Genomic DNA, 84,352 nt, shown 5'->3' on the forward strand with positions numbered 1-84,352 from the left:
CTTTCACCACTGGAACTTCGGTCAAAGAAAAACGTAAGGCATACGCACTGTTAGTCCAACAGACCACTCCTGTAGCTACTGATTGGACCTGATAAATAACATTAACCACTTGACTAGTCGTTGCATGCAACTTAATGGCCGTCAGTGGCTTGGTGCGATAAGTGCGACCAGGTAAAAGATCTTGAAAGTTAACTTGCTTAATATAGCTATCATTAGTTGCTAGAATAAAGTTACCCGTTTGCTTTAGATCGGTAAAAATAAAAGCCCGTAAAATAATTTCATCTTTTTGTAAAGTAAAAGTTTGCGATAAATGTTGACCAGTTTCTTTCCAACGCACATCGTCCAATTCATGAATCGGCCGATAAATTAAATTACCATAATTAGTAAATAAAAACAGATGATCAAGCGTTGAAGCTTCTTGATCTAAAACTATTACATCATCTTTTTGTAAACCATTATCAGTTAATTTTGAAGCTTGGTAGGAACGCAAACTACTACGTTTTAAATAACCTTGTTCGCTCACTAAAACCCGCACTGTTTCATTACCAACCATGACCCGGCGATCAATCTTCAATTCTTGGACTTGAGCTTGAATTTCCGTTAAACGTGGCGTCGCAAATTCTCGCTTGGTTTCTTCTAATTCCGTTTTAATGACGTGCAGTAAAGCCTGCGGCTGTTGAATAATTTCTTGAAATTGCGCAATCTTTGCTTGTAAATCAGCTTGCTCTTTTTGTAAAGATGAAACATCAGTATTAGTTAGACGATACAACTGTAAAGCCACAATCGCACTGGCTTGTTGCTCACTAAAATCATAAGCCGCCATTAAATTTTGTTGCGCATCATGTTTATTTTTACTGGCACGAATGGTCTGAATTACTTGATCTAAAATCGACAAGGCTTTAATTAAGCCATCAACAATATGCAAACGCCGTTGTGCTTTTTGTAAATCAAATTGCGTCCGCCGCAGTACAACTTCTTGTTGATGTTGAACATAAGCTTTTAAAATTGGTAATAGACCTAACTGCTGTGGTCGCATTTGTGAAATAGCCACCATATTAAAATTATAAGTGACTTGTAAATCCGTATTTTTATATAAATAATTTAAAACACCCTGACCGTCCACATCACGTTTTAATTCAATGACAATGGATAAACCGTGTCGGTCAGACTCATCACGCACTTCAGCAATCCCGTCAATTTTTTTGAGCAAGCGCACTTCATCAATTTTTTTAACTAACTGCGCTTTATTAACTTCATACGGAATCTGGGTGACCACAATTTGACTACGATGGCCGTTTAAGGCTTCAATTTTTGTTTTGGAACGCAAAACCACGCGCCCCCGACCGGTTTCATAAGCCTGTTTAATACCATCGACTCCTTGTAAAATGCCGCCAGTGGGAAAATCTGGACCTTTTACATATTGCATGGCCTGTTCCAAGGTTAAAGCCGGATTATCAATTAAAGCAATCGTGGCATCAATTACTTCGCCCAAATTGTGTGGCGGAATTTCCGTGGCATAACCTGCCGAAATCCCAGTGGCTCCATTAACTAAAAGATTGGGGAATCGCGCTGGTAAAACCGTGGGTTCTTCTTGCGTATCGTCGAAGTTTAAAACCATATCAACAGTGTCTTTATCAATGTCTTGTAACATTTTTTGCGCAATTTTACTCAAACGCGCTTCAGTATAACGCATCGCTGCGGGAGGATCACCATCCATTGAACCGTTATTACCGTGCATTTCAATCAATGGTGCCCGCAATTTCCAGTTTTGGCTGAGCCGCACTAGGGCTTCATAAATGGAACTATCGCCGTGCGGATGAAAATTCCCCATAACATTACCAACCGATTTGGCCGATTTTTTAAAGGCTTTATCATAGGTATTATTATCAATATTCATCGCGTATAAAATACGCCGCTGGACAGGCTTTAAACCATCACGCACATCTGGTAAAGCTCGTTCTTGAATAATATATTTCGAATAACGCCCGAAGCGATCACCCATAATTTCTTCTAAGGATAGTTCTTGAATTCGTGAATCTTTACTCAATTTGTTCACTCACCTTGCTTATGATTTAACTGCTTTTTCAAATCAGTCGTTGCAATTGCTGCTTGATTGGTGGAATCAATTAAACTCACATCATCTTCTAGATTAAATTTGACATTATTTTCAATCCATTGTCGTCTAGGAGCAACTTTATCCCCCATTAACGTGGTCACGCGCCGTTCGGCTAAGGCGGCATCATCAATCCGAACGCGCACTAATGTCCGGTTTTCTGGATCCATCGTAGTTTCCCACAACTGATCTGCATTCATCTCACCCAAACCTTTAAAGCGTTGTAAACTGTAGCCAGTACCAAACTGAGCAATACCTGCACGTAATTGCTCTTCTGTCCAAGCATATTCAATTTGTGTTTTAGCACCACGGCCTTTTTGTAACTTATACAGTGGCGGCAAAGCAATGTAAACTCGACCGGCTTCAATTAAAGGACGCATGTAGCGATAAAAGAACGTCAACAATAAAATTTGAATATGGGCACCATCAGTATCCGCATCAGTCATGATAATAATTTTGTCATAATTACTATCGGCTAAATTAAATTCCGGACCTACTCCCGCACCAATCGTATAAATCATTGTGTTAATTTCTTCGTTCTTAAAAATATCATCCAACTTGGCTTTTTGCGTATTTAACACTTTACCCCGTAATGGTAAGATGGCCTGAAACTTTCGATCACGGCCCTGTTTAGCAGAACCCCCAGCAGAATCTCCTTCGACTAAATAGAGTTCATTCTTTTGCGGATTGCGAGATTGTGCGGGTGTCAATTTACCAGATAGTAAACCTTGATCTTTTTTCTTCTTTTTGCCCCGACTATTTTCTCGGGCTTTGCGGGCAGCCTCGCGGGCTTGCCGTGCCTTTAAAGCTTTTTTGACTAAAGTTTGACCAAAATCCCCATTTTCCAGTAAATAATATGTCATTTTTTCATAAATGAGATTATCTACGGCACTTCGTGCTTCCGGAGTCCCTAATTTACCTTTAGTCTGTCCTTCAAATTGTAACAAGTTTTCAGGAATACGGACAGACAAAACTGCACTCAGACCTTCGCGCACATCTGAACCTTCTAAATTCTTATCACTCTCTTTGAGTAATCCAACTTTTCGAGCATATTCATTAAAAGCTTTAGTTAAGCCCGATTTCATACCAGCTTCATGGCTACCACCATCACTGGTTCGAACATTATTGACAAATGATAAAATATTTTCTGAATAGCCATCATTATATTGACCGGCAAATTCGACTTCGATATCGTTTTTGGTATCTTCAAAGTAAAAAATATCTTTAATAACATCTTTACCTTCATTGAGGTATTTAACAAATGACTGAATCCCATCCGCATAACAATATTCTTCTTGGCGAATTGGTTGGACACGTTGATCAATCAACGTAATTTTGACACCTTTTAACAAAAAAGCTGATTCGCGTAATCGTTCTGCCAAAGTATCAAAGTTAAATTTAGTCGTTTGAAAAATAGTGGCGTCCGGTAAAAAGGAAATTGTAGTTCCACTAGCTTGTTTGACATGACCCACTTTTTTCAAAGTACCAACGGGCTGACCGCCATTTTCAAACCGCTCTTCATAAGCCTCGTGTTCACGAACAACACGGACCTGCAACCATTGAGATAAAGCATTAACTACTGACGAACCAACACCATGCAAACCACCAGAAGTCTTATAACTATTATCAGAAAATTTACCACCCGCGTGTAAGACGGTTAAAATTACTTCAATGGTGGGAATCCCTGACTCATGCATTCCAGTGGGCATCCCCCGACCAAAATCCGCCACCGTTACCGAACCGTCTTGGTTCAACGTCACATTAATTTCTTGACCAAAACCGGCTAAGGCTTCATCCACTGCGTTGTCCACAATTTCATACACCAAATGATGTAATCCTCGAGCATCAGTCGAACCAATATACATGCCCGGTCTTTTGCGGACAGCTTGTAAACCATGTAAAATTTGAATCGATGAATCATCATAATTATTCGTCATAAAATCCTACTTTCAAAAAAGAACAGAATATTTTATTAGTTTGTATTAAAATAGACAAGACCGAGATAAAATCTTGTACGATTAAACCTAATATTATTTCATAGAGTGTGTTTGTAACTACGCTAAATTCTTCAGGACAACCGGGGATAGGCATAATGCATGCAGACTTTGTGCTATTCAGTAACCGCTAGTACTAGGTTACTCAATTAATCAACAGCTTTTATTTCGGCATTATTATTCATTATCCAACGGAGGTTTTACACTTGTTCTTAAAGGTCATAATCTGTTTTATTTTAGCATATTTAGTGGGCTCATTTCCGTCAGCTTATGTGCTAGGAAAAGTTTTTTTTCATCAAGATATTAGAGACAGCGGTAGTGGTAATATCGGTACTACCAATACGTTTCGGGTCTTTGGCGTCTTGCCAGGAATTACCGTTCTAGTATTAGACATTTTCAAAGGCACACTGGGAGCCAGTTTACCTGTCTTCTTTCAGGTTCCTGGTAAACAATGGATGATTGTCGTGGGCTTAGCTGCAGTTATCGGACACTGCTATTCTATTTTTATGCATTTTACTGGCGGTAAAGCAGTCGCTACAGCTTCAGGCATTTTACTAGCTTATAACCCACCCTTATTCGGCGTAGCTTTTAGTTTATTCGCCATTATCGTCTTAATAAGTAGTACTGTCAGTTTAGCCAGTTTGATTTCTCTACCCGTCTTAACCATTTTAATTTGGCGCACCCATGACCCTTATTTCTTATTTGCAGCTGTTTTAGTGACCATCGTCGTCTACGTGCGGCACTGGCCGAATATTAAACGGCTCATGCATCATGATGAAAATCTCGTCCACATCGGCTTAGTTTATTATTTACAAAAGCACCAGCAAAAAAAGACCAGATAAAATTCAGCAAAATATATTTTAACCAAAATTTGCGTTAATTCAATCTTTATTTTTGTTCGAACACATGTTCGTGCAAGGATATTATATCATATTTTAGATTTTGGCTACACTCTAAAAGAAGAACTTAAAGTTAATTCAACCTTAAGTCCTTCTTTTTTAATTACACTAATTATTATTAAAAATATAAAATTACTGGGGATCCTCAACATTAATGTTGGAGTTTTCGGGTAAAGTAATCACCAATCGCTTGGACGATAAATACTAAAATTAAAATCAAAACTAAAGAAACTAACGTCACATCATTTTGAAAACGTTGATAGCCAACAGCAATGGCCATATTACCTAAACCACCACCGCCAATAGCACCCGCCATCGCTGTTAAGCCAATTAAACTAATCATGGTTAAGGTGGCCGAACGAATCAACTCGGGTAAACCTTCTTTTAAATAAACCCGGTAAATAATTTCCCAAGGTGAACTGCCCATCGCTTGTGCCGCTTCAATAACTCCCGGATCAACATCAACCAACGCTAATTGAACTTGACGAGCAAAAAAAGGAGACGTACCGACAATTAAGGGCACTAAAGCACCTGTTGGGCCAATGGTTTGCCCAACGATTAATTTTGTGAACGGTCCAATCACTGCTAATAGAACTACAAAGGGAATCGAACGGAACAAATTAACTAACTTATCTAAACAGTAATAAAATTTTTTATGCGGTAAAATTCCATTGTCAGCAGTCACAACTAACGTTAAGCCTAATATTAAACCAAAGACGCCGGAAAACACGGCACTAATAAAAGTCATATATAAAGTTTGATAGATTGCAACAACAAAGCCATTATCGCCTGACCAGTTAGCGACCACATTGGGTAACCAGGTTTGTAAAAATGCATGCATTATTGTTCCTCCTCCTTGGGCAAGGTAATGGTTTTAACCGTGACCTGCAATTGTTTTAAATACGCTAAAGCGGCAGCAATATCGGCTGCTGAACCATTCAACTCTAAGAGCATAATTCCCACAGTGGTTCCCTGCAATTGTTCAATATTGCTAAACAAGATATTAGCTTCCACACCAAAGCGCTTATAAAGCTCAACGACAATCGGATCATTCGTTACTTCACCAAAATAATCTAATTCAATCAAGGAATTGGTTGAAGCTTTAAGTAGCCGTTGACTTTGAATTTCCTGGAGTACGGGGCCTAATTGCGTTGCTGAATTGACAAACTTCTGTGTTAAAGGCTGTTGTGGCCGCCCAAAAATCTGTAACACGCTTCCCTGCTCAATCAATTCTCCTTGATCCATGACAGCGACATGATTACAAATTTGTTTGATAGCTTCCATTTCGTGCGTAATCACCACAATCGTAATCTTGAGTTTTTGATTTAACGATTTTAATAAATTTAAAATTTCAGTCGTAGTTTCCGGATCTAAAGCACTCGTTGCTTCATCCGAAATTAAAATTTGGGGATCGTTCGCTAAAGCGCGGGCAATCGCTACTCGCTGCTTTTGACCACCAGACAATTGCGCGGGATAAGCGCTCGCTTTGTCTGCTAATCCAACTAATTCTAACAACTGATTAACTTTAGTTTGCCGTTCTTGTTTGGTCGCCTTAGTGTTCAGTAATGGAAATTCCACATTGCCAAACACCGTTCTGGAAGCCATCAAGTTAAAATGTTGAAAAATCATGCCAATTTTTTGACGTGCTAGGCGTAAAGCTTTCGGTTTATAACTCAAAAGATCATGCCCATTCACAAAAACTTCACCGCCAGTCGGTCGCTGCAATAAATTAATCACACGGACTAACGTACTTTTACCTGCACCGGAGTAGCCCATAATGCCAAACACATCACCACGTTCAACTTCTAAAGAAACGTGTTTCACAGCTTGAATGGTTTGTTCTTTGTTCTGAAATGTCACAGAAATATCTTTTAATTTAATAATTGGGGTTTGCTCGTCCATAATTGTCCTACAACTTGTCTAAAAATTGATTAAAAAATTCAATAAACTGTAAATAATCGGCAATCCGAATATTCTCATTAGGAGCATGAGGCCTCGAATGACTATAACCGACTCCACAATCAATAATCGGCGCCTGCGTGTAATGATTAATTAGATACATGGGCCCAGTACCGGCACTAGAAGGTAAGGCCGTCACTTGATTTTCACCATAAACCGCTTTGGCGGTGGCAAGCAACTGTTCCACTAATGGATTTTGTAAATCCCAACGATAACCGCGTTCTCCCAAAAGATAAGTGACTGCAATATCTGCAAAGCCTTGTTCTTTCAGATAAGCGCTCAATTGCTGAAAGATTCGTTGAGGATCTTGGTTCGGCACCAAGCGAAATTCTAACTTAGCTTGGGCCGTGGAGGGCGTTACCGTTTTAACACCTTGGCCTTGCCACCCACTTTTGAAACCTTCAATATTAATGGTCGGTGCAAAAGTTAAATTATAATTAACGCTCGGATTTTTTAACAAGGGTAATTTTAAATCCCATTTCTGAGCAAGATCAGGAGTTGGTGCTTGGGCCACTAATTCTTGTTCCACTGCACTGGGAGCCACAACATCATCATAAAAGCCTGGCACTTTGATTGTCCCATCAGCTGCCCGTAAAGCATTTAAAGCAGCCACCAAGCGCCACGTGGCACTATCAGCCACAGCAGCTAATGATGAATGTAAATCACTAGCCGCGGAGTTAGCCGTTAATTCAAAACACAAAACTCCTTTGTTACCACCCTCAATACTAAACTGCTCATGATCATTCTTACTACCGGATTCCCATAAAACCAGATCCGCCGCTAATAAATCATGATACTTGTCTAAATAAGCAGCTAAATGTTCACTGGCAACTTCCTCTTCACCTTCCACTAAAAACTTAACATTGCACGGCCAATCACCATTTTCTTGGCGATACAACTTTAATGCAGTAATGCGGCTGATCAAATCACCTTTACAATCGGCTACACCACGGCCAAATAGTTGTTGATCAGTAATTTTTAATTCAAAAGGATCAGATTGCCATAATTCTAGCGGTTCCTCCGGTTGAACATCGTAGTGATTGTAAATTAAGATAGTCGTAGAACTCGGTTTTTGAGGCGTAATCTGGGCAAAAACTAATGGTGCTGGATAATCAGTCAACACTTGCACTTGAGCTGATAATTGTTCTTCAAATAATTTTTTTAAAAAATTGGCTGTTTGCACTTGAGCCTGTTTTTTCGCAGAAACTGACGGTAACGCTATATAATCAGCTAACTGTTGCAATGAATCTTGAATCAATTGGTCTTGTAATTGCACCATAAAAATCGTCCTTTCTCATCTGATGATTTTAAAATTTAACTTTCCAAGCAGCAACAGCATTCGGACCATAAACCTTATGAACTTCTTTTAAGACTGCTTCACTTTGATAAGCTTTCACAATTTTTTGATACGTAGCATTATGCCGATCTTTCTTATTAGCAACAATCACGTTAATCCATGGCCGTGACTGTTTCGAAACTTTTTCCCGATAAATCAATTTCTTTTGACTCAATTTGGCGGCACTAGCCACATTACCATTGACTACCGCAATATCAACATCACTTAATGAATGCGCCGTCTGAGCAGCATCTAAAATTTGAAACTTCAAATGATGCGCATTGCTTACTACATTTTTGGTCGATGGCAACTGTGAACCGGTCGTTTTTAATTTAATCAATCCAGCAGCCTCTAGTAATTGCAAAGCCCGAGCTTCATTAGAACTATCATTGGGAATAGCGACTTTGGCACCGTCACTTAATTGACTCAATTTGGTTAACTTATTTGAGTAAATAGCCATTGGCTGAATCATCGTTTTACCAATTGCTACTAAATCACTATGATGCGCTTTATTCCAATTCTTTAAAAAATATTGATGTTGAAATGCATTAATATTTAATTCATTTTGTAATAAGGCCGTATTGGGCTGATTATAATCCGAAAATTCCACAATTTTTAAATTAATATTATCCTTTTTTACTTTTTTCTGAACAATCTTCCAAATTGGTGTATCGGCGTTATTAATTCCAACTTTGACAGTTTGTTCCTTGCTTTGTTGGCCACAACCAGCTACCAAGAAGAATAACGCTGCCACACCGCTCACTAATAAATACTTAATAATTTTTTGCCATTTTTTCATCATCAACACCCCATTAATTTTAATTTGAATTATAAAAACAAATAAAAAAAGTCGCTTCTCAAATCTCCTTACGAAGATTTATTAGAAGCGACTTTCGCCACGGTACCATTCTATTTTGGGTATGCAAAGATACTCAACTCAACAACATACAAAACATCTATATGCGTGTACAATAAAGAGTACCAACCATTGCCACCTTATTCCAAAAGAACTCAGTGCACCAATCACGGGTCATTTTCATTAGCTAACGGGCTTCCTTCTCAACTACTGGAAGTTTCTGTACGCGTTAGAACTAATTACTTCCCCCGATCAACTTGTTTTTATATTCATTGGTAGAATCATATAATTATTTTAATTAAATGTCAACTAAAAAATTAAAAAAGATTAATAGTCATTACAGTTATTAATTGATAAAGCTTAAACATTATCGTTAACCTTAAATAACTAAACAAGCTTTATTTCCAACCTTTTAAAATAGCCTGAATCCCCATCAAAAATTGATCATCTGCTGTCAATCGATGTTCATTTTCCTGCAGAGGTTGCATAAATTTCTTGAAGGCAACTGATTTGGTTTGAAACTTTTCTAATGCAGCCACATCAAGATTAGTATTTTCTTGACCAATGCATTCACCCCAAACAAAGCCTACTGTGTAAAAAGTCAATGAATTAATCAAAAAAACCGTCGTTGAATTAATTTGTAAGCCTGCTTTGACAAAATTAGTCAAAATTGGAACAACTAAGGCAAATTCTTTATCGGTTACAATTGGACTAGTTGAAATCAACGGTAAAATATTAGGATGTTGCGTTAATACTTTACGTAAATGCAACATTAAATCAGTCAGCTGATTTTGCCAGGTTAGCTTTTTATCCAATTTAACTTTCAAGACATCTTGCCAAATTTTCTCAACTAGATTATCAAACAAAACCTTTTGATTAGGGAAATAGCGATAAACTGCCATAGCAGATACTCCTAATTCAGTACCTAACTTACGCATTGTAAACTTTTCCAAACTTTCTCGATCAATCAATTCTAGAGCTACTTGCAAAATATATACGTCACTTAAAGTCTCTTTAGTTGGTCTTGTAACCACTTTAATTAGTTCCTTTCTTACAAACTAAATTAAAGCAAATATACCGCAAATAATTATTCTTAGCAAAGAAATCTTATCCTTTATTTCGGTCTGTCCACCAAGTAATTGGTGAACAAAGTAATACGATAATAGCATCTAATAAATAAGTTTTACTAAAGGCTTTAGTCAATTGGCGATTCTTTTGACGTTTGATATCTTTCATCACTAACTTCAATTCTTGTTTTTGGGCTAATAATTGCGTACCTGTTAACAATTTCTTCTGTGCATCAGCTAAGGAATTAACACCACTGGCTAATGGTTGAATAACTCCAGCATCCGGATTATTGGTTTTAGTTGCCAAAGTATTAACTTGCGTCAAACTAACGTTTAACCGCTTAGTCCCCTTAATCATTTGTTTTTGAGCTCGATATAATTGTCCCAGTGAACTATTCTGCTTTGGTATCGGCAAATTGCTTGTCTTTTTTGCTGCTTTAGCGACTTTCTTTTGAAGTCCTGTAGTGCTGGTTTTTATATTTTTGCCACTAGAATTAGTTTTAAAAACATTTCTAATTTCGTTTTTAGCCACCTCCTTAACTTGTGGTGACAAACGATGAGCTTGAATAATTTGTATCGAATTATCTTTAATATCATTTTTTGAATTCATGACATTATTATTCAAAACCGTCACTAACAAAGCGACCCCTAAACAAGTACCAATTTGGCGCATAGCATTTACAATTCCTGAACCTACACCAGTTTTTTCTTTTGGCAAGTATTTCACCGAGGCAACTAACGAAACTGAAGAAAAACCGAAACCATTCACAATCAAGAATACGATAATAATAGCGGTTGGTGTATTGGTTTTTACTAACGATAACAGCCCTAAGCTACAAGCTATGAGAATTAAACCCATAAATGTGATAATTTTAGCTCCCATTGCATCCAAGATCTTGGTACCTAAAGGCATCGCAACAACCACCGTTAAAGAAACAGGAATAATAATGATTGCAGCATGTAAAGGTGTGTAGTTCAAAACATCTTGCAAGAAGTAGTTAATGATTAACATTGGGCAAACCAATGAAAAACCAGTAACAAAGTAAACTAAACTAGAAGCTGTTAAAGTCTTTTCTTTTAGTAAGTTCAATTCCAACAAAGGCGAAGCAACTTTCTTTTCGATGAAATAAAAGACAAACAAAGCCAAAATACCTACTGCGATACAAGTAATAATGACTGGTGAAGTCCAACCATATTGGCGGCCTTCCAACATTCCAAAGACGATACCGCCTAAAGAAATGGACAAGGCCAGCATTCCTAGCCAATCAACACCACCAACTAAGGTTTCATCATAAGATTCACCAATAAATAAAATAATAATAATAAAAGCCAAAATTGCCAATGGAACATTAATACCAAATACCCAACGCCAAGAACTGTATTGTAAAATAATCCCCCCAATTGCCGGTCCTGCAGCAGCGGCTAGGGCAGTAATAGCGCCGACTACACTAGAAATTTTCGAAGTATTTTCTTTACCAAATATTTCGATACCCATCGGTAAAACGATCGGGGTAATAATTGCACCACCAATTCCTTGGAAAAAACGGAAAACAATCAAGGTCAGTAATGAAGGAGCAAACATACAAGCAGCTGAAAAGCTACCAAATAGTAATAGTCCAATCAACATGACCTTTTTGCGGCCATAGCGATCGGCTAATTTTGAACCGGTTATCATAAATACAGCTAAAGCTAAGGAAGGTATAAATGGTTGTCACCCAGCTAGTATTGTTTAAACTGGCCTTAAATTGGTTCATGATATTAGGTAAAGCAATGTTGATAATCGTACTATCCAGCGTTCCCATAAACATGGCAATTGTTAAGCCAATGAAACTAATAATTCGTTTTGCACCTGTCATTATTCTTCCATCCTCCTTTTTTGCATGCTAAAAGCAATTACCATAAACAAAACGCTATAAGCTAAGAGACATGCTGCTGCAGCAACCAAATGTTTACTGCCATCTAAATATTTACCTAAATCAGCAATATAATGCTGAGGAAAAAAATCTTGTATTACTGATTGGATAGAATATTTTTTAATAGTAAAAACAGCACCTGATAATAGTAATGTTATCGACGTAATCATTGTTCCTACGCTAAGTGCTCCCTCATTATTAGTAACTAAAGTAGCTAACATCAGGCCAAATGAAGCAGCAAAAAGATTAATTAAACCATTGATTACAAATAGTGTTACTGATAATTTAATTTTAAATATAGGTAAGACAATGGCTAGACATACTGTACTTACCGCAAATAAGACTAAAAAAATAAAAAGCCAATTTTGTATGATATATGAAAAAATGGTTGTCCCACTTAAAAAAATGCGTTTATCCATTTGATCGCGATCATCAAAATAAAATTTAGTTAAAACTATCGCTAACATCATCGTGCTTAGACCCAAAATATTACATAAAATCTTGAAATTATGTGTGGTATGTTTGGCTTGTTTTCGAACTGCATTCCGGTTTAAAAAAGCATTAAGCTTAGCTTTTAATGTAGTATTACGAATTGTTGTCACATGATAATCACCGTTTTGATTTTTAGTGATATAAGCATCATATTTACCTAAAAGTAAATTTCGATAATAATCTTTATTCTTAGTTACCTTACTAAAATGAATCTTGTCAGTACTTGGATTAGATGACAGTACTTCAATTGCGCTGGGACCAACACCTATTTCAGCAGTTGGAGCTTTCATCTTCACAAAATAAGTTGAAGCTACTGTCATGACTAATAACACAAGAATCGTTAGCATGCCATAGCTTTTTTCATGCAAAAAACGTAAAAAATTATTTTTAAAAATTAGCATTCTATTACTCCTTAAACTTTTCTGGTCTATACAAACAATGAATGATTAATAAGAAGATACTTGAACAAATTAATAAAATTCCAATTGTACTAACTAACTGTCTTAAATCATGATCATAAATTAAACCAAAAAAACTATTCGTAACTTGAGCAATTGGTGACCAATTAGCTATCTGAGCAATCTTTTTACCAAAAATTGTCATTGGAAAAAATAGCCCCGATATAACTGCTAAAACATTAATTAAAATATTTAACAATTTTATTGCCAAATCTTCTTTTTTAACCAGTACACAAAATGCTCCTCCTAAGGTAATTGAAAAAATAACAAGTGCCAAATCCAATAACAATAAATACTTAATTTCTCGACCACCGAAGTTAACCAAACCTGTGATATTGAACAAAACTAGATAAACTGCCAAGATTAAATAAGAAACAGCAGTGGCAACAATTAGCTTAGATAGATAAACTTTACAGCGAGCAATTGGTGTGTAAATAATTCTCCGGTTTGCCAACTTGACCTGACTTCCAAATAACATTTCTGGCAAAATAATGACCGTTGCCATCGATAAATAAATTATCATTGTTACACCATAATAGTCATAAGCTGACAATACATCACCGCTAAACATACTATTACAGACAAAACCCATTAAAATTATTAATAACGGTGGATAAACAATCAGATAAACCATAATGGGCTTGTTATTAAGTAAACTTCTCAAATCCTGCAACATTATTGTTAACATTTTTTATTCCTTTCTAGTCTCGCAATTTTTTGCCCGTTAATTGCAAAAAAATATTTTCCAAACTTTGCGGATTCATTTCAGTGTCAGCATAATTGTGTAAAATATGCTGCAAAGTATCATTGAGTAAAACATTGCCACCATCCATGATCATAATGCGATCACAAAGTTGTTGGACTTCTTCCATATAGTGCGTAGTATAAATAATTGTTGCACCGGTAGCCCTCATCTCTTTAATGGCAGTCAAAATATGATTCCGCGATTGTGGATCAATACCAACTGTTGGTTCATCAAAAATGAGCAATTCGGGTTCATGGGCAATTGCACAAGCAATATTTAACCGCCGTTTCATTCCGCCAGAAAAGGTTTTCGGTTTATCAGCTTTTCGCTCCAGTAGTCCCACCTTAGTTAAGGCACTTAATACTTTTTTATCTAACAATTTTCTTTTAACACCATACAGCGATGCAAAAAATTTAACATTCTCATAAGCTGATAAATCCTCATAAATAGCAATTTCTTGCGGAACAATACCTAAACGTTTTTTGCTCTCTTTTGAACTTAAATTTTTGTTATCAAAATAAACAATTGAACCTTCATCTGCCTCCAGTAAAGTAGCAATAATATTAATAGTTGTACTTTTTCCTGCACCATTAGGACCTAGAAAACCTAAAATTTCTCCCTTTTTCACTGTAAAACTTAAATCAGTTAAAACCTTTTTATTGTTCTTATAAATCTTTGATATGTGACTTACTTGTAAAATATTCATTTTCTCTCCTTTTTGTTTACTTCGTAATCTTAATTTACATTGTAAACAATAATGCAGAAGAATCTATTTGTCAAATATTATTCGAATATTTTTATCGCGGAACATTAATCACTTACAAATAAATTTGTATACAAAAAAAGTGTCAATGAATACCTCATCAACACTCAATCTGTAATAATTATCACTATTTCGCGCGTACAGCTTTAAATTCATGATTAATTGGTAAATTAATCTTGTCTGTTAAATTAGTTGGTAAAGTAAATTGCGTTAACGTTGGTGTGTCTTCAGGTTGTAAATATAACGTTTGCCGTTTGACATCATAACCAATCCAATAACCGGTATAATCACTGTTCGTACTACCTTCATGAACGTGTTCAATCCCCTTAGGAATCATGACGGTTTTAAATAAATTGTATAACTGCGTAATTCCTTGCTCCGAAGTAAATGGATCTAAAAAGTTGGCCAAGTAAGTGCCCCGAACAAATCTAGAAGGTGCCGTATAATCACCAGGCAAGCCTAATAACCCTGAGCCACTTTCAATTTGATTAACTTGCAATTTATCTGATAATTTGTTTTGGCCCAAATTATGATTGGTTAATTGTAAATAATTTCGTAAATTATCTACATGCCACGAATATTCCGGACTATTGGTCATCACACCAATTCCATCATAAATCTTAAAAGCCCCGTTCTTCACAGGTTCCAAAATTACACTGGCGCCACTGGGGTCACTGAACGTGTAGTGCATCGGCACGGGACCAGTAATTCCAGTTTGAGCCTGTTCCCAAGCTGGATATTGACTTTGTAATAAGCCCACGGTTTGAAAAGCGGTTTTAATTTCCGCCACACTACCAAAGTGACTTAACACGTACGCCACAATTTCTTCACCAATTAACGGTTTAAGACCTCGTTGTTGCAAACTGGCAGCACTCGCCCAACTACACTCTTCTAAATATTGGGCATCACCGACTACCCCTGCACTATTCATGCCATCATAGAAGAATAATGAGTTATTCATGCTAATACCCATAAAAGCATAGTTACTAGCCCAAGTTTCCGTTAACCCTGTTAATTGGCTACCTTTTGGATAAGCGGTGATTTGTGAATTAACACTCGCTTTAAACGGATCAAACGTAAAATCCATCGTTCGGCCCCAAAAAACGTCACCGTTAGTTGCTTGAATACTAATATTGGTACACATATGATCATTCCCTTCTATTTTGTCGTTAGGTAGTAAATTGAACCTAACTTGCCTTTACATATAAGATACATTGTAACTCAATTTTTAAAATTTATAATCATTGGACCAAACAAAATTAAACCTTGCAATAGCTCCGACTATAAATGAATCTGGATAAAGTTGAACCAATAATTGCTGACCCAGCACCCGATTACAGACAAAAATCCGTTTTCATAGTCAATTCAATGGGGGCGTGGTCTTGCCGCTGTTTGGTATCAATCACTTGAAAATCAGCCAATTGATCATCTAATTGTTGTGAGGTCAAATAATAATCAATGCGCCAGCCGGAATTATTAATCTTCGAAGTTTTGGACATTTGTGCCCACCATGTATAAACATCATGCACTTGGGGATTTAAATAGCGAAAAGTATCAGTAAAACCCGCAGCTAGTAATTCGCCAAATTTAGCACGCTCCTCATCAGTAAAACCCGCATGATGATGATTAGCTTGAGGATTTTTTAAATCAATTGCCTGATGGGCTACATTGTAATCACCAGAAGTAATGACTGGCTTTTGGCGCGCCAATTGTTGCAGATATTGACGATAATCATCATCCCAACTTTGGCGGTCGGCTAAACGAGCCAATTGACTGCCTGAATTTGGCGTATAAACGGTCGAAACAAAACTATGTTCAAACTCTAAGGTAATAATTCGTCCTTCTTGATCCATTTCCCCTGGAGCCCCAATTTGGGGATAATCAACTGCTATGGGTTGCTCTTTGCTCAGCATCATGGTACCCGCATAACTTACCCGCCCCGTGCTCGAACGCGTATAAATTTGATAATCTGGAAATAATTCTTGCAAAGCTCGCTTTTGTTTAGGCGTCAAACCCGTCGGCTTCAATTTAGTTTCTTGAATGGCCAACACAGTTGGTTGAATTGCTGCTAAATGTTGTAACACCTCCCAAGTCATTAAGCCACGTTTGGATTGATGCGTGACAGCTGCATTAATACTATCAATATTCCAAGAAATAAATTTCATAGGACACTCCTTTGGTCATCTTTGATTTAATTGTAGACCATTGAAGATTGAATAGACAATTTATTGTGAAGTTAACTAAAAAATGCTCAGCAATCTTTGGCGATTGCTTGAGCATCATTATGATCTTCTCAGTGTTTATTACTTACTAGGTATTTTGGCAATTAATTGTTTGACGTCCGTTAATTTTGTTTGATAATCAGTGTCTTGTTCCGCTGGTAAATTCTTAATGGCTCGTAGAATTTCTTGTCCTGACAACAAAACCTTTTCCGTGGTAGCATCATCATTACTGATAAAAGAAATTGTCAAAAACAATTCTAAATTTTTGGTAGCATCTTCTTCATGAGCCAGTGCCTGATTAGCTAAACGTCTAATCCCCAAACAAATATTGCGCCGTTTTCTTTTGGTATTTTTCCGATCAGTATAATATGGCAACAATAATGCCACACAGACAGCTAAAAATTCAGAAATAGCAGCTAACCACTCTGATATTGGTCCAATTTCCATAAGTTAGATCTCCCCACAAATAAAATTCATTAATAACATTAAGATAATTTTTCATCCAACAAGCACATTTAGTTCAACAATTAGTCAATGAAGCGGTTTTTTCTGAAAGTACTGATGGATTTGTCTGTAACTTAAAATTATTAATCGTTTTTTAGTATAAAACTTAATAATTCGATAAGCAAGACGAATTCTAGCTTGTCGGTGACTGCGTCAAATAATTTAAAATGCGATATAACGCTTGTCTATTAGCCGCAGGAACGGGCTGAGCCATAATCTCAGCTGCTGACTGTTTTAACACAGAGTCTGTTAAATAAGGATAATCATTAACCACTATTTCATGGACATTACTAGTCGTAGGCTCTAAATGAAACTGAAAACCCGCCACAAAATCTTGCCATAAAAAGCCTTGATTCGTTAAATGATGATTGGAAAATAACAATTGCGATTTCGGTGGCAAGGTAAACATCTCTTCATGCCAATGTAATACGGATAATTGTGCGGGTAAGTTAGTGATGGCGGTACTTTGACGCCAAACATTCCCCCACCCCACTTCTTTGACAGGTGCTGTTAAGACAGAACCACCTAATACTTTAGCAATTTGCTGCGCACCAAAACAAATGCCTAACATCGGAACGCGCTTAGTAATTAAATCCGCAATCAATTGCCGCTCTTGTAAAATCCAAGGTAATTGATCATTAGGACTCATAGGCCCACCTAAAATAATCAATAAATCCGTCGTCTCAGCTGACGGCAAATGACCAAATTGATAGGGATGATAAATATAGACTTCATAGTGCTGCTCCGCTAACCAATCGGCAATCATGCCCGGCCCTTCATTAGGTGTATGCTGCAAAATATTAGCCCGCATAATAATCACTCTCCATAATTTAATACTGCTTAATTCTCAATATATCACACTAGTGACAATGGACAATTACTGATGTTCACCGGCCCGATGTCCATGATAATTACGCGGATGACCACCAGCCTGAACATAATGCTGTTGATAATAATTCTTCAAAGCCGTAATTTGCTGCGAATAATTAGTCCACGCGTGTTGACACCCTGTATACTGAGCTTGATTAACCAAAACTCGCCGCAAACGTGTGAGCGCCTGGTAAACCGGTTTGACATATACTAAAACCTGGTAGCCTCGTTTAATATACAAATTACGTTGTCTAATCTGATGAATTTGTTTAATGATTGCTGTGCCATCAGGATATTTTGGAATAACTAATTGTTGTAAGCGCTGAATTAATATTACTAAATTAGGTTGAGAATGAACAAACGATTCCCGCATAACTTGTTTTAATAAGCGCTTTTGAGCTGCCACAGTCAGATTTTGATAATCACGATAATGATTAAACCCCCGCTTTTGCCAACGCTTAATCTTAGAATCAATAACTTTAAACTCGGCTGACGCCAATTGTTTAGATAACTTGGTCTGACATTGTCTTAGGTTTTTTTGAACCTGCCGCACTAATTGCTGTTCTAGTAATTGCTGTTCTTGGAGCCGTTGCAGTTGTTTTAAAAAGGGAACGAATAAAGGTTTTAACTGGCGGTAACCTGTCAACAAATGCAAAATTTTATCGTTATTATTAATCATCCTGTTCAATTCCTATTAATTTAATTTCCGTGCGCGGATAGAACTTTTCATTTAACTTTAACGCCTTAACGCCAACGATTCGGCTATCTCGCACCTTCAACCCCTTAAAAATGCTATCAAAAATTGCTTTTTGTAAATTATCAATATCCGGCGCCGTCTTCCGCATTAAACTCCGTACTTGCTTTTGATTTTTCGGAATAGCTAGGTAAAACATCACTTCTACCAAAATGCCATATGGAGCATTGACAACCTGTTCAAAGTCCTTATTATACAAATCGTGATCTTGCAGATATTGCTGCACGGTCTGCATATAATCAAAATAGTGACTCGGATAATAAGTAATTGTATGATGTTGACCATTACTAGTAATTTGTTTAAAACGTGGCCTCGGCGTTGCCATGGGTGGATAAGGGATAATTGCTTGCCATTCACTCATTTCTCTTTTCTAACCTCATACTTAATTTGTCACTGATTGTCGATAATCTAAATAACGTTGTTGTTTAGCCTTTGACCAAGTAGCCAACTGTTGCTGAGCAGCTTGTTGCTCCTGCAAGTCGCCAGAACTCAAGCGTAGGATTTTGGCAAAGTCTAATTGTTCCGTAGATAAGCCCCAGCCTTCTTTGCGTAAAGCATGATTTAATGATTTTTCTTGTTGCGACAAATCAACTGTTTGCGCCTTTTTTGGTCCCTCACGTTTTTTTGCTTGATAAGTTGCATAATCTTCATTAGCAATCTGAATCAAGATTTGTATCTCACTTAAAGTAAATAGTTCTTCAATGGTTGCATCTTGAGCTTTGATTTTTTTAATATAACGTAACAGCGTACTTTTGCTGAGATCAGTTTGCCTAACAATTTGTGCCCGATTAGCGCCTTCAATGAGCCAAGAGCATAATTTTTTTTGCGTAGTTGCACTGACCTTGATCTGCGCAATTTTCTGAGGCTTATACATCAGAATTAATAATCCTTTCTTTGATGATTAGTATCTCTTTTTATTATGAGCATCTCGCACTTAAATGCAACCCAAAGACCACTTTTCTGAATCATAAAAAGCACTTGGTAAAAAACGGTCAATACCTATCTTTTTACCAAGTGCTTTAACTAGCTATCTTATTTTAATAATAAAACCGCATACTCCAACTAGCATTAAAGATTTGCTGTGGTTGTAACAGATTAATGCCAAATTTATGTTCTAATTGACCATCACTATTAACAGTATCTGCCACTCCCCACCAAGGTTCCAGGCAAACAAAATCAGCTGTCTTAGGATAAGCAGACCAAACCCCAATATAAGGTGCATCAGTCGTCAAACTAATTTGCCAATTATCATTAGCCCATAGCTCAAAAGCATTGCGCCCTCGATTATGATAAACATAAGCGTCGTGAGCAAAACTATCTTCATTAAGTGGCATCATCGCCTTGGGCACCCAGGTATGATTAGTATCAAGCAAATGGTCTTCTGTAAAATCAATTCTACGTAGTCGCTCTGGATGTTGCAAAACCAACTTGGCTCCCGGAGCCCGATAATTAAACATAAAGCCCGGATGACCACCAATTGAAAAGTACATCGGGTGCGAACTCAAATTTTTCAAACTATAACAAACTTGAATTTGATCACCCACTAGTTGATACCCCACATACAGCGAAAAACTAAAGGGGTAATTGGACTCTTCTTGACCAACTTTTTTGGTTAATCCTAACTCCAATAAAGTCGGTTCTTGCGTCATTACGGTAAATTCTTGGTCACGAGCAAAACCGTGTTGTTTCATTGAATAAGTTTGACCCTGATAACGATAAGTATCATTTTTTAGTCGGCCAACAATAGGGAACAAGATCGGCGCATGTCGTCCCCAAATTGCTGGATCACCATTCCACATCCGTTGCGTCTGCGTTGGATCCTGGACGCTGACTACTTGGGCTCCCAAACTATCAACTTGAACAGTTAACTTTGTGTTTTGTAACGTGACAACAGCCATTAGTCCTCCTATAAGATATACTTAGTTAAATCACTATTATTAGCAATCTTGCCAACTTTATCTTCTACATATTCCTGCGTAATCATGATTTCACCCATCTGCATATCGGGTGCCTCATACATAATATCAGCCAAGACATTTTCCAAAATAGTTGCTAAACGACGAGCTCCAATGTTTTGATTTTCATGATTAACCTGATAAGCTAACCGCGCAATTGTTTCAATCGCTTCTTGCGTAAAGGTTAACTTAATGCCATCACTACCTACCAAAGCAATATACTGTTTAACCAAAGCATTATCTGGAGCTGTCAAAATTCGAACAAAATCTGCTTCCGTCAAATCATCTAATTCGACGCGAATTGGAAAACGTCCTTGTAATTCAGCAATTAAATCACTCGGTTTACTTTCAGCAAAAGCCCCAGAGCCAATAAACAAAATGTGATCCGTTTGAACGCTACCATATTTAGTATTGACACTAGAACCTTCAACAATTGGCAAAATATCACGTTGAACACCCTCACGGGAAACTTCACCTGATGTTTTCTTATTACCAGCCGTAATTTTATCAATTTCATCAATAAAGACGATTCCGTCATTTTCAGCACGCTGAATGGCAGCTTGATAAATCACATCGGAATCTACCAGCTTAGCTGATTCTTGTTCAATCAAAATCTCCCGTGCTTGACTAACTGGTAAGGTTCGCTTAATGGTTTTCTTAGGAATTAACGAGTCCATTGCGCCGTTTAAATCAATCCCCATTTGTCCCATCATATCATTCATCGGATTGATTTTTTTACTTTCCGATACTTCAATCGTTACTTCTTGATCTTCAAGTAAACCACGATCTAATTGTTCTTTCACGCTTAAACGTTGATCTCGAACTTCATCCGTGATTTCCTCATTATTATTAGCAGCTTGTGGTGTTTCTCCACGTGTCATCGCATTAAACGCCGACATGAGATCTTGTAAATTATTCATATTGGGTTGAACTGCCTGTGTTTTTTTACCCGGCACTAATAATTTAACTAAAATCTTATCAGCTTGTCGACTAGCTTGTGAACGAACCTCACGATATTTTTGTTTTTCTTCCATTTTGACCGCAACATCGACCAAATCACGAATCATCGACTCAACATCGCGACCAACATAGCCCACTTCGGTAAACTTAGTAGCCTCTACTTTGACAAAAGGTGCTTGCACCACATCCGCCAAGCGGCGTGCAATTTCGGTTTTACCAACTCCCGTTGGTCCAATCATTAAGAGATTCTTGGGTGTAATATCTTTTTGCATACTTTGCGATAATTGCATCCGCCGATAACGATTATATAAAGCAATGGCGACGGATTTTTTAGCTTGATCTTGACCAACAATATATTTGTCTAAAGCTTTAACAATCTGTTTGGGTGTCATTTGTTCTGGCATTGTTCTCTCCTAAATTTGATCCGTTAAAATACTCTTATTAGTGAAGATATCAATATCTGAGGCAATATTAATAGCTTCATGAGCAATTTCTTGAGCGGTCATGTCTGGACTGTGGCGAATCATAGCAATGGCGGCAGCTTGGGCAAAATTACCACCTGAGCCAATAGCAATTACATCCTCATCAGGTTCAATCACTTCACCATTACCCGAAATTAGTAATAAATCCTCTTGATTAAAAGCAATCATCATTGCCTCTAATTTTTGCAAAGTCGGATCTTTACGCCAATCTTGAGCTAATTCCACTGCGGAACGCTTTAAATTTCCAGCATAGCTTTGCAACTTCTTTTCAAACCAATCTTCTAGAGTAAAAGCGTCAGCCACACCGCCGGCAAAACCAATAATTACTTGATCATTAAAAATCCGCCGCACTTTATGTGCGGAAGCTTTCATAACGGTTTTTTCGCCAGCAGTAACTTGCCCATCTCCAGCAATTGCAATTTGGTTGTGATGTCTGACTGCACAAATTGTTGTCATAATTTACCTCAATTATATTTCATTATTCTTAATATTTTAGATTTTGTGAATTGTATTGGTTCTAAACTTTTGAAAATAAATTTAACTTACTAAGCTGATTTGCTAACTTAGTAGCGGTTTATCTTGCTTCCAGACCTTATATCTCAGTAGTCTCAAAATTTTAGTTTTCGAACTTTAAGCTTAAAAACCACTACAATTCTATGGTAACACTTTTAGTCAACGATCGTTCTAATCTATCCGAAGAAACTTTCAGCAATTTGTAGACAAGTGCTACTTTTGAACTTCTTCTTGATAATCGCCATTAGGACAGATTACTTGGCGGCCACCCTTGACCTTCTTTTCAACTAGATAATGGTCGTCTTTAGGACAGTTACGACCAACAGGTTTATTCCAGTCCACAAAATCACAGTCCGGATAGCGCGAACAACCGTAAAATAAGCGATTTTTCTTCGATTTCCGTTCCACTACTTGACCTTCCTGACATTTAGGACAAGTCACACCAATTTCTTTAATAATGGCTTTAGTATTACGACAATCTGGAAAACGACTACATGCAATAAATTTGCCGTAACGCCCTAATTTAATAACCATCGGTGCACCACAAATGTCACAATTCATCCCAGCCGGTTCATCTTTAATTTGTAGCTTTTCAATTTGTTCATCGGCAGCTGTTAATTCCTTAGAGAAAGGTTGATAATACTCATCAACTACTTGGCGCCAATTTTCTTTGCCCGCTTCAATGCCATCCAATTCAGTTTCCAAATTAGCCGTAAAGTCGACATTAACAATGTCTGGAAAATATTGTTCAATTAAATCATCAACAATTTCTCCTAATTCCGTCGGTTCAAAACTACGACCATTTAATTTGACATAATAGCGTCTTTGAATCGTATCAATAGTTGGTGCATAAGTCGAGGGACGACCAACACCGTTTTCCTCCAAAGTTTTAACTAACGAAGCTTCACTAAAACGTGCTGGGGGTTGCGTAAAATGCTGTTCTGGATTGGTTTCAATTAATTTAACTTGTTGCCCTTCTACTAAATCTGGCAATAAATTATCTTTTGTCTTTTGATCATCTTTATAAAGCTTCAAAAAACCGTCAAATTTAATTTTAGAACCATTTGCCCGAAACTGAACATCATTTTGTTCGACAGTCACTGTCATCGTATCTAACACAGCGGGCGTCATCTCACTTGCCATAAAACGATTCCAGATTAAAGTGTATAGTCGTAATTGATCACGCGTTAAGATTTTAGCTAAAGATTGCGGCGTTCTTTGCACTGCAGTAGGGCGAATAGCCTCATGGGCATCTTGAGCGCCTTCGGGATTTTTCGTAGCGTGAACCTTAGTAGCCGCATACTCTTCGCCATATTCTTTTTGCAAAAACTGAGATGCTTCGTGCTTAGCAACACTTGCAATTCGCGTTGAATCCGTTCGCATATAAGTAATTAAACCAACATTGCCTTGTCGCGATCCCAGATTAATTCCTTCATATAGTTGTTGTGCTAACATCATTGTTTTCCGCGTTTTAAAATTCAACTTGCGGTTAGCTTCTTGTTGTAAAGAACTCGTCGTAAATGGTGGTGCTGGATAACGTTTGCGTTCTTTTTTTAACACCTTTGTCACATCAAACGGTTGTTTGCGATCTAATTGTCCTAAAACAGTTTGAACTTCTGCTTGCGAGTGCAATTCAGTCTTCTTATGATGCACGCCATAAAAATTGGCATTAAATTGATTTTTCTTTAATCTACCAGCCTGAAAACGACTAGGAATCGTCCAATATTCTACTGGTTGGAAATTACGAATTGACTTTTCACGATCAATCACCAGTTTTAAAGCTACTGATTGTACACGGCCCGCGCTGAGCCCTTTCTTAATTTTTTGCCATAAAATCGGACTAATCGAATAACCCACTAACCGGTCTAAAATGCGCCGGGCTTGCTGCGCATCAACCAAATCCATATTAACATTTCGCGGATGCTTAAAAGCATCTTTAACCGCGTCTTTCGTAATTTCATTAAATACTACTCGGTTATCATCTGCTAAATCTAAATTTAATAAATGGGCCACATGCCAAGCAATCGCTTCACCTTCGCGATCGGGATCGGCTGCTAAATAAACTTTTTTAGCTTTTTTGGCTTCTTTTTTTAATTCTTTAATAGTATCCCCTTTACCTCGAATAGAGATATAAGTGGGTTCATAATCGTGTTCAATATCAACACCCATGCGACTTTTAGGTAAATCACGAACATGGCCTTTGCTGGCTAAAACTTTGTAATTACGTCCTAAATACTTTTCAATTGTTTTAGCCTTGGCCGGAGATTCGACAATTACCAAATTCTTTTTAGCCGGACGGCGTTTGGTAGTTTTTGAGCTAACCAACATGAAGCTCCTTTCCTTAATCAAGTCGCTTCAAATCATATGCCAGTCATTTCCTATTTGTCAAATTTTTTTGTTCAAGCCCTAACTCAGCCAATAAATCACCAGCAGCAAAATATGGTCGCGCTCCCGCCGCAATTAGTTCATTACAACCTTGGGATAACGAACTATCTAGCGGTCCTGGAGCGGCCCAAACGTTCCGATTTTCTTGCAGTGCCAATTGGGCCGTAATTAAACTGCCACTGCGTCTTTTAGCTTGTGTGACAACTAATGTCTGACATAAACCGGCAATAATGCGATTACGCTGTGGAAAAAAATATTTTTGTGGGTGCGTTGTAGGGGGATATTCAGACAGCAATAACCCTTGTTGGGCAATAGTCATTTGTAATTGCCGATTAACCGCCGGATAATAATAATCTAAACTATTACCCACAACCCCAATCGTTTGCCCCTGATTGTCTAAAGTTATCTGGTGACACCAACCATCTGCTCCCTTAGCTAGCCCGCTCACTGTCACTACTTGAGCTTGCACTAAAGCAGGAACTAAACTGTGTACGACTGTTTGCGTATAAAAACTACTTTGCCGCGCCCCAACAATTGCAACCGTTGGGCGATTCAATAACTGTAAATTTCCTTGGTAATATAGCAAAGCCGGTGGATTATAGATTTCGCGTAACTTTTGTGGATAAACAGCGTCCAAGAATGTTAAACATGGTGGCATCATGGGATAATCTTGTTGCAAGCGTTGCTGAAATAACGAGCGTTTAGTCACCGTTAGTTGCTGTTTCACAAATTGAATTAATTGACTAACGGAATAATGCTGCAAGCTTAATTGACAAACTTGCAGCATTATTTTGTTGCTCACACAACGGGTTTGGGATAATTGATATAATAATTGACGTAATTGCATAACAAACACCAGCTCCGTAATTTTTTTTAAATTACGAATTTACTGCCAAATATTTTTTGACAGGCGCAAATGAACGTCGATGAATTGGACAGATTCCTTGCTTCTGTAAACCTGCTAAATGAATTTTAGTACCGTAGCCAGCATTTTGGGCAAAACCGTAACCGGGATAAACTTGATCATACTTAACCATTAATTCGTCTCTATAAACTTTAGCCACAATACTAGCAGCACCAATCGAAACACTCCGCGCATCACCTTTAATCAATTTAGTTTGCGCAATGGGAATTGGAATCCGCATGGCATCAACTAATAGATGATCAGGTTGGACCAATAATTGACTAACAGCTTGTGCCATTGTTAACTCCGTCGCATGATAAATATTTTCTTGATCGATTAATTGCGGACTACCTACGGCTACACTAACATCAATGGCTTGATCTAGAATTTGCCCATATAATTCATGGCGCTTGTGATCACTTAATTGTTTGGAATCATTAATTTCAATTAAATTAACATCCGCAGGTAAAATAACGGCGGCGACAACTACTGGTCCCGCTAACGGTCCCCGACCAACTTCATCAATTCCGGCTACTAATTGTTGCTGTTGCCAAAAAGGTTGTTCAAATTTTTGCCGTCGTAAAAAAGCTGCTTTTAACGCCATCGTTTTAGTTAACTGGCGTTGATGCGACTGAGCTAATTTTTGCACGCCAGCGCGGGAATCTTGCGCCAACGTTTGCCAATCTGCACTCGTTAATGATTGCTGGCTAATTAACTCTTTAATCTCGTGAATCTTTAATTGTGACCATTCAGTCATTGATTTCTTGCACCCAATCTAGAGTATATCTACCCAATAATCCTTGACGCACATCATTAATAATTTTATGAGCCGCACGATCAAAATCCTGCTCAAAATGCCACTGAGTGGTTAATTGCACTAATAATTGGGCACCTGTCAGAGTCAATTGTTGGGCGGTTAATTGATACTTTTGTTGTAAAATTGTTTCATAGTGCTGTTGCCAAAATTCTAATGCATAAATAGCCAAGTCTTGTTGGGGAATAACTTTATCACTAATCGCTTGCGTCAAAGCTAAATTAAATCCGACTCGTTCTTGCGTGATTTTGGGCCATAAAACTCCTGGGGTATCCAACAATTCCAAATGGTGTTTAGTCTTTAACCAATTCTGATTTTTAGTCACACCGGGGCGATTACCCGTCACAGCCACTTTCTTACCAACTAATTTATTTAATAATGTTGATTTACCAGCATTCGGAATGCCAATGCACATGGCGCGCACTGTATAATTTTTGACCCCGCTTTGTTGGTATTTTTTTAATTTTGACGCCATTAATTGTTCAATTGCCTTCAATAGCGGTTGTAACTGATTAGTATGCTGTGCATCTAAAGCAATAACTGATTGCTGTTTTGTTTGATAAAAATTAATCCAGGCCTTAGTCATTCGTTCATCGGCCAAATCAGCTTTATTCAAAATAATTAACCGGGGTTTGGAATTAATCATTTGATCTAAAACCGGATTCAACGAAGAAAAAGGCAACCGGGCATCACGCACTTCTAAGACTAAATCTACTAATTTCAGATGGTCTTGGATTTGATTTTTAGCCTTATTCATATGACCTGGATACCATTGAATCGTCATGTCCTTATTTCCTTTCTAGTACCTTAAATGCTTGGTTCAACATCGGATCATGTCCTTGAGCCTTTTGCATTAAAGCTTGGGTTAAAGCTTGTCTAGTTTTAGCATCCAAATTACCCCTTTGTTGTGGTAATTGCTGTTGTACTTGAAAAGCTGTCAATTGTTGTTGAGTAGTAGCATCCAACTGACCGGTAACTGGAACCGCTAACCCCACAGCATTTAACACTTTTTGAGCAACTTTCACATCGCCACTAGTTTGCTGAGCAGTAATCGTTTTTTGACTGGTAAAAGCATTAATATTTAAATAATCTGGATACTTAACTTTGAGTGTCGGTTCTAAGCCTTTGTGATTAATCCAAGAACCATTGGGGGTCAACCACTTAGCGGTAGTGATTTTCATCTCTGAGTCTGAACTTAACGGACTTAAAGTTTGCACCACTCCCTTACCAAAGGTCTTTTCACCAATTACTGGTATTTGTGCAGACTGCTTTAAGGCTGCTGCAAAAATTTCAGCAGCACTGGCGGTACCCTTATCAACTAAAACGACCGTCGGTAATTTAACTTTATAATTTTTTAAATATTTCGCACTAGCACGATACGTCTTCGTCCCGTCCGTTCGTGAAACCATAGTCATTATCTTTTGACCATTGTTCAGAAACATACTAGAGGCCGCTAATGCTTGTTCCATAACTCCACCAGGGTTATTTCGAACATCAATAATTAACTTTTGGGCACCTTGACGTTGAACTTTTTGTATTTCTCGCTTCAGCTCACTAGCAGTATGTTCGGAAAATTGGGTAATCGTAATTTCGGCTACTTTGCCATGATGATTAACCACTTTGCCCATCACCGTCGCCACTTTAATCGGTGCCCGAACCAAAGTTTTAGTAAAGGTTTGTGTGCCGCGTCTAATTTCTAAATGAACTTTGGTTCCTGCTTTACCACGGGTCAATTGCGAAGCTTGATCAACTGTCATTTTTTGCGTGGAATGTTGATTAATTTTGGTAATAATATCTTTAGTTTTTAAACCGGCTTTAGCCGCTGGTGATTTCGGCATTGCTGAAACAATTTGAATGCCAGCATTAGCTTGTTCAATCGTAGCTCCGATCCCAGAAATTTTCCCAGAAATATTACTATTGAATGAATCTTGATCTTGGTCCGCCATAAACTCCGAATAAGGATCATCCAAAGACTCCAGCATTCCCTTAATTGCACCATTGATTAGCTTTTTAGAAGATACTTTCTGATAATAATTTTGATTAATTGTTTCATATACTTGTTGAACTTGGCTAAAATTACCCATAGAACCTTGATTCTTCAGTTCCACTGCCATAAAGATAAATGCGCCAGCAACCCCAATTAAAATTCCACCAACAATGGAAAATATTACTGTTGACCAAGAAAACTTTTTTTTCATGCCGAATCACTCGTTTCTTTAAGAATTAAAATGTGCCTGGGACTCTTGATATTTAGCAAAAGCCTGATCATAAATGTCCATTGTCGGTAAATACGATCCATTCAATTCCAGATATTCCGAAATTTCTGTATAGTCTTGCGCTTGTTTTGGAAAAGTTTGGTCAAAAAAAGCCGCTTCCGCAAAATGAGCAATGGGACTAGTACTATTAGGATTTCGTTGCGTCATTAAATATTCATAAAAAGATTTTTCCATCAACTAACACTCCTAAAACTTGCTCGAATAAACACTAACGACAATTTTATTTTTGTGCAAATCTAAATCTTTGACTTTAAAATAATAACCACTGTCATTTTGATAATCTTGTAAATTAATATTGATTAATTGCTTACTGCTATTAATGCTTACCCAAGAAGGAAAATGATAATTATGTTGAATATAACCGAGAACAAAGCCCAACGGAATACCCAAGTGACCAATTTTTAGATGTTGGGCTTTTAATTGGACACCACCACTAGCAGTGGGAAAAGAAGCCGTTTGTAGCTGAAAATCAATTTTTGACCCTAACAAATCAGCACTCCCCACTAACGAAATGTGTTGATCAAATTTTAAATGATATTGAATATCCTTACTGTTTAAATATTCATTAATATAATGATTTGCTAGCCTCTGTGCTTGCTGCTCAGTTAACGTTACTTCAAAAACTGGTTGAGAATCATTGGCTGGTGCAGGTTGTTTAGAAATAACCGCAGAATCAATCGGGCGCGTTACAGCATACCACATACCCGCACCTCCCAGAATCAGGATTGCCACTAATATTAAAAAAGCCCATTTCCACCAATTACGTTTTGTATCTACACTGCGTCTCATTTTAAATTAATCCACTCCTTTTGGCTTAATTGCAGTTGGTGCCATAATTTTTTGGTCATTAACTGATAACCTTGATGATTAGGATGAAAATAGTCTTTCGTATATAACAACGGATTTGTTGTTGTTTGTTCTTTTTTCGAATATTTCAATTTTTTAGGTTGAGCAATAGCTGACACATCCACAAAATGCATTCGATAATTATTATGGGCTAAATTTTTGCTGGATTGATTCCATTGCAAAACCGCCTGCTGCACACTCCGAGCTTTTTTAACATAAATAGCATACGGATTATAAATGCCAATCAAATAAATCGGCGCTTTATCATTATAGCGCCGAATAGTCATCACCATTTGAGACATTTGTTGCACATAAGCATCATTAGCCGCTTGAAATTGTTGATTGGACAAATTTAACCCATGTTTTTGTAAAACATGCATAATATTATTACCACCAGCTGTCAGGATAACAATATCACTTTTCTGCAATGCTTTTTTGAGAGCAGCGTTATGTTGAACCCGCTTTAAAATTTGTCCGCTCGTTTCACCACTAATACCAAAATTTCGCATTTTTACTCGGCGATGACTGGCTATTCTTAAAGGTTTTTGAATCAAATGCGTATAACCACCTTGATGGTGACCGTCACCAACGCCATAAGTCAAAGAATCACCCACAGCCACCACTTTTAAAGTAGTTGTTTGACTCTTAGCAGCAACTTGATGAACGTGAATGTTGACTAAGCTAATAGCTAACAAAAAACTAATGAGAATCTTTATTTTTTGCAAAGTTAACTCCTTCAATTTATCAAATTGTTAACCGCTTATTATTGCCGATAATAAATAATCGCAAAGGCACCCTCGCCAGTATGGGTCATAATAATCGGACTAGTTAGTTCAATTGTGGTCTTAATCTGCGGAAATTGAGCTTGAACTTGTTGTTTAATTTGCTGCGGCAAAGTATCATCACTCACATAAGACATGCCAATTTCACTAATTTGGTCGCCATGTGCATCAATATCTTCAATACGTGATTGAATAAAATTCTTAATCACTTTAATTCCGCGTCCCTTTTTGGCAATCGTCAATTTATGATTTTGTAACTGCACAACCACATCAATATTTAATAATGACGTCAATGTCGCCGCCATTTTGCCTAGACGTCCGCCTTTAATAATATTTTCTGGATGGGGAATACAAACGTATAATTGCGTTTGTTCAGCAATATGTTTAATCGCGGGTAAAATTTCGGCCACTGTTTTTTTCTGCTGTGCCATTTTCGCAGCTGCTAAAACTTGAAAAGCCATCCCTCGATCTGTTGAACCACTATCAACCACGGTCACTTTGGTGGAAGTCAACTCCGCTGCTTGCTTGGCAGCATCTACCGTACCACTTAACCCCTTAGTCAAGGTAATGGCCAATACCTCACTGCCATCTTGACCTAATTTGTTAAAGGCCTCGACAAAGCGACCGATGGGTGGTTGACTCGTTTTCGGAAAATTAGTACTAGCCAACATTTTTTGGGAAAATTCCTGGCGAGTAATGTCTTGACCATCAACATATTGTTGATTATCAATTTCAACAGTTAATGGCACTACTGTAATTTGATAGTCTGTAATTTCTTTTGGTGTCAGTTGCACAGAAGAATCTGTTAAGATTTTTACATTTGTCATTTGTGGAAACCTACCTTTATCATTTCAGGTCTTTAAGCTATAATCTCTAAAAGAGTTGTTTACTTAAAGATTGTATCAAACGTTCACAACTTTAGCACATTTTTATTAATTAAAGGAGCGCTTGTCTTGACCAATATTTTTGCCAAACCTCAAAAAACTTCGAAAATTTACCGAATTACTAACGAAATCTTCAGTGCCATTACTCACGGAATCGGTCTACTACTGGCGATCGCCGGTACTGTATTATTAATTATTAAAGCTGTCCATCAGCACCCCATGGCTAAAACTTTGAGCGCCTACTTAATTTATAGCTGTACACTTATTTTTTTGTATCTTTGTTCAACACTTTTTCATAGTCTTTACTTTACTAAAGCTCAACACATTTTTCAGATTCTAGACCACAGTTCTATCTTCTTATTAATTGCGGGGACTTACACACCTTTTTGTCTACTCGGAATCCCCGCACCATTTAATATTGTTTTATTAAGTACTATTTGGATCATTACTATTGGTGGTATCATTTACAAAATTTTTAACTTGGGCGCGCACCCTATCATTGATACTAGCCTGTACGTTATCATGGGATGGTTAGTCATTTTAGCCATGAAGCCCCTACATCATTCCTTAGGTACTACTGGAATTTTGCTCCTGTTTTTTGGAGGAATTGCCTTCACTATTGGCGCTTTACTGTATACAATGCGGGGCATTAAATACATTCACGTTATTTGGCACATCTTTGTGATGCTGGGTACCACTTTGATGTTTTTCTCAGTTTATTTATTTTTATAATGATCTCGCCGTTGATAAACTAAAAATTCATGAGCCCAAAGATTTTGGTCATCAACTTGACCAGTTTGTCGCTTAATGAGTTGAAATTGTTGGTAATCAATGGGAATCATCCACGTATCGCCGCTAAATTGTGCGGCGATTTTAGTTACATATAAACGTTGAACTTGCTGGGCAAACATAGTAAATAAAGCTGGTCCTCCAAAGATAAATACCCGCTCATCGTGACTAATTAACTGCTCAATTTCACTTTGCGAGGTCGCCACGGTTAAGTCGGCTGTTTGCGAAAATTGCTCAGGAAAATGTGTCAAAACGATATTTCTCCGTTCTGGCAAAGGTCGCGCATGAGGAAAACTACGCAAAGTTTTAGAACCCATCACGATTGTACTGTGTAGCGTTGTTTGTTTTAAATAATGTAAATCTGCTGGTAACTGCCACGGCAAATGCCCGTTTTGGCCAATTAGGTGATTTTGATCTTCGGCCCAAATATATGCTAGCATGCTTTACTCCTTAAACAGCCACGGGGGCCGAAATACTGGACTGGGGATGATAATTTTGTACGTTAATTTGTTGCAACGTTAACTGATCAATACTCGTTATTTGCGGATCTAAAACCAGTTGCGGTCCCGCCGTTGGTTGACGTTGTAGTTGCAATTTAACTTGGGCTAAATGATTTTGATAAATATGGGCGTCACCCAAGGTATGAATCAATTTTCCCGGTTTTAAATGAGTTACTTGGGCAATTAATTGTGTTAATAACGCATAACTGGCAATATTAAACGGCACACCCAAAAACAAATCTGCACTCCGTTGATATAACTGGCACGACAAATAACCATCGTTAACATAAAACTGAAACAAGGTGTGGCAAGGAGGAAGAGCCATGGTTTTTAATTCTGCCGGATTCCAAGCTGTCACAATTAGTCGGCGAGAATCAGGATTCGTTTGAATTTGTTCAATCACCTGGGCAATTTGATCAATTTCTTGTCCGTCAGCTTGCCAATGACGCCACTGTTTCCCATAGACATTACCCAAGTCACCAAATTTTTGCGCAAACTGATCATCTTGTAAAATTTGTTGGCAAAACAATTGCTTTTGTCGTTGATATTCCTGATTGAACTGCGCATCTTGTAATGCTCGGTGCCCAAAGTCTGTCATATCGGGACCTTGGTAAGCAGAACTTTGGACATATTTTTGAAAAGCCCATTCATCCCAAATATGGTTATTATGTTGTAATAAATACTTAATATTACTATCACCCCGTAAAAACCATAATAATTCCGATTTAATCAAACCAAAAGGGACTTTTTTAGTCGTTAACAGGGGGAAACTATCTTGTAAATCAAACTTCATTTGGTAACCAAACAAACTATAAGTTCCGGTCTGAGTGCGATCCGTCTTAAATTGCCCCGTCGTTAAAACCGTGTGTAACAACTGTAAATACTGTTCTTCATTTTTAGTTGTTGCCATTAGTTATTCCTCTCTGCTAATTCTAACCACCGATCACTCGCCATATCTAATTGCTGTTTAACCTCAGTCAGTTCTGTTTGATGCTTCAAAATTTCTTGATAATTATTACCTTCCGTACTCATTAACTGTTCTAAATGCGCTTTTTGTTGTTCTAACCGAGTGATTTTAGGCTCTAGATCTTTTAATTCCAATTGTTGCGCATAAGTTAATTTATTAGTTGGCGCTGTTTTGACTTGCGGCGCAGCCGCTTTATTTGACGCGGCTTTCTTCGCTTTAGTTTGATTACTTGTTAAATATTGTGAATAAGAACCCCAATAACGCTGCACTTGACCGTGACCGTGGAAAATTAATAAATCATCAGTAATTTTGTCCAAAAAATAACGATCATGCGAAACCGTAATGACACTACCACTAAACTGGGTTAAATAATCTTCCAGAATTGTCATGGTTTCAATATCCAAATTATTAGTTGGTTCATCAAACAACAAAACATTCGGTTGTTGAATGAGAATGGCCAACAGATATAGCCGCCGTTGTTCACCGCCGGATAAGTCACGAATAAAGGCCCCCTGCTGTTTAGGAGAAAATAAAAATTGTTCCAGTAATTGTGAAGCCGACATCTTATCCCCTTCACTGTTAGCCACATTTTGACCAATAGATTCTAGATAAGTAATTACTCGTTGGCTTGGGTCCATTTGTTCTACTTGTTGCGTATAATAACCAATTTTAACTGTTTGACCAACATTTAATTGACCTTTTGTTAACTGCTGGCGACCTGCCAAAACATTCAAAAAAGTGGTTTTTCCGGCACCGTTAGCGCCAATAATTCCTACATGCTCACCAGAATTAATTCTTAATGTTAAATCTTGTAATAAGACTTGTTGGCCAAATGCCAATTGTGCTTGTTTTAATTCGAATACATCTTTACCCAAGCGTTGGTGTTGTATATCAATATTGAGTTGTTGCTCTGAAAACTGAGATTGATTTTTTAAAGTTTGACTTAGTTCTTTAAAACGCTCCACACGGGCATTTTGTTTGGTTCCTCGGGCCTGAACCCCAGCCCGAATCCATTTTAATTCATGGCGGTATAAATTCTGCTGGTGTTGTCTCGTCGCTGCTAAAGTGGCCTCATTTTGGGCCCGCTTTTGTAAATAGTCTTCATAATTACCACTATATTCTTGTAATGTTTGATTACTTAATTCAAAAATACGATTAGCAACTAAGTTTAAAAAGTAGCGGTCATGGGTCACGAAAATCACAGCACCAGCATAATTATTTAAAAAATTAGCTAGCCAGCTGATAGCTGTTTCATCCAAGTGATTAGTCGGTTCATCTAAGATTAATAAATCAGAATCAGAAACTAAAATTTGCGCTAAACTGACTCGGCGCACTTGACCACCCGATAATTCTTGAATTCGTTGATTAAATTCAGTAATGCCTAATTTCGTCAAAATCGTTTCGACAGTTGCTTGAAACTCCCAACCATCAATGCGATCCATTTGTTCTTGTGCTTGAAAAAAGTTCTGCGCAACTTGAGGATTATCGCTATCTCTACTATATTGACTTAATGCTGCTTCGTATTGCCGCACACTGACATACAAGGGTTCGTCCCCCTGTAAAATGGCCTCTAACACCGTTTTTTGCGGATCTAAATACGGATTCTGCTTCAAGTAGCTAATTTGATAATCGCGCGGATGGTCAATCACACCTTGCTTGAGTAAAGTTTCATCAACCAAAGAATTAAGTAGCGTCGTTTTACCAACCCCGTTTAATCCTAACAAGCCAATGCGATCCGGTTGTTGAATTTTAAAATTAACTTGCTGAAATAAAGTTCGTGCTCCAAATGATTGTTGCAAATTATTGACACTAAACATTTTCATAACTTAATCACCTTTAATCTGAGCATCACGTTGTCGTAAAGCTTTGAGTATTTCTTGTTGCTGGTTAGCTAATTGTCGACTTACAATTTGTTGTTGAAGCCATAATAAATCTTGACCAATCTGTGGCCCCGGTTTCAAGTTTAATTCTTGCATGAGCAATTGTCCGTCCACTGCCAAATCATGACTACTTTTAATGGGCAATTGTTGATAAACTGCTGCCAATTGCTGTGCTTGATCTTTTTGATTTAACAAGCCCAACAATTGGCAACAATTTTGGACCACTGGTTTTTGAGCCTGGTAAATATCCCAAGTCGTTAGTTGTGGTAATTGTTGCAATAATTGCACGCTCTTCATGGTGACTTTAATAACAGCATTCGCCAATTTCCAAGCTTTCAAAAATTGTAACAATTGGGCTTTATCCAGCTGCCATTGCCAGCCCAATAAAGTCCAAACTTGCGTTTGATTTTGTAAATTTAGCTGGGCATCTAACGTTAATAATTCGGATACTTGAGCATCAGCCAGTTGTGGACAATACCGATTCAATTGTGTTTGTAGCATCGTTTCTAAACCGACTTGCCAACACGGTGCTTGCATTAATTTCAGCCACTCATCGCGAATTCGTTCAACCGCAATTTTAGACAATAAATTCGCATTAGCTGCAATCCCTGCTTGTGTCGCAGCATCGATTGTAAAGTCGAGCTGTGCTTGAAAGCGAACCGCGCGAAGCATGCGCAAAGCATCTTCGTGAAAACGTTCTTGAGGATTGCCAACAGCTTTAATCCGGCGGTGTTGTAAATCAGCTACTCCCCCAAATAAGTCAATAATCTGACCTTGAGTCGTCATAGCTAATGCATTGATCGTAAAATCGCGGCGTTTTAAATCTTGTTTTAAAGACCGCACAAACTCTACATGATCAGGACGACGATAATCTTGATACCCCGATTCAGTCCGAAAAGTGGTAATTTCATAAGTTTGATGAGCAGTAATGACAGTCACTGTTCCATGATCAATTCCGGTATCTGCAGTATGGTTAAAAATAGCTTTGATTTCTGCCGGATAGGCACTAGTCGCCAAGTCCACATCATGAATCGGACGTTGTAATAACATGTCACGGACACAACCACCAACAAAGTAAGCCTCAAAGCCAGCCGCATTAATTTGCTCTAAAACAGGAATTGCTGCTGCAATCGCAGTCGGAAAATGTTCAATTCTCATTGTTTAAATTCAACTCCTGTTCCAACTCATTCATTTCCCAATCGTCAGGTACTAATTTTAGATAATTATGAACAGCATTTTTCAGCAAATCTGGAGCTGAACTTTTTCGTAATAAAGCAATCAAGTCCTTTAAATAATTAGGATTATCCTTAAATTGATCATAAACACTCAAAAAAGCCGTTTGGGCGGCCGAAATTTGTTCGAGAGCGCTCAAGGAGCGGGCCCGGTTCCATTGTGCTTGTCCATCATCACGCAACTGATCTACATATTGGTCCAACAAATCCAAATTTGCTTGGTGTTCATTTTTTAATAAATAAATTTGACTCAAAGCTAAAATTAAACTAGTTGGCGCATCTAACATCTTCAAACCTTGTTTTAATAAAGTCACTGCTGGATCTAAATCACCTAGTCGTTGTGCACTGGTAGCTACCAATTCATATAACAATTCACTATAAGGATCATAGCTCAATCCTTGCTGAGCTGCTTTAAATGCCGCAGCTGGCTGATTCTGGGCCAAATTTAAGCGACTTTCCAAAATATAACCTGAAGTATAATCCGGTGCTAGTTGTAATAATTGTTCAATTAAAGTCTGTGCTTGTTGATAATGTTTTAATTCTAATTCCAGATTAGCATAATTATATAGATTATCCGCATTTAAAAATTCGGGTGTGGTTTGTTGATAACTGGCCTCCGCCGCTTCATAATCACCTAGTCCCACTTGCGCTGCAGCTAAGCGTTGGTACAGTGAAATTCCTGAAAATTCGAAAACATCTTGATCAATTAACTGCTCATAATAATCAGCTGCTTGTTGAAATTGATTTTCGTTAAAATATAATTCCGCTAACGCAAATTGAATCACTTGTTCCTGTGGTGCTAATTTTAATGCTTGTTGCAATTTTTGCTCACTAACCTCATAAAGACCTAAGGTTTGATAAAGATCCGCACTAACCATTAATGATGCGACATAAGCCGGTGAATCTGCCTGAATTTGTGCCAACAAATTGGTTGCTTCATCAACTTCATCATTAGAAATCAGCGTCTCTGCCAAATTAACTTTTAGAATATCCTCCTGAGGCAATTGTTTTAACAAGGAGCGGTAAACTACAATTGCACTATCCACTAATCCTGACTGCTGTAGCTGTTGTGCCGCTTCATACAAATCATCTACAGAATCACGCTGTAAAGCTTGTTTTAACAGTGACTGTCCATGGTCAAAATCACCTTGTTGTAAAGCCGCCACCGCCTGTTTGCTATATGTCATTTAAAATACTCCTTTAATTCCGTTAATTTCAAGATAACACAAATTAAGAGACTTACCAGTATTACATCTGTCATAAAATATTTTCTAAATCAATTTGACACTTTTGATCCAAAAAAATAAGGGTACGACTAGCACAACAATCACTAAAGTATTTAAAAACTCCCAAGTTATATAAAATCCTCTGAAAAAACTACTTAATCAGTAATTTCCAAAAGTCAGTTTTAATGACTAATTTTTTAATAACTTTTAGATTTAGTATTGTCGCATGAACCTTCAAGAAACTAGGACCCAAAGAATTTGGCGTCAATTGAGACGAACATTTTCTTTTGATAATATTCCCAAAGTCAGTAGCTCGTATCCAACTTTATACAATTCGAAAATTAAAGTTCAGACTTTAATCTGGAATATCGTTAGTACGCAACTTCTCATCTACTTTTGTCCTAACTTCTATTTCAGGCTAGTTGCATCCTTATCAATTATACCGGCAAATAAATAATAGTTGGGAAAAGCGGACTTAATTAGCTGACCAGCGGTTAAGCACATTTTCCCAGAACAATTTCCTTATGTAAGCTAAGACGATTATAACAAATATTATAATCGCCCGTGATAAACAATCTTTTAAAAAATTATTTAACTGCGTCTTTTAATGTCTTACCTGGTTTGAAGGCAGGAACATCACTAGCAGGAATTGTGATTTCTTCATTCGTTTGTGGGTTGCGACCCTTACGAGCAGCACGATGACGAACTTCAAAATTACCAAAACCAATTAATTGAACTTTTTCGCCCTTAACTAAACTTTCTTGGATAGAACTGAAAACTGCATCAACTGCAGCAGTAGAATCCTTCTTAGTTAAACCAGTTTTTTCAGCTACATTTTGAATTAATTCTGCTTTATTTGCCATAATTTTTTTCACCTCCGTGAAGCAATGAAGTGATCATTACTTAATCAAAATGACGACTACCACACCATCATTCTTTAACAAATTATCATAAGATTCCCAAGCTAGCAAGGAATAATCACATTTTTTTACGAACTTTTGTAATTCTTAATAAAAATTTTATTTAAATCCACCAAAACAGTCTATTTCCGCATTCGCGCAATGATCTTAATCGGCGTACCAGTAAAATCAAACATTTCCCGTAACTGATTTACAATAAAGCGCTCATACGAAAAATGAAAGAGCTCTGGATCATTCACAAAAGCGACAAAGGTTGGTGGATTAACCGCAACTTGCGTCAAATAATATAGCCGCAACCGTTTATTTTTCACAGTTGGTGCTGGCGCAATTGCAGTAGCTTTTAACAATAAATCATTCAGCAATGACGATTGAATCCGCCGATTTTGGTTTTCATAAACTGCCGTTACTAGTTCAACAATTTGATCTAAGCGTTGGTTTTTCAGTGCTGACACAAAAACAATTGGTGCATAATTTAAATATCGAAATTCTTGGCGCAAATAATCTGTAAATTCTTGCATCGTTTTTTGATCTTTATGTTGGACAGCATCCCACTTATTAACCGCAATAATGACCCCACGACCAGCTTCGTGCGCTAAACCAGCAACTCGTTTATCTTGCTCACGAATCCCTTGCTCGCCATCAATCACCATAACGACTACATCACTACGATCAATCGCGCGCATAGCCCGCATCACTGAATACTTTTCCGTGTTTTCATATACTTTACCACGTTTACGAATGCCCGCAGTATCAATCATCGTATACAATTGGCCTTCATCATCCACAAAACTGGTATCAATCGAATCACGTGTCGTCCCTTCCATATTGGAAACAATTACACGCCGTTCGCCTAAAATGGCATTAACTAATGACGACTTACCGACATTCGGTCGTCCAATAAAGCTAAATTTAATAGCAGGATCTTCATCAACTAATTGGTCATCAGGAAAACTTTGAACCACTTGATCTAATAAATCTCCCAAACCTGTACCATGAACTCCGGAAACGGGGAATGGTTCACCTAAACCTAACGTATAAAATTCATAAATATCTTGACGCTGCTCTAAATTATCGGCCTTATTAACTGCTAAAACGACGGGCTTCTTAGCTTGAAACAAGATATGAGCTACCGTTTCATCTTCTTTGACTACGCCCACCCGACCATCAACAACCATCACAATGACATCAGCTTCGTCGATGGCAATTTCTGCTTGGCTTTTAATTTCTTGGTTGAGCGTTGTATCTTCTAAAGTAATTCCGCCTGTATCAATCACCGTAAATTGTTTATTTAACCATTCAGCATGCGTATAAATCCGATCGCGAGTTACTCCAGGAGTATCTTCAACAATAGCGATTCGTTCACTCGCAATTCGGTTAAACAAGGTAGATTTTCCAACGTTGGGGCGTCCAACTAACGCCACTACTGGCATTGCCATATTTTCACCTTCTTAAAATTATTTAATCAAAAAAACTGGCTCCAAAGAGTCAGCTTTTGCACAATAAGTTTGATTAATTTTGAGAATTTTCATCATCCACAATATCACCTAAAGCAAAACCACGTTCTTCATCAGGCAAAGTGTAATCAATCTCTTCTTCTTGAGATTCAGCTTCTTTTTTAGCATGCGGATTTTCCGTTAATTCTTTAATTGACAGACCTAAACGCTTTTGCTCTGGATCGACATTTAAGACTTTCATGTGAACTTGTTGACCAACTTGTAAAACATCGGCTGGCTTATCAACATGATTCCAAGAAATTTGGGAGACATGAACCAATCCTTCAACCCCTGGTAAGACTTCAACAAAGGCGCCAAAATCAGTCAAACGCTTGACGACACCGTCAATTTCATCACCAACGGCAATCTTTTCGGAAACACTTTCCCAAGGCCCTGGTTGTGCAGCTTTAATAGACAAAGAAATTCGTCCACGTTCTTTATCAACATCTAAAACTTTAACTTTAACTTCTTGCCCAACTTCTAAAACATCAGCTGGCTGATTAACTCGTTCATAAGAAATTTGTGAAACATGAACTAAGCCGTCCATACCGCCTAAATCAATAAAGGCGCCAAAATTAGTTAAACGAGAAACCTTAGCTTCGATAATATCACCTGGTAAGATTCGTTCCATAACTTCAGCTTCACGTTGCTTCTTTTCTTGAGCTGCGATTTCTTTATGTGATAAAACAAAGCGATTCTTAGCTGGTTGCACTTCAATAATTTTCAAATCTAAAGTTTGGCCAACGTAAGGCTTTAAATCACGAACAAAATGATCTGAAATCATCGAAGCCGGAATGAAACCACGCAAACCGTCAACTTCAACTAACAAACCACTTTTGACAGTTCCGGTAACTTTTCCTTGAACTGTAGTATCTTGATTCATCAAATCAGCCATTTTAGCGTAGGCTTTTTGATTTTCAATACGGCGTTGAGATAAAATAAAACTACCGTCTTCTTTGTCACTCGCAGAATGCCGCACGACTAATAATTCTAATTTATCGCCAACTTGTGCCAGCTTATGAATATCAGCCTTCCGATCTGCAGTTAGTTCACGCAGTGGGACAACTCCTTCAACTCCAGAATTATCAATACCTACAACCAGTTGATTGTCTTCAACTGATAATACCTCCGCGGTAACCACATCGCCAATTTGTACTTGATCAAAACTATCAAGCGCTTGCTCCATGGGATTTATGCTGTTATTCTCTTCAGCCATTTTTACATCCTCCTCGCCATCGTTCGAAATCTATCTTAATGTAAAATCACTTCAATTACCAGTGCTATTAATTAATTCTTTAATTTTATTTGAATAATTTGCAGTGCTTTGTCAATAACTTGATCAATGTTCAAGCCAGTCGTATCAAGAATTTGCGCATCTTTCGCCTGAATTAATGGTGAAATACTTCGATGAGAGTCTTTATAATCACGTTGCGTAATCTCTTCTTCAATTTGGGCTAAAGGTGTGGTAATTTTACGAGTTAAATTTTCTTGATAACGCCGCTGTGCACGTTCTTGAACACTCGCTGTCATAAAAATTTTAACTTGTGCGTGGGGTAAGACCACAGTCCCAATATCTCGGCCATCCATGACTACATCGTTGTTTTGTGCCAATGCTCGTTGTTGTTGCACTAACAATGTCCGTACCCCTTGTAACGCCGAAACTTGTGAAACATTTTGCGCAATGATTGGTGTCCGAATTGCCGCCGTGACATCTTCTTGACCGGCGTAAACTAACTGTTGTTGATTTTCTAATCGAAAAGTAACTGGATTGGCTTGCAACGCTTGAACAATTGCAGCTTCAGCACCGTAATCAAGCTGCAATTGCGTCGCTAACCAAGTGGCTGCGCGATACATAGCTCCCGTATCAACATATAAAAAATTTAATTTTTGTGCAACTGCTTTTGCAATTGTACTTTTACCAGCAGAAGCTGGTCCATCAATAGCTATTTGCATTTGAGCACTCCTAATAACAGTAAAAGAGGTTGGGCCAATAAGACTCATACTCATCTAACAAAATGAACATTCAGTCATTATTGTGTTTCAAAAGTCAGCAATTTAAGTTTAACGATTTTAAAGTCTTCCATTCAGTTTTAGACTTAAAAATTTCATTCAACTACTTGATGACTTTTGCTCCCAGCCTCTCAAAATTTAGTGAACACGCAAGCGCATCCCTGGTCGTAACACGGTGTTACTAGACATTCCATTTAATTGGTATAACTGCTGAGTTGTCATCCCATGATTCAGCGCAATTCGATAAGCATTATCATGAGCTTGTACAACATAATAAGAAGAATTAGTTGCCGAAGAACTTGCTGCCGTAGTTGCTTGCTGATTAGTATTAGCCTGCTCAGCAGTATTATTATCAGCTGCAGCGGTATTATTCGTTGGACTTTGTTGTGTATTAGTAGTTTCCGGCTGATTAGTTGTAGTTTCCTTAGCAGTCTTATCAGATGGAGATTCAGATTTTTTATTGGTCGACTGATTCAAATGTGATGCTACTTTTTTAGCTTTTTGCTTTTTTGCTTTTTTATGAGTTGCAGTACTTTTAGGCTTCGAACTAACTGCCACTTGACTAGTACTATCAACTGCCGTCTTTTGATGACCGGCTGAAACAGCCGACCAAACAATTGGCAAACACATAATTGCCAGTAGCACGATCACTAATGACCAAACCAAAACCTTATTACTTTTTTGAGTTTCTTTACGTTGAACCCGTGAATACTCTGCAGAAGTTTCTGGCGTTGTAGAGTCTGTCACAGATGATGTATCTTTTTGATCAGCAGAATCTCCAAATGTTGCTTCCCAAAGTTTAGGTTTTTTATCGCTCATTAATCTCACCTCTAATAACTATTAAGTTTACCAGTTAAATGGATAAATTTCATTAAAAAAGAAAAAACTGAAGATTTTTTTATCAAAATTTTAAACGTCTAGTTAATAAAATGCTCAAAATCGAATTAATAACACCTTTAACTAAATTAAATGGCACAACCCCAAATAATACGTATTTTGCCACCGGCATTCCGATATGAAAATTCAGAACGGTCATATATAAGGGCATTAAAATAAAGTAGTTAGCCAAAGACAGCACAATAGTTAAACTCAAAGTTCCACAACCGTAAGCTAACCAATTAGCATGATCGTTACGCAGTAACAAAACAATCGGAATAATAAATGCCAAGCTAGACAAGAGTGATGAAAAATCACCAATTAAACTAGCTACATTCATTCCCATTAACACCCAATGTAATAATACTTTACAAAAAGCTACTAACGTTCCGGTCGACATTCCATAAAGACCAAAGGCCAATAACACCACAACATCACTAACATCCATTTTCAAAAAAGAAAAGCCTGGAATCAATGGAATTTCAATATACATTACTAAAGTTGCCAAAGCGGTTAATAAAGCACCACCAATGACTTTATTGTGCGCTAACTTACTTCTTTCCATAAAAAAAGACCTCCAACAAATCGTTGCAAGGCAAATGAGACCATTAAATAATGATCTTGCGTTTTCTATCATCTGGACTATACCATCGGCTTTTGGAATTACACCAAATCCACCATTGCTGGGTTGCGGGCTATCACCGCCGGTCAGGAATTTCACCTTGCCTTGAAAACGATATTTATTATAATTTTTTAAGAGCTTTGACTTCATCTTGCGTCAAAAAGCGCCAGTCGCCAGATACTAGACCATCTAACGTTAAGAATCCAACTTGCTCTCGTCTTAATTTTACCACATTAAAGCCGACTTGTTTAAACATTTCCTTAACTTGATGATTCATGCCTTCGTGGATCACTAGTTTTACTAGTGAAGTTTGCCGTTGACGATCAATACTCATAATTTCCGATTTAGCTGGAGCAGTCTTACGGCCCTTGATCTTAACTCCATGTCGTAATTGTTCTAACGCTTGAGAAGTTACAATCCCAGATAATTTAGCAATATAAACCTTATTAACTTGATTACTTGGATGTAATAAATGGTTGGTTAGATCGCCATCATTCGTCATTAGTAATAAACCGGAAGTATCATAATCCAAACGTCCTACTGGATAAATTCTCGTATCAATAATATCTTTAAAATAATCCGTTACTACTTTGCGTCCCTTTTCATCATGAACCGATGAAATCACCCCGCGTGGCTTATAAAATAACAAATAGACTTTGGGCCGTTTTTCAATCGCTACGCCATCGACTTCAATCAAGTCGTGTGTGGAAAATTTACTCCCTAACTCGCGAATTACTTTGCCATTAACTTGCACTCTCCCCGCCGTAATTAAATCTTCTGCTTTCCGGCGCGAAGTAACTCCCGCATTGGCAATCAATTTTTGTAATCGTTCTGTCTGTTTCATTCGTCTCTATCCTTTTTTGAAAATAAATCAACATTTCCTTGCTGATCCAAATTTTGTTCTTGAAATGCCGCTAAGGGTGGTAAATCTGCCAATGATGTTAATCCAAAGTAATTTAAAAATTCCTTCGTAGTACCATACATCATGGGACGTCCGGGGGCATCTTTATGGCCTGTTACTTTGATTAGTTGCCGGACAAGCAATGTTTGTAAAGTCGCACTACTATTTTTCACACCACGGATCTCATCGATTTCAATGCGTGTGACCGGTTGCTGATAAGCAATGATTGCTACAACTTCTAGTGCGGCAGAACTCAACTTATTAGCTTGCTCAGTTTGCCAATATTGATCTAACAAATCATGATATTTAGCTTTGGTTAATAGCTGATACTGCTCACCAAATTGCTTAATTATCAAAGGATACTGGTCAGTAGTCTCTAAGACTTCAGTTAAGTTGACCAACTGTTGCCGCACACTGGCTAAGTCTTTGTTTAATAAAGTGGCTAAATCCTGCAAGGACAACCCCTGCTCACCCGCGACAAATAACAAGACGATTAATTCTTGCTGCACTTATTTTTACCTCAACTTTACCAAAATATCACTTTGATAATCAATTTGTGTGACTAAAACTGTTTGATCTTTAACTAATTCCAATAAGCCCATAAATTTGGTAACTACTTCTTCAACTTGAGCACTCTGTTGCAACAATTGCTGAAAAGTTAATTGGTGTTTCTGCTGCAATTGTTGCATAATTTGCTCTTGCGCTTGCGTCACCGAAATAGTTTCTAAAAACGGCAATTGCGCCAAATCAGTTTGTTGCTGCAACCGATCTAATAATTTAACCAAACATAATGCTAAGTCATTACCAAAATAAGTTCCTGGTCGCAAACTCCGCTGATGCGGAGCCGCAACTGTGCTTGGAGGGCGACTATACAACTGCCGACGTTGATGTTCTAATTCCTGTAAATCTTGAGCAGTCGCCTGATAAGCTTGATAAGTCAATAATTGAGCGACCAAATCTGTTCTAGGGTCAACTACATCCTCTGCCAAATCATCATCAAATACCGGAGTTTGCGGCAATAATAATTGACTTTTAATCCGCATCAAGGTCGCCGCCATAACCAAATAATCACCCGCAATATCCAACTGCAAAGATTGCATTCGATGCAGATAATCTAAATATTGTTGCGTCACTGCGGCAATCGGAATATCGTAAATATTAATTTGTGATTTTTTAATTAAATGTAATAACAAATCCAGGGGACCCTGAAAATCAGTTAAAATTAACTCTAGTTGTTCCACTACTGACCACCTAATATTTTTTGATACCGGAGCAAAGCAATTAATGACCTAAAAGCTCAAGTCGTACGCCATGAAATAACTTTAGCATTAGCAATCCCGCAGCATTCAGCTATTTTTTTGCCAGCGTATGATTAGTGGTGTTAGTTCTATACTGCCCATAATTTTATCATCTGGATAATATTCCTGAACTTCATCCAAAATCTGAAACATTATCTGTTGTGAACGCTCGGCGGGACTCAACGAAATATAACGCACCAAAATAATTTGTGGCTGCACTTCTAATGCTACCGCCCCAATAAAATCCGTATTTTGTTGAGGTTTATACAAAAACAATTGATGCTGTTGATTGTCATTATATAATTGCAATTCCATACGCACATGATCTAAATCTTTCAACTCTGGCATATACGATAAAAAGCCCATCGCAATTTTTTGATAATTATGACTATACTTAACTAACATAAGTGTCTACTCTTTATTTTTAAGAACAATTCCTGTAGCAGTTTGTTCAATTAACTGTTGCTTTAACAAATGCCCCAAAGCCCGCTTAAAACTGCTCTTGCTAATACCAAAATAGCGTTTAATCTCTTGGGGATCACTCTTATCGTTATATGGCAAATCAAAATTAGGTTGATGCTTTAACACAGCCAAAACCATAGCCGCATCATCACCAATCTCTTCATAAGCCCGCGGTTTCAGTGATAAATTTAAATGATCAAAACTACTACCAATGACGCGCGCTTTAACTACCTGACCTAAACGAGGTTCTACTTCTCGTTGACTAGGATGAATAAAGCCCAAATGATAATCATTAGTCAAAACAAAGGTGCCACTCATCTTAAGACGATAAACAGTAGCTTGAACATTTTTATTTTGTAAATTTTGATTAGCGCGGCGACTAATTTGTTGAAAAATATTAGCATCAGCCAACTTGCCCCACATGCGATTTTTGCGATCAACTTTTACACTTAATAATAAGCGATCACCTTTTTGCGGCCACAATTTTTTGAGTTCTGGTAAATCATCTAATGACACGACTAAGTCTTTGTCGGGCAAGCCAATATTCACAAATACTCCTAAGTCAGTCCGCACATCAACTACTTCGCCCCAACCAAAACTCCCTACACCAACAGTGGGAATTTGTGGCGTTAAAATTAATTTGTGGGCCTTATTTTCATACAGATAACCTTGTAAATTATCAACTGGTTTTTCAACCTGTTCTTTAGGTGTTTGAAACGTTTGTCCTGCAATTGAGACAAAATAAGCATTTTGATTTTGGTCAATGACTTGACCAGTTTGAATAGTTCCTAATAAATCTTGTAATTCCAAGTTAGCACCTCATTTTATTTAATTCCAATATTCGCTAACACCGTTAAAATACAGTATGCAATGCCTGAAGCAATAACTGGGCCAGCAGCAATACCTTTAAAAACGACCACTCCCACAATCGTACCGAAAACTAACGCCACCGTCATTTCTGGAGACGCCGACAGTAAGTGAACACCCTTAGCGGACAAAATAGCAACGAGAATTCCACAAAGCACAGCTACATAACCTGCAGGTGACTTAAAAGCATTAATCAAATCACGAAAACCCACTTCTCCAGTGGCTATCGGAACCAAAATGGCAACCGAAATGACAGTGACCCCCCAATTAATTCCTTGTGAACGAATCACACCCAGTAAATGCCCCGTTTGCGGTAAAGCTTTTAAAATTAATACCACTAATGTAGCAATTAATAATGAATTATTTTTGCTTAAAAAAGCTACTACTAAGATAATAGCTAAAAATAACCAACTCTCCATAAAATCTCCTCAATATTCAACATCTTACCATATAATCGTCTTTCTTGCTTGGCGACTCTTAGTGACAATTTGAAGGCAAAATAAAAAGCAGGAAATTAATCCTACTTTTTTACTAATTAATTAATTGAAATTTAAAGTGAGTTCGAAGCACCACGGTAAACATTACCACGACGTGAATCAACAGTAATAACTTCATCATCTTTAATTAACTTAGTAGCATCTTGAGCACCAACGATAACTGGAATACTTAAAGCAATTCCCACGACTGCAGCATTAGATGTTAAACCACCATTTTCTACCACTAAGGCACTAGCTTTTTCAATAGCTGGGAAATAGTCTTTATCAGTATTTTCGACAACCAAGATATCTTGATCACTCATTTTATCAATAGCTTCTTGAGCACTATGGGCAACAGTTACTTTACCAATGACTGTTTCATCACCAACGCCTTGGCCTTTGACTAAGTTAGAACCAATTAATTGAACTTTCATCAAATTAGTTGTACCACTTTCGCCAACTGGCACACCAGCAACAATTAAAATCAAATCGCCTTCCTTAGCAAAGCCTAATTCTTGAGCTTTTTGCGCTGCTAAGTCAAACATTTCATCTGTGTTTTCTGGACGATCTGCAACAACTGGATAAACACCCCAGTTAACTGTCAAACCACGTTGAACTTTTTCATCAAAAGTAACGGCTAAAATATCCGCACTTGGACGATATTTAGAAATCATCCGTGCTGTATAACCAGAATTAGTAGCTGTAACAATCGTTTTGATACCTAATTCTTGGGCTGTCCGCACTACAGATTCACCAATGGATTCTGTTGCGTTAGAACCCTTATATTCTTCAAAACGTTGTAAAGCTAAAGTATTGGCACCATCAAGTTGTTCTTGTGTCCGTACATCAATGCGGCTCATAGCATCAACAGCTTGCACAGGATAATCACCATTAGCACTTTCACCAGATAACATTGTGGCATCAGTACCATCTAACACAGCATTGGCAACATCAGTAACTTCAGCCCGTGTAGGACGTGGATTTTCTTGCATCGAGTCTAACATTTGTGTAGCAGTAATAACTGGCTTACCTAAAGCATTGCACTTTTTGATCAAATCTTTTTGAACAAATGGGACATTTTCAAATGGAATTTCCACACCCATATCACCACGAGCAACCATCAAACCATCAGAAACCTTTAAGATTTCATCAATGTTATCAATACCTTCTTGTGATTCAATTTTAGGGAAAATTTGAACTTGTTCTTGATGCTTAGCTTCTAATAATTCACGAATATCTAACACATCTTGAGCTTTCCGTACAAAACTAGCAGAGATGTAGTTGATGTTGTGATCTAAACCGAAGTTGATATCATCAGTATCTTTTTCAGTAATACCTGGTAAGCGAATTTCCACGCCAGGTGCATTAACACCCTTCTTAGAACCAATAACACCATCATTTTGCACAACAGTAACTAATTCTTTATGAGCTTCGTCTTTTTCAGTAATCTTTAAATCAACCAAACCATCATCGATTAAGACGTGACCACCAACATGAGTGTCATCATATAAACCAGGATAAGTCACTGCAATTTTTTCAGGATTACCTGTAAAATCAGGATCCATCGAAACGCGAATTACATCACCAGTATGAGCTTCAAACTTACCGCCCTCTTGAACAGTCGTCCGAATTTCTGCACCTTTAGTATCTAACATAATACCAACGATTTTACCGGTTAACTTTTCAGCTTCTTTAACCATTTTCATCCGTGACAAATGTTCTTCATGGTCACCATGAGAAAAGTTAAAGCGAAAGACATTAGCACCTGCTTCAATCAATTTAGAAATTGTTTCAACATCGTTACTTGCAGGTCCTAAAGTACTAACAATTTTAGTTCTTTTCATTAATTTTCTCCTCAAATAAATTAATCACACAACTTAATTAGCATACCAGAAAATATTACTTAGCTAAAGACTTGTTTATACCGTATAAGCTTAAATCTGGTTGATGTTTTTCGTCAAATAAATCGGTCATTGGATGATAGGTTAATTGATTATTTTCTGTACCAATAGCAATGCCGCCTTTACCTTCAGCCAACAAATCAACCGCATAAGCTCCCATTTTGCTAGCAAGTACGCGATCACGAGCTGTCGGAGAACCACCACGTTGGACATGACCTAAGACTGTACTTCGAGCGTCAAAATCACCATATTGTTTTAATTGCTCCATAAATTCATCGGCATGCATGACTCCTTCAGCCAACACAATAATTGTGTGCTTTTTGCCACGCGCCCGTAAAGCCTGAATATTTTGCGCAATTTGAGCAATATCGAATTCTTTTTCGGGAATAATAATCTCATCAGCACCACCAGCGACACCAGCCCACAAGGCAATATCACCAGCACCACGGCCCATCACTTCAATCACAAAAGTTCGTTCATGACTAGCCGCAGTATCACGAATTTTATCAATGGATTCCACTACAGTATTAACTGCAGTATCAAACCCAATTGTAAAATCAGTATACGGAATATCGTTATCAATGGTTCCTGGTAACCCAACCGCATTATAGCCATGCTCGGTTAAACGCAAAGCACCGTGATAAGAACCATCACCGCCGATAACCACTAGCGCATCAATACCAAACTTCTTCAATTGCTCAATTCCTTTAAGTTGCCCTTCAACTTGAGCAAACTCTGGATAACGAGCAGAATACAGCATAGTACCGCCCCGCGTAATAATATCACCAACGTCAGAACGTTCCATCTTAAAAATATCACCAGCGACTAATCCAGCATAACCATAATTAATCCCGTACACTTCAAAGCCTAGTGACATTGCTCGCCGCGCTACCGCACGAATAGCGGCATTCATTCCGGGCGCATCGCCACCACTAGTCATGACACCAATTTTTTTCATCATCACACCTCACAGTTAATGAAACTACATACAAAATATACCATTATTTTCGAAAAAAAACAGTACTACTTTCCAGAAAAGTTGCTTTATTGATAACTACAATTAGTTTTGCCAAAGGCCTGAATTAACGAATTGCGGCTTTGTTCATCGTATTTAATCCAATATTTTCGATTCAATAAAAAATTTTCACTATTTTCAGAAAAACAAGCAATTACTGGCGTCTCTCCGGGATATTTTTGGGTTAAAGTCATTAATTTTTTAATATGTTTTGGATCTTTTTTCTGAAATTTAACAAACACGCGATGTGGCGGCACCTTTTTTAATAACGGAGCTGCTTTGAATATTTTATCAGCGATTAATTCTGGGCGCTGCTGCTGATCGGTGGTAACTTTCACCCGTATTAGATACACCTGATTTTTAATTAAGTCTATAGTTTGAAAGGTGCGGGGAAAGACCGTCACTTTAAGAGTTCCTAACTGATCGCTTCCGGTTACAAAAGCCATTTGTTGCCCTTTTTTAGTTCGAATCACTTTAATATTCTGAATAAATAACAAAATATTGGCCGTTTGACCAACGACCAATTGTTGGCTAGAAACAATGGGATACAGCCACTTTAAAGTCTGGTATTTATCAACCGGATGTCCCGAAATGTAACTACCTAAATATTGTTGTTCCTGATCCAATTTTTCCAAATGACTATAATCTGGAATTTTTTTAGCTTTGGGTTTTAAAACATCAAACAAAGAAATACTATTATGCGCCAAATGTAAGCTTTCCAAGAGATCCGGTAACTGGTCAACAATTTGTCTGCGATTTTCATGTAAGCGGTCAAAACAACCACTTTTAATCAACGGCGTAATCAGTTCTACATTGCGAAAACGTTCATCAATTCGTTTGACAAAATCTAACAGACTTGTAAATTGACCTTGTTGTCGAACTTGCAAAATATTTTGCAAAAAATCACGACGAACGTGTTTAATAAACAATAACCCAAAACGTAAACTCTGCTGTTCAATCGTAAAATTGAGGGTACTTAAATTAATATCGGGGCTGAGCAGTTTAATTTTTTGTTGTCGTAAATCTTGTAAATAAATGATAGTTTTATCACTATTCAAATTAGCGTTTAATAAAGCTGCAAAAAAAGCCTGCGGATAATGAACCTTTAAATAAGCCAACGTATAAGCTAATTGACTATACGCTACCGAATGAGCTTTATTAAAACCGTAATTAGCAAACTTTTCTATATATTCAAAAACTTGCTGTGCATTTTTTAATTGATGACCGCGACTCACGGCTTGTTGGATAAATTGTTGCCGCTGTTGTTGCATAATTTGGCTATCTTTTTTGGCAATAGCACGGCGTAATAAATCCGCTTGGGCCAAGCTAAACCCAGCCATTTGCGCTACCACTTGCATAACCTGTTCTTGATAAACCAAAATACCATAAGTGGGTCGTAAAATTTCTTTCAAGGAATCATCAGGATAAGTAATAGGTTCTTGATGATGTTTGCGCGCTATAAAATGGGCAATATTTTGCATGGGACCAGGACGATACAAAGCATTAACTGCCACAATATCAGCAAAATCATCAGGTTTTAATTGGCGTAAAACCGAACGAATGCCGCGCGATTCAAATTGAAAGATACCGTCTGTTTGGGCCGTTTTAAAAAGTTGCAAAGTGTCTGGATCATTCAATGGAATTTGCATGGGGGCAATTGTGACTTGTTGAGATTGCTGAACTAATTCTAAAGCTTGCGCCAAAATTGTCAGATTACGTAAACCTAAAAAATCAATTTTTAAAAGTCCTAAAGCTTCCACATTACCCTTCGTTTGCTGAGTTAACCAAGTACCTTCACTCCCCCCCGCTTGTAAAGCGACGGTGTCCGTTAATGGTTGTTGACTCAAGACAATCCCTGCAGCATGGGTCGAAAAATGTCGTGGTAAGCCTTCAATTTGCTGTGCTACCTGGAATAGAGTTTGATTTTGACTAGATTGTCCCACCAAAGTCCGTAACGCTGAAGATTGTTGATAAGCTGTAGCTAATTTAATTCCCAATTGCTGTGGAATTGCTTGAGACCAGCGCTTTAATTCAACCTGACTCAATCCCATTACACGTCCTACATCTCTTAAGGCCTGTTTAGCTGCAAAAGTACCAAACGTGATGATTTGCGCCATGTGTTCTTGACCATATTTTTGCTGCATATATTGCACTAGTTCTTCCCGGCGATTATCAGGAATATCCAAATCAATATCTGGCATATCAACGCGTTCTGGGTTTAAAAAGCGTTCAAATAATAAATCATATTTTAAAGGATCAATTTGGGTAATTTGTAAAGCAAAACTGACTAACGAACTAGCTGCTGAGCCCCGCCCTGGTCCGGTTAGAATCTGCAATTGATGTGCTTTTTGCACAACATCTCGAACAATCAAAAAATAATCCGCGTAACCCATTTGGTTAATAACTCGTAATTCATATGCTAACCGCTGCTGATAATTTGTTGGAATGGATTGGGGCGCAAAATACTGTTTTAATCCTGCTTGCGCCAGCTCAGTTAAATATTGAGCAGCAGTTAAATGTTTTGGTGTGGCAAAATGAGGTAACTGGGTGCGTTGAAACTGTAATTCGACTTGACATTCTTGTGCTAATACTAGAGTTTGCTGCCAAACTGTTTGTAAATTCAAATTAAGGCATTGCTTTTGACAAGCTTGGGCTGAACGTAACGAATGATCTTGCGTATTAGTTGTCGTCGTCAACTTATCTCCTGTTGCTACATGCTGCAATACCTCTTGACTAAAAGCATCTTGGGGTTGCAAGTATTGAACATCATCTAAAATCACACAAGCCAAATTTTGTAGTTGACTTAACCGCTGCCGTAAATTAATTTGCTCTGTTGTAAAATTACGTAAATCTAAACCAACATACAAATCATGGGGTTTGATTTGCTGTAACCGTTGTAAATATTCGGGTGCTTGTTGTTGATGGCGCGTTAATAAAACTTCTAATTCACTGCGCCCCTGAGGAACAATTAAGACTAAATCCGTTAATAATGAGGAAAATTGTGTTAAATCTAGCGCCGTCGTTTGTGTCTGAATTTGCGTAGATAATTTTAATAAATTATGATATCCACGAACATTTTTGGCAAGCACAATTAGTGGATAATCATTTTCTTGATCTAATAACCCGGGAATTAACAACGTCATCCCTAATAGCGGGCGTAAATGATTTTGCTTAGCTAACCGATAAAAGTCTACCAAACCATAGGTCACGTTAACATCTGTTAGAGCAACTGATTGATATCCCAATTGTTTTGCTTGCTGAATTAATTGTGGCAAGCGAATGGTACTTTGTAATAAAGAATAGCTACTTAAAACTTGCAACTGCGTTGTCATTAGCCAGTTCACCTCTTTAACTATTTTATCTTAAATTTCCATGAGTTTTCACGCAAATAAAGTGAATTTTGTGGTAAAATCCAATTATGAAAGTGAGATGAATAAGATGAGATATTTCACTAGTTTATTTTGGATTTTAATCTACGGACAAATCTTAGGTTATATGGGAGCAGCTTTAACTAGCACCCAATACCAACCGATGACCGCCTTAATTATTTCTATTGTATTTACGATTCTTTTCTGGATTTTAACGGCTGCGTTAGATTCACCTTCGAAAGCTAAAAAAGAGTAACTTTTGATTAAGTTACTCTTTTTTTATGGATTAACTAACTTAGTTCCAGTACATTGCCAGCTAGTTAACTATTCAGCCGTTAGGTAAAAATAGACTTGCTTTTGTGACAATGCCATTTTTAATACCCGATGTTGCGAATGAATGGCCTTAAAAGTAGTTTGTTGACTACGCGTTTTTGTTAATTCATGTTGCATTTGTTTCAATACTTGACGGCCATTAGCCCCTGATAAAGTACAGATAATCATTAACGATTGTACCAATGATTGCAAATCTTTGGGCTTTTTCAAGTTTTGCAAGGGTGCAATTAAGGTCAACCCCATTAATTGTTGATCTTGGACACTAGCCCGCAATGTTTGCTGTGGCGTGTGGAGCAGATCAGTAATCGTATTGGTCATTGTTAGTGGTAACACCCTTTGACGCATCATCATATTATATTTTTGAGCAAACTGCGCATAATTTCCCAAAGATTTCATTGCTTGAACAGGTACTTGTTTAGTCACTGTTTGTCCCTGTAAGCGACTACGCAATGTTACTTTTTGTTGGTGTTTAGTGCCCCAGACGTTAATCACAAAATTACCTTGTTGATTAGTTACTGCATGCCAAGAACTTTGAGTCCCTACACGGTAACTAATTTTAGCTTGTCGAGGAACGTGACCTTTAATCGTGGCTTGCATCACATTTACCGGGTAACTTTCCCGACTAGTTTTGAGATAATTATGATTAGAACAGGCAGTTAAGCCTAATAACAAGGGAAGAATAATGAGCCATAACCATCTTTTCATGAATTATCACCTGAATAAAATTTAAGACAGACTAACCGAATTAATCTGCCTTGAAATAATTATAATTAATTTGCTTGATTACTTGTTACTACTTGTTTGCCTTTGTAATAACCTTTTGGTGAAACATGATGGTTCATACGATATTCACCAGTCGTGGGATCAAATTGAATATTAGGTTGACTCAACTTGATATGACCCCGACGTTGGCGCTTCTTTTGTTTAGAAGTTTTTCTTGCTGGAACTGCCATATTTAATAACTCTCCTTTGATTAAACTTGCTTCTACAAATATATTTAAAATCAAATAACATTCGTAATTACTTATTCATGTTACTATCATTTCAGATAGAGGGCAAGTCCTTTTACTTATTTTTCCCGAGTTTTAGTCACAAGTTACTTTTTATTGCCTAATTTTTGCGTCAACATATCGCCTAGATGTGGCGCCAATTGATAAGCTACATAACCTAATTGCATGATGCGTGGCCGGTTCAATTCTCGCACCGGTCGGCCGATACAATGAATAATAGCTTGTGCCAACTTTTGTGGATCTAATTTAATAGCACCTACCGACTTTAAGTAATTACCTGTGTGATCAGCAATCTTAAAAAAATTCGTGGCCACTGGCCCTGGATTAACCGTTGTCACCTGAATATTAAAAGGACGAAGTTCCAAGCGTAAACTGTCAGAAAAAGCAATGACCGCTGCTTTAGTCGCTGCATAGACAGCTGATTTGGGTGTGGGAATTTTACCACCCATCGACCCCAAATTAATAATCTGTCCTAGACGTTGCTGCATCATGTGTTCTGCTACATAACGGGTCAAAAGCATTGTGCCTAAAACATTGACCTTTAACATTTTGTTCCAGAGTGGGTATTCTGTAGTATTAAATTGAGAAAAATCGCCAAACCCTGCTGCATTAATCAGAATCTCAATTTGTTGATGGCGCGCAAAAATCTGCTCTAAAGTACGTTCCACATGCTTGGCAATGCTCACGTCTAAGCTGTAGCTTTCGACAAAGCCACTAGTTAGCGCTTGACATTGCCGGGTAATGCGCGCTAATTTTTCTTCATTGCGCGCGATTAAGATTAAATTAGCGTTTTTATGTGCTAATTGCCAAGCCAATTGTTGACCAATCCCTGATGATGCTCCAGTAATAATGACTGTTTGACTTTGCAAATGTTGTAAGGCCGCTATGTTCATGCTGACGTCTCCTCTGGGTGATGTAATTTAATTTCAAAGCGATCAAAATCTTTAACTACATAAGAATTAGGAAAAATTTGCCGAGCATCATGTAAAAGTTCATAAAACTTATTACCAACGTAACGTGCTGAAATATGATTCAACAACAATTGATTAACATGAGCCGCCCGGGCAATTTGTGCTGCCTGAGCACTAGTTGAATGAAAATGCTGGCGTGCCAATTTTTTTTCATGGCCAGCTAAAGTACTCTCATGTACTAATACATCAGCATTTTTGGCCAATTTAATGCTTGCTTGACAATAACGCGTATCACCAATAATCGCAACTACTCTGCCTGGTTGACTTGGACCAATAAAATCTGCCCCATTTAAAATGGTACCATCAGCAAGTTCCACTTGTTCCCCGCGCTTTAGTTGCCCCCAAATAGGCCCATTAGGCAAGTGATATTCCGCCAAACGATCAACCAATAATTCACCAACATGCGGCTTTTCTTCGACGCGATAACCATAGCACAAAATTCGGTGATCTAGTTTCTGACAGGTAACTTTAAAAGTACTATCTTCAAAAACGACCCCCGCATCTTTAATTTCATGATAATTAATGGTATAGCCTAAGTGGCTATCTGATAAGCGCAAACTAGTTTGCACATATTCTTTCAAGCCGACAGGACCATAAAGATCTAATGGTTGGTCACCACCTTGAAAAGAACGTGAAGACAATAGCCCTGGCAAACCAAAAATATGGTCGCCGTGCAAATGCGTAATAAAAATTTTATTAATTTTACGTGGTCGAATGGTTGTAGCCAAAATTTGCTGTTGTGTTCCTTCACCAGCGTCAAATAACCATACTTCATTGCGTTCATTTAATAATTTCAACGCCAAGCTAGACAAGTTTCTTCCCTTAGAAGGAACTCCCGCACCTGTTCCTAAAAATTCTAATTCCATATTTACTCTTCCATATTTTAATATTTCGTATGCTTCAAAATTTCTTGCGCAATCAGCAGACTATAATAAACCGATCCTTGGTCATTAGTATGCACCTGATCATCATAAAACCAATTAGGATGATGTTGACTAGTTGCATACCAATTAATAACTGTCAAATTAGAATAGTCGTGAGCTGCCTTTTTAAGGACTTGATTAACTGGTTTTTCCCATGAGCGAGTGGGGACATGAACATTAATCCAAAAAACTTGGCGCTGCTTACCAGCTAACTGCATCACTTGCTGAACTTGTTGAGAGCTAATAGCCCCGTTAGTCCCCATTCCAATTAAGATCGTTTGTGGCAAAGCCGCCTCTGCTTTATATTTTTGTAATAAATCAATTGCCACATCAATGCCGCGGCTCACGTCAGCATTAATTAACATTTTGGGAAAAATTGCTCGTAGTCCATCCGAACCATCTACCATCACTGAATCGCCAATTGCTAACGCTGATAGGTCTTGCGCTCTTTGTAAATCAAACTGCGTAATCCCCAGTTTTTGGTATTTAGAATTAACTGGATGACTCTTTGCCAAACTTTGCCATTTTTGAACCTGTTGTTGATTATGTTTCACGGTTGGTTTCTTCTTCAAGTCATGTAAAACTTGCTGATTGTGTTTCTTATTAATTTGATGATTATGCTTAATTTTTTGTGCTAACTGACTATGATTAGCATCACTAGCTTGTCCATTATCTTGGAACAGTCCCCAACTACCAGTCACAACTGCCGCTAGCACTAATACGGTGCCGACCACTTTGACAGAACGTTGCTTTTTGTGCTGTGACTTGCGGCCATAGGTACTTAATGGGCGCTCAACAAAATAATAAGAAATCAAACTAACTAAAAAGATTAATACAATTTCGATAACTGGGTATAAAAAGCGATGATCTGCCACGTTAGTAAACTTAGATTCAAAAAAAATCATCACCGGAAATTGGTATAGATACAAACCAAAGCTGAGTTTCCCAATCCAAGCAAACAGCGGATTAGTTAATAATTTATTCCAAATAGCTGCCGGATGCGCCACAATTGCGACTAAAATCGTAGTCAAGATCGAAAAGAGAAACATGCCACCACGATAAGTAAAAGCATCGGTAGCTTTCATTTTAAAAATAAAAAAGAGCATCAATGCTAAACAAATCGCACCACCAACATTTAACAGCTGACGATCAAATTGCCGCACATCTTGACGCAGTCGATTGCTGGGCCAAATAAATGCTAACGCACAGCCTAATAAAATCGAGAACAAGCGAGTATCAGTGCCATAATAAATCCGACTTGGATCAGCATGGGGATTATATAACAAGGCCATTAATCCCGCAGACACTAGTGTTAACACCAAAGTCACCAATAAAACTTTTTTAGCCGATAAAAAACGTAATAAAATTAAGATAATCAACGGCCATAACAAATAAAATTGCCCTTGAATTGATAAAGTCCACATATGTGTGAATGGTGATTCATTATTCGCAAAACGTTCAAAATAAGATTGACCGTGTGCGATTTGCCAAAAGTTATAAACATTCAACACATTAGTAGTAAAAATAGCTCGTAAATTTTTTAAGAGATTTTTTTGAAAAAATGCAATATAGGCACTTGCACTAAATAGCATCATCAATAATCCGGGATATAATCGTCGTATTCTTTTAAAGTAGTATTTTCCCAAGTTAAAATGACCTTGGTCCCTCAAAGAACGTAAAATTTGATCTGTAATTAAATAACCTGATAAAACTAAAAAGATCGGAACTCCTAAGTAACCTCCTGAAAACACTTCAGGATTTAAATGATACAAAATAACTCCAACAACACCTAGCGTTCTCAAACCGTCAAATCCGGTAATGTAACGTCGGCTTTTCTCCATTTGCTCCACTACGTCTAACACTCCAACTTATTATATTGCGATAGTCTGTTGATTACATAAACTCAAATTCAAAGTCATCAATTACTACAGTATCGCCCACTTGCGTTCCTGCATTAGTTAATGCCTCGTCAACACCCATCCGTTTGAGTTTGCGTGCAAAACGCATTATGCCATCTTGATAGTTCAAGTTACTACGTTGTAATAAAGAACTTACCGCTGCACTAGTGACCACAAAAGTATGTTCGTCAACTTGCTCAATCTGAATGTCATCGGCCGGTGCAGCTTGATACTTATAGGTCTTCTTTTCCGGTGTCGATTTTTCTGGTATTGCAGCAGTAAAATCAGGCGCAGTAGCTAAAACTTGAGCAGTTTTTTGCAATAATTGTTGCACTCCTGTGTGCGTTACACTAGAAATTTCAAAAACTTGTTCAATTTGCAATGTTTGTTTAAATTTCTGTAACCGATCATTTGCTCCCGGTAAATCCATCTTAGTTGCCACAATTATCTGCGGACGCTGCAATAATTTAGGATCATATTGTTTTAATTCTTCATTAATTTGTTGATAATCTGTTACGGGATCACGACCATTATTCGGATCCATATCAATTAAGTGTAAAATGACTCGCGTTCGTTCAATGTGCCGCAAAAATTGAAAACCCAGCCCCACACCCTGAGCTGCGCCAGTAATCAGTCCGGGTAAATCTGCCAAAACAAAATCCTGACCATCTGCTAAACGCACCATTCCTAGATTGGGCTTGAGTGTTGTAAATTGATAGGCTGCAATTTTCGGTTTAGCTTTTGTCGCTACTGATAATAGCGTTGATTTACCAACTGACGGAAAACCAACCAATCCCACATCTGCTAATAATTTTAATTCTAATTGAATCACGCGTTGTTCGCCAGGAGTTCCATTTTCCGCAATTTCCGGAGCGGTATAGCGAGACGTAGCAAAATGAATATTACCTCGTCCTCCGTGACCACCGTGAGCAACAATTAATTCCTGCTGATCGGATACCAAATCACCCAAAATTTCTCCCGTTTCAACATCACTAACTGTCGTCCCAGGAGGAACACTAACATAAACATCCTGTGCATTAGCTCCATGCATTGCCTTAGTCATGCCGTTTCCGCCAGCTGGGGCTTTAAATTGGTGTTGATAGCGAAAATCCATCAAGGTTCTTAAACCGGTATCTACTTTTAAAATAATATTGCCACCCTCACCACCGTCACCGCCGTAAGGGCCACCTTTAGCGACGTATTTTTCGTGTCGAAAAGCAACAGCACCGTCGCCACCGGCTCCTGCTTTAACTGTTATTTTGACATTATCTATAAACATGAAAACCTCCGCAAAACTCTTATCAAACACTAATTTTAACATAGTTTACTGGAAAAAGTGGTTGTTCCTTGAGAATAATAATGACGTTTTTTTGACGATTTTGATTGTTTTTGAATGGTTATGATTGATTTTGACAAAAAACAGAGTATGATATTTGTATGGAGGTAAGATGTAAGTGATTACAGAACGTCGACGGCAAATTATTTTAAACCAATTACAACAAAAAAATATTGTCACAGTGCATGACCTAGTTAACCTAACTGGCGCCTCAGAATCAACCATTCGTCGTGATTTGTATGAGCTGGAAGATCAGAAACTATTATCACGGATTCATGGTGGTGCCAAAAAAATCAATTCCTCATTGCTCGCAGAACCCAAAGTAGCTTTAAGAGCTACCATGGCTTTGCCTGAAAAACGAGCAATTGCAAAGGCTGCTGCTAATTTAGTTCACGATCATGAAGTTATTTTTTTAGATTCTGGAACTACAACTAATGCCATGATCCCTTTTTTAGCACATAAAAAGGATTTATTGGTCTTAACTAATAGTGTCGACAACGCTGCTTTATTAGCGGATCAACAATTGCACACTATCATGCTGGGGGGCTTTTTAAGAAGCTCTACTAAAGCCACTGTCGGTCAACATGTAACACAATATTTGAGTGATTGCCATTTAGATCAAGCTTTTTTAGGCACTAATGGCTTTGATGTCCAACATGGTTTTACGACGCCTGATCCTGAAGAATCATTAGTCAAGCAGGCAGCTGTTCGACAATCTGATCAGACTTACGTCTTAGCAGATAATTCCAAATATCAGCAAACGCGTTTTAGTAAATTTGCTAAATTAGATGACGCTATTTTAATTACTGATCATCTAGCTGCTGATATTAGTCAGCACCTTACCTCATATACTAAAATAATGGAGGTCCTGCAATGATCTATACCCTTACTGCAAATCCATCGATTGATTATGTTTTGCAGTTATCAAAAATGACTTTAGGTGAAGTCAATCGAGTAGAAAATGACGTTAAATTGCCTGGCGGCAAGGGGATCAACGTTTCACGGATTTTGCAAGAGTTACAACTGTCATCAACGGCTTTAGGATTTATTGGTGGCGCAACGGGAGATTTGCTTACGCAACTGCTCAAAAAAGCTGCTGTCGTGACTGATTTTACCCCAGTTCATGGCGATACCCGCATTAATGTCAAGATCAAGGCCGATCAAGAAGAAACCGAAATCAATGGCCGCGGTCCACAAATCACCCCTGGAGAAAAAGCTAGTTTATTACAAAAAATCGCCCAAATAAAACAAGGCGATGTGGTTATTATGGCCGGTAGCACCCCACCAGGTTTAGACCAGCAATTTTATTTAGACATTGCTCAGCAAGTTACTGCTAATGGTGCAGAATTTGTCATCGACACTACTGGTCAAGCCTTACTGGATACCTTAGCTTTTCATCCGTTAGTGATTAAACCAAATCATCACGAATTGGCTGAATTGTTTCAAACTAGTTTCCATGATTTAAACGATATCATTCAGGCAGCTCGTAAGCTGTTAACTCAAGGTGCTCAACATGCCTTAGTTTCAATGGCTGGTGATGGAGCCTTATTAGTGACACCGGATGCTGCCTATCAATGTAACGCACCTAAAGACATCGTGAAAAATTCGGTTGGTGCAGGTGATTCAATGATTGCTGGTTTTGTTGGTACTTATATGAAGACCCACGATGTTTTGGAAAGTTTTCATGTCGGTGCTGCTTGTGGTTCTGCTACTGCATTTAGTGAAGATTTAGCGCAAATTACTAAAATCAAAGCCGTCTATCAACAAATTCAGGTTACTCAAATTCAATAATAAGTGAGGCGTTTAAAATGGATTTAAAAGAATTATTACGTAAAGACGTCATGATCATGGATTTAAAGGCGACTACCAAAGAAGCCGCTATTGATGAAATGGTCGCCAACTACGTCCAAAAAGGCGTCGTTGATGATGAAAAATTATTTAAGGCGGATATTTTAAAGCGTGAAGCCGAAACCAGTACTGGTATCGGTGATGGTATTGCCATGCCACATGCGCGCGATAAAGCTGTCAAACGGGCCACAGTTATGTTTGCCAAAAGTGCTCATGGTGTTGATTACGATGCTTTAGATGGTCAACTAGTCTACTTGTTCTTTATGATTGCTGCTCCCGATGGTGCTGATAGCCTGCATTTACAAGCTTTGGCCGCTTTGTCAGCCTTATTGATTGATCCTAAGTTAGTCGCTGCTCTAAAAGAAGCAACAACTCCAGAACAAGTTCAAGAATTATTTGACCAAGCGCAAGCACAAAAAGAAGCAAAAGAAAAAGCGCAACAAGAAAAAAAGGCCCAGCAAGCCGCTAGTCAGACAACTAATACTGACCGGGGCTATATTGTGGCTGTTTCTGCTTGTCCTAACGGAATTGCCCACACCTACATGGCAGAAGCTGGTTTAAAAGAAGCCGCCGAAAAATTAGGGGTCGACATTAAAGTCGAAACTAATGGTTCCGAAGGTGTCAAGAATAAATTAACGCCGGCTGAAATCAAACGCGCGGATGGCGTCGTGATTACTGCCGATAAAAAAGTTGAGATGGCACGGTTTGACGGTAAGAAATTAATCAACCGACCTGTCATTGACGGTATTAATAAACCGGAAGAATTGATCCAAAAAATCGAAGCCGGTAATGCTCCCACTTACCATGCTAATCCGGATGAAGCTGATAGTAGCGACGGCGAAGTTGAAGGTAAGTCCATGTGGTCGCGCATTTACGCTGACTTAATGAATGGTATCTCCCATATGTTACCATTCGTGGTTGGTGGCGGAATCTTAATGGCCATTTCTTTCCTATTGGAAAACATGGCTGGTCCCAAATCAACAAGTTTCCTATTCTTTAATAGTATCGGTAATTACGCCTTTAACTTTTTAATTCCAGTTTTAGCAGCTTATATTGCCGTTTCAATGGCTGACTTACCAGCTTTAATGCCTGGTTTTGTAGCTGGTTTTATGGCTTCACAAGCTAGTGCTAGTTTTGTTCATTCATCTAGCCCTGCCGGCTTCATTGGTGGTTTAATCGGTGGTTTCTTAGCTGGTTGGGTAGTTGTTGGCATGAAGAAAGTCTTCAAATTTGTGCCTAAGTCACTTGAAGGTATGAAACCAATGCTGTTATATCCGGTCTTTGGTTTACTAATTGTCGGCGCCATTATGTACTTTGCTGTTGACCCAGTCTTTGCCGTGGTTAACCAAGCCATTACTGATTTCTTAACTCACATGGGTACTGGTAATGCTGTCTTATTAGGAGCCTTACTTGCTGGAATGATGTCTTTAGATATGGGTGGTCCTTTCAACAAAGCTGCTTATGCCTTTGCAATTGGTATTTTTACTAATACTAAAGATGGTGCTTTAATGGCTGCCGTAATGGCTGGTGGGATGATTCCGCCATTGGCAATTGCCTTAGCTGCAACCATTTGGAAAAACAAGTTCACCGAACAAGAGCATCAAGCGGCTATGAGTAACTATATTTTAGGTGCTGCTTTTATCACCGAAGGTGCCATTCCTTTTGCTGCCGGTGATCCATTGCACGTTATCGTTCCAAGTGTGATCGGTGCCGCTATTGGTGGTGGTTTAACTCAATTCTGGGGCGTTAACGTTCCCGCACCGCACGGTGGAATTTTCGTTTCACCATTATCCAATAAACCATGGTTATTCTTGTTATCAGTCGTGATTGGAGCAGTCATTGCCGGTTTAATTTACGGTATTTGGAAACCTGCACTCAAAAAAGCTGAAGCAAAATAAATTTTCTTGGAAAAGTCCGCCATTATGATGCGGGCTTTTTTTGTATAACAAATCAAATTATTAAAAGTTTCGTTTGATCCCATCTTTTTTGTATAATTAATTTAACAATCAAATTTGATTAAGAGGTGATAATGATGATTTTAGAAGCTTGTGTTGGAGAATTTTCACAAGTTCCCAAAGTAATTAAGCGTGGTGCCAAACGCATTGAATTAAATGCCGATCTCGCCCAAGGTGGCATCACTCCTAGCTTAGGCGTTATCAAAGCAACCGTTGAATATGCCCACCAATATCGAATTCCCGTCATCGTCATGTTACGGCCCCGCGGACGAAATTTCATCTATAACGCCGCTGAGTTAAAAATTATGCATGAAGACGCCCAATTAATTGCTCAAGCTGGTGCCGATGGTGTGGCCGTGGGAACTTTAACTTCTGGAAAGCAAATTAATACTGCTGCTTTAGAATATGTTTTGGGTACTTTACCACTTATTAAGGTCTTTCATATGGCCTTTGACGACATTAAAAATCAACCAGCTGCCATGGACTGGTTGATTCAGCATAATTTTCAACGAATTTTAACGCATGGTGGTCCATTAAACAAACCATTAAATATTAAACACTTACAAGAATTAATCGAATATGCCAACGGCCGCATTGAAATTTTACCAGGCGGCGGCGTTACTCACAGTAATGTTCAAGATATTACCCACTTATTAGGTGTCGAACAAGCGCATGGTTCAAGAATTGTATAAGGCAAAATAAAAAAGCAGCATTGGTGTCCAAATTTGACTCAATCACTACTTTTATTTGAGGACCGTTATTCTTAACCAGCTGGAACAATATCTTGACTGGACTGTTCTTGAACTTGACACAACCGGACATAAAAGTTGGCTTCAGCCAATGTCCGATAGGGAAAGACCCAAATTCCGGCTAAGCCCACAGTGATAGACACCAGCATTTCGTACCCAATAAAACTCAAGCTAAAAACAAAATACTCCCAACAATGACCTTTCATCATCTGACGACTCAAAGTAATTGCTTCACGATATTTAACAGGCTTATTATTTTGGACACTATCCCGATAAATATAAACTGCTTGTGAATAGCTAATCGATTTCATAATTCCAGGGACAATCAGTAACAATGACCACAAACATATCCAAATTCCAGCCAAAATAGACACTAGCAAACTACCGATAAAAGTTTCGCCCCGTTCAAATAGCACCAAAGATTTAGTAAATGGCTTGGTTAGTGGGGCATCATTTCTCATCACATCAACTGCCGCCAAGCTACTACTCAAATTAAAAACTTGATAACCAATAAAAACTATTAATGCTGAACACATCATTAATGTACTAACTGGACGATTGCCTGATAAAGTGCGGACAGTATTCAGAATTACCAAAGCTAAATAAAAAAACAACGTTAATAAAAACATTTGTAGAAAAAAACTAAAGTGAAGATTTAATTTACTCTTCGCACTTTGCTTGATCTCTTTTCTGTTCATAAAAGTTTCTCCCCTAAAATTTTAATCTTCCAATGCAATTTCTTTTTCCCACTCTTGATAAACTTGATTAAAGCGTACCTCATCTTCATCACTGAAGCCTTTAAAAATAACTCGGTCAATGTCTTCACGATTAAAGAAAAATGTTTGTTTTGGATCAACCCCTTCAGGATAACCACACCCAAGATAGTCAACAAACTGCTCACTTTGCGTTGTTTCATCTTGGTACATAACTCCCCGACCAATAATCATCATTTTTTTAGTACCCTCTTTAAGATAAACCAATGACCCTAAAGGTAACAACTCTTTATTTTCCATATAATTATTTATTCCCCTACAATAATTTTTAATTAATTCTAAAATTGCTTATTTGAAAATTAATACCACCTTCTTTCACTAAAGTCAGCTATCAAAATTTATTTCATTCGTTTTTTACGTCCAAAACTAACATGGTACTCTGCTTCATATTCGGATTGATATTTATAAAGATAATATAATGGCAAAAATAGTTTTAAAGGTGCATATACAAAAATTAGATAGAGCTCTCCAAAAATTATAGTAGGGATAAGCAAAAAGAGAATGCCCATGATTTGTATGATTTTGATAAAAGCTTCATTTGCTATAACTAAATATCTAATTTGAAAAATAAAAGCTAAAATAAAAATTATAAAAAGGATCATAATGTATAAGATTATTTTTTCACTTTTTAATTTCCTAAACAAAACAAACGATTTAGTATAATCAAAAGACGCTTTTGATATAAGGACATTTTTCTTAAAATTTATATATTCAAAAACAACCGTATAAGCCAATAAGAACATAATATATAGATATAAAATTAATAAAAAAATAGTAATATTCATTGTTGACAAGATATCTGATAATATGGTAACGAATAATATAATGCTTATGTTGATTAAACTAAAAAAAAGTGATGATCCTAAATAAAGATTTTCTAATACCCAATTTTTAATAATAAAAAAGTTATACACATACATAATGAAGCTTAAGGTACATAATATTATATATAAAAAAATAAGAAAGATAAAAAGTTTATTACTTTTATTTGAAGTTTTAAATGTATAAAATGCAAGTAAGACAAAAGCATTAAAAATATTAACTACAATAAAATCATGTATATATTGTTTAATAACATTCTTATTATTCGCTGTTTTAATCAAACTGGTAATAAAATTAAAATTTATTTTTTTACTATCCTCAAATGAAAAGTTGAACATTTTTCTTTCCTTTACTAGAAAAACTATCGTTCCAGTTAATCATCGAAAATGATTTACCAATATTTTTTTCGAAATTATATGCATCAGTTTTATATTGTTCAACACGATATGGATTGAAAAATTTTATCTACACTGAATAAGAACCTATTGCTGCTCCTACACTTAACGCTATTGGCAACCATGCACCACTTCCAACCATCGCTACTCCTAATAATGCTCCACTAACTGATCCAATATCAAAAATAGTATCAATTGCTCCATCACTAACTGCTCGTCCTAAATCATGATGTTTTTGATCAGCATAATCTGCTCCAGAATTTAATACCACGTTTCAACCAAATGCTTTTGGAGTTCCATATTCTGTATTCTGTCAATCCTGATTTTTTAATTACTTTGAAACTGCCTAACATTGTTTTTTACCCACGTGTCCAAAACTACCATTCAAGACATCTGGTAAATACTTATTGAACTTATTAAAATAGCCCGTACCTCTTTTGACTCCTTGCCAAAACTTATTTAAATACTTTAAATTCCTAGCACCAGTTGCAATCATATAAGCCATTACTGATTGAACCAATCCTTTGACTAACTTAGGCTTCTCACTAATGGCTGTCATAATTTGATCAGTCTCTAAAATTGCTTTTATTGCTTTTCAGGTCGGCTTTCGTCAAATTAATAACTAAACTATTTTTTATACTTACGATATCCAAGATTAACATTGTACTCTTCTTCGTATTCTAATTGATATTTGTATAGGTAATAATAGGCTAAAAAAGTTTTTACCGGAAAAAAATAAAAATATAAATAAATTATAAATGTAATTGTAAGCGGAAAAAAGGAAATCAACATAAGCCAAACTTTAAAAGAATTATTAGAAAATTTTCCTTCCAAAAAAAAATTATTAACTGTATAAATCAATATAAATAACAAAAATACAGCATTAAAAGAAAAGTAAACTTTGTAGAACAAATTAAATAGTAAGCTATTGGTATTAAAAAAAAGCTTAAATAGTCTAAAATAAGAATTACAAGTTATAAAAGCGCCAAATATGATAGCATTAAAATATAGTATTTGTAATAACATTTTTTCTAATCCCAAAAAATATCGTCGTATGTCAAAAATAATATAAGTTACAATAATAATTGATATTATAAAAAATATGGATAGTATAACTGCACTTTCTGAAATTCGTTTTAATATTATATTTTTATATAAAAAAGACCTAAAAAGCACTAAAGAAGATATTATAAATTGAAAAATTAAGAATATTGATATAGGCTTTATCAAAAATGTTTTGTTTAAATGACTTAATATAAAAAAAACCAGTTCTATAACATAGAGTATTAAAAATCCCAAAAAAGTATTTATGTTTTTCCTTTTTCTGCCATATATTTTATTTTTTGATTCATTTAACAAACTGTTAATTTCGAACTTAACTATTTTATGGCTCTGATTAAAAGATAAATTAAATATTTTCATAGCATATACACCTTATAACTCTAAAAAGAGAACTGCCTATTTATTTTAGAAACATCTTTACCATATTTTCTCTCTATTTTATAAATGTTATTTTTAGTCTTATCTATAATTGTAGGATTTCTAAATTTTTTATACAAAATAAACCCTCCAAATAATGAACCAACTGTTACAGATGCTAATACTATTTCTGGCGTAAGACTAACAAATGCTCCAACTGCAGCAACTGTTAACAATGCCCCTTTAACTGGTCCAGTATCAAAAATAGTATCAATCGCTCCATCACTAATAGCTCGTCCTAAATCATGGTGCTTTTGATCAGCATAATCTGCTCCAGTATTTAATATCCAATCCCAACCTAAAGCTTTCTTCGTCGCATATTCGGTAATTCCGGTTTTTTTGATAGCTTTAAAACTTCCTAGTGCCGTTTTACCAAGATGTCCCAGCCTGCCATTGATGACGTCTGGAACATATCTATTAAATTTATTAAAGTATCCCGTTCCCTTTTTAACCCCTTGCCAAAACTGATTTAATATCGTTAGTTCGCGTCCACTAGCGGAAATAGTCGCTGCTACTACCACCTTTCTAATTTCCTTAACTAATTTAGGACTCTCACTAATGGCAGTCATCATCTCTTTAGATTCCAAAATTGCTGTCAGAGCTTTTTTAGGATCAGCTTTTGCTAACATCTTGATCCGTTTGTAGTCATCACTATTAACCACACCCTTAAGATTTTCGATCAACTTATTAATCAAGCGTTGTTCCTTTTGACTCTTGACTGTGTCAATACTTTTAATTTCCGATCCCAATTTCACAGTTTGTTGATTCAGGCCTTGCATCGTTGCTGTTGGGCGACGACTATTAAATTGCTGCAATTTCTCCACCGTTTTGTTAGCTGAGCGCACCATCTTTTTGACATCGTTCACAGGATCATTACTGAGACGCCGCAAGCTTACAATATCCGCAACAGAACTAATCGCTCGGTTACACTCTTCAAGCGCATCTTCTAGCGGTGCTTGGCTCGCTTTGAACTTAGTTGCAATTGCTTTGATGTAATTGGAATCTAACACCGCATCTGGACTGGAGTCCACTTCACTAGCAAACACTTGAATTAAACGTTGATACTGTTGCTGTAATTCCGTTAAGTCATTAACTAAATTATGATTTAAGGTTTGATGAGTTTTATTGGCATAATTGGCCATCGCACGCTTGGCTTGACCGGAAAAACCTGGTGTTTGTGGTACAGCCGTCATCTTCGTACTGACTGTAACCAAACTACTCTGCAGCGCCTGTCCTTTACGATCCAGCACTTGCTTATTATCAATCACCTCTTTGATACGGATTTTGACCATAATTAACGACCTCCCAGATCTTGTGCTAACTTCTGATCTTGTTTAACTAATTGTGCTTCTGTTTTTTTAAATTGTGCCACATCATTATTAACCACACTACAATACTTTTTAATCAGACTATCCATTTTATTACTTAATGTTAGCATCTGCATAAACGGTGCAGCATTAGTCTGGGAAAAGTGCTGTAACTTTAAATTCTTTTGTCCTAAATCAGTTGCCGCTCCCCGAGCCTCAGTCACCCTTTGTTCAAAAGCATTAATCTTAATTGCTATCTTTACCATTAACTTATCTCCTCATCAATTAACCGCTGCTAGCCGCGCACATTCTGCTTGTAATTCCTGAATTTTGTCATCAATTATGCTCATATTTTGTTGAAAAACATTATAATCGTGCCGACTACTTTGTTGAAATTGATCATAGTCATTAGCTAATTTATTTTTTCGCTCACCACGCCATTCGCTATTAGAAATAGACGTATAACCTGTTGTAATTTTATCAATGTTGGCTTTTAACTTAGTTTGGCCTTTTTGCAAATTGATTTTCGCTTTTTGTAATTTAGCAATCTTCATCTGTAATGCTCGAATTGCCACCGCATTTTTTCCCATTATTGAAACCCCCTCACTCTTTTCCAAACCAATCTTCCAATGACACTTGTCATCAATAAGATTCCTAAGATTAATAACCCCGTTGTTTGTTCATGCAAATCTGCAGTTTGCGGCAACGTTGCACTGTCTCCCTTAGTTGCCGAGTCGTTACTAGTCGGATCTATCGCGCCATTTGACTTGGGCGGTAGTTGTGTACCGCCGCCACCAGAATCATTGGTTCCACCATTATTTAAATTTTCAGTCGGTTGACTGGTTGAGCTCGAATTGGCATGGTCTGTAGTATTGGACTGATTAGTGTTAGCATCATTCTTACCTGAATCACTATCAGCATTATTATTAGAACCTGCTTTGTAATAAAGTGTTACTGTTTGTTTGTTGTTAGTAAAAGTCCCATTGTCTGCACCAACAATACGCTCAAACGAGTAACCGTTAATTTTCAAACGCTCAATTGTGTAGGTCTCACCCACATTGCCCCGTAAAATGACGTTATTAGCAATTTCTTCATTGGTTTTTTCATCTAAATACCGCACTGTTACATCTTGACCGGTTACTTGTTGATCTTTCTTATAAATAAAAGTAATTGTTTGAGGCTCTTTAGTATATGTGCCGGAAGTTTGCCCCTCAGCATGGTCGTAAATGTAGCCTGGGATATCTTTTTGGGACACAGTATAAGCATCACCAATTTTGCCAGCCATGACCAAGTCACTGGCTACACTCAGAGTAGAGTTTTCAATCAAATAGCGAACCGTTAACTTCCCTGTAGTCATTTTTCCCTTGTAAACCAAAGTTACAGTTTGGGGACTAGCGGTAAATTGCCCCGTTAAATTACCATCTGCTTTGACATATTCATAATTGTTCACCGCATAATTGTGCGGATCCACACTGTAATTACTACCCACATTGCCCGTAATTGTCACTGCATTCTGAATAGATTCACCCGCCTCATCCACAAATTGAACATTAACCGCACCAGTATCCGCTACTTGGTTTTGATTATCGTTAACTGCACTATCTTTGGACCGGTAACTAAAATATACATACTGGGGCTCTTTAGCATACGTGCCGTTCACATTACCCGTCACATCTTTTAATTTCATATCATGAAATGTTTTTTCTTCAGCATAATAGGGAGCCCCAACTTGACCTTTTAAGGTAACACTGTCCATTGTTTGTCCAGTATCAAAGTTAATATATAAAACTGTCACACTTCCCATTTCCACGGGATCAGCCAACGGTCCACCAGCAGTTGGCTGCGTTTCAGTAATGGTTTTTTGTTTTACATAACTTTTTTGTAACTGCTGTAAGTTATCTGCTCGCGTGTTATTCAAGTTAAAAGTTTCAGCTTGAACACTAGTCCAACTGCTAAATACTGCTCCCATCAATAAAGTGAATAGCAAAAATATGGTCGTCAGTTTAATTTTCATATCAAATCTCCCCTAAATCCCTAATTTGCGCAATTTTGCTGCTGTAACTGTGTAAGTTCCCAACAAATCGCCTTGGACCACAGTCCGCAAATTACTAGTCGTCAAATTTTCACACGTTATCAGTGTAATTTGTGGTGCTACTAGCTGATCATCAATCAAGTCCACCCGTCGATTCGAAACACCGGTTAAAACCCTAGTTACTTGATATTTGTAAATCAATTTTAAATCTGTTAGATAAACCTTATTCCCGACTTTGACACGATGTAAATTATGAAAAATGGTTTGATTGTGCATATAGTGACCAGCCAAAGCGTAGTTTCCTGCTCCCATCACCTGCTTCGGCTTCATAGTGGCTACACCGTAAAGCAAGTTATCACCACGCGATCCGTAGCCTTTAAAAATTCGATTTTTCATTTGGACTGCAGGAATCGCCATGTAACCAATCGGCTGCACTGAATTATTCCACGCTCGTAATAAGTCTTGCGCCTTAATGGCATGAACTTCTTGTGGATCAAAATTAGCCTTTTGATGTTGATTATGCACAATTTTTTGCCGCGTCAGCATTTGATCTTGTTTTAAGTAGTGCGCCATCAACCAATCATGTCCTGGTGGACTACTAATTACGCCATAGCCAATTAAGCCTAAACTACAGATCATGATTAACCCAGACAAGAGCGCTTTTATTGTTTGCTTTTTCATAATTAACACTTCCTTTATTTGGGTATGCGAATTTTCTTATAAGATCGTCTTTTGAAGTAATAGCCCTCGTCATCCTTCAGATAATCTTCATTAGAGATATATTTAAAACTAACTAAATCTTGATCTGTTAAGCGCGTTCCCAGAATGCCAACTTTAATTTCCGCTTTTAAGGTTCGGGTTAACTCATCAAAACTACTGGTTAAATAACTAAGATAAGTATTAATGACAATGTGTAAGCCATTGGCTTGCCCCTGATGCAATAAATACAATAACTTAATCTGATTTTGTTCAGCGATGTTAACAATTTCTTCAAAATCGGCGAAATAAATTAAATATTCTTGCATTGTGTGCTCTGAACGAATGATTGCTTCCATTTGATGTAAAACCGCAACAATCTCAGACTCTGATTGTTGATTATCAATAATTATTGTGGCACAATGCTCGCTTTGGGCTAATTGCTGTCTAACTAAATTGTCATACAGATGTTGCTGTTCTTCGGTATCGTTTAAAATCACAAAATATTTATCTTGATCAAAATCAAAGACCACTGGCTTGGTTGTTGCTATATCTAAACCTAACGCTAACTGTCGCTGACTGGTCGTTGCCATCATCTGGAAGCGTGCCAAAGTTAATTCTTCAGGAATCATAGGAATCTTATCAGGCCGTTTTCCTTGCCAACTGGCCTGCATTTGTTGTGCTAATTGTTTGACCTTTTCCAAGATTTCCAAAGAACTGCTACCTTTAGCTGGGAGCAAAGTTTGAAATAAGCGCACAGTATCTAACTTCATCAATCCTCGCCCCGGTTGATCATCAACAACCAGCTGCGAACGACCCACAATATCAGTAGTTTCATTCCGGTCAAATAAGAACAATGAGATTTGCGTTTTAATATTAGCCAATAATTGCATTCTCAAAGCTGCTTGGCGATTAGCAGTAATTATTAGATAAATCCCGACGTTAGCTCCCTCGCGAGTAATCTTGTCCAAAAGATAATTAAACTGCTCACTCCAAGCCACTTCTTTCGCTGAATCCATTGCGTCAACCACAATTGCAATAATCGGCAATTGCTCGGAAGTTGTTGTAAGATATTGTTCTAAACTGGCAACACCTACTAAACTCAATAATTGCTTGCGGTGATTCAATTCCTGCTCAATAATCTCTTGAAATTTTAAAATCTTTTCTGTTTCATCAATTCGAATCCAATCAGCCACCTGTGGTAAATCGCGCAAAGGTAACAGGCCATTGGTTCCAAAATCTAGTAAATAAACATTCAACAGCTCGGGCGAATTTTGTTGGCATAAACTCAAGATTAAAGTTTGAACGAATGTACTTTTCCCATAACCAGGACTCCCAAAAATGGCTAAATGCTTGGCTTGCAGCATATCCAAAAGCAAAGGCCTTTGCGCTTGTTGGTCCGGATAATCAGTCATCGCAAGCGTTACTCGTAAATTAAATTGCGCCTGCGACCAATTCTGTTGATAATCAGTTTGAACATAATCTGGCAAAAATAATTGGGCTGCTAAAGGCGGTAACCACGGTTGGGGTAGCCGAGCAATATTTTGATCTTGCGCAAATTGTGCAATGTAATTGATCACTGCCGTCAATTCAGAAACCTTCGTTACTTGAGATTGCGTATCAAGATAGGTCAGACCACTTAAATCAACTGATAAGTTTTCATATTGGCCTAACTCATTAATTAAATAAAGCGGTGGCGCTGTGCGCTTTTTAGAAGCAGTTGGCTGATAATCTTGTCCACTATATGCACTTTGAAACAACTCATAAATCTCATTATTACCAACTTGCAGATAGGCACGCCCTGGTTCAACAATTGAAGCTGCATCCGGCGTATGCAAAATTTCATTGGAATCTGCTTGATCTTGAACCTTGAGCGCAATTTTAAAACGAGAATTACTCCAAATTTGTTCGTTAACCACCCCACTCGGCTTTTGCGTTGCAAGAATTAGATGGATGCCTAATGAACGCCCAATGCGCGCTGTTGAAACTAATTCCTGCATAAAATCGGGTTGTTCAGATTTTAATTCAGCAAATTCATCACTAATTAAAAATAAATGGGGCATAGCTTCTTCGGCAACGCCGTCATGATACAATTTTTGATACTCATTAATATGATTAACCTGATATTGGCCAAATAACTGTTGCCGCTTTTCTAGCTCAGCTTTGATTGACGCTAAAGCTCTTAAACTTTGACTACCATCTAAGTTTGTAATGGTCCCTAATAAGTGTGGTAATTCACTGAAAAGGTTCGCCATACCACCGCCCTTGTAATCAATCAACAAAAAGGCCACGTTGTCGGGATGAAAGTTAATTGCTAATGAAGCAATATACGATTGAATTAATTCGGATTTTCCTGAACCTGTCGTTCCGGCAATTAAACCGTGTGGACCATGTGCCCGTTCATGCAAATCCAATTTAACTAAATCATCTTTACCACGTAATCCTAACGGAACAGCTAAACTTTTATAGGGAAGATTGACTGACCAACGTTTTTGCAATTGTAATTCTGTCACGGTTTTAACATCGTACAATTCCAATAAACCCACAGATGTTGGTAAAGAATTTTTGAGACTTTCTTTATGGTCTAAGGCGGCTAAATGTCGCACGGTCGCCTCTAAATCAATTGTTTCCAGAGCGTCCGGAACCAATTTTTGAGAAGTTAGTTGACCGTTCTCAATCACAATTTCTGCCTGCTGACTATCATAATATTCGACCACTGTCTCAATATGTTCCGGTAAATCAGCCAATGTTTGCTTTACAAAGATCACTGCGACATCAAGTTCAGAAATATCGTGTGACAAATATTTCATAATACCATGATTAATAATCAATTCTTCATTTTGTACAATCAAAATGTAATACGGTGCGAAGCTAATTTTTTGATCTTTGTTTTCTTTTTCTTTCACAGCTTGTTCGCGCTCTTTTAATAGTTGCAATAAGGCCGTTAATATTTGGTCACGCGTTTGATCATCATCAACAAAATTTAACGTATTACTATCACTAGAACGAAAATGTTTTAACCATCGAAACTCTTGCCAAAAATCTTGTTGCTGACTATCAAAAATTGGAACGAACCGGACATCATGGTAACTTTGAAAGGCCGCAATTTGTAGCACCAAATTCTGCAAAGCCTGATTGACTTGGACTTGATCACCAATTAGTCCCACCCCTGCGGACAACAAACTAATTGCTAATGGCGAGTGTTCCACCTGAAGTGCCTGTTGATAAATCTTTTTTGCTTTGTCTAATAACGCATCATGCTTTAATTCTTGCGGCGAAAAATTAACTTGATATTGTCCGGTAAAATTACCTAACCCTAAACGGACCGTTAAAAAGTCCGTTTGAAATTTGTTTTTCTCATAAATCCGCGCACTATTACGCAAAATCAATTGACTAATCGTTTGCGGTGATGGTAAGTGATAAGTTAAGGCCGAGCGCGTTTGGTGCTTTTGTGATTGAATCTCCACAATTTTAGTTTGTAAATAATCATGATAATCTTGCACTCTTTGATTAGCTTTTTGCTTTTGTTCTTTTTTATCATTAAAGTAACTACTAATCGCAAAAGCAGTCGTTGTCAAACTCATCGCTCCCATCATAATCATGGTGGTCATGTTATGGCTAATTACTGCCATTACAACCGAAGCAGCAACCATTACCAACGGCGGCGTAATCGTTTTTAATAATTTATTTTTAGTAATTTCTGCGGGCATGGGTGGTGCATCTAAAGTTATTTTAGCTGTCGGTAAAGCACGGATCACCCGCGGTGAGCGATGATACTCTGGATAATCATCTGAATAACAGTGCTTTATTTGTTGCCGATAAAACAGGGTACTTTTGACAAATTGCTGCAACAAATCTTTCACGATTAACCAATTATCAGGCTGCAAAGTTATTTCTAACCCATCAATCGCCAGCACATCCCCATAAGTAAAATTAATTACTGTGGTTGTTATTAAACTATGATTTAAATAGACTGGCGTTTTAAAAGCGCCCATTACTTGAAACTGTTTGGCATCAGCTGTCTTTTGAATGAGAAAATCACAATTAATCGCTATTTGAATATCATTGAATGCGTTAGCTCCTAAACTTAAAGGCTGTCCCATGTTGAGCTGGTTAACATCAAAACTGAGTGGAATTAGTGTATCAGCCAAGATTAAAAGTTGGATATGTTGTTGAATTGTTATTACTTGTCCCAATTCTAATACTTGGTCAGCTAAGCAAAACTGAGAATCCGTATTAATCGTCAATTCAAGTGGTTGCTCTAGTTCTGGAACATAATAAGTATCATGATAATCAGTACTTAAAGTAAAATTATTTTGTTCAGTGGTATCTAATTTCAACACTGAGTAGCTCGTCTTTAACCAGATATATAATTGATAAATTTCAGCCATGTCTTCTATTCTTTCTGTAATTTTTTCGTATAAGCTTTAATTAGTTTCGAATATTTATTCAATAATCTCTGCTTCTTAGCACCGGTTAAATGCGGATTATTGTTCGCTTGTGAATATAATTTAGTATACGAAAACAAGATTAATTGCTGATCTCCTAAGTATTTGGCAGCATCCAATGACTGGTTAAAATTGCCTTGTCCATCATAAATCCAATATTTTAAATAGTTAGGATCAGAATTCATATTTAGTGATTTGTTAATATTAGCTTTTTGTTGATGATTGAGATTATCAACATGAACATAAGATTTGGCGAGCATTAATTGTTGAACTTTCGGCATTTGTTGAACTCTAATTTTGCTCAGGTGATTAATGGCCTGATCATAATCTTGCTGCAAATAAGAGCCCGTTCCTTCAGCTAAGGATTGTTTTTGCGGCACAACAACCATTAATAAATAAATCAGCGCTAAACCGACCAGTGTCGTGACCACTGATTCCAATAAAAATCCCCAGTGATAAAGATTAAATTGCTTTTTTGAGGCGACGACTAATTGCTTCTGTTCAACAGTCAAAGCTTGTTGATACAAAACTTGTAGCTGCTCTTTTAAAGTGGCAACGCTTTTGGCACGAATGATTTTCTGATACTTCAAACCAGCAAAACTCTTATCAGCCATTAAGCCTTTATACAAGCGATTAAATGTATACTTATTGGCTAACACCATCACGATAAAAGCTTTCAATTGCTTTAATAAATGAGCATGCGTTGATGGCGTCACAATACCTACCGCTCCACGGTGTAAAACTTTGGGTCGTAAGTTGACGTCAAAAAAAATATTATCAGGGTGCACTACGGGCACAATTCGTGAATTACGTAATTGCCAAAGCTCTAGTAAATTCAAACATAAGCGAATTTTATCAACTCGCGATAAGTCGCTAGCCAATTGTTGAAAATTGTGCCAATCAGCAGCCACCTGATATTGCAGTTGCCAAGCTTGATCTTGTGGCTTGATTATTAATGGTACTAATTGATCTTGCTTTAATCCTAAATAATCAATCAATTGAGCATCTTGAACACTATCAGCCGTTAATTCTTCGGTAATGCTTCCTGATTTTAAATAATTGAATTGATATTGATAGCCATCAATTTCAAATCCTTGTCTTTGCTTAGCCAATTGCTGCTCCTCCACTAAAAAATTTGTAAAATATCGCCGTCTGCTAAAGGAAAGTCTGCTAATAAATCTGTGTTAACCAACAATAAGCTTTTCGTCTGCGCTTTAATTACATTAAGTAATCTTGTATTGAGAGCAATTGCTCGTTGAGCTAAATCATCAATTAAGAGCGCAATTAGTTGATTGACTGTCAATTGTATGGGCAGTCTCAAATCTTGGACATAATGATTCGCAGCTGGGATCAAAATGGTGACGTTAATATATTTCATCGTTTAAAAAATCTCCTAATCATGCGTTTGTGCTTCCCTAACCAACAACCGATGCCAATAAAAAATAATGCCAGCATCATTAATAGAATGTATTTCAGTTTTCGCCATGAATTAGTCTGCTGATGACGTTTGGTATGAGCTGCCGAAATTGATTCTGGAACTTGAAAAAGTCGTCCTTTGGTGTGTTGAACTAATAAATCTGGTTTAGCAGGCCATTGGTTAGTAAATAATTGCCGTTGCGTTAATTGCGTATTTTGTGAAAAACGCTGTCTTCGTTGGCGTTGTTGTTGCTCAAAACTATCCTGCCGAAAAAAGAAATCATTCGCACTCAGCTTAGCACTAGCTGAACTTGCCTCACTGGTATCTTGATTGCTGTTTAAAATCGTATTATTAATTGTCATCTTGCCGTCATCCAAAGACCTTCGGGCTGCCAAAAGATCAATATTTTGGAAACTCCATCCGCCAATAAGGATGATTACAACTAATAACCAGCTAAGTTTCAATTTCTGTAACATATAATTTTTCCTTAAATAACCAATTAACCATTAAACAAACTAATAGCAACACACTAAAAATCAGAATGATCAGGACATTATCTGCTTGATTAGTAAAAACATTTGAGTAAATGTCTTCTATTTGTTGAAATGGCGAAGTATATTTCAAAAAGAAACCAACTCCAGGACTTTTGGTTAAATATTGACCCAATGCCGGCGTGTAAAAAATATATTCAATAAAGAAGAAAACAAAAATAAATTTACCGACTGACCGCAAAAATTTGAATAACGCGATGGCGGCTTCAATCACTGTCGCTTGAATCAAAGTTTCGATTATTAACCACAGTTGTGGATACAAAAGGTGGCGCAATAACGGGCGCGTCGTCCAGGCCACTAAGAAACTAATTCCTAAAACTAAAATCAAAGCATATTGTTGGTACAACCCCAAACCGGTTGTCGGTAATTCCCAATGGTCTGCTACTTTAAATGGTTTAAGTTGGCGATTGTGCTGATCATTACCGACAATCAGCAACGCCGCAAAACCACCAATAATAATGTTAGCTAGTGTTAAAAAATAAGGAAAAATTGAACTAAGATTGCGAATTGTCCCCGCATTTTGAAATTTTAACGGCTGAGCCAGATTGCCGTAAATTTTGCGAGCAGCATTATCATCATTTTTAGTATTACTCATTGACTGACCAAAATTGTGATTGTAGTCAGCATTAGTGGCCACAACTTGCTGCCAATTATTAAGGAGTACCTTCGCTTGTTGCAGTAATTTATTACCATGCTGGACAAATGCTTTAGAATCATTATCAATCGTCGCTGTGGCTTGCGCTTGGTTCGTCAAGTTTTGATCTAATTGTTGCGATTGATTCAGCATTTGTTGTAAAGAAGCTTGTAATTGAGAATTTGTTTGTTCGGCCTGTGTACTACTTTGTTGTGCCAATTTCATCAGTGGCGAAAAATCTAACGGTGCGGGGTCACTTAACAATTGTGTATTGAACTCAACGACCGGTGAAATCATGGTTTGATGTTGCCGGTAACTAGCTAATTGTTCCTGATATAACTTTTGAATCTTAACAACCAATTGTTGAAAATCCGCCTGCGCTTGGTGGTTTTGTTGTAATTGTTCCTCATACTGCGTTTGTAATTTAGTGATGGAATCTTCAGCACTATGCACGTTGATTAAAATGGCTAATAATTTTTGTTCTAAATTCGCATCAAACGTAGAAACAGTCTTTGCCGGTACTGCAGCTGTTGTCTTGGGCTCTAATTGTAGGCTATTGAACGTAGTGATGAATGTATAAGCCTGATTTAAAGTAATGATGAAGTCCAAATATGGTTGACTTAAATTGCCACTGTGATTCTGAACCAAGTTACTGAGTATTCCTTGCGTTAGTGCTGGAGCATCAATTGTCATGGCATAATTGACGGGTTGCTCAGTCAAAACTTGCGGATATAAAGTTAAGCTTTGTTGGTCGCCCAAATTATTAATAGCTAAACCTTGATCTTGAATAACTACTGGCAAATTATTTTCTTCCAACTGACGTGCTAGGTTATTGAGGTCAACTTGGGTACTGCTGATATTCAAAAAGACGCTTTGATGGGCTGGCAGATTTAACACTAGGGGTTGATTAGCTGGTGGTAAAGTTGCTTGTTGAAGCGCAACTTCTTGTCCTTGAAAGGAACCTGTTGTTTGAAAGTTATTGACAGCAGCCCACTCGACTTGTAATCTTTGAGTTTGCTCTCTCGTTAACTCACCGTCACGACTGATTTGTTGCAAAATTTGACTACTATTACTAGGTAGTTGCGTGATGGCTGTATTGATCATTGTTTGCAATTGCTGCCGCACAGAACTAACTTGTTCATCACCAACTACACTAGTGCCATCGGCGTTACCTACTGCATTGGATTGCAATGTTACTAAACATTGATTTAATTTATCCCGAGTTAACCCCAATTGTAGCTTTTGATTTTGTAATTCTTGAACCAGCGCAGCATCAGTCTCTGATAACCAAACAGGTGAATTCAATAAGTCACTAATTTGTTTTTGCATAGCTGGAGCTTGTAATTGATTCAAATTAAAATAGTCATCATTGATAATGGTTTGAAAAGCATCATATTGATTAGATACTAAATCTAAAAAGTGCTGATTATTAGCTTGAATTACAGAATTAGCTTGCGTATTAAGTTCATTTAATTGCTGATTAGCTTGACTTTGCAGCTCTTGAGCTTGGGTATTAATTTGTTGCAAGCCATTAATGCCTTGATTTTGCAATAAATTTTGTAATTGCTCAGCACCTGCATTATCCTTCGAATTGCTGACTGGATTATCGCTAGCATTGGGCTGCGTCTGACTATATTCTTTAATCAAAGCAGCCAAGGGATTATTCAGGTTACTTTTTAAATTACTACTCAACTGTTGTTCATTAATATTAACTACTTCTAGATGTCTTTGCGCTTGGTGCAAGTTAAACAAAATACTAGCTAGATACATTTCTGTAACTTTGTAATTGAGTTTATTTAAGATTTGATTATTCAATTGTGTAATCTTATTGCGTAAAGTAGGATTTTTATTTTCACGAATTTTATATAAAACCCGAATCTTTTTAAAATCAGCCGCTTGAAACTGGAGAATCTTATTAGAAAAATTAAATGGTAAAATCACAATCAAATCATACCGTCGATGCTTTAAGCCATTTTCAGCAACATCACGTGGAATGGAATACCACGAAATATCATGGTTGCGCGTTAATAGGTTGACAAAATCTCGGCCAAAATTATATTGTTTGCCATTAAATTGACCACCGTTATCTTCATTAACTAAGCCTACTTGCAATACTTTATTCGCATTCGGATCTTTGGTTTGCTTAGTTCTGAATGCAAATAAGGCAATCGTTAAAGTCACTAATATTATTAAAATAATCGCGACAATATTTTTATTGTTGGTTTGTATAAAATGTAATAGTCGTTTAATCAAAAACCTATCTTCCTGTACTATCATAGTTGAGTCATAGCTGGTTAAATTACTTAATAAACCAAGGTTATAAAGCTATGTACGGACTTTTATTACTTATGTAACGCCAAGAGCGATCCTTAATAAACCACTCTTGACTAAAACTAATTAACTCCAAGCTTGACCAATTTGATTATCAGCATCTTCCATTGCTTGCGCTGACTTATCCAACTGCGCCTTAATTTCTCTGAGGAGCTGTGAAAATTGTGTTACTTTTCCGGATAATTCTTGAAATTTCACATCATACTTTTCAAAAGCATTCCCCTTCCATTCAGCGCGAATTTGTTCCTGAGTACTCTTTAAATCACTCAATACGTTATCTACACTGTCCGCTCCACGTGTATAATGCGTTGCTTGTGATCTCAGTTCTTCTGGTGTAACGGCTATTTGTCCTGCCACAGTAATCCCTCCTAAATTTAAACCTCTCAAAAAAGAGATAAGCATATTATATCAATAATATTAAAATTTTCATTATTTTTTTAATATTATTTTAGTCAATTATTAATATAAAAAGAACAGATTGTTATACTTTAAGAAAAGGCAAAGTTGAATTCTATTTAAATTTTCGAATAATGTACTAACTACTAATTTTTATAGTCAAAATTAATAGATTAGCATTGATAGCTTGAGTTAATTACTGCTAAAAGAACTAAAAAATAATAATAACTATTTATTATTCAATAGAATGTTCAAACGTCAGCTTCAAAATTACAATACAAAAAAAGTGTTGCTGAAATCATTCACCAACACTTCAGATAATTCAAATATTTTAATAAAACTTCAAGCCACATTATTTCTAAAGCTAATTACTTAATTGTCCCCTTTGTAACTTTTATTTTTAGCACATTCTTTTTATTATGATTATTTTGCAGACGCTGGATCGTTTGGCGCTTGAAAAAACTAATGTTGAGTTTACCTGTTTTTACTAAATGGACATCAGAAGTTCCTTTATCTAAGTCTAAGGCTAATTCATCACCATGAAAAACATTCTGCCCGAGCAATTTAGTGTTCTTCAAAGTGACTTTCATCTTCAAATCTTCAAAATTAATATTAGATCCATTTAAAACAGCATCTTTGAACTTCAAATTTGTATCATCAAAGCCATCACTAATGGTAGTAACATTAGTTAAATGACACTGATCAAATTGGTATTGACCATCATCATCATCAAACGCTACATTATTGAGGTTACTATTTTGTACCTGATAACGACCACCTTCGTTATCAATCCTCAACCTTTGGGTGACCACCAGATTTTGCAAGTTGTACTGAGCATCAGAAGAATCTATCTTCAGTTGTTGAATGGACAAGTCATTGAGAGTCACCTGACCGTCGTCTAAACCAAGGTCTAACTTTTTGATAGCATCTTTGTTCGGTACCGTAATCGTAATCGTCGGTTTGGGTGAACTCAGCTTCACATGTTTGCGCACCCCATGATTTTTTTGTTCAATATACAAGTAATGATCTTGATTGCGAAAAGTTATAATATGATAGTTTGTCGGGAAATATGCCCGAAACTGTTTGCCTTGTTTGATATTGACATTGGCATCAACAATACCAATATGAACATGATCAAAGGGCTGATTACTTTGATATGTTTGCACATTAGCAGCTAAGGACGTTGCACAATTATTGTTTACGCCTATCAAGACAGCAAACAATAATAGCACAATTGATATTAAGTATTGAATATAATATTTTGACTTCATTAAAAATTTTCTCCCCAAATAATTCAAATGATAAACATAAAAAGGTTAAGGCAACAATAAAAGCGAATTAAGCATTATTTAATTGTTCCTTCTTCAACCTCAATTTTTAATCGGTTATCTTTGCTCTGATTATTCTTTAAATTCTTAATTAATTTTCGTTTTGGTGCATTGACTGTTAATATGTCATCGTCCATTAAGCGTACATCAGGATTAATCTTGCCCAAAGTT

General features: G+C 37.3%; 78 protein-coding genes, 2 pseudogenes and 1 riboswitch (1 of these 81 cut by a window edge). Of the genes and pseudogenes, 7 read left to right on the top strand and 73 right to left on the bottom strand.

The genetic code is table 11. From position 1 onward, the window contains the following. Both parC and parE read right to left on the bottom strand, forming a co-directional pair. Nucleotides 1-2,047, bottom strand: partial view of a DNA topoisomerase IV subunit A gene (gene parC / locus AC3B6D_RS08260; RefSeq protein WP_489775407.1) — the 5' portion only. It extends 416 nt beyond the left edge of the window; only the first 2,047 of its 2,463 coding nucleotides appear in the window; it begins with the start codon at nt 2,045-2,047; the stop codon falls past the left edge of the window. A 5-nt stretch (nt 2,048-2,052) separates the two neighbouring features. Continuing rightward, a complete protein-coding gene (gene parE, locus AC3B6D_RS08265; protein WP_489775408.1) occupies nt 2,053-4,050 on the bottom strand; it encodes a DNA topoisomerase IV subunit B in 1,998 nt (665 codons plus the stop codon). A 263-nt stretch (nt 4,051-4,313) separates the two neighbouring features. Between parE and plsY the strand changes: the two genes are divergently transcribed. Beyond that, on the top strand, nt 4,314-4,949 hold the full coding sequence (plsY, locus tag AC3B6D_RS08270; RefSeq protein WP_489775409.1) for a glycerol-3-phosphate 1-O-acyltransferase PlsY: 636 nt from the start codon (nt 4,314-4,316) through the stop codon (nt 4,947-4,949). A 208-nt stretch (nt 4,950-5,157) separates the two neighbouring features. Here the strand turns inward: plsY and AC3B6D_RS08275 are convergent, their stop codons facing one another. The 28 genes and pseudogenes from AC3B6D_RS08275 to AC3B6D_RS08410 all read right to left on the bottom strand — a co-directional run bounded on the left by AC3B6D_RS08275 (nt 5,158) and on the right by AC3B6D_RS08410 (nt 31,689). Then, nucleotides 5,158-5,847 carry a methionine ABC transporter permease gene (locus tag AC3B6D_RS08275; protein WP_489757947.1) on the bottom strand — a complete coding sequence of 230 codons (690 nt, stop codon included), beginning with the start codon at nt 5,845-5,847 and terminating at the stop codon, nt 5,158-5,160. Continuing rightward, nucleotides 5,847-6,908 carry a methionine ABC transporter ATP-binding protein gene (locus AC3B6D_RS08280; RefSeq protein WP_489775410.1) on the bottom strand — a complete coding sequence of 354 codons (1,062 nt, stop codon included), beginning with the start codon at nt 6,906-6,908 and terminating at the stop codon, nt 5,847-5,849. The genes AC3B6D_RS08275 and AC3B6D_RS08280 overlap by 1 nt, the downstream gene beginning before the upstream one ends. 7 nt (nt 6,909-6,915) lie before the next feature. Further along, the gene (locus AC3B6D_RS08285; protein ID WP_489775411.1) at nt 6,916-8,244 is read right to left on the bottom strand and encodes a M20/M25/M40 family metallo-hydrolase; all 1,329 of its coding nucleotides are present in this window, start codon (nt 8,242-8,244) and stop codon (nt 6,916-6,918) included. A gap of 28 nt (nt 8,245-8,272) precedes the next feature. Continuing rightward, on the bottom strand, nt 8,273-9,100 hold the full coding sequence (locus AC3B6D_RS08290; protein WP_489757944.1) for a MetQ/NlpA family ABC transporter substrate-binding protein: 828 nt from the start codon (nt 9,098-9,100) through the stop codon (nt 8,273-8,275). 455 nt (nt 9,101-9,555) lie between these two features. After that, nucleotides 9,556-10,197 carry a TetR/AcrR family transcriptional regulator gene (locus AC3B6D_RS08295; RefSeq protein WP_489769859.1) on the bottom strand — a complete coding sequence of 214 codons (642 nt, stop codon included), beginning with the start codon at nt 10,195-10,197 and terminating at the stop codon, nt 9,556-9,558. A 67-nt stretch (nt 10,198-10,264) separates the two neighbouring features. Continuing rightward, nucleotides 10,265-12,080, bottom strand: a pseudogene (locus AC3B6D_RS08300) (MFS transporter). Continuing rightward, complete coding sequence (locus tag AC3B6D_RS08305) at nt 12,080-13,030, bottom strand: ABC transporter permease (RefSeq protein WP_489775412.1); 951 nt, start codon at nt 13,028-13,030, stop codon at nt 12,080-12,082. The pseudogene AC3B6D_RS08300 and the gene AC3B6D_RS08305 overlap by 1 nt, the downstream one beginning before the upstream one ends. 4 nt (nt 13,031-13,034) lie before the next feature. After that, nucleotides 13,035-13,775, bottom strand: a complete 741-nt coding sequence (locus AC3B6D_RS08310; RefSeq protein WP_489769759.1) for an ABC transporter permease — start codon at nt 13,773-13,775, stop codon at nt 13,035-13,037. 88 nt (nt 13,776-13,863) lie between these two features. Further along, nucleotides 13,864-14,538 (bottom strand): annotated as a pseudogene (locus tag AC3B6D_RS08315) (ABC transporter ATP-binding protein); the annotation flags it as partial. Between the two features lie 184 nt (nt 14,539-14,722). Further along, a complete protein-coding gene (locus AC3B6D_RS08320) occupies nt 14,723-15,739 on the bottom strand; it encodes a choloylglycine hydrolase family protein (protein ID WP_489769757.1) in 1,017 nt (338 codons plus the stop codon). A 190-nt stretch (nt 15,740-15,929) separates the two neighbouring features. After that, nucleotides 15,930-16,760, bottom strand: coding sequence for an exodeoxyribonuclease III (locus AC3B6D_RS08325; protein ID WP_489769756.1), 831 nt, complete (start codon nt 16,758-16,760; stop codon nt 15,930-15,932). Nucleotides 16,761-16,898: 138 nt separating this feature from the next. After that, a complete protein-coding gene (locus tag AC3B6D_RS08330) occupies nt 16,899-17,264 on the bottom strand; it encodes a hypothetical protein (protein WP_489775413.1) in 366 nt (121 codons plus the stop codon). Between the two features lie 190 nt (nt 17,265-17,454). Further along, the gene (locus AC3B6D_RS08335; RefSeq protein ID WP_489775414.1) at nt 17,455-18,132 is read right to left on the bottom strand and encodes a type 1 glutamine amidotransferase; all 678 of its coding nucleotides are present in this window, start codon (nt 18,130-18,132) and stop codon (nt 17,455-17,457) included. 66 nt (nt 18,133-18,198) lie between these two features. Further along, nucleotides 18,199-18,870 carry a hypothetical protein gene (locus tag AC3B6D_RS08340; protein ID WP_489775415.1) on the bottom strand — a complete coding sequence of 224 codons (672 nt, stop codon included), beginning with the start codon at nt 18,868-18,870 and terminating at the stop codon, nt 18,199-18,201. Then, nucleotides 18,863-19,306, bottom strand: coding sequence for a RusA family crossover junction endodeoxyribonuclease (locus tag AC3B6D_RS08345; protein ID WP_489769752.1), 444 nt, complete (start codon nt 19,304-19,306; stop codon nt 18,863-18,865). The genes AC3B6D_RS08340 and AC3B6D_RS08345 overlap by 8 nt, the downstream gene beginning before the upstream one ends. Nucleotides 19,307-19,327: 21 nt before the next feature. Next, nucleotides 19,328-19,819, bottom strand: coding sequence for a hypothetical protein (locus AC3B6D_RS08350; protein ID WP_489769751.1), 492 nt, complete (start codon nt 19,817-19,819; stop codon nt 19,328-19,330). A 163-nt stretch (nt 19,820-19,982) separates the two neighbouring features. After that, nucleotides 19,983-20,843 carry an aldose 1-epimerase family protein gene (locus AC3B6D_RS08355; RefSeq protein ID WP_489769750.1) on the bottom strand — a complete coding sequence of 287 codons (861 nt, stop codon included), beginning with the start codon at nt 20,841-20,843 and terminating at the stop codon, nt 19,983-19,985. Nucleotides 20,844-20,851: 8 nt separating this feature from the next. Next, a complete protein-coding gene (gene hslU, locus AC3B6D_RS08360) occupies nt 20,852-22,264 on the bottom strand; it encodes an ATP-dependent protease ATPase subunit HslU (RefSeq protein WP_489769749.1) in 1,413 nt (470 codons plus the stop codon). Nucleotides 22,265-22,273: 9 nt separating this feature from the next. Beyond that, on the bottom strand, nt 22,274-22,798 hold the full coding sequence (gene hslV, locus AC3B6D_RS08365; protein WP_489757931.1) for an ATP-dependent protease subunit HslV: 525 nt from the start codon (nt 22,796-22,798) through the stop codon (nt 22,274-22,276). A 270-nt stretch (nt 22,799-23,068) separates the two neighbouring features. After that, nucleotides 23,069-25,183 carry a type I DNA topoisomerase gene (topA, locus tag AC3B6D_RS08370; protein WP_489769748.1) on the bottom strand — a complete coding sequence of 705 codons (2,115 nt, stop codon included), beginning with the start codon at nt 25,181-25,183 and terminating at the stop codon, nt 23,069-23,071. Between the two features lie 43 nt (nt 25,184-25,226). Further along, nucleotides 25,227-26,087, bottom strand: a complete 861-nt coding sequence (gene dprA, locus AC3B6D_RS08375; protein ID WP_489769747.1) for a DNA-processing protein DprA — start codon at nt 26,085-26,087, stop codon at nt 25,227-25,229. A gap of 31 nt (nt 26,088-26,118) precedes the next feature. Further along, a complete protein-coding gene (gene rnhB, locus AC3B6D_RS08380) occupies nt 26,119-26,901 on the bottom strand; it encodes a ribonuclease HII (RefSeq protein WP_489775416.1) in 783 nt (260 codons plus the stop codon). Continuing rightward, entirely contained in the window at nt 26,894-27,742 is an 849-nt protein-coding gene (gene ylqF, locus AC3B6D_RS08385) for a ribosome biogenesis GTPase YlqF (protein ID WP_489775417.1), read from the bottom strand. Before ylqF ends, rnhB begins: the two co-directional genes overlap by 8 nt. 4 nt (nt 27,743-27,746) lie before the next feature. Further along, complete coding sequence (locus AC3B6D_RS08390) at nt 27,747-29,156, bottom strand: S41 family peptidase (RefSeq protein WP_489775418.1); 1,410 nt, start codon at nt 29,154-29,156, stop codon at nt 27,747-27,749. A gap of 18 nt (nt 29,157-29,174) precedes the next feature. Further along, complete coding sequence (locus AC3B6D_RS08395; RefSeq protein WP_489757925.1) at nt 29,175-29,408, bottom strand: YozE family protein; 234 nt, start codon at nt 29,406-29,408, stop codon at nt 29,175-29,177. Between the two features lie 12 nt (nt 29,409-29,420). Continuing rightward, the gene (locus tag AC3B6D_RS08400; protein WP_489775419.1) at nt 29,421-30,023 is read right to left on the bottom strand and encodes a YpmS family protein; all 603 of its coding nucleotides are present in this window, start codon (nt 30,021-30,023) and stop codon (nt 29,421-29,423) included. Next, complete coding sequence (locus AC3B6D_RS08405) at nt 30,020-30,805, bottom strand: GDSL-type esterase/lipase family protein (protein WP_489775420.1); 786 nt, start codon at nt 30,803-30,805, stop codon at nt 30,020-30,022. The genes AC3B6D_RS08400 and AC3B6D_RS08405 overlap by 4 nt, the downstream gene beginning before the upstream one ends. 38 nt (nt 30,806-30,843) lie before the next feature. After that, complete coding sequence (locus AC3B6D_RS08410) at nt 30,844-31,689, bottom strand: DegV family protein (protein ID WP_489757922.1); 846 nt, start codon at nt 31,687-31,689, stop codon at nt 30,844-30,846. Nucleotides 31,690-31,815: 126 nt separating this feature from the next. On the opposite strand from AC3B6D_RS08410, the gene trhA reads away from it, so the two are divergent. Further along, a complete protein-coding gene (trhA, locus tag AC3B6D_RS08415; protein ID WP_489757921.1) occupies nt 31,816-32,478 on the top strand; it encodes a PAQR family membrane homeostasis protein TrhA in 663 nt (220 codons plus the stop codon). Here trhA and AC3B6D_RS08420 read toward each other — a convergent pair. The 20 genes from AC3B6D_RS08420 to dnaE all read right to left on the bottom strand — a co-directional run bounded on the left by AC3B6D_RS08420 (nt 32,463) and on the right by dnaE (nt 54,513). Further along, entirely contained in the window at nt 32,463-32,975 is a 513-nt protein-coding gene (locus AC3B6D_RS08420; protein WP_489775421.1) for a dihydrofolate reductase, read from the bottom strand. The genes trhA and AC3B6D_RS08420 overlap by 16 nt on opposite strands. Before the next feature lie 10 nt (nt 32,976-32,985). After that, on the bottom strand, nt 32,986-33,945 hold the full coding sequence (locus tag AC3B6D_RS08425; RefSeq protein WP_489775422.1) for a thymidylate synthase: 960 nt from the start codon (nt 33,943-33,945) through the stop codon (nt 32,986-32,988). Beyond that, complete coding sequence (locus AC3B6D_RS08430; protein WP_489775423.1) at nt 33,945-35,825, bottom strand: ABC-F family ATP-binding cassette domain-containing protein; 1,881 nt, start codon at nt 35,823-35,825, stop codon at nt 33,945-33,947. The genes AC3B6D_RS08425 and AC3B6D_RS08430 overlap by 1 nt, the downstream gene beginning before the upstream one ends. A gap of 3 nt (nt 35,826-35,828) precedes the next feature. Beyond that, nucleotides 35,829-37,040: a CCA tRNA nucleotidyltransferase gene (locus AC3B6D_RS08435; protein ID WP_489775424.1), complete on the bottom strand. Its 1,212-nt coding sequence runs from the start codon at nt 37,038-37,040 to the stop codon at nt 35,829-35,831. Next, entirely contained in the window at nt 37,030-38,301 is a 1,272-nt protein-coding gene (locus AC3B6D_RS08440; protein WP_489775425.1) for a tetratricopeptide repeat protein, read from the bottom strand. Before AC3B6D_RS08440 ends, AC3B6D_RS08435 begins: the two co-directional genes overlap by 11 nt. A 626-nt stretch (nt 38,302-38,927) precedes the next feature. Continuing rightward, the gene (locus AC3B6D_RS08445; protein WP_489757915.1) at nt 38,928-39,203 is read right to left on the bottom strand and encodes an HU family DNA-binding protein; all 276 of its coding nucleotides are present in this window, start codon (nt 39,201-39,203) and stop codon (nt 38,928-38,930) included. 179 nt (nt 39,204-39,382) lie between these two features. Then, nucleotides 39,383-40,696: a ribosome biogenesis GTPase Der gene (der, locus tag AC3B6D_RS08450; protein ID WP_489775426.1), complete on the bottom strand. Its 1,314-nt coding sequence runs from the start codon at nt 40,694-40,696 to the stop codon at nt 39,383-39,385. A gap of 73 nt (nt 40,697-40,769) precedes the next feature. Beyond that, nucleotides 40,770-41,969 carry a 30S ribosomal protein S1 gene (gene rpsA / locus AC3B6D_RS08455; RefSeq protein ID WP_489775427.1) on the bottom strand — a complete coding sequence of 400 codons (1,200 nt, stop codon included), beginning with the start codon at nt 41,967-41,969 and terminating at the stop codon, nt 40,770-40,772. A 71-nt stretch (nt 41,970-42,040) separates the two neighbouring features. Next, the gene (cmk, locus tag AC3B6D_RS08460) at nt 42,041-42,706 is read right to left on the bottom strand and encodes a (d)CMP kinase (protein ID WP_489757912.1); all 666 of its coding nucleotides are present in this window, start codon (nt 42,704-42,706) and stop codon (nt 42,041-42,043) included. A 195-nt stretch (nt 42,707-42,901) separates the two neighbouring features. Then, the gene (locus AC3B6D_RS08465) at nt 42,902-43,582 is read right to left on the bottom strand and encodes a LysM peptidoglycan-binding domain-containing protein (protein WP_489757911.1); all 681 of its coding nucleotides are present in this window, start codon (nt 43,580-43,582) and stop codon (nt 42,902-42,904) included. Between the two features lie 82 nt (nt 43,583-43,664). Beyond that, a complete protein-coding gene (locus AC3B6D_RS08470) occupies nt 43,665-44,204 on the bottom strand; it encodes an ECF transporter S component (protein WP_489757910.1) in 540 nt (179 codons plus the stop codon). 56 nt (nt 44,205-44,260) lie between these two features. Then, nucleotides 44,261-44,378, bottom strand: a riboswitch (FMN riboswitch). A 4-nt stretch (nt 44,379-44,382) separates the two neighbouring features. Next, complete coding sequence (locus AC3B6D_RS08475; RefSeq protein WP_489757909.1) at nt 44,383-45,105, bottom strand: pseudouridine synthase; 723 nt, start codon at nt 45,103-45,105, stop codon at nt 44,383-44,385. Beyond that, nucleotides 45,102-45,671: an SMC-Scp complex subunit ScpB gene (scpB, locus tag AC3B6D_RS08480; RefSeq protein ID WP_489775428.1), complete on the bottom strand. Its 570-nt coding sequence runs from the start codon at nt 45,669-45,671 to the stop codon at nt 45,102-45,104. The genes AC3B6D_RS08475 and scpB overlap by 4 nt, the downstream gene beginning before the upstream one ends. A 6-nt stretch (nt 45,672-45,677) precedes the next feature. After that, nucleotides 45,678-46,403 carry a segregation and condensation protein A gene (locus AC3B6D_RS08485; RefSeq protein ID WP_489757907.1) on the bottom strand — a complete coding sequence of 242 codons (726 nt, stop codon included), beginning with the start codon at nt 46,401-46,403 and terminating at the stop codon, nt 45,678-45,680. Nucleotides 46,404-46,508: 105 nt separating this feature from the next. Continuing rightward, entirely contained in the window at nt 46,509-46,865 is a 357-nt protein-coding gene (locus AC3B6D_RS08490; RefSeq protein ID WP_489757906.1) for an N-acetyltransferase, read from the bottom strand. Nucleotides 46,866-46,871: 6 nt separating this feature from the next. After that, nucleotides 46,872-47,732 carry a CvfB family protein gene (locus AC3B6D_RS08495; RefSeq protein WP_489757905.1) on the bottom strand — a complete coding sequence of 287 codons (861 nt, stop codon included), beginning with the start codon at nt 47,730-47,732 and terminating at the stop codon, nt 46,872-46,874. Nucleotides 47,733-47,746: 14 nt separating this feature from the next. Continuing rightward, nucleotides 47,747-48,208 (bottom strand): DUF441 domain-containing protein, encoded by a 462-nt coding sequence (locus tag AC3B6D_RS08500; protein WP_489757904.1) that lies wholly within the window; start codon nt 48,206-48,208, stop codon nt 47,747-47,749. Between the two features lie 131 nt (nt 48,209-48,339). Then, nucleotides 48,340-50,109, bottom strand: coding sequence for a pyruvate kinase (gene pyk / locus AC3B6D_RS08505; protein ID WP_489757903.1), 1,770 nt, complete (start codon nt 50,107-50,109; stop codon nt 48,340-48,342). A 55-nt stretch (nt 50,110-50,164) separates the two neighbouring features. Next, nucleotides 50,165-51,124, bottom strand: coding sequence for a 6-phosphofructokinase (gene pfkA, locus AC3B6D_RS08510; RefSeq protein WP_489757902.1), 960 nt, complete (start codon nt 51,122-51,124; stop codon nt 50,165-50,167). Between the two features lie 86 nt (nt 51,125-51,210). Further along, the gene (gene dnaE / locus AC3B6D_RS08515) at nt 51,211-54,513 is read right to left on the bottom strand and encodes a DNA polymerase III subunit alpha (protein WP_489775429.1); all 3,303 of its coding nucleotides are present in this window, start codon (nt 54,511-54,513) and stop codon (nt 51,211-51,213) included. A gap of 106 nt (nt 54,514-54,619) precedes the next feature. Here dnaE and AC3B6D_RS08520 point away from each other — a divergent pair, with 106 nt between their 5' ends. Further along, nucleotides 54,620-54,805 (top strand): YjzD family protein, encoded by a 186-nt coding sequence (locus AC3B6D_RS08520; RefSeq protein ID WP_489757900.1) that lies wholly within the window; start codon nt 54,620-54,622, stop codon nt 54,803-54,805. Nucleotides 54,806-54,873: 68 nt separating this feature from the next. Here AC3B6D_RS08520 and AC3B6D_RS08525 read toward each other — a convergent pair whose 3' ends face one another. The 6 genes from AC3B6D_RS08525 to obgE form a co-directional block, all read right to left on the bottom strand. After that, entirely contained in the window at nt 54,874-55,587 is a 714-nt protein-coding gene (locus AC3B6D_RS08525) for a hypothetical protein (protein ID WP_489757899.1), read from the bottom strand. Nucleotides 55,588-55,652: 65 nt separating this feature from the next. Further along, nucleotides 55,653-55,835, bottom strand: a complete 183-nt coding sequence (gene rpmF / locus AC3B6D_RS08530) for a 50S ribosomal protein L32 (RefSeq protein ID WP_489757898.1) — start codon at nt 55,833-55,835, stop codon at nt 55,653-55,655. 143 nt (nt 55,836-55,978) lie between these two features. Then, nucleotides 55,979-56,785 (bottom strand): SDR family NAD(P)-dependent oxidoreductase, encoded by an 807-nt coding sequence (locus tag AC3B6D_RS08535; RefSeq protein ID WP_489757897.1) that lies wholly within the window; start codon nt 56,783-56,785, stop codon nt 55,979-55,981. Next, nucleotides 56,782-57,729: a ribonuclease Z gene (gene rnz / locus AC3B6D_RS08540; RefSeq protein ID WP_489769738.1), complete on the bottom strand. Its 948-nt coding sequence runs from the start codon at nt 57,727-57,729 to the stop codon at nt 56,782-56,784. The genes AC3B6D_RS08535 and rnz overlap by 4 nt, the downstream gene beginning before the upstream one ends. A 17-nt stretch (nt 57,730-57,746) precedes the next feature. Then, on the bottom strand, nt 57,747-59,627 hold the full coding sequence (locus AC3B6D_RS08545) for an acyltransferase family protein (protein ID WP_489775430.1): 1,881 nt from the start codon (nt 59,625-59,627) through the stop codon (nt 57,747-57,749). A 52-nt stretch (nt 59,628-59,679) separates the two neighbouring features. Further along, complete coding sequence (obgE, locus tag AC3B6D_RS08550) at nt 59,680-60,963, bottom strand: GTPase ObgE (RefSeq protein ID WP_489775431.1); 1,284 nt, start codon at nt 60,961-60,963, stop codon at nt 59,680-59,682. 175 nt (nt 60,964-61,138) lie between these two features. On the opposite strand from obgE, the gene AC3B6D_RS08555 reads away from it, so the two are divergent. The 4 genes from AC3B6D_RS08555 to AC3B6D_RS08570 all read left to right on the top strand — a co-directional run bounded on the left by AC3B6D_RS08555 (nt 61,139) and on the right by AC3B6D_RS08570 (nt 65,515). Next, the gene (locus AC3B6D_RS08555) at nt 61,139-61,897 is read left to right on the top strand and encodes a DeoR/GlpR family DNA-binding transcription regulator (protein ID WP_489757893.1); all 759 of its coding nucleotides are present in this window, start codon (nt 61,139-61,141) and stop codon (nt 61,895-61,897) included. Continuing rightward, on the top strand, nt 61,894-62,811 hold the full coding sequence (gene pfkB, locus AC3B6D_RS08560; protein WP_489775432.1) for a 1-phosphofructokinase: 918 nt from the start codon (nt 61,894-61,896) through the stop codon (nt 62,809-62,811). The genes AC3B6D_RS08555 and pfkB overlap by 4 nt, the downstream gene beginning before the upstream one ends. Nucleotides 62,812-62,828: 17 nt before the next feature. After that, nucleotides 62,829-64,766, top strand: coding sequence for a PTS fructose transporter subunit IIABC (locus tag AC3B6D_RS08565; protein WP_489775433.1), 1,938 nt, complete (start codon nt 62,829-62,831; stop codon nt 64,764-64,766). Between the two features lie 131 nt (nt 64,767-64,897). Continuing rightward, the gene (locus AC3B6D_RS08570) at nt 64,898-65,515 is read left to right on the top strand and encodes a copper homeostasis protein CutC (protein ID WP_489757890.1); all 618 of its coding nucleotides are present in this window, start codon (nt 64,898-64,900) and stop codon (nt 65,513-65,515) included. Between the two features lie 71 nt (nt 65,516-65,586). On the opposite strand, the gene AC3B6D_RS08575 is transcribed toward AC3B6D_RS08570, so the two are convergent. From AC3B6D_RS08575 to AC3B6D_RS08655, 17 genes are all read right to left on the bottom strand, one after another. Further along, entirely contained in the window at nt 65,587-66,270 is a 684-nt protein-coding gene (locus AC3B6D_RS08575) for a DUF975 family protein (RefSeq protein WP_489775434.1), read from the bottom strand. A gap of 21 nt (nt 66,271-66,291) precedes the next feature. Next, on the bottom strand, nt 66,292-66,585 hold the full coding sequence (locus tag AC3B6D_RS08580; RefSeq protein ID WP_489757888.1) for a DUF4176 domain-containing protein: 294 nt from the start codon (nt 66,583-66,585) through the stop codon (nt 66,292-66,294). A 98-nt stretch (nt 66,586-66,683) separates the two neighbouring features. Continuing rightward, nucleotides 66,684-67,505: a hypothetical protein gene (locus AC3B6D_RS08585; protein WP_489775435.1), complete on the bottom strand. Its 822-nt coding sequence runs from the start codon at nt 67,503-67,505 to the stop codon at nt 66,684-66,686. A 127-nt stretch (nt 67,506-67,632) separates the two neighbouring features. Further along, a complete protein-coding gene (locus AC3B6D_RS08590; RefSeq protein ID WP_489775436.1) occupies nt 67,633-67,833 on the bottom strand; it encodes a hypothetical protein in 201 nt (66 codons plus the stop codon). A gap of 75 nt (nt 67,834-67,908) precedes the next feature. Beyond that, a complete protein-coding gene (locus AC3B6D_RS08595) occupies nt 67,909-68,121 on the bottom strand; it encodes a hypothetical protein (RefSeq protein WP_489775437.1) in 213 nt (70 codons plus the stop codon). 883 nt (nt 68,122-69,004) lie between these two features. Further along, the gene (locus AC3B6D_RS08600; protein WP_489775438.1) at nt 69,005-70,333 is read right to left on the bottom strand and encodes a T7SS effector LXG polymorphic toxin; all 1,329 of its coding nucleotides are present in this window, start codon (nt 70,331-70,333) and stop codon (nt 69,005-69,007) included. A 2-nt stretch (nt 70,334-70,335) separates the two neighbouring features. Next, nucleotides 70,336-70,614 carry a TIGR04197 family type VII secretion effector gene (locus AC3B6D_RS08605; protein WP_489757885.1) on the bottom strand — a complete coding sequence of 93 codons (279 nt, stop codon included), beginning with the start codon at nt 70,612-70,614 and terminating at the stop codon, nt 70,336-70,338. A 15-nt stretch (nt 70,615-70,629) separates the two neighbouring features. After that, nucleotides 70,630-70,938 carry a YwqH-like family protein gene (locus tag AC3B6D_RS08610; RefSeq protein ID WP_489757884.1) on the bottom strand — a complete coding sequence of 103 codons (309 nt, stop codon included), beginning with the start codon at nt 70,936-70,938 and terminating at the stop codon, nt 70,630-70,632. Beyond that, a complete protein-coding gene (locus AC3B6D_RS08615) occupies nt 70,938-72,362 on the bottom strand; it encodes a MucBP domain-containing protein (protein WP_489775439.1) in 1,425 nt (474 codons plus the stop codon). The genes AC3B6D_RS08610 and AC3B6D_RS08615 overlap by 1 nt, the downstream gene beginning before the upstream one ends. Before the next feature lie 12 nt (nt 72,363-72,374). Next, entirely contained in the window at nt 72,375-73,061 is a 687-nt protein-coding gene (locus tag AC3B6D_RS08620; RefSeq protein ID WP_489769727.1) for a class A sortase, read from the bottom strand. A gap of 14 nt (nt 73,062-73,075) precedes the next feature. After that, nucleotides 73,076-77,467, bottom strand: coding sequence for a type VII secretion protein EssC (gene essC / locus AC3B6D_RS08625; protein WP_489775440.1), 4,392 nt, complete (start codon nt 77,465-77,467; stop codon nt 73,076-73,078). A 5-nt stretch (nt 77,468-77,472) separates the two neighbouring features. Further along, nucleotides 77,473-78,636 carry a type VII secretion protein EssB gene (gene essB, locus AC3B6D_RS08630; protein WP_489775303.1) on the bottom strand — a complete coding sequence of 388 codons (1,164 nt, stop codon included), beginning with the start codon at nt 78,634-78,636 and terminating at the stop codon, nt 77,473-77,475. Nucleotides 78,637-78,650: 14 nt separating this feature from the next. Further along, nucleotides 78,651-78,902, bottom strand: coding sequence for an EsaB/YukD family protein (locus tag AC3B6D_RS08635; RefSeq protein ID WP_489775302.1), 252 nt, complete (start codon nt 78,900-78,902; stop codon nt 78,651-78,653). Further along, a complete protein-coding gene (locus tag AC3B6D_RS08640) occupies nt 78,899-79,417 on the bottom strand; it encodes a hypothetical protein (protein ID WP_489775301.1) in 519 nt (172 codons plus the stop codon). Before AC3B6D_RS08640 ends, AC3B6D_RS08635 begins: the two co-directional genes overlap by 4 nt. Then, nucleotides 79,395-82,379 (bottom strand): type VII secretion protein EsaA, encoded by a 2,985-nt coding sequence (gene esaA, locus AC3B6D_RS08645; RefSeq protein WP_489775300.1) that lies wholly within the window; start codon nt 82,377-82,379, stop codon nt 79,395-79,397. Before esaA ends, AC3B6D_RS08640 begins: the two co-directional genes overlap by 23 nt. Nucleotides 82,380-82,523: 144 nt before the next feature. Continuing rightward, nucleotides 82,524-82,814, bottom strand: coding sequence for a WXG100 family type VII secretion target (locus AC3B6D_RS08650; protein WP_489757876.1), 291 nt, complete (start codon nt 82,812-82,814; stop codon nt 82,524-82,526). A 407-nt stretch (nt 82,815-83,221) separates the two neighbouring features. Further along, nucleotides 83,222-84,124: a DUF4097 family beta strand repeat-containing protein gene (locus AC3B6D_RS08655; protein ID WP_489775298.1), complete on the bottom strand. Its 903-nt coding sequence runs from the start codon at nt 84,122-84,124 to the stop codon at nt 83,222-83,224. Between the last annotated feature and the right edge of the window lie 228 nt (nt 84,125-84,352).

Source organism: Bombilactobacillus sp. ESL1097 (genome assembly GCF_058107205.1).

Coding starts and splice junctions, on each gene's coding strand:
- rnz (WP_489769738.1), bottom strand. CDS start 57,729: ATGGAATTAGAATTTTTAGGAACAGGTGCGGGAGTTCCTTCTAAGGGA.
- AC3B6D_RS08615 (WP_489775439.1), bottom strand. CDS start 72,362: ATGAAAATTAAACTGACGACCATATTTTTGCTATTCACTTTATTGATG.
- AC3B6D_RS08545 (WP_489775430.1), bottom strand. CDS start 59,627: ATGGAGAAAAGCCGACGTTACATTACCGGATTTGACGGTTTGAGAACG.
- hslV (WP_489757931.1), bottom strand. CDS start 22,798: ATGACAACAATTTGTGCAGTCAGACATCACAACCAAATTGCAATTGCT.
- der (WP_489775426.1), bottom strand. CDS start 40,696: ATGGCAATGCCAGTAGTGGCGTTAGTTGGACGCCCCAACGTTGGAAAA.
- AC3B6D_RS08500 (WP_489757904.1), bottom strand. CDS start 48,208: ATGGAGAGTTGGTTATTTTTAGCTATTATCTTAGTAGTAGCTTTTTTA.
- AC3B6D_RS08355 (WP_489769750.1), bottom strand. CDS start 20,843: ATGGCTGTTGTCACGTTACAAAACACAAAGTTAACTGTTCAAGTTGAT.
- AC3B6D_RS08400 (WP_489775419.1), bottom strand. CDS start 30,023: ATGAGACGCAGTGTAGATACAAAACGTAATTGGTGGAAATGGGCTTTT.
- AC3B6D_RS08440 (WP_489775425.1), bottom strand. CDS start 38,301: ATGACATATAGCAAACAGGCGGTGGCGGCTTTACAACAAGGTGATTTT.
- AC3B6D_RS08430 (WP_489775423.1), bottom strand. CDS start 35,825: ATGAAAATGTTTAGTGTCAATAATTTGCAACAATCATTTGGAGCACGA.
- AC3B6D_RS08520 (WP_489757900.1), top strand. CDS start 54,620: ATGAGATATTTCACTAGTTTATTTTGGATTTTAATCTACGGACAAATC.
- AC3B6D_RS08390 (WP_489775418.1), bottom strand. CDS start 29,156: ATGAAAAAAAAGTTTTCTTGGTCAACAGTAATATTTTCCATTGTTGGT.
- essC (WP_489775440.1), bottom strand. CDS start 77,467: ATGGCTGAAATTTATCAATTATATATCTGGTTAAAGACGAGCTACTCA.
- AC3B6D_RS08525 (WP_489757899.1), bottom strand. CDS start 55,587: ATGAAAAGATGGTTATGGCTCATTATTCTTCCCTTGTTATTAGGCTTA.
- rpmF (WP_489757898.1), bottom strand. CDS start 55,835: ATGGCAGTTCCAGCAAGAAAAACTTCTAAACAAAAGAAGCGCCAACGT.
- AC3B6D_RS08580 (WP_489757888.1), bottom strand. CDS start 66,585: ATGGAAAATAAAGAGTTGTTACCTTTAGGGTCATTGGTTTATCTTAAA.
- AC3B6D_RS08275 (WP_489757947.1), bottom strand. CDS start 5,847: ATGCATGCATTTTTACAAACCTGGTTACCCAATGTGGTCGCTAACTGG.
- AC3B6D_RS08350 (WP_489769751.1), bottom strand. CDS start 19,819: ATGTATAAGCCTCAGAAAATTGCGCAGATCAAGGTCAGTGCAACTACG.
- AC3B6D_RS08305 (WP_489775412.1), bottom strand. CDS start 13,030: ATGCTAATTTTTAAAAATAATTTTTTACGTTTTTTGCATGAAAAAAGC.
- AC3B6D_RS08435 (WP_489775424.1), bottom strand. CDS start 37,040: ATGAGAATTGAACATTTTCCGACTGCGATTGCAGCAGCAATTCCTGTT.
- AC3B6D_RS08595 (WP_489775437.1), bottom strand. CDS start 68,121: ATGACAGCCATTAGTGAGAAGCCTAAGTTAGTCAAAGGATTGGTTCAA.
- AC3B6D_RS08465 (WP_489757911.1), bottom strand. CDS start 43,582: ATGAGCGATAAAAAACCTAAACTTTGGGAAGCAACATTTGGAGATTCT.
- AC3B6D_RS08285 (WP_489775411.1), bottom strand. CDS start 8,244: ATGGTGCAATTACAAGACCAATTGATTCAAGATTCATTGCAACAGTTA.
- AC3B6D_RS08620 (WP_489769727.1), bottom strand. CDS start 73,061: ATGAAAAAGCAAACAATAAAAGCGCTCTTGTCTGGGTTAATCATGATC.
- rnhB (WP_489775416.1), bottom strand. CDS start 26,901: ATGACTGAATGGTCACAATTAAAGATTCACGAGATTAAAGAGTTAATT.
- AC3B6D_RS08290 (WP_489757944.1), bottom strand. CDS start 9,100: ATGAAAAAATGGCAAAAAATTATTAAGTATTTATTAGTGAGCGGTGTG.
- AC3B6D_RS08410 (WP_489757922.1), bottom strand. CDS start 31,689: ATGACAAATGTAAAAATCTTAACAGATTCTTCTGTGCAACTGACACCA.
- AC3B6D_RS08340 (WP_489775415.1), bottom strand. CDS start 18,870: ATGATTAATAATAACGATAAAATTTTGCATTTGTTGACAGGTTACCGC.
- cmk (WP_489757912.1), bottom strand. CDS start 42,706: ATGCAAATAGCTATTGATGGACCAGCTTCTGCTGGTAAAAGTACAATT.
- dprA (WP_489769747.1), bottom strand. CDS start 26,087: ATGCAATTACGTCAATTATTATATCAATTATCCCAAACCCGTTGTGTG.
- AC3B6D_RS08635 (WP_489775302.1), bottom strand. CDS start 78,902: ATGAAATATATTAACGTCACCATTTTGATCCCAGCTGCGAATCATTAT.
- pfkB (WP_489775432.1), top strand. CDS start 61,894: ATGATCTATACCCTTACTGCAAATCCATCGATTGATTATGTTTTGCAG.
- AC3B6D_RS08280 (WP_489775410.1), bottom strand. CDS start 6,908: ATGGACGAGCAAACCCCAATTATTAAATTAAAAGATATTTCTGTGACA.
- pyk (WP_489757903.1), bottom strand. CDS start 50,109: ATGAAAAGAACTAAAATTGTTAGTACTTTAGGACCTGCAAGTAACGAT.
- AC3B6D_RS08420 (WP_489775421.1), bottom strand. CDS start 32,975: ATGCTAGCATATATTTGGGCCGAAGATCAAAATCACCTAATTGGCCAA.
- AC3B6D_RS08490 (WP_489757906.1), bottom strand. CDS start 46,865: ATGTTAGTTAAGTATAGTCATAATTATCAAAAAATTGCGATGGGCTTT.
- AC3B6D_RS08605 (WP_489757885.1), bottom strand. CDS start 70,614: ATGGTAAAGATAGCAATTAAGATTAATGCTTTTGAACAAAGGGTGACT.
- AC3B6D_RS08600 (WP_489775438.1), bottom strand. CDS start 70,333: ATGGTCAAAATCCGTATCAAAGAGGTGATTGATAATAAGCAAGTGCTG.
- AC3B6D_RS08570 (WP_489757890.1), top strand. CDS start 64,898: ATGATGATTTTAGAAGCTTGTGTTGGAGAATTTTCACAAGTTCCCAAA.
- AC3B6D_RS08425 (WP_489775422.1), bottom strand. CDS start 33,945: ATGGCAACAACTAAAAATGAAGAACAGTATTTACAGTTGTTACACACG.
- ylqF (WP_489775417.1), bottom strand. CDS start 27,742: ATGACGATTCAATGGTATCCAGGTCATATGAATAAGGCTAAAAATCAA.
- dnaE (WP_489775429.1), bottom strand. CDS start 54,513: ATGACAACGCAGTTGCAAGTTTTAAGTAGCTATTCTTTATTACAAAGT.
- topA (WP_489769748.1), bottom strand. CDS start 25,183: ATGTTGGTTAGCTCAAAAACTACCAAACGCCGTCCGGCTAAAAAGAAT.
- AC3B6D_RS08330 (WP_489775413.1), bottom strand. CDS start 17,264: ATGGAAATTGGACCAATATCAGAGTGGTTAGCTGCTATTTCTGAATTT.
- AC3B6D_RS08320 (WP_489769757.1), bottom strand. CDS start 15,739: ATGTGTACCAATATTAGTATTCAAGCAACTAACGGTGACGTTTTTTGG.
- AC3B6D_RS08395 (WP_489757925.1), bottom strand. CDS start 29,408: ATGGAAAAATCTTTTTATGAATATTTAATGACGCAACGAAATCCTAAT.
- AC3B6D_RS08470 (WP_489757910.1), bottom strand. CDS start 44,204: ATGGAAAGAAGTAAGTTAGCGCACAATAAAGTCATTGGTGGTGCTTTA.
- AC3B6D_RS08445 (WP_489757915.1), bottom strand. CDS start 39,203: ATGGCAAATAAAGCAGAATTAATTCAAAATGTAGCTGAAAAAACTGGT.
- AC3B6D_RS08310 (WP_489769759.1), bottom strand. CDS start 13,775: ATGTTAACAATAATGTTGCAGGATTTGAGAAGTTTACTTAATAACAAG.
- parE (WP_489775408.1), bottom strand. CDS start 4,050: ATGACGAATAATTATGATGATTCATCGATTCAAATTTTACATGGTTTA.
- AC3B6D_RS08655 (WP_489775298.1), bottom strand. CDS start 84,124: ATGAAGTCAAAATATTATATTCAATACTTAATATCAATTGTGCTATTA.
- AC3B6D_RS08335 (WP_489775414.1), bottom strand. CDS start 18,132: ATGCGGGCTAATATTTTGCAGCATACACCTAATGAAGGGCCGGGCATG.
- AC3B6D_RS08610 (WP_489757884.1), bottom strand. CDS start 70,938: ATGGGAAAAAATGCGGTGGCAATTCGAGCATTACAGATGAAGATTGCT.
- AC3B6D_RS08475 (WP_489757909.1), bottom strand. CDS start 45,105: ATGAAACAGACAGAACGATTACAAAAATTGATTGCCAATGCGGGAGTT.
- AC3B6D_RS08585 (WP_489775435.1), bottom strand. CDS start 67,505: ATGTTCAACTTTTCATTTGAGGATAGTAAAAAAATAAATTTTAATTTT.
- obgE (WP_489775431.1), bottom strand. CDS start 60,963: ATGTTTATAGATAATGTCAAAATAACAGTTAAAGCAGGAGCCGGTGGC.
- rpsA (WP_489775427.1), bottom strand. CDS start 41,969: ATGGCTGAAGAGAATAACAGCATAAATCCCATGGAGCAAGCGCTTGAT.
- hslU (WP_489769749.1), bottom strand. CDS start 22,264: ATGCCAGAACAAATGACACCCAAACAGATTGTTAAAGCTTTAGACAAA.
- AC3B6D_RS08345 (WP_489769752.1), bottom strand. CDS start 19,306: ATGAGTGAATGGCAAGCAATTATCCCTTATCCACCCATGGCAACGCCG.
- AC3B6D_RS08575 (WP_489775434.1), bottom strand. CDS start 66,270: ATGAACAGAAAAGAGATCAAGCAAAGTGCGAAGAGTAAATTAAATCTT.
- AC3B6D_RS08565 (WP_489775433.1), top strand. CDS start 62,829: ATGGATTTAAAAGAATTATTACGTAAAGACGTCATGATCATGGATTTA.
- pfkA (WP_489757902.1), bottom strand. CDS start 51,124: ATGAAAAAAATTGGTGTCATGACTAGTGGTGGCGATGCGCCCGGAATG.
- AC3B6D_RS08640 (WP_489775301.1), bottom strand. CDS start 79,417: ATGTTACAGAAATTGAAACTTAGCTGGTTATTAGTTGTAATCATCCTT.
- AC3B6D_RS08535 (WP_489757897.1), bottom strand. CDS start 56,785: ATGAACATAGCGGCCTTACAACATTTGCAAAGTCAAACAGTCATTATT.
- AC3B6D_RS08325 (WP_489769756.1), bottom strand. CDS start 16,760: ATGAAATTTATTTCTTGGAATATTGATAGTATTAATGCAGCTGTCACG.